Here is a 113971-nt window from a genome sequence, read left to right as displayed (position 1 = left end):
CATGTGGGCCGAGTCAGCGGAAGCGACCGCCGGGTGGTTCTCGAAGTCGTGGCGTACGAGGCGCCGTATCGCTGCTGGACGGTCGCCTCCGGCTTCGGTCCGCGCTCCGACTGGTACCGCAACCTGCGTGCCCAGCCGAAGACGGTCGTCCAGTTCGGCAACCGCCACCACGCCGTCACCGCCCACTTCCTCACTCCCGACGAAGGCGCCGACATCATGACGCGCTACGGCCGGCGCCACCCCCGCACCGCCCGCCGCCTGTGCGCCTACCTGGGACTGCCCGCCGACGGCACCGAGTCGGCCCTGCGCGAAGCCGGGCGCACGATCGCCTTCGTCCGCCTCGAGACAGACACCTGCCCACCGGACGCTCCGCGCCGACACGAGGCCCCGACACCCCGGAAGTGAGCACCAATGCCGAACCCCACCCCTGACTCGGTGTGGAGACGATTTCTCACCGACAGCGAGGAAGCCATCGCCCGGTCGGCACTGCGAGAGCCATCAGCCCGGGAACGGGCCGGGCATCCGGAGTGGGACGTCCGTGTGGGCGACACCTGGAGCGACGGCGACGCACCCGCCGAACCCCCATGGCGCCACCTCGACACTCGCGGGCGAATACGCCGCCTCGGCCGCATCCTGGCAGGCGCGGCCGCGCTCGCCGTTCTGCTGGGACTCTTCTCCTGCCTTCCCGAAGAGCCCCCGGGCCTGCCCCCAGGACCCGACAGCAGCTCGCCGCCCCAGACCTCCAGTGCCGTTGTCGAGTCACCACCCCCCGCCTCCCCGTCCTTGGAGTCGGCGGATGCGGCGTAGAAAGGCTCCACGACTCGAACGCACGCCCGGACCAGCCCGTCACGCCCTGGACCGACCTCTCAACGTATTGGCTAAGCTCCAGCGGGACACGGCACGGACGGGAAGTACGCCGCGGGCACACGACTGCCTCAGGGGGCGGTGGGGGAGGCAGTGACATGACCGAGGAGTATCTGGTCGGCTACGAGCAGGTACTGACGGAGGCCGCCTCCACCGGGCGACGGCTGACCCGGGACGAACTCGACTCCAGGCGCGCGCTCGGCGAACAGGCAGCGGAGGCCGGGCACGGGCTGCGCCTCCTGGTCAGTGAGCACCTGGCCGCCGCGCTGGCCATCTGGCCCCGCTTCTCCTCACCCACGAATTCGGCCCTCGCCGCCGTCCACCAGGCGATCGACGCGTTCGCCGAGGGCTACGAACGCGCTCAGCGCCTCGCCGTACGGCAGGAAGAGGCCGCGCGCCGCGAGTTCATCGACGACCTGCTCCACGGCCGCAGCGACCTGGGCCGCCTCGCCGAACGCGCCGAGCGCTTCGGACTGCGGCTCTCCCACGCCCACGCGGTCGCCGTCGCCCAGAGCGCCACCTCCTACGACGAGGGATCCGGCGTCGCCCGCCAGGTGGAACAGGCACTGATGACACGCTTCGGGAACCGCAACGTCCTGCTCACCACCAAGGACGGCCGCCTGCTGTGCATCGCACCGGGCAACGAGGACGACGTGCTGCCCTACTTCGCCAAGCAGGCCCACGCCGCCACCGACGGCGGCCAAGTCGCCATCGGGCGCTCCCACCCCGGACCCAGCGGCGTCGTCCAATCCTACGAAGAAGCACTCAACGCCCTCGAACTGGCCGACCGCCTCGGCCTCGACGACCCGGTACTGCGCGCCGTCGACCTGCTCGTCTACCCCGTCCTGACCCGCGACCGCCAGGCCATGACCGACCTCGTCCACGACACGCTCGGCCCACTCACCACCGCCCGCGGCGGCGCCGGCCCCCTCCTGGAAACCCTCACCGCCTACTTCGACTCCGGCTGCGTCGCCGCGGAGGCAGCGCGCCGCCTGTCGCTGAGCGTGCGGGCCCTCACGTACCGGCTGGAGCGCATTCACCACCTCACAGGTGCCGACCCCACCGATCCCGCCCACCGCTACATGCTCCAGACCGCCACCATCGGCGCCCGGCTCCTGGACTGGCCCGCACGAGAAGGCTGAGCCCGCTGCGTGGCATCCCTCCATCGTCGTCGGCGACGTGCGTGCCCGACCCTCGACCGCGTCCGCATAAGAACTCCTAACGAAATGCCGTGCGCGACAGTCGGTGTGTCAGCGGTGACCGGATTTCTTGCGCGCCCAGCGCACACGCCACAGCACCACAGTCCCAGGTTCAGAGCGCATGTGCGGCGGCACTAATCGCGCGGGCACGTTGAAGAGGATGATGCTGATCTCGCAGGCCATACATGCCAGCACGATGAGCACCGCTATCAGGACGACGGCTGCTTGGCCACCGGTCATCTCAGCGTCCAGCAGTCCCAAGAAGACAAGAGGAGTGATCGCCCAGAGCGAGGTCGCGGTGACACCCACGGAGCGGACCTCGCCTCTCCTGACCTCCTGGCCGAACGGCAGGACAGTGAAGGAAGCCAAGAAGAAGTCCACCAAGGACGCGTTGCGCCAGAGTTGAGCTGCCTTCCACGTCATGAAGGCAGCCCCTGTCATCCACACGAGCCCGATCGCATAGGCCACGCCGCATCCCCCGCCGCTCATCGACCGTCTTCGCGATCTCTTACGGTACGCCGCCCTACGCTCCATGGCTTCAGATCGGTTTGACAAGCACGCTCACGACTCACCGGGCCACCCGGAGGCGCCTCCAGCAGATGAGCACACATCCGAGGGTCAGGAATGCCTCGTGGATGTCGTCGCGTCTCCCAGCGGATTCGCAGGCGGCGGAACCAGTGCAAGTGGGCGAACGCGCGTTCAACGAACCGGCGTTGAGCGCCGAGCCCGGAGCCGTGCTCGGTGCCGCGGCGGGCAATCTGCGGCTTCACCCCGAGGCCCCAGACCAGGCGGCGGTACTTGTCGCGGTCGTAGCCGCGATCGCCCAGCACTACGTCCGGTCGGCTCCGGGGCCGACCGCGCTTGCCCCGCACGGGCGGTACGGCCTGGAGGAACGGAACCAGCTGGGTGACGTCGTTGCGGTTGCCGCCGGTGAGGGTTGCGGCGAGCGGGATGCCGGTGGCGTCGGTGATCAAGTGATACTTACTGCCCGTTTTGCCCCGGTCGACGGGGCTTCGTCCAGTCTTGGTGCCCCCTTTAACGCCCGGATGTGGGAGCCGTCGACCACCGCCCGGGAGAAGTCCAGGGCGTTCGCACTGCGGAATTGGGCAAGGAGGGCCGCGTGCAGCCGGGGCCATACCCCGACTTCGGTCCACTCGGCCAGTCGGCGCCAGCAGGTCATGCCCGAGCCGAAGCCGAGTTCCTGCGACAGGCGCTCCCAGGCGTCCCCAGTGTGCAGCACGAACAGGATGCCCTGGAACACCAGTCGGTCCGGGTGCCGCTTGCGCCCCGGATGCTGAGCCCGTCGCTCAATCTTGGGCACAAGCGGCTCGATCACCGCCCACAACTCATCGTCAACTTCCCAGGGCTTCACCCGAGCCACCCCGCACCCCCCGGATCTTCAGTTCCGGAGTGATCCAACCACCTTGTAGATCATTTCGTTAGGAGTTCTAAGTGCATACGACATGCTTCCCGCGTCCGGATAACGGTCGGGTCTCACCTGGCGGGACATCCCCTGGTCACGAGTAGTGACGTGAGTTACGTCACTAAAAATTTGGCAAAGACGTGGTACAACAGCGCAACTTCGCAGGTGGCTCGGCCAGCCACCGGCCGCGAAGAGGCCGACCTGTTGTCGACCTGCACACCGCTCAAGCCCGGCCCGGTCACGGTCCGACACCGCACCGTGCTGCCCGGGTCCGCTCATCGGACAACGACGTTCACCCAGAGACCGCTCAACCAGGCGAGACACCCCACCCCGCCCGCCCAGCGTCACCGAGGTAACCACCGTGTCACTCGACTCCGTCACCCAGTCCGTCGACGAAGCAGTCAGCGGATTCTTCGAGCCCATAGCCCAGTGGCTGGGAGAAGTCGTCTTCTACACCGTCCCCGTCGGCGGGACCGATCTGCCGCTCATCGTCGCCTGGCTCGTCGTCGCCGGCCTCGTCTTCACCGGCTGGTTCGGCCTCGTCCAGCTCCGCAAGTTCAAACTCGCCGTCGACGTGGTGCGGGGCAAGTACGACGAGAAGGGGTCGACCGGCGAGGTCAACCACTTCCAGGCGCTGACCGCGGCCGTCTCCGGCACCGTCGGCCTCGGCAACATCGCCGGTGTGGCCGTCGCCGTCTCCATCGGCGGTCCCGGCGCCACCTTCTGGATGATCCTGTGCGGCCTGCTCGGCATGGCCACCAAGTTCGTCGAGGTCACGCTCGGCGTGAAGTACCGCGAAGTGCACCCCGACGGCACCGTCTCCGGCGGCCCGATGCACTACCTCCCCAAGGGCCTGGCCGAGCGCTTCGGCAAGAACGGCAAGACCCTCGGCAAGGTCCTCGCGGTCCTCGCCTCCTTCCTCATCCTGTTCTTCGGCCTCTTCGGCGGCAACCTCTTCCAGGTCAACCAGTCCTACGCGCAGTTGGTCTCCGTCACCGGCGGCGAGGACGGCGCACTCGGCTCCTCCGCCGGCGCCCTGCTCTTCGGCATCCTGATCGCCGCCCTGGTCGGCATCGTCCTTCTCGGCGGCATCCGCTCCATCGCCAACGTCACCAGCAGGCTGGTGCCCGCCATGGCCGGCATCTACATCGTCGCGTGCCTGATCGTGATCCTGGTCAACATCACCGCCGTCCCCGACGCCGTCGTCTCCATCGTCGAGGGCGCGTTCAACCCCGAAGGCGTCGCCGGTGGTGTCCTCGGCGCACTGATCATCGGCTTCAAGCGGGCCGCCTTCTCCAACGAGGCCGGCCTCGGTTCCGCCCCGATCGCCCACTCCGCGGTCAAGACCAGGCACCCCGCCAGTGAGGGCCTGGTCGCGCTGCTCGAACCGTTCATCGACACCGTCGTCGTGTGCACGATGACGGCGCTGACCATCGTCATCGCCAACCCCGCCAGCTGGGGCGAGGCCCGTGCGGGCGAGGACATCGGCGGCGTCACCATCACCTCCGACGCCTTCGAGACGGTGCTGCCCTGGTTCCCCTACATCCTCACGGTCGCCGTCCTGCTGTTCGCCGTCTCCACGGTGCTGACCTGGGGCTACTACGGCCTCAAGTCCTGGACGTACCTCTTCGGCCGCAGCCGCGCCAGCGAAGTGACCTACAAGGTCGTCTACACCGTCTTCGCCGTCGCGGGCTCGCTGCTGACCCTGCAGACCCTGATCGACATGGCCGACGCCTTCCTCTTCACCCTCGCCGTCATCAACATCATCGGCCTCTACCTCCTCGCCCCCGTCGTCAAGCGCGAACTGCGAACCTTCCTCGACTTCGTCCGGGCTCGCAAAGCAGACCCGAACGCCGGCAACGGCGGCGACGACGACCAGGAGCCGGTGAAGACCACCGTCTGACCGCTCACACGGCCCGGCTCCTCAGGAACGGGCCCGTGCCCACCCCGCGCCTGGGCGAGCACGGGCCCGTTCACATATCGGCAAGTCGGCAAGTGGACACTGATTGAGCCCGATTCACGTGACCCGGCAGCTCTCCGGGAGCGGTGTCTTCCCTCCCTTGCCGAGCAAACGGCGCGCAACGCCCCCTTACACAGGGACGGGCAGCCCGTGCTCGCGAGCGTATGCCGCACGGCAGCTCTTCGCGCAGAACCCCACGGTCCGGCCCTCGTGCTCGAGAGTGACGGCCCCTCGCCCCAGTCGCACATGCATGCCGCACATCGGATCGACCGTGACCCCTTCGGGAAGGTCGGCACGGGCAGCATCGGTCCGCGCCCGGTACTCCGCAGTCATGCGGCCGACGACATCATCCGCGGTACCGGGCTTGCCGTCCATACCAATGCTTCCCTCGGCGATGCCGACGACGTTGATCCACAGATGCCCCTCGGATCGCTCCCACCCGTACGAACGATCGAGGCGACGCACCGCGCGACGCACCATGCCGATAGTGGTCCGCGACATCTCGGCGCGCCACGCCTCCGGCACCGTCACTGTGACCCACAGCGGCGGCACGTTCCCCGGCCTCCACGGACCATCGCCTGTGGTCCAGCCGTCAAGCTCACGGAAGCCGACGTGCATCATCGCGCGCGCACGGCGCATCGTTTCCTCCGCCACGCCCTCTTCCGCACCGACCAGCACCCGGCAGACTTCACCGGCGAGCTCTTCACGGTCGTCAGCGGTCAACGCACCACGCGGGCAGGCGATCTCGATGAGGAACATCCAGGTCCTCCAGGGTCGAAAGCACTCGTTCCACCATACCCCCCAGTGGTATAAAGCGCCCGCGCTCGAACCGCAGAGGCAGCCCACTGTCGCGGCACCATGCGGACCCAGGTGGCCATGACGATCCTGACCGCGGAACGCAGGAAACCTGCGCCGAAACGGGCATCCAGCCGCGACGGATGGCGTCCTCGCCGGGGCGTCCGGTTCGTCGGCGAGGAGACAGCCTCGGTCGCGTTCAGTGCGATGCTCACGGCACTGCGGCCAGGGCGTACGCCTCCGTCCGCCCGCCACTCGTGATCCACAGGTACTGGCACTCAGGCGCGTGACCGAGCGGCAAGAGCGCGGCAAGTGTTCGTGCACCGTGGAGTGCCGCGAGGGCCCTGCGAACCAAGGCGGACACCGGGTCCGTCGACCGGGTGAAGGGCGCGAAGCCAGCCTCGCGAGGCAGACCGCAGGCGGGGAAACGGTCAAGGAAGAGGCATACGAGGCGCTGATGGGGCACGGTCGGTGCCTGGGCTGGGCCGGGATGCTGCTAGCGGCGGTCTCGGTCGCGCTGTCGCTGCTGCAGCCGACCAGCAGGTCAAATGCCCGTCATGAAGGTGAGTTCAAGGTGGGACTCTCGGAACGCGTCCGAACCGGCGCATGGTCGCCCACATGGCCGCGATGCTGCCCGGGGTGCGGATGAACGTCGACCCGGAGCCCGGACCGGACCGGGGCGCCTTCCAGATCGGCAGCGAGCGCTACCGACTGGAGGCGGGTGTCACGGAGTACGTGCTGCTGGCCCGTCTGACCGCCGGGGACCGGCGCGAGGCCCGGCCCGCCTTCCTGTTCTGCGGCCAGCGCGCGATCACCAACCAGGCCGCCACCCGCTACCTCGCCCGGCACCACGAGAAACTGGCCCGCAAACACGGCAACAACTCCTTCGTACTGCTGCTCAAGGTCGTCAACTCACAGGCGTACGGCCCGGACGTGGTCGAACTCGTCGGCGACGTCACCCGGGCCGCGACCAGCCCCCTGCCGACCCCGGCACCTGCCTCCCGCACCTCCCACCGGGCCTGAAGCGCGACCGTCTCGGCCGAGCCCTTGGTCTCGATCACCCTTGGGCTGCGCTGGACCGCATACCCGCGAGTGAAACCGCGTCTTCGCCTTGATGGTGAGGGGAATATCTGTATCTCCGGACACCTTGTTGGTGATCATGCGCGTCTTCCGTACCTTCGCCCGCGTCTACGCCAACGACCTGGATGCCGTGCTGGCTCCGCTCGCCACGATCGCGGACGAGCCGGTCAGCACCCGCTTCACGATGCCGAACGGCTTGGAGTTGGCCACGGTCGGCCGCGTTCTGGTGGTGGCGGGCGATGATCGAGTGCTGGAGCCATACCGGGCGACAGTGGCCACGCTCATCGTCGATGACCTCGACGAGTGCCATGCGCTGCTCACCCGGACCGGAGCGCAGGTCGTGCGTGGTCCGCAGGTCGTTCCCACTGGCCGGAACCTGACCGCGAAGCTCCCGGGGGGCGTCCAGATCGAATACGTGGAATGGGATGAGGCGCAGTGGGAACGCGCCGGAGGTCGACCAGTCTAAAAGCTTCTCTTCCTGGCGGTCATGCGACCCGGGACGGCAACGGCTCTCGGGCAGTCACGCGGCAGTGGATCACCGAGGCGGCAGCGTCGGGTCTGGACCCGCACGTGGCACGAATCTGTCGCCGGCCAGGTGCGCGGTAATGCGCGTGAGCAAGGGCAAAGCGTCTTGCAGTTGCTGTTGTTCGGCCAGGGTGAGCGTGTCGTCGATGGCGTTGTGCAGGGAAGCGGTGCGGCGGGTCCGCTCGTGGCACAGGCGTTCGCGTCCAGCAGGGGAAATCCGGAGCAGGACCTTGCGGCGGTCGTCGGGGTGGGGCTCGCTGACGATCAACCCGGCGGCCGACAACTCTTTGACCGACTTCGCGGCCGACTGATGGCTCACCAGCCGTCGTTGCGCCAGTTCGGCAGTGGTCTGGGGGCCGTCACGGTCGAGGTACCCAAGGATGGCAGCAGCGCCTCCGGGCATCGTGTCAACGGTTCGCACCGCCCGGACCAGCGCCCCGACCGCCTGCCGCAGGTCTTCGGCCAATGTTTCGTCCATCTCCCCATCCTACCGACCCGACCACAGACTAGTTGTACAGTTTGGTTGTACAGATTCGTTGTCTGCCTCAAGGATTGAGCTGTGCGTATCACCAAGTTCGGGCATGCCTGTGTGCGTATCGAATCCACCGGCCGACGTCTGGTCATCGACCCGGGTGGCCTGACCGATCCCCGCGTGCTCGATGACGCTGACGCTGTGATGGTCACCCACGAGCACTTCGACCACTTCTCCGAAGACACCCTGCGCCAGGCCCTCGCGAAGAACCCGCGCCTGCGCCTCTTCGTCAACACGGCCGTAGGCGCCGAGTTGGCCGATCTCGGTTCACGTCTCACGGTGGTCGGTGCGGGCGAGGTCTTCACCGCGGCAGGCTTCGAAGTGAAGGTCTACGGGACCTGGCACGAGGTGATCCACCCCGACATGCCGCGGGTGGTCAATATCGGCTTCCTGGTCGACGGTGCGGTGTTTCATCCCGGGGACGCGCTCACCGTGCCTGATGCTGCCGTCGATACGCTGTTGCTGCCTGTGCACGGCCCCTGGTCCACCACCGGGCAGCTGATCGACTACGTGCGCGAGGTGTCACCGCGGCAGACCGTCGGCATCCATGACGGCGCCCTGAACGAGGTCGGCGGAGCGATGGTCGCCGGGCTCCTGGGCAGTACCGGCCCCGGCATCGGTTGTCCGTATGTGCGGCTGGCTCCGGGAGCGTCCACGGGGATCGGCTGACCATGCGGTGCGCCTGACCGTCCGGTCGCGGTCACGACAGGTGGCGGACGATGTCGGCGACGGCCTCCGGCTGGGACAGGAACGGGTGGTGGCCCGCCTCCACCTCGACGACCTTGCCCGCACGGCGGGAGAACTCACGCTGCGCGGCCACCGGGGTGCCGCGGTCCTCGGTGCACACCACGTACGTCGTGGGCACGTCGTGCCACGCCGCCGCCCGAACGGGCTGCCCGGTCACGGCCAGCGTCTGCCGGACCAGACGGGCCGCCGCGTCGCGGGCCAGGTCCGGCGGGCAGTCCTGGACGAACGTCTCGGCGAACAGCTCGGGCCGAGCGCCGAACGTGCCGCTGACGGGATCGAAGTCCAGGAACGGTGGGGGTACGTCGGCTCCGAACGTCGACAGGGACTCGCCGGGCTCGGGCAGATAGCTCGACACCAGCACCATGTGCCGCACCGCTTCCACCCCCGCCGCCGCCTCGGCGGCGACGATTCCGCCGTAGCTGTGCGCCACGACCACGGTCGGCTCGTCCCCCTCGGTCAGGACCCCGCGCACCGCGGCGACGTCCTCGGCGAGTCCTGGACCGTCCGGCCCGGCCGGCCGGTCGCCCTCGCCGCAGCTCGGCAGTGCCGGGGCAGCGCTGCCGATGCCGTGCTCGCGCAGGGCCGAGGCCGCCGGGTGCCACCACCACGACCCGTCACGAACACAGGCCCCGTGCACGAATACAACGCGCATCTCTTCCTCCTCGAATCCGGGTGCCGAGCTCCACGATCAACGGTAGACGTAGCTCCGGTTACGTGAAAAAGTGCGGCGATGGGTCGACACAAGCAGCCCGAGATCCGCGACCGAATCCTCGACGCCTGCGTCGACCACGCGCTCGCGCACGGGCTTCCCGACCGCCTGGAGCCGTTGGCGGCGGCCTCCGGCACGTCGGCCCGGATGCTCATCTACCACTTCGGGACCCGGGACGCGTTGCTGCGGGAAACCCTGCGGCGGGCACGGCGACGTCAGCGCGACTTCTTCGGCGAACTGGTCTCCCCGCGGCCCGACGAGCCCTATCCGAGCACGCTGCGACGCGCATGGCGGGTCATGACCGGCCCGGCGGGCCGGCCGTACCTCACCATGTTCGGCAGACTCCGCGAGAACGCCGAACAGCAGTTGTGGCCGGGCTTCGGCCGCGAGTCCACCACGGACTGGCTGCAGCCGTTCGAGGACGGCCTGCGCGGCATCGGCCGTCCTGAACTCGCCACCCTCGTACTGGCGGTCGTGCGCGGTCTCATCATGGACATCGAGACCACGGGTGATGTCTCGCGAGCCGACCGGGCCTTCGAGGACTTCCTCGCCGCACTCGTCCTCGTCGCCGAGACTCCCGAGACGGCTGGGAAGCGCCACCCGGCCTGAACGCCGGTTCCCCACGTGCGGCGGGCCGGTGGCGGTCAGGACCGGCGCGCCTCCGGGCCGCCGCCGACCGCCGCCGTGCTGGCGCGTACGACCAGCACGGGCTCGACGGAGGCGGGTTCCGGCGCCGCGCCCGGATCCGCGATGTGCCGCAGCAGGTGGGCCACGGCGAGGGCACCCATCTCGGCGAACGGCTGGGCCACCGTGGTCAGCGAGGGCGAGCAGTACTCGGCGAGCGCGATGTCGTCCACCCCGACCACGGAGATGTCCCGCGGCACCCTGCGCCCGGCCTCGTGCAGGGCCCGGATCACCCCGAAGGCCATCTCGTCACTGGCCACGAACACCGCGGTGACGTCGGGGATCTTGGCCAGGACCAGCCCGTTGCGGTACCCGGAGGCGGGCGTCCAGTCCCCCTCGAGCACCGGCGGCACGGACAGCCCCGCCTCCTCCAGGGTGTCGCGCCAGCCCGCGCAGCGACTGGCCGCGTCGAGCCACTCCGGGGGCCCCGACACGTGCCAGACGGTCTCGTGGCCCAGCTCGATCAGATGCCGGGTCGCCAGGCGGGCCGCCAGGGTCTGGTCCACGGCGACCACCTCGGTGGCCGGTGTCCTCGATCCGTCGACGGTGACGGTCGGCACCGAGCGGGTGAGCCGCTCGATCCTCGGGCTCACGTGCACCAGCGGCACCGAGAGGACGACCCCCTCGACGTCCTGCTCCGCCAGCCGGGACAACGCGCCCTCGATGGCCGCGGTGTCCAGGGACGCCGTGGCGGCGGTGCTGACCGCGTACCCGGCCTCGCGCGCCGCGGCCTCGATGCCGAAGAGCAGGTTCGCGCGGGAGTAGAAGGTGGTCCGCAGCGTCACGACGCCGATCGTCCGGCTGCGCCCCGACGACAGCACCCGCGCCGCGTTGTTCTTGCGGTAGCCGAGCTCCTCGACCGCGGCGAGCACCTTGGCGCGGGTCGCGTGCTGGACGTTGGGGTGACCGGCCAGGGTGCGGGACACCGTCTGGGCGGAGACCCCGGCGAGCCGCGCCACGTCGGCCATGCCGGGCTGCCGGGCGGCACCGTCGTCGGCCGTCCGCCCGCTCCCGGGCGTCCGGTCGGCTGCCGGCGTTTCCGATGACATCGCTCGCCTCTCCATGAAAACCGCGGTCCGGGCCGCATACGCAGGTATTGCTCCCGCACCCCGGAGTCTAGCCAGACGCGACCCATTGGCATCGATAACATCCTCTGCCATAGTTCCCGCCAACGCGGACCTCGCGTGGACCAGGTTTCTCTGCAGACGCCTCTGTCGACACAGAGAAGGGCGAGCGGCAACGAGATGGCAGCGATCAGAGCGAAGCGAGCGGCCGGAGCGCACAGCCCGACATCCTCATCATCTTCCTCCCCACCGTCCTTCCCACCGTCATCCTCTCCGTCTTCTCCACCGTCCTCCCCTCCGCCTTTCCCATCGGGACTCGGACGACTGACGCGCCCCGGTGCCCTCGTCGCGGCGCTGGCCCTGGCGGCCGGTCTGCTGTCGACCGCCGCCGTGCCCGCGGGCGCGGCCCCGCCCCGGGCCGCCTCGGCCCCGGCGACCGCGCCGGGGACACCGGTGGAACTGAGCCGGGGCGGACTGACCGTCACCGTGGCCGAGGAGTTCCCCCAGGTGATCTCCTACCGGCTGGGCCGGCGCGCTCTCGGCGGGCAGGCGACGGCGCTGGACAGCTTCACCGTCAACGGCGTGGCCCACCGTGCCACCACCACCATGAAGGCGGAGGCCAGCAGGGCGACCTACACCTCCACCTTCGAGGACCTGCCCGGTCTCACGATCACCTCCACCATCACGGTGACCGGCAGCACCACGGTCGTCTTCGCCGTCGAGAAGATCTCGGGCGAGGCCGCGTCGGGCGTGCGTACCCTCGCGATCCCCGGCCAGTCCCTCGTCTCCGTCGACTCCGCCGACCCGGGCGCCAACCTCGCCCGCACGAAGATCTCCACGGACTCGACCACGACCGCCGACCGCTTCATCCCCGTCACCGGCGACACCGTCCCGGACGAGGAGCCCGTGGGCACCCCGTACGCGTTCGTCGGCAACGCCCAGTTGTCCGCGGGCGTCATCACCAACGCGACCGAGGACTCGCCGCAGGACGACAACACCAACTGGAACACCCGCCTGCAGTCCAGCATCGTCGACGCGGGGCAGGGGCGGCGCCGGGCGGAGCTGTCGGTCGGCACGTACACCTACCACCCGCAGGGCGCGACCGACCCGCGGGTCGACACCTACGAGCTGCCCCGGGCGACCGTGGTTCTCGCCGCCGACGCCAACGGGGACGGCACGGTCGACTGGCAGGACGGCGCCATCGCGCACCGGGAGCACATGCGCCGACCGCTCGGCGCCGACCGGGTGCCCGAACGCGTGGTCCAGCGCATTCCGTTCAACTTCGCGAGCCAGGCCACCAACCCGTTCCTGAAGACGCTGGACAACACCAAGCGCATCTCCATGGCCACCGACGACCTGGGGCAGTGGGTGCTGGAGAAGGGGTACGCGAGCGAGGGCCACGACTCCGCCCACCCCGACTACGGCGGCAACGAGAACGTCCGCGCGGGCGGCTGGAAGGACCTGAACCGCCTCACCCGGACCGGCGCCGACTACAACGCGGACTTCGCCGTGCACGTCAACGCCACCGAGGCGTACGCGCAGGCCAGGACCTTCAGCGAGGACATGGTCGAGGGGCAGCCGAACGGCTGGGACTGGCTCAACCAGGCCTACCACATCGACCAGCGCAAGGACCTGGGCACCGGCGCCGTCCTCGACCGCTTCAAGCGGCTCCGTAAGGAGGCACCGGGCATCAGGACCGTCTACATCGACGCCTACTACTCCAGCGGCTGGCTGGCCGACGGTCTCGCCGCCGAGCTGCGGAAGATGGGCTTCGAGGTCGCCACCGAGTGGGCGTACAAGTTCGAGGGCACCTCGCTGTGGTCGCACTGGGCCGCCGACAAGAACTACGGCGGCGCCACCAACAAGGGCATCAACTCGGACATCGTCCGGTTCATCGCCAACTCCGACCGCGACGTGTGGAACGTCGACCCGCTGCTCGGCGGCGCGAGCGTCGTCGAGTTCGAGGGCTGGACCGGCCAGGACGACTGGAACGCCTTCTACCGCAACATCTGGACCGACAACCTGCCGACCAAGTTCCTCCAGCACTTCCAGGTGCTGGACTGGGACCGCGGCAGGTCCGCGCGGCTCACCGACGGTGTGAGCGTGCGCTCCGTCGACGGCGAACGGCGGATCTCCATGGACGGCACCGAGGTCCTCAGGGGCGACGCCTACCTGCTGCCCTGGCAGAACGCCGGGAAGGACGACGGCACCTCCTCCCCGGTCGACGCCGACAAGATGTACTTCTACAGCGCCTCCGGCGGCGCGCACACCTTCGAACTGACCGAACGGTTCGCGGGCGACGAGGACTTCACCCTCTACGAACTCACCGACCAGGGGCGGGCGAAGAAGACCCGGGTGACGGCCCACGACGGGCGGGTGACGCTCACCGCCGAGAAGGGGCAGCCCTACGTCCTCGTGCCGAACGGCGGCGGGGCGCCGCACCGGAACGCCCACTACGGCCAGTACACCGGCCTGTCCGACCCCGGATTCAACGGCGGGCACCTCGACGACTGGAACGCGCGGGGCGGCGCGGAGATCGTCCGGGCAGAGAACGGCGACAACGTGGTCCGCCTGGGCGACGGCGCCTCGGGCATCTCGCAGCGGGTCCGCGGCCTCACCCCGGGCAATCGGTACACACTCGCCGCGGACGTCGAGATCGGTCCGGGCGAGCGCCGGGCCACGACGCTGCGGGTGCGCGGCGGCAAGGACACGGAGCCGAAGACCTTCGACACCACGCCGGCCCGGAACCGGATGGCGTCCGACGAGAAGCGGGACACCTACTCCCAGCGGGCCGCGGTCTCCTTCACCGCACCGCGCGACGGCACGGTCACCGTGGAACTCGGGGCCGCCCCGGGCCGTGCGGCGGTCGTCCTGGACGACGTACGCGTCATGGCGGACACCACCGCCCGGCTGCCCCGCGCCGGGGACGGCACCGTCGTCGCCCACGACGACTTCGAGGGCAACCAGCCCGGCTGGGGGCCGTTCGTCAAGGGCGACGCCGGCGGCGTCACCGACCCCCGCACGAGCGTCAGCGACCTGCACGCGCCCTACAGCCAGAAGGAGTGGAAGAACACCTACTCGCCCTACGACTCCGGCACGTTGAAGGGCAGGGCAGTCGACGACGTGCTCGCCGGCCGGCACTCGCTGAAGTCCCACGCCGAGAACACGGGCCTGGTCCACCGCACGACCCCGGCGACGGTGCCCTTCGAGGAGGGCCACAGGTACCGGGTCTCCTTCTCCTACCAGACCAACGTCGAGGGCCAGTGGGCCTGGATCACCGGCGCGGACCAGGTGGCCGACGGGAAGACCACCTCCCGGGACATCACCCGCGAGGTGCTGGCACCGGCCCTGGACACGGCCTCCTACTCCCGTGAGATCGTCGCCGGCTGCGGGGACACCTGGGTCGGGCTGCGCAAGCTCGGCAGCGCCCGGGGCACCGATCTGGTCCTCGACGACTTCACCGTGACCGACCTGGGCGAGGCGGGCACCGGGGCCGCCTGCGCCGCTGTCACGGCGCCGTCCGGCACCGAGCTGAGCCCGGGAGTACCCGGCGAGTACGTCACGGCCTTCACCAACCACGAGTCCGCCGACGCCGAGAACGTGGGCATCGCGTTCCAGGGGCTGCCCGAGGGCTGGAAGGTGGCGGTGAAGGAGAAGGACGGCAACCTCTTCGAGCGGGTGCCGCCGGTCGCGACCGTGCGCACCACCTGGCTCCTCACCCCGCCGGCCGGCCCGCCCGGCACCTCCCCCGCCTGGCAGGTGACCGCCACGTACGCCCGTGCGGGAGCCACCATGACCGTCTCGTCCGAGGCCCGCGCCACGGTGACCGAGGAGCCCGTTCTGCCACCGGGCGCGATGACCGCGACCGCCGACTCGGAGAACGGTTCGTCGGGGGCCGCCGAGGGGCCGGTGTCCAACGTGCTCGACGGTGACGCCGGCACCATCTGGCACACCGACTACACCGCCTCCCAGGCACCGTATCCGCACTGGGTGACGCTGGAGCTCGGCGGCGCCGCGGACATCGACGGGTTCGGCTACCTGGGCCGGCAGAGCGGGGGCCCGAACGGCCGCGTCGCCGGCTACGAGGTCGCGGTGTCGGACGACGGCGAGGACTGGACGACGGTGGCCCGCGGCACCCTGGAGGACGACCCGCGGACCCAGCGCGTCTCCTTCGACCGCGTCCGCGCCTCCTACGTGCGGTTCACCGCGCTCGACGCGCTCAACGGGCAGCCCTACGCGGCCGCCGCGGAGATGCGCGTGTACGGCCTGCCCGTGGACCTTCCCACGGGCTGTCCGCCGGGCGAGCGTCCCGCCGACCTCCGCTGAGCCACCCGCCGGGTGCGGCCCGCCCCTCTCCGGAGGCGGGCCGCACCCGGCCGCCGTCCGCCCGGGGCGTCAGTCGAAGGTCTCGACGTACTCCTGGGACGGCCCGAGGTCGGGGCGGTCGTGCAGGGCGATCCGGTCGCCGAGGCGTTCCAGTTCCAGCACGGTCAGGGTGTTGTCGCCGGGGCGCAGGAGCGGGCCGGGCAGGTAGAGCGTGGTCTGCGGTCCGATCTCCCAGTAGCGGCCCAGCAGGAAGCCGTTGACCCACAGGAACCCCTTGCCGAACCCGGGCAGCGCGACGAAGGTGTCCGCGGGCTCGGCCACGGACAGGACCGCGGTGGCGAACCCCGCCCGGCTGTCCGAGGGGGCCGCCGCCGCTGCGCGTGCCGTGTCCCTCGGCGTCCAGGTGTCCAGCGGCAGCGGACGCATCGTCCAGCCGTGCACCAGGCGCCGCTCCACCCGGACGCCGCCGAGGATGCCCTTGCCCTGGCCGAGCAGCGGGCCGTAGTTGATCCGCCCCTGGTTCTCCACCAGCAGCGCCAGCCGGACCGGCGCTCCGGAACCGGAGACGGTGAACGAGGCGCTCTCGCGGTCCAGTACGGCGACGGGAGCGTCGTCGACGAACACCTGGGCGCGGTCGTGCAGACCCGTGACGGTGACCTCGTGATCCCCCGGGGGCAGCAGCGGTGCGGCCTCGTAGAGCACCAGGCCGGACGCCAGGGAGAGTTCCTCGAAGCTCAGCGGCAGCGGGGCGGTCACCGGTTCGGCCACCGCGCGCAGCGCGTCGAGCAGCGCGGCCCGCCGGGTGACCGGCAGGTCACGGGGGGCCAGCAGCGGCGGGTCGGGGGGCAGCAGGCGCCGGGGTGCGGCGCCGTCGAGCGCGGTCAGCCTGTCCCGCAGGGCGAAGAACTTCGGGGTCAGGGCGCCGTTCTCGGCGACGGGGGCGTCCGAGTCGTAGCTGGTGACGGTCGGCCGGATGGCGCCGCCGTCGTGGTTGGCGCCCGCCCACAGCCCGAAGTTGGTGCCGCCGTGCGCCATGTAGAGGCTCACGGAGCCGCCCTCGTCGAGGATGCCGCCGAGGTCGTCGGCCGCGTTCGCCGCCGACCGGACGTGGTGCTTCTCCCCCCAGTGGTCGAACCAGCCGTTCCAGAACTCGGCGCAGAAGAAGGGCTCCCCGGACCGGCGCGAGCGCAGCAGCGCCGCGGCCTCGGCGGGACGGGAGCCGAAGGTCGCCGCCGCCAGTTCGCCGGGCAGGGCTCCGCCGTCCTGCATCAGCGGGGTCGGTCCGTCCGCGGTGTAGAGCAGTTCGGTGATGCCCCGGGTGACGAGGGCGTCGCGGATGTGGCGCACGTAGGAGTGGTCGTCGCCGTAGCTGCCGTACTCGTTCTCGATCTGCACGGCCACGACCGGTCCGCTCCGGCCGGCCTGGAGCTCTGCGACCCGGGGGATCAGCTCGTCGAACCACCGGTCGACCGCGTCGAGGAAGGGCCCGTGGGACGTACGCAGCCGCATGCCTGGGGTGCCGGTCAGCCAGGCGGGCAGGCCGCCGTTGTCCCACTCGGCGCAGATGTACGGGCCCGGGCGGACGACGACGTCCAGCCCCTCGTCCTGGGCGAGCCGGAGGAAGCGGGCCAGGTCGCGCGGGCCGTCGAAGCGGACGTCGCCCTCGGCGGCTTCGTGGAAGTTCCACGGGACGTAGGTGTCGACCGTGTTCAGTCCGAGGGCGGCCAGCCGTCGGAGCCGGTCGGCCCACTGCTCGGGGTGGACCCGGAAGTAGTGCAGCGAGCCCGACAGGAGGCGGTGCGGTTGCCCGTCGCGCCGGAGCGTGCCGTCGGCGTACGTGAGGGCGGATCGCTGCACAGTGCCTCCTTGACGGCGATGGCGCGGAAACCGGGACCGGCCATCGGTAGCTGCGACTATGGCAGATCATGTTATCGATGCCAATCGCTGCCAACCGCTCTGATGCCGAGTTCGACCACGGCATCGAGGAGCTCGAAAGCCGGGCACGGAACCGCGCCCGGCCCAGCGGTCACCTCCTGTTCACGCGCCCGCCACCCCTCACCCGTGCCGGGAACTTCCTTGTGCCACAAGGGCGTTGAGGCCGATGCGGGGCTGAAGAGGAGTGGACATGACACAGGAGCTCGCACGGGACCCGTGGCGGCTGCTGCTGATCGAGGACGACCGGGAACTGGTCGGCATGCTGTCCGACGTGCTGCGGGACGAGGGCTACGCGGTCGATGTCGCGACCGACGGCCAACGGGGTCTGCACCTCGGTCTCACCCGCCGGTACGACGTCTTCGTCGTCGACCGGCGGCTGCCGGTGCTGGACGGCCTTGACCTGCTGGGCCGGTTGCGGAACCGCGCGGTGCGCACCCCTGCCCTGATGCTGACCGCGATGGGCACCGTGCACGACCGGGTCGACGGCCTGGACGCCGGCGCCGACGACTATCTGGTGAAGCCGTTCGAGCTGGACGAACTCGGGGCCAGACTGCGGGCCCTGTGCCGGCGTTCCCTGGAGGGCAGTGACGTCCTGCGGATCGGTACGGGGCGCCTGCACATCGGCCTGCGCGAGGTCGAGTCGGCGGACGGCGAGCGGATCGCGCTCGCCGCGCGCGAGTTCGCCCTGCTGTGGGTGCTCGCCTCGCACCCCGACGTCGTCCACACCCGCGCGGAGCTGCGCCGACTGGTGTTCCAGGAGGCACCGGCCTCCTCCATCGTCGACACCTACGTCTACTACCTGCGCCGCAAACTCGGTCGGCAGGTGGTGCATACGGTGCACGGACTTGGCTACCGCCTGGGGGCGTTATGAGCGCGTCGGCGTCCGGGGAACGGGTGGCCGTGAGCCGGGCCCGGCTGCGCGTCGCCGTACTGACCGGCGCGATCATCACCCTGCTGGTCACCGTCGTCGGCGGCATCGCCGACACCGTCATGACGCGGGCGCAGAGCGACCAGGTGTGGCGGGAGCTGCGCTACGGCGCGGAGCGCGGGGACCTGTCCAGTCCGCCGGTGTGCACCTGGCTGTTCGCGCGCGGCGCGGTCCCGCTGGCCAACGCCCCGGCGGGCTTCCCGGTGGAGAGCGACATGCGGCGGGTCCGCCGGACCCACGAGGCGGTGGAACGCACGGTGCGGCGCGACGACACCCAGTACCTGGTGCGTACCCAGGTCAGGGCGGACGGGAAGGTCGTGCAGGCGGTGTTCGACCTGCGGTTCCAGCTGGCCGACCGCCGGCACCTGTGGTTCGCGCTGGGCGTCGCGGAGGTGGTGGGCCTGCTGGCCGCGGCCGCCACCGGGGTGGTCCTGGGGCGGCTCGCGGTGTCCCCGCTGGCCGAGGCACTCACCCGGCAGCGCCGGTTCGTCACGGACGCCAGCCATGAACTGCGCACCCCGGTCACCCAGGTGTACACGCGGGCGCAGCTGCTGGCGCGGCAGGCGGCGGCCCAGGGCTTGCCCGCCCCGCACCGTGACGGGCTGACGCGGCTGGTCGGCTCGGTCGGCCGGCTCGGCGAGGTGCTGGACGACCTGCTGCTGTCGGCGAGTCTCGCGGCGGGCCCGGCGCGGCCGGCGGACCACCGGCCGGTCGACCTGGTGGCCCTGGCCCGTGCGGTGGTCGCGGAGGAGGCGGACCGGGTCCGCGACGGCCGTCTCACCGTCGTCGTGGACGGTCCGCGCCACCCCTTGTTCGTCGACGGTGTCGAGTCGGCGCTGCGCCGGGCCGTCGGGGAGCTGCTGTCCAACGCCGTCGGACACACCCCGCCGGGCGGGCGGGTCGAGGTCGCCCTGGCCCGGGCCCGCGGGACGGTCACGCTGACCGTCGCGAACACCGGGAAGGGCTTCGACCCGGCGGAGGCGGAACGGCTCTTCGAACGGTTCCACCGGGGCGGATCCACCGGCCGGTACGGGCTGGGGCTCGCGCTGCTGCGGGAGGTCGTCACCCACCACGGTGGCACTGTCGCCGCGACCGGACGCCCCGGGCACGGCGCCCGGTTCACCATCCGGCTCCCGGTGGGCGGCTCCCCGTCCGTGTCCGTTCCGCCACCCCGGGGCCGGACGCCCCGCCTCGCACCGCGCCGGGTCAAGGCCGGGCGTACCTGACCAGCAGGCGGGCGGCGACGCGGACGTCCGAGTCCAGCGGGCGGTCCGGGTCGACCGGGGGGATCGCCTCGGTGAGGGCGTCCAAAAGTTCCCGGCACCGGGGTGCGGTGGGGCGGCGGGCTCCCACGTGGGCGGCCTGGCGCAGGCCGAGGGCGAGCGACCCGCACAGCAGGCCGAGCAGTTCCGCCGAGTCGTGGGCGCGCAGGGCGGCCTGCGTGCCGAACGGCACCACGTCCTGGTTGTGCAGGTTCGTCGGCAGGCTCTGCATGCCGGCCGGGGTCGCGGCGCGGCGGATCTCCGCCACGAACGCGGTGCTGGCCAACTGCACGCCCTGCAGACCGTGCTGCGCCCCGGGCTCGGTGGCGAGCATCGGCGGCAGCCCGCCGTTGCGGGCCGGGTCCACCAGGAGGTCCAGCTGGCGTTCGGCGAGGTTGCCGAGTTGGGCGGTGACGGAGGCGAGCAGGTCGGCGGCGAACGCGGCGGGCTGCCCGAAGAAGTTCCCGCCGTGCACGACCTTCCCCTCCCCCACGCCGTCGGTGCCGGCGCCCGTGCCGGGAGCGGGGAAGAACAGCGGGTTGTCGCTGACCCCGCCGAGGTCGGCGGCGACGACACCGTCGACGTGGCGCAGCGCGTCCTCGGCGGCGCCCAGCAGCTGCGGGGCACAGCGGATGCTGTACGGCTCCTGCAGCGGCCGGGTGCCCGAGGGCGTGCCGCCCGCCAGGGTGTGCCGCATCCGGCCGCCCACGTCGACGGCGCCGGGGTGGCCGTAGACCCGCAGCAGGTCGGCGTCGAGGAAGCCGGTGTCGCAGCCGAGGAGGTCGGTCAGCAGGCAGCTGAGCGCGGTGAGCGAGCGGTGCGCGGCGCGCACGGCGTCGAGGGCCAGCGCCGTGGCCGCGGTGGTGACGGAGGTGCCGTTGACCAGGGCGAGCGCGTCGCGTCCGTCGAGGGCGAGGGGGCGCAGTCCGGCGGCGGTCAGCGCCTCGCCGGCCGGCATCCGGTCGCCGTCCAGGTAGGCGTGGCCCCGGCCGCGCAGGGCCTGGGTTGCGTAGGCGAGCGGGATGAGGTCGCCGCTCGCGCCGACGGAGCCGTAGCGGGGGACGGCGGGCGCGAAGGTGGTGGCGAACATCGCCGCGAGCCGGTCGACCACCTCGGCCGACACCCCCGAGAGCCCCTGGGCGAGGGAGCGGGTGCGCAGCAGCAGCGCGGCCCGCACGATCTGGGGCGCCAGGTCCGGTCCCTGCCCCGCGCCGAGGTGCGCCAGGGTGTTGTCGCACTGGTCGGCGTCGTCGGTGCGGCCGGCGTAGCCGACGAGGGCGCCGAAGCCGGTGTCGGCGCCGTAGATCCGGCGGTCCGCGCCGCCGGGTCCGTGCCGCAGCGCGTGGAAGAGGCGGCGCCCTCGTTCGACGCGGGCGCGGGCCGCCTCGTCCACCGCGACGGTGAGCGGGAGTGCCGCGCGGCGCAGGTCGGCGGCGTCCAGGGGGCCGGAGAGCGGGACGGTGTCCGTGGGAGTGAGCACACCGGGGAACGTAGGCCGCGGATCTCAGAGCGCTCTGAAATCCCGTGGCTACCTTCCGTGGCATGAGCCATGACTGCCATGACTACCTCATCATCGGAGCGGGCCCCGCCGGCCTGCAGCTCGCCTCCTTCCTGGAGCGGGACGGCGCGGACTACGTCGTCCTGGAGCGCGGCGGCGTGCCGGGCGCGTTCTTCACGCGCTTCCCGCGGCACCGCTACCTGATCTCGAACAACAAGGTGCACACCGGCTACGACGACCCGGAGCTGCGGCTGCGGATGGACTGGAACTCGCTGCTGAGCGACGACCCCGAGCTGGTGTTCACCCGGTACAGCCCCCGCTACTTCCCGGCCGCCGACGATCTGGTGCGCTATCTGGCGGACTTCGCCGACCGGACCGGGGTGCGGGTGCGGTACGACACCGCCGTACGGCACGTCACCCGCGACGACGAGGGGTTCACCGTCACCGATCAGGGCGGAACGCGGTGGCGGGCGAGGCACCTGGTGGTCGCCACCGGCATGCCCGTGCCGAACCTGCCGTCGATCCCGGGCGTCGAACTGGCCGAGCGCTACGACACCATCGACACCGACCCGGCGGCCTACACCGACCAGCGGGTGCTGATCATCGGGCGGGGCAACTCGGCGTTCGAGACCGCCGAGAACCTGATGGAGAACGCGGCGGTCATCCACGTGGCCGGATCGGGTTCGCTGCGCATGGCCTGGCGGACGCACTACGTGGGACACCTGCGGGCGGTCTACAACAACTTCCTGGACAGCTACCAGCTCAAGTCCCAGAACGCGGTCCTGGACGGCCGGGTGCTGGACATCCGGCGGGACGCGGACGGCTACCGGGTCCAGTTCGCCTTCGAGCGCAACGAGGACGTGGTCAAGGACCTGCGCTACGACCGGGTGATCGTGGCGACCGGGTTCCGCTGCGACGTCTCGCTCTTCGACGAGACCTGCACACCGGACCTGATGGTCGACGGCCGCTTCCCGCAGCTGACGCCGCTGAGCGAGTCGGTCAACGTACCCGGCCTGTACTTCGCCGGGACGCTGATGCAGGGCCGGGACTTCCGGAAGGCCACGACCGGCTTCATCCACGGCTTCCGCTACATGGTGCGGGCCCTGCACCGGGGACTGCGCCAGCGCCACCACCAGGACCCGTGGCCCGCGACGGAGTTGGGCGACACCACGGAGCGGGCCGTGGACGCCGTGATCGGCCGGGTCAACCGGTCCTCGGCCCTGTGGCAGCAGTTCGCCGTCCTCGGCGACCTGCTGACCCTCGCCCCGGACGGCACCATGCGCTACGCCGAGGAGGTCCCGGTCGCCCACGTGCCGGACGCCGTCGCCGCCGGGGACTTCGGGGACGTCGAGGCGCACGCCGTGATCACCCTGGAGTACGGCAAGGACCACGACCTCGTCGACCCCTTCGACGTGACGGCGGGCCGCGGGTCCCAGTACGACGTCTCCGGCCTGGACGGCCGCTATCTGCACCCGGTCGTGCGCTGGTACCGCCAGGGCGCGTTCGTCGCCGAGCACCACCTCGCGTCGAACCTGGAGAACGAGTGGGACACCGAGGAGTACCACCGCGCCCCGCTGCGGACGTTCCTCGCCGCCCGGCGCGACGCGGTGGCACCGGTGGCGCCGTGACCCTCGGCGAACTGCACGACGCGGCGCGCGCGGCGCTCGACCCCGTCCACTACGACTACGTGGCGGGCGGCGCGGGCGAGGAGCGCGCACTGGCCGCCAACGGCCGGGCGTTCGACCGGTACGCGCTGCTGCCCCGGGTGCTGCGCGGCGCCGCGCGCCGGGACACCGCCGTCGACCTGCCGGGCGCCCGGCGGGCGGCGCCGGTGGTGGTCGCGCCGACCGCGTTCCACCGGCTGCTGCACCCGGACGGGGAGCGGGCCGTGGCGCGGGCCGCCGCGGCCGAGGGCGCCGTCCTGGTGACGGGCGTCGCCGCGACGACGGCGGTGCCGGCCGTCGTCGCGGCGGCCCGCGAGGCGGCCCCGGACCCGGCGGTGTGGTTCCTGCTCTACCCGCACCCGCGCCGGGAGGTCACCGAGGCGCTGGTGCGGCGGGCCGAGGAGGCCGGCTGTTCGGCCCTGGTCGTCACCGCCGACTCGCCGTGCTTCGGCCGGCGCACCCGGGACCTGCGCAACGGCTTCGACGACCTGCCGCCCGGCTGTGCCGCGGAGAACATGCGCGACCTGCCCGGCGCCCCGCCGGGCACCCTCACCGACATCCCGATGCACCCGGCGGCGTCCTGGCGGGACTTCGCCGAGACGGTGGGCATGACCTCGCTGCCCGTGTGGGTCAAGGGGGTGCTCCATCCGGCGGACGCGCGGCTGGCCGTGGAGCACGGCGCGGCGGGCGTGATCGTCTCCAACCACGGGGGCCGCCAGTGCGACACCGCCGCGGCGTCCCTCGACTGCCTGCCCGCGGTCGTCGACGCGGTCGCCGGCGCGGTGCCGGTCCTCCTGGACGGCGGGGTGCGCCGGGGCGGTGACGTGGCCGTCGCGCTCGCGCTGGGAGCGGCGGCCGTCGGCGTGGGACGCCCCGTGCTGTGGGGGCTGGCGGCCAAGGGGGCGGCGGGCGTCCGTGAGGTGCTGCGGACGCTGCTCGACGAGTACGACCACACGCTCGCCCTGTGCGGCGGGCGCCGCAACGCCGACCTGAGCGCCGACATGGTCGTCCGCGGGGACGCGGCGTGGTGAGCGGCACCCGGCGGCCCGCCTCGTGGTGGCTGCCGCGCACGGTGGTGGCGCTGCGCGTACGGGTCTTCGAGAAGGTCAACGGCGACCGGGTGGTGACCCTCCCCAACCCGGCGTACGGCCCGGAGGTGTTCGAGCGGGTGTACGCGCATCCCGCCGCGAACGGCCGGAGCGCGGGCGCGGGGCTGTCCGACCTGTTCTGGTACTGGCTCGCGCCGGGTCCCGAGGTGCACCAGGAGCACCTTGAGCCCGGTGAGCGCTACGACGAGGTCGCCGCGACGACGCGGCGCATCCTCGCGGGCTCCTCCGCCGCACTCGCCGAGGCGGCCGGGCGGGCCGTCGCGGACGTCCTGGACACACTGCCCGGCACCCGCGTCAGTCTGGTGCGGCTGCGCGACCTGCTGATGCCCGCGTGGGCCGCCTTCGCCTACGAACTGGTCTTCCGACGGCCGTGCCCGCCGCACGCCCGGGACCTGATCACCGCGCACGCCGACGACGTGATCAGTGCCCTGAAGTGCACCGGGCTGCGGCACCCGCGGCGAAGGGCACGGCTGACGGCGTATCTGCGCGAGCGGATCGCCGCCGGAGCGGTGCCGCACCGGCTGCCGGCCTCGCTGACCCCCGCCGAGCAGGCGCTGTATCTGCAAGGGACGTTCTTCAACACGGCGGTCGTCCAGCTGTCCGAGGCGACCGCGCACGTCCTGCTCGCCCTGGCCCGCCACCCGGGCGTGCAGCGCCGTCTGTCGGAACACCCGGACGACGACCGGTACCTGGCGCGGGTGATCGACGAGACGCTGCGCCTGTACCCGCTGTTCGGCATCGCCCACCGCATCACCACCAACGAGGTGCCGCTCGACGACACGACGGTGCTGCCGACCGGGTCCGTGGTGTGCTTCAGCTACCCCGACTACCAGGCCACGGGCCACGAACGGCCCGACGAGTTCGATCCGGACCGCTGGGCGGACCCCGCCGTCAGGAAGGCCCGGTACATCCCGTTCGGGGTGGCGGCGAACCGTCCCTGCCCCGCGTGGCGGGTGTCCCCGATCGTCCTGCGCGTCGCGGTGCGCGAGGTGCTGCACCGCTTCCGGCTCGACTCGACCGCCTCGCACACCCGCTCCAACCCGCACCGCGCGCCCTGCCTGCTGATCCCCCGCGGGCTGGTCCCGGGGCGGCGCCGGCTGGAGACCCTGCGCCGGTTCGTCCGGCTGCGCGACGCCGTGGAGGACGTCACCCGGGGGGTGCGGCAACTGGTGCTCGGCACGCTCATGGTGCTGCACGCCCGCCGGCTGCGCCTGGCGGGCCGGTACTTCGAGGAACCGCGCTCCGGACGCTGTCCGGTCGCCCACCACAAGGAGAGCAAGGTGAGCAACGGATGAGCACCACGGAACTGGGCCCCGCCTTCTTCATCGCGGTCGTCGTGATCCTCGCGGTCTGCCGGATCGTCAGCCGGCTCCTCCAGACGGTCGGGCAGCCGCCCGTCGTCGGCGAGATGCTCGCGGGCGTGGTGTTGGGCCCGTCGGTGCTGGGCGCCCTGCTGCCGGGCGTCGAGTCCGCCCTCTTTCCCACGGAACTGCGGCCGGTGCTCTACGTGGTGGGACAGATCGGGCTCGTGGCGTTCATGTTCCACGTCGGCTGGGACTTCCGCGCCGACCGGCTCCGGGGGGTGGCCCGGTCGGCCGGACTGGTGTCGGCGGCGGGGCTGGTGGTGCCCATGGTGCTGGGGGTGGCGCTCATCGCCGCCGTCGGCGAACGCACCGGTGCGCTCGCCCCGGACGTGTCGCTGACGGTGTCCGGCCTGTTCGTCGGTGTCGCGCTGGCGGTGACGGCGTTCCCGATGCTGGCCAGGATCATCGCCGAACGGAACCTGTCCAAGACCCGGTTCGGCGCCCTTTCCCTGGGTGCCGGAGCCGTCGACGACGCCGCGGCCTGGGTCCTGCTCGCCGGGGTCTTCCGCATCGCGGGCGGCAGCGCCGGAAAGGTCTCCGTGGCCGTCGCCGGGGGCCTCGGCCTGATCGCGGTACTGGCCGTGGGCGTGCGGCTGCGCGACCGTACGGCGCTGCTCGCCGAGCGCACGGGCGCCGACCAGCTGCTGCTCGCCCTGGTCGGCGTGCTGTTCCTGATCGCCTGGTACACCGACGTGATCGGACTGTACGCGGTGTTCGGCGCGTTCAGTCTCGGCGTCGTCTTCCCCCGCTCGCCGCGGCTCGACGACACGGTCCGCACACTGCAGCCGGTGGGGGCGGTCTTCGTGCCGCTGTTCTTCACCTACTCGGGGCTGAACACCGACTTCACCCTGCTGGGTTCGGGTCCGGTCCTGCTCTTCACGGCGGGGTGCGTGGTGGTGGCGGTCGTCGGCAAGTTCGGTGCGTGCTGGCTCGCGGCGCGGCTGGCGGGCGAGCCCAACCCGGTCGCGCTGCGGGTGGGGGCGCTGATGAACGCGCGCGGACTGATGCAGCTGGTCGCCCTCAACCTGGGACTGGCGGCGGGCATCGTGACGCAGGCGATGTTCAGCGCCCTGGTGGTGGTCGCCATCACGACGACCGTCATGGCGACGCCGCTGCTGGCCTTGTTGGACCGACGGGACCGGGGGCGCGCGGCTCGCCCGCGGGAGGCTGTCACCGTGGGGCCGTGAGCGGGGCCGGTATACGGGGGCCCGTATACGGGGGGCCGGTATACGGGGGGGCTGGTGCACGGGGGCCGGTGCAGGCGGCGGCCGGGCAGATGGCCAGTGCAGGCGGCCGGTCCAGGCGGCTGGTCCAGGCCGCCGGTATACGGGGGGCCGGTGCACGGGGGCCGGTGCAGGCGGTGGCCGGGCAGACAGCCAGTCCAGGCGGCTGGTCCAGGCAGCCAGTGCCGACGCCCGATGCAGGCGCCCAGTACAGGTGCCCGGTGTGCTGACAGGCCCGGCCCCCGCCGTCGGGAGGGGGCCGGCCCGTCGGCTCAACTCCCCCGCGTCAGCCGCCGCTTGTCCGGCTTTCCCGCCGCGGTGAGCGGCACCTCCTCGATGAGGGTGAGACGCGTCGGCGCGCACGCCGCGCCCAACTGCGCCGTCACCAGCGCGCGAAGGTCGTCGAGCGCGGGCACGCAACCGGCCGCGGGGACGACGAAGGCGTGCACGGCCTCCCCGGTGGCCTCGTCGGGCACGGCGACGACGTACGCCTCGGTGACCGCCGGGTGCCGGCCGAGCAGCCGCTCGACGGGGCCGGTGTAGTACACGTTGGCGTCGACGATGACCACGTCCCGGGTCCGCCCCGACAGCCACAGCCTGCCCTGGGCGTCGAGGCTCCCGAGGTCGCGCGTACGGACCCAGCCGTCCACGAACACCTCGTCGCTGAGCCCGGGTCGGCCCCAGTACCCGCAGCCCTGCGACGGCGTACGGACGAAGATCTCGCCCTCGGTACCGGCCGGGACGGGGCGGCCGGAGGGGTCCCGGACCTCCAGATCGACGGGCGGCACGCCCAGCGAGCCGGGCGGGTCGGCGGGCGTGGCCATGGAGATCATGCCGGTCTCGGTCTGTCCGTACCCGTGGAAGACGACCGGGCCCAGCACCCGCACGGCGACACGCGCCCGGCCCGGTTCCAGCGGCGACCCGGAGACCATGAGCGCGCGCAGACCGCCGAGGTCGACCGGAGCGGAACGCAGCTCCGTCACCAGCCGGTTCAGCCGCCCGACCGTGATGACGCTCGCGGTCGCCCGGTGGCGCACGAGGGCCCCGGGGAGGTCCGGCGGGTCGGCGGAGACCAGGACGCCTCCGGAGGCGAGTGCGAGCAGGCCGTATTCGAGCATCACCTGGCTGGCCAGGGTGCCGAAGACGAGGAACCTGTCCAGCCTGCCCGCCAGCTCCCGGACCGCCGGCGGCCAGTCCTCGGGCCGCAGCGCCCAGGCCGCCGTCATCGCCGCGTACGTCTGGGCGCACGCCTTGGGCACACCGGTGCTGCCGCTGGTGTGGATGAGCCGCGCGACATCCTGCGGGCGGGCCGAGACGCGGGGCCGCAGACCGTAGTCCGGCGCCGCCAGCAGCTCGCCGAGCGGGAGGACGACGTCCGTCGGCCAAAGGTCCGCTCCGCCCGGTCCGCCGGGCCGGTCCGTGACCGTGACCGTGACCTCGGCTTCGCGCAGGAGGGCCCCTTGCTGGTCGTCCGTCATGCCGGGCCGTACCCCGACGACGCGGGCTCCGACCGTGTACGCGGCGATGACGGCGGCGAACGCCTCGGGACCGACGCCGAGCAGCAGGGCGACGGCCCGGCCCGGCCCGATGCCGTGCTGCCGCAGGCCGCTCGCCACCCGCCGTGTCATGCCGAGCAGTTGACGCCCACTCACCTCCCGGCCGTCGTGCTCGAAGACCGTGCGGTCGCCCGCCGTGTCGAGGAGATCGAGGACTGCACCGGGGAACTGTTCCGTCATGGCGCTCCTTCACGGGACCGGTTGATCGCACACCACCGGCCGGACGCTAACGGCGCGGTATCAGAAGGCTCTGAGATGCGGACCGGTCCGAGCCCGCCCACGACGACGCTTGCCGGCGCGCGCACCTTCCGGGTGCGTGCGCCGGCCGGTCGGGCTCGGTTCAGCAGGCGCCGAGGTCCTCCCAGACGCCCCACTCGCCGGCGGTGCCGGGCTCCTCGCCGGTCACCCACCACTTGGCGCGCCAGGTGTGGCCGTCGTGGGAGACGGTTTCCCCGCCGTTGTAGACGCTCCCGGCGCTCCAGGCTCCCGCGACGCAGTCGCCCGGCTGGTCACCGCCTCCGTCGTCCCCGCCACCGTCGTCGCCGCCTCCGTCGTCCCCACCGCCGTCGTTCCCGCCACCGATGTTGACGTCGATGCAGGCGTAGAAGGCGTTGGCGGTGTCCGCGATGTTCCAGACCGCGAGCACCTTCTGCCGCCCGCTGAACCCGCCGAAGTCCAACTGGTGGCTGACCGAGGCGGGCGGCAGTGCGCCGTGCCCGTCGAACTGGGCGATCTTCTGGTCGCCGATGAAGTACTGCCAGTTGCTGGTGGCGTGCCGCGCCTCGATGGTCCAGGTGAAGGTGTGCGTGGTGCCGATCGGGGTGACCCGCCAGCCCTTGGCGTCGTCGTCCAGGTCGGCCCACCGGGCGTCCCCGCCACTGCAGTTGCGCAGCCCCTTCGGGCCCTCGACGCTCGCCGGTTCCCACTTGATCTGGCCGCACTGCACCACGCGGTTGGCGCACTGGTCCTGCCGGCTCCCCGGCGAGACCACCCAGCCGTGGGCGCTCGCCGTCGGTGCCGGCAGGCTCAGGGCCACCACGGGAGCGACCAGCGCTCCCACCGCCGCCGCCAGCTTTCTTTTCATGCGCATGACATCACTTTTCCCTTCGGTCCACGTCGACTCAGCCTGCCCCGGCTTACGACGTTGCCGATCAGGCAACCCGCATCGCAGGTCTAGACCTACGTACGCAGGTCTAGACCTTAGCGAAGGGCCGGGCCCCGTCAAGGGGTCGCACACCGCCCACCGCACCCCGTTGCGCGCTCCAACTGCCCCGGCCGAGGACCCCCTTGTGCCGGACGGGCCTCTGTAGTGGGCTGTCCGCCATGAAGAAGAGAAGCCTGGCGGCCCTGACCGCAATCCTGGTCGTGGTCCCCCTCGTCGCGGCGGCGCCCGGTCAACGGGCCCGGGCCGCCGAATCCGGACCCGGCGACGCGGCGCGACCCGCCGAGTCGACGCTGGTCGGCGGAGTCGACCTCGACACGGTGACCATCCCCGAACTGCAGGCCCGCATGGACCGCGGGTCGCTGTCCTCGCTCCGACTGACCCTGGCCTACCTGCGGCGGATCAAGGCCGTCGACCCGAGGATCAACGCGGTGCTGCGTACCAGCCCGACGGCCCTGCGCCAGGCGGCCGCCAGCGACCTGCGGCACCGCCTCGGCAAGTCCCGAGGCCCACTGGACGGCATCCCCGTCCTGCTCAAGGACAATGTGAACACCCGCGACATGCCGACCACCGCCGGATCACTGGCCCTGGCCGGAAAAGCGCCGGACAGCGACGCCGACCTGGTCGGGAAGCTGCGGGCGGCCGGCGCGGTGATCCTCGGCAAGACCAACCTGTCCGAGTGGGCCAACTTCCGCGCGGCCAAGCCCACGTCGGGGTGGTCGGCGGTGGGCGGACAGACGAACAACCCGTACGTACTGGACCGCAACCCCTGCGGTTCGTCCTCCGGTTCGGCCGCGGCACTCGCCGCGTCGCTGGCCCAGGTGGCGATCGGCACCGAGACGGACGGCTCCATCGTGTGCCCCGCCGGGATGAACGGCGTGGTCGGCCTCAAGCCCAGCCTCGGCGTGGTCAGCCAGTCGGGCGTCGTACCGATCTCCGCGGAGCAGGACACCGCAGGGCCCATGGCCCGCAACGTGATCGACGCCGCGCTCACCCTCTCCGTGCTCGGCGACCGTGACACCGTGCGACCCGACGGCGCTCCGAGCCTCACGGACGCGAGCCTCACGGACTCGGCCGGCCGTCCCGGCAGCCTGCGCGGCAAACGCATCGGCCTGTGGCGACTGCCCTCGCTCGGCGCCGAGGTGGACGCCCTCATGACCCGCACGGCCGATCGGCTGACCGACGCGGGGGCCGAGGTCGTCGAGGTGAGCATGCCGTACCAGGAGCGGCTGGCCGAACTCGAGTTCCCGGCGCTGCTGAGCGAGTTCCACCGGGACATCGACGCCTACCTCCCCACCCGCGAAGGGCCGCAGAACCTGGCCGAGCTGATCGAGTTCAACCGCACGCACCCGCGGGAGCAGACCTGCTTCGCCGGGCAGGAGCTGTTCGAGCAGGCGCTGGCCGCGCCGCCCACCACCGATCCGGAGTACCGGGCGATGCGCGCGGAGTTGACGGACCTGTCCCGACGGTCCATCGACGAGGTCATGGCCGCACACGGCCTGGACGCCATCGCCTCCCCGGCCAACCCGCCCGCCTGGACGACCGACTGCGCGCGCGGCGACAACGACGTGATCCCGTCCTCCACCCCGGCCGCCGTCGCCGGGTACCCCTCGCTGTCCGTGCCGGCCGGCTTCGTCGGTGAGCTGCCGGTCGGGCTGCTCCTGATGGCCGGCGACCGCCAGGACGCCGAACTGCTGTCCCTGGGTGCGGCGGTGGAGCACCGGCTGGACGCCTGGCGGGCGCCCCGGTACCTGCCTTCGACACCGTCCGGCGCCTCCCGCTGAGCCGACCGGCGAGCGCCATGTCGTCGAGCAGCGCCTCGACGCGGTCGCTCGCCGGTATGCAGCTGACCTTCTCCTCGCCCGCGAGCAGTGATCTCCGGCTGCACCCTGCGTAGGTCCCCCGTGCGTTCGCGTCCCTCCGACCACTGCAACGTATCGAGACAAACGTCATGAATGCCGCCGACACGCACCTTTCGATCATTACCCCTATTTACACCGGAAGCGGGGCCAGGGCTTCACGCTTCGGCGACCTCGCCGTACAGCTGCGAGAGCTCGGGAACGCCGTCCTCCGCCCATGCGTGGCCGCTCGCCACCACGTCGAACTCGCGGCCGGAGGCGAGCCGCACGACCGGCTGCCCGTCGGACCGGATGGCCCAGGCGGCACCGGGCACGGTGCGCACGATCACGGTGCCGAGGTACAGACCGGCGTCGTTCCCGAGCCAGGTCAGGATCTCCTCGTCGCTGCGCCACCGCGGCAGCACCTGGTCCAGCTGCTCCAGCGAGAGCGCGGAGTCGTCGAGCCCCACCCCCTCCCGCAGCGCCTGGGAGCGCAGCAGATCGCAGTCGGCGAGCAGCTCGCCGATGCCCTCCGCGTCGTGCGCCCGGGGATCTTCGCGCCGCTTGCCCAGGAAGGGGAAGTTCATACCTCCAGACTGTCATTCGTACCGCCATGTGCACCACAGGGCACGCGGAGGGCGTGCGCGGTGGGTAGCCCACGGGCCCCGGTCCCGTGCGCGTGACTGCGTGACTAGAGGTCCAGGTCCACCACGACCGGCGCGTGGTCCGAGGCGCCCTTGCCCTTGCGCTCCTCGCGGTCGACGTAGGAGTCGGTGACGGCCTTGGCGAAGGGCTCGTTGCCGTACACCAGGTCGATACGCATGCCGCGGTTCTTGGGGAAGCAGAGCTGGCGGTAGTCCCAGTACGTGAAGGGGTGGTCGTACTTGAGGGGACGCGGGACCACGTCGGACAGACCGGCGCCGCGCAGCGAGGCGAGGGCGGCGCGCTCGGCCGGGGTGACGTGGGTGGCGCCCTCGAAGGCCGACCGGTCGTAGACGTCGTCGTCGGCCGGCGCGACGTTGTAGTCCCCCATCACGGCGAAGGGGCGGCTGCCTGCGGCGTCACCCTCGACGGCGGCGCGCAGTGCCTCGAACCACTGGAGCTTGTAGGCGTAGTGCGGATGGTCCACCTCGCGGCCGTTGGGCACGTACACCGACCAGACGCGGGCCGGTCCGCAGGTGGCGGAGATCGCGCGGGGCTCCTGGACGCCCTCGTAGCCCGGATCGCCGGGCAGGCCCTTGACGACGTCCTCCAGGCCCACGCGGGAGAGCACCGCCACCCCGTTCCACCGGCCGGTGGCGTGGACCGCCGCCTCGTAGCCCGCCTCGCGCAGCTCGTCGAAGGGGAACTGCGCCTCGGCGACCTTGGCCTCCTGGAGGCACAGCACGTCGGTGCCGCTGCTCTCCAGCCAGGCGAGGAGCCTCGGCAGGCGGGCGGTGATCGAGTTCACGTTCCAGGTCGCGATGCGCATGCTCCACAACCTACCGGGCGGCACTGACAACGCGGTCCCGCCCCGGGCGGGGCCTCAGAGCCGCGCCGAGTCGCCGGGGGTCAGCCGCAGGTGCTCGGAGCCGCCCAGCTCGCCGATCTGACGGTCGTAGATCGGGCGGGCGAGGTCGGTGAGGAGCGCGTCGTGAATGTCGTAGGCCCGCTGCGGACCGACCTCCCGCACGTACTCGATCACCTCGGCGATCTTGTTCCACGGGGCCATGACCGGCAGCATCAGCGTCTCGACCGGGTGGTCGGGGACGGTGAGGGCGTCGCCGGGGTGGAAGACCTTGCCGCCGTCCACAAGGAAGCCGACGTTGGTGACGCGCGGGATGTCCGGGTGGATCACCGCGTGCAGCTCCCCGTGGACCTGTACGTCGAAACCGGCGGCGGTGAAGGTGTCACCGTGGCCGACGGTGTGGACGCGCCCCGGGAACGCCGCCGAGATCTTCTCGGCGACCGACTTCAGCGTCCAGATCGCCGCGGCCGGGTTGTCCTCCATCGCGGCGCGCAGCCGCAGCTCGTCGAAGTGGTCCGGGTGCTCGTGGGTGACGAGGATCGCGTCCGCGCCGAGGGCGGCGTCCTCCTCGCTGAATCCGCCGGGGTCCAGGACGAGGGTCTGCCCGTCCTTTTCGAGGCGGACGCAGGCGTGCGACTTCTTGGTGAGCTTCATGCCTCCATCCTGCCGCCGGGGCCCCGCTCCCGGCCCGCCGGGACTCACTCGGGCGGTGTCGTCTCCTCCCGGATGACCTGCTGGGCCACCCGGAAGGCGCCGTTCGCGGCCGGTACGCCGCAGTAGACGGCCGCCTGGAGCAGTACTTCCTTGATCTCGCCCGGGGTGAGGCCGTTGCGCAGGGCGGCCCTGAGGTGGGGCGCCAGCTCGTCCAGGTGGCCGCCGGCGACGAGGGCGGTGAGGGTGACACAGCTGCGCGAGCGCCGGTCGAGGCCCGGCCGGTCCCAGATCTCCCCCCACGCGTACCGGGTGAGGAACTCCTGGAAGTCCCCGGAGAACTCGTCCGCCTGCGCGAGCGCCTGGTCGACGTGCCCGTCGCCGAGGACCTCCCGGCGCACCTTCAGCCCGGCGTCGTACGGATCGGGCCGCCCCTGTGCCTGCGGCGGCACGGCGGGGGCCGGGGCGATCTCGGCGATGGGCGCGCTCTGCGGGGGCTGGGCCGGCCCCGGCTGGACGGGCGCGGCGACGGACCCGGCGACCGGGACCGGGTGTGCGGCGGGGTGGACCGGGACGGGGATCTGGCCGGTGGAGGTGGCGTCGGGGGCGGCCTGCCAGGCGGTGGTGAAGTGCCGCACCAGCAGATCGGTGACGGCCGCGGGCTGCTCGACCGGGACCAGGTGGGAGGCGCCCGGAACGACCGCGAGGCGGGCGTCGGGAATGCCGGCGACCAGGGTGCGGGCCTCGGCGGGGCCGGTGACCTGGTCGTCGGAGCCGACGAGGACCAGGGTGGGTACGCCGACCCGGCCGAGTTCGCCGCGCACGTCGAACGCGGCGAGCGCCTCGCAGGCGGAGATGTAGCAGCCGGGGTCGGTGGTCCTGACCATCTGCACGGCCCACTCGGTGATCGCGGGCTGGGCGGCCGCGTACCCGCCGGTGAACCAGCGCTCCGGGGAGCTGCGGGCGATGGGGTCGAGCCCGTTGGTGCGCACGATCACGCCGCGCTGGCGGAACTCGTCGGCGGTGCCGAACCGGGGCGAGGCGGCGATCAGGGCGAGGGAGGCGAGGCGCTCGGGGTGGCGCAGCGCCAGCTCGATACCGACGGCGCCGCCGAACGCGCAGCCGGCGTACCCGAAGCGCTGCACGCCCAGCCCGTCGAGGGTGGCCAGCAGACGCGTGGTGAGCTCGGCGACGGATCCCGCCGGGTGCGCCGGGGCGCCGCCGTGCCCGGGCAGGTCGAAACGGAAGACCCGCCACTGCTGAGCCAGCTCGGGCACCTGCCGGTCCCACATGTGCCATGTCGTACCAAGTGAGGGTCCCAAGATCAGCACGGGAAGGTGTTCCTGCCCGTCAACGCGGTATTGGAGGGTTTCAGAGGTGGGCTCACTCATGGCTCACACCCTCTCATCTCTCACAATCTCTTACGACCGCCCGGTATGTACGTCACCAGTACCGTGCAGTCGGTGCCCGCGTCGCCGGTCTGGGGACTCCGCAGATTCGACGCCCTCCCCGGTCCTCTGTGAGCGATCTCGCACCTGTCGTACAGCCGCCGGCCCGCCGTCCGGTCGCCCCCGGTCAGGCCGCCAGGTTGACCGGGATGCTGTCGAAGCCGCGGTTGCCCAGGCCCGGGTGGCGTACCGCCTGGGCGGCGGGCTCCACCTTCGGGAAGCGGGCCAGCAGCCGGCCGAACACCACCTCGGCCTGGAGCCGGGCCAGGTGCGCGCCCAGGCAGTGGTGGATGCCGGCCGCGAAGGAGAGGTGGCCGTTCTCCTTGCGTGCGACGTCGAAGGCGTCCGGGTCGTCGAAACGCTCCGGGTCGTGGTTGGCGACGCCGAGCATCATCATCACGCCCTGGCCGGGCTTGAGGTCGGTGCCCGCGAAGCTGTGCGGCTCCAGCACGGTGAACACGTCGAACTGGGACGGCGAGTCGAAGCGCAGCATCTCGTCGACCGCAGCGGGCAGCAGCCCGGGGTCCTCGGTCAGGCGCCGTCGCGACTCGGGGAAGCGGAACAGCGCGTCGAGTCCGTTGCCGATGAGGTTGGCGGTGGGCGTGTTGCCCGCGCCGAACAGCAGCAGCGCGGTGGCGATCGTCTCGGTCCGGTCCAGCGGCAGAGCGAGGGCTCCGGCCGGGCACGCGCGAGGCCCATGTGTGGACCGCGCGTGCCCGCCTCGGACCGCGACGCCGCGGTCCGGGCGGGCCTCGCGCTGCTCGCGCCCGCCGAGCACGAGCGGCTGACCCGGTTCCGCTTCGCCCGGGACCGCGCCCAGTACGCGGTGGGGCATGCCCTGCTGCGCACCGCGCTGACCGGCCGGCATCCCGAACTCCCCCCCGCTGGGATGGGAACTCCGCACCACCTGGCACGGCCCTCCGGAACGCGCGGGCCGCGCGGCGGAGACCGGGCTGAGGTTCAACCTCTCCCACACCGCCGGCGCGGCCGTCTGCGTGGTGACCCACGGGACCGACTGCGGCATCGACGTAGAGGAGACCGCTGCCGCGCACCGCACCCGTCGGCTGCCCGGTGTGCTCGCCCCCGCAGAGGCCGCCGCGCTCGAAGCGCTGCCCGTCGGCGGACAGCCCGACGCCCTCCTGCGGTACTGGACCCTGAAGGATGCCTCCACCAAGGCCCTCGGCCTGGGCCTCGCCCACCCGTTCAGCCGCTGCGACTTCGGCGCGCTGTCCGGCACCGGGACCATCACGATGCGCCGCCGACACCACGGGCCAGTGGCAGTTCCAGCAGTGGCGGCCGGGACCGGGCCACGTCGCAGCGCTCGCCCTGCGCCGCGGCGCGGGCGCCGCCGATCTGGTGGTGGTCCACCACGGCGACGCCCTTGCCGGCTCCTGTCAGACCTTGGCCACGTAGCACGCCAACCGGGTCTTCCTCGCCGGGTACGTGTTATGCCTTGACGGCCGGGATCGGGTGCACGGTCATCGGGAGTGCGCTGGCCCCCATGATGCCCTTGCACACCTCCCGCACCGGACGGCTGCCGGGCACCGGCCGGAGTTCGAAACGTGGCAGCACGGTGGCCAGGGCGAAGGCCATCGTCAGGTTGGCCATCGATTCCCCGGCGCACAGACGGGTGCCCGCGCCGAAGGGCATGAACATCTCGCGGCGGGGCTGCTGGGGGTGCCCCGGTGCCCACCGGTCGGGGTTGAAGGTACGGGGGTCGGGGTAGACGGCCGGGTCGCCGGTGCAGGGCGGTGAGGCTGGGTCAGCAGTTCGGCCTCGGCGGGGAACGCGAAGCCGTCGACCTTCACGGGCCGGGTGGTGCGCCGCATGTCCATCCAGCCCGGACTGCGCAGCCGCAGGGTCTCGTTGATGACCTGGCGGGTGTACACCAGGCGGCTCAGGTCGCGCATCGTGGGGTCCCGCCCTTCCAGCACCTCGGCGAACTCCTCGCGCAGTCGCCGGGCCGCCGTGGGGTGTTGGGAGATTTCGTGGAAGGCCCACCCCAGAGCGTGTCCGGAGCTGTCACCGCCGGCGATCAGCATGGACAGCACCTCGTCGCGCAGTTCGCCCGGGCTCATGGGCCGGCCGTCCGCGTCTCGGGCGGCGACCGTGCTGGACAGGATGTCCTTGTGGTCCTGAGGGTCGGTCCGGTACCGGTTGATGCTCGAGGCCAGTGCCTCTTCGAGCCGGTCCCGCGCCCGGATGAAGCGCCGGTTGGCCGGGGTGGGCAGCTTGTCCACCAGGTCGCTGGGGACCACGCTGCGGACGCCGACACCGGCGATGAAGTCGGCGATGGTGTCCCGGATGGTGTCGGCATCGCCGGTCACCTTGTCCGAGGAGAACAGCGCGGTGTTGATCAGCTCGTTGGCCAGGGCGTCCATCTCCCGGGCCATGTCCACGACGGCACCGGGCCGCCAGGATTCGACCCGCGTCTTGATGCCGCCCAGCAGGGCGTCGACGTCGTACCCGGGGTGCTCGTGGCTGAACGCAGGCTGGACCATCCGGCGCTGGCGCAGGTGGAAGGCGCCGTCGGAGCTGCCGAGCCCGTTGCCGACCAGCGGGCGCACCTTGCTGAAGAACTGCCCCCGGGCGAAGGTGTCACCGCTGTCGCCGAGTATCTCGCGGACCATGAGGTGGTCGTTGACGAGGAAGGTGGGAGTGCGGCCCATGCGCAGCCGCAGCACGGGCCCCTCGGAACGGACCCGCTCGAAGAAGGCCAGCCTCTGGACCGCCACAGCCGGTCTGTGCCCGGCCAGCGGGAAGCCGCCGGATGCGACTGGCACAGAACCGACACCCTGATCCGTACGACCCGACATCAGCTAGCTCCCGTCGTCTTCTTCCACTGGAACAGGAAGTGCTCACCCGACGCCGCGCCTCAACTGCCGGGCGCCCGCGCGCGGTTCGAAGTTGGCCCGGGCCGGTGGCCGCCCGGCGTTCAGAATTGAGCAGTGGCAGCGGAATGCGGCGGTCGCGCGCGGGCCCGGCCGGGACGGGCGGGGTTCGGACCGTCGGAGGCGGCTCCGTAAAGGCCGGTCAGCGCAGTCGTGGCACGTTCACCCGCCCGGTGCAGGTCGAGGCCGGCCCGCCCGGGCGGCACTCAGGAGTCGACCGCCCCCGGTGGCCGTCTCGTGCTTGACTGACACCATGGCCCGAGACGACGAGACCATCGAATTCGCTTCGGCGGCGGAGCTGCAGGAATGGCTCTCCCGCAATCATGCCGCGTCCGGCGGGTTCTGGCTGAAGCTCAAGAAGAACGCCGCGGGGCAAGGCGCCCTGACGTACGCCGAGGCCCTGGACGTCGCACTGTGTTACGGGTGGATCGACGGCCAGAAGGGCAAGTTCGACGAGGTCCACTGGCTCCAGAGGTTCACGCCGCGGTCGGCCCGCAGCCGGTGGTCCAAGGTCAACCGGGAGAAGGTCGCCGCCCTCACCGAGCAGGGACGGATGCAACCGCCGGGCATCGCCGAGGTCGAGCGGGCAAAGGCGGACGGGCGCTGGGAGGCGGCCTACGCGGGCTCCAAGTCCGCCACCGTCCCGGACGACCTGGCGCAGGCGCTCAAGGCCAATCCGGCCGCCGCCGAGTTCTTCGAGACCCTCGACAGCCAGAACCGCTACTCCATCCTCTACCGGGTGCAGGACGCCAAGAAGCCCGAGACCAGGGCCCGGCGCATCGAGAAGTACGTCGGCATGCTGGCCAACCACGAGAAGATCCACGGGTGACCGCACGACCGGCACCCGGAAGCGAAGAAGGCTCGTGCACGTAGGCGCGATGCCCGCGGTCCTGGCGGCTACCGGCGGACGATGGGCATGATCAGCTCGTCCACCACGGACACCAGGTAGTCGTCGGGAACCGGGGCCGAGTCGCTCAGGAAGCGCTGCACCAGCATGGCGGGCCCCAGTTCGGCGACCAGCGGGCTGAGCCGGCCGGAGCGGACCTCGCCGCGCTCCACCCCACGCTCCAGGATCAGTTGGAAGACGTTCTCCCGGGGCTGGAAGACGCGCTCCTGCACCACGGGGACCAGCGGTCGGTCCCGGTCGATCTCGGCCAGCAGACTCTGCACCGCGCGGCCGACGGAGGAGTTGAGGACCTCCGCCTTCTGCCGCATGTGCTCGACCAGGTCGTCGCGGACGCTGCCCGTGTCGGGTGCGTCCTCGGGGGCGGGCAGGGCGTAGTCGAGGGTGTCGACGACGAGTTCGGCCGCTGCTGGGCATGCGCGTCGTCCAGGGCGCCGGCGCCGCCATCGTCGTCCCCACGGTGCTGTCCCTGATCGCCACCGGTTTCCCGACCGAGCGGGAGCGCAACCGGGCCTTCGCGGTGTTCGCCGGTGTGTCGGGCGCGGGCGGCGCGATCGGCCTGGTGGCGGGCGGGTTGCTCACCGAGTGGGTCTCCTGGCGCTGGGTCCTGCTGGTCAACGTGCCCAGCGGTGTCGCGCTGTGCCTGGCCGCGCCGCTGTTCATCGGCAAGTCGCCGCGCAGCGAGGGCCGGTTCGACTGCGGCGGCGCGATCACCTCCACCGGTGGTGTGGCCCTGCTCGTGTACGGCTTCATCCACGCCTCCGAGAGCGGCTGGCGGGAGGCCACCACGATCGGCTCCTTCGTCGGGGCCGTGGTCCTCCTGGCGGCGTTCGTCCTGATCGAGAGCCGCACCTCGCAGCCGATCATCCCGTTGCGCCTGTTCGCCAGCCGCAACCGCTCGGGCATCTACGCCCTCGGAGTGGCGATGATGGGCTCCCTGATCGGGATGTTCTTCTTCCTCACGCTCTTCTTCCTCACGCTCTTCTTCCAGAATGTGCTGGCCTACAGCCCGCTCAAGACCGGCCTGGCCTTCCTGCCGCTCAGCGTCTCGATCATCATCGTCTCCGGCGGGTCTGCTCAACGCCACGCAGCAGATGGGCGGCTCGCTGAGCCTGGCGGTCATCATCACCGTCTACGGCGCCGCGACGAGCGACGCCACGGGCGGCGCCGCGCACGTCCTGGCCAAGGGCGCCTCGGCCGGGTTCCTGGTCGCGGCGGCGATCACGATCGTCGCGCTGGCCTGTGTGGTCCTCCTCGTCCGGCCCGTCGCGGAGGACGCCGCGGCGGGGATGATGCCCGGCGCGGACGCCGGCGCCGAAGCGGAGCCCGGGCTCACGGCGGACGGCTCGGCGTCGGCTCCGTCGGCCGAGAAGCTGGAATAGTCGCCGCCGGGAAGACGGCGGGGCGGGGCGGGTCTGTGGACCCGCCCCTTCCGCTGTGTGTCGTCCCGTGGCCGGCCCCGGGGCAGTGGTCCAGGCGCAGGGCCTTGTGGCAGGTGTAGCCGGCGGTGGCGACGTGGTCCGGTAGGCAGTTGGAGCGGCCCGCGCCCCGGGTGAGCCCGGGGGCGGGGTGGTGCGGTCGGTGAGGTGCCGGCTCAGCCGAGCGGGTTGGTGGTGTCGCGCAGGGTGGCCAGGGCCGGGGCGTACATGCGGGCCTTGATGGTGCCCAGGGTGTCGCCGGCCTTGTTCACCTGTGCTTGGGCGATCTCGATCGCGGTGGAGCGCACGGCGCCTTCGGCGACGGCCCGGTCGACGATGCCGGCGGCCGCGGCGTCGGTGCCGCCGTAGCGGTGAGCGGTGAGCATGGCCTCGTGCGCGGTCTGCGGCGCCAGCCGGGACTGGACGAGGGCGGCCATGCCGGGGGTGAAGGGGATGTTGATGTCCGCTTCGGGCAGGCACCAGTAGCCGCGGTCGGCCCGCATGACGCGGAAGTCGTGGGCGAGGGAGAACATCGCGCCGGCGGCGAAGGTGTGCCCCTGCAGCGCGGCGACCGTGACGACCGGCAGCGACAGCATCCGCGCGAACAGGTCGTGGACGGAGACGACGTAGTCCTGGTGCTGGTCGGCGTTGGCGAACAGCCACTCCAGGTCGAGCCCGTTGGAGTAGAACTTCCCGGTGGCGGCGGTGACCAGGGCGCGGGGCCCCTCCGCCTTCTCCACCTCGTCGAGCGCCGCGCCGACGGCGGTGACCCAGTCGGGGTGGAAGCGGTTCTCCCCGTCCCCCAGGTCGAGGACGAAGACGTTGTCCTGACGGTCGAGTGAGGGCATGGCTGCTCCTTCGTTACTTGTCTGACGTGGGTCAAGGACTGCGAGCTACGCCTCGGGCCGGACTCCGGCGCCGGGGCGGTCGCGCAGGGCGTGGAGGATCAGGTCGTGGATCTCGGCGGCGGCTGCCTCGATCGGGGCGGTGCTCTGCTCGGCCCGGCACATGATCACCGCGCCTTCGACGGCGGCGACGATGAAGGCGCCGAGCCGGCGACTGCGCTCCTCGGTCAGGCCGTGCCGGACGAGGAGTTCTGCGAGGGCTTCCTGCCAGCGAGCGAAGACGACGGCGGCGGAGCGGGCGAGTTGGGGTGCGTCGTCGTTGGTCTCGACGGCCACCGCCACGATCGGGCAGCCGGCCCTGAACCCGCTCTCCACGAGCCGGTCGCGCCACAGCACGAAGAACGCGTCGACGGCTTCCACCGGATCGTCCGCCTGCACGGCGGCATCGATCAGGCCCGCGATGAAGTCCCCCGCCAACGCCACCGCCTCGTCGATGAGCTGCGCACGCCCGCCGGGGAAGTGGTGATACACCGAGCCCCGAGGGGCCCCGCTGTGGGCGAGGACCCGGTCGATGCTGGTCGCGCTCGCCCCGTACTCACGCAGCAGCGCGGCGGCGCTGAGGATCATCCGATCACGGCTTTCACTCCTGCGCGGACTCACCCGCCCAGCACCTCCCGACGACGACGCGGCCTCCGCGAACGGATGGGCTACCTGCCGGTAACTTAAGGTGTCTGCCATAGAACATGCAAGAGGAGTTGCAGCAGTCACCGCAGCGTCACCGCAGCCAACGTGCTGCGACCCGAACCGGTCGTACGCCGGTCGACGCTCCATTCCTCCGTTCACGTGCGGGGCCTCGCTCATCCCCCCGGCTCGTCGGCCATCCGTCTGCCGACCCGGGCGGCCGTCTCCCGCAGCCAGATGTGGGCCGCGTCGTGGGTGTGCACCGGGTGCCACCACAGCGCCTCGCTCAGCGGCACCGCCTCGTAGGGCGGCTCCACCACGCGCACGGCGGCGAGTGGGGCGAGGAGCCGGGCGAGGCGGGCCTGGACGAGGGCGATGCGCCGGGTTCCGCTGACCAGCAACGGCATGATCTGGAAGCTGTCGACGGAGACCTCGACGCGGGGCTCGATGCCCAGCATGCCGAGCTGCCGGACGGCCGGGGCGTCGTAGGTGCGCTGGTAGGTGACCCAGGGCAGCCGGGCCAGGTCTTCCCGGGTCAGCCGGTCGTCGACGCTCGGGTGGTCCTCGGCGACGAGGAAGACCCACCGGTCCTGGTAGAGGTCGGTGGCGGGGAAGTCGCTGATGACGCCGTGCGGCATGAGCAGGCCGTCGGTGGTGCTCAGCAGGGTGTCCGTGGCGTCCACCACGGAGGTCGGGGTCTGGGCGAAGCGCAGCCGGATGCCGGGGGCCTGCTGGTGCACCACCCGGGCGAGTTCGGTGCCGAAGACGGCGACCGCGTAGTCGGACGCCACGAGCTTGAACTCACGGCTCTCCTTGGCCGGGTCGAAGTCCGCCTGACTGGCGAAGAGACGTTCCAGCAGGTCGTAGGCGGTGGACGCGCGGTCGAGGAGGACCTGTCCGAGGGCGGTGAGTTCGTAGTGGCCGCCGACCCGGGCCAGCAGGTCGTCGTCGAAGTGCCGGCGCAGCCGGGAGAGCGCCGCGCTCATCGCCGGCTGGCTGAGGCCGACGCGCTGTCCGGCGCGGGTGACGTTGCGCTCTTCGAGGAGAGCGCGCAGGGCGACGACGAGGTTGAGGTCCAGGCGACTGAGATTCACTGCGACATTTCTCGTTGTTCGGCGATGACCTGCGGAAATTTGGCACATGGATGACTGTCATCCACAGAATCTATTTCCCTGATCACGGGTGGCGAGTCCAGATTAGTGCCATCGCAATCAGGAGGACATGTCCGTGAAACCTGAAGCCGCGTCCGCCCTCTTCGCCGGACCCTTCGCCCTCGCCACCCTTTCCGCTCCCGAGGGCCCCGCCTTCCCCGCCCTCGTCACTCCCGACTCCCAGGTGATCGACCTGCGGACCGCCCTGAGCGACGCCGCCCTGACCATGCGGGGAGTCCTGGAGAGTTGGGACGCGGTGCTGCCGCAGCTGACCGCACTGGCCGACGCCGCCGGCCCCGTACGTGGGGCATTGGCGGACTTCCGGGTGCATGCACCGGTCGAGCCGCGCCAGGTGTTCCAGTCCGGCGCCAACTACCGGCAGCACGTCATCGACCTGCACGTCGCGCACCGCGCGCCGGGTGACGAGCGGCCGGAGGCTCAGCGGCGCGCGGAGGCCGCGGAGATCATGGACCGGCGGGCGGCCGAGGACCTGCCGTACGTGTTCATCGGCCTGCCGAGCGCGATCACCGGCCCGTACGACGACGTCGCGCTGCCCGCGTGGGCCGAGAAGCCCGACTGGGAACTGGAACTGGCCGCGGTGATCGGCCGCCCGGCCCACCAGGTGTCCGTCGAGGAAGCCCTGGACCACGTCGCGGGCTACACGATCGCCAACGACCTGACCGACCGGGCCACCGTCTTCCGCCGGGACATGCCGCAGATCGGCACCGACTGGCTGCGCAGCAAGAACGCCCCGGGCTTCACGCCGCTCGGACCCTGGATCGTGCCCGCCGCCTCGGTCGGGGACACGGGCGACCTGCGTCTGACGCTGAAGCTCAACGGCGAGACCATGCAGGACGAGTCGACCAAGGACATGATCTTCGACGTGGCCCGGATGGTCTCCTACGCCTCGCAGACCGCCCGGCTGCTCCCCGGCGACCTGGTGCTCACCGGCTCCCCGGCCGGCAACGGCATGCACTGGGGCCGGCTGCTGCGCGACGGCGACGTCATGGACGCCGCCATCACCGGGCTCGGCGCCCAGCGCACCCGGTGCGTGGCGGAGGTGACCCGATGACGCCGGACCGCACCGACCCCGCGGGCTCGATCGCCCGGACCGCCGAGGCGTGCTCCAACTGGAATCGCTGGGGCGAGGACGACGTGCTCGGCACGCTCAACTTCCTCGACGAGACCAAGCGCCGCGAGGGTGCCGCCCTGGTCCGGCGGGGCGTCAGCTTCTCCCTCTCGCAGCGCTTCGACATGAACGGCCCGCAGAAGGGCTGGCGGCGGCGCACCAACCCGGTGCACACCATGCTCGACACCGGCACCGACGCCGCCCTCGGCAACCAGGGCTTCCCGCACGGCATCGGCGGCGCCGACGACGTCATAGCGATGCCGCTGCAGTGCTCCACCCAGTGGGACGGGCTCGGCCACATCTTCGACCACGGCAAGGCGTGGAACGGACGCCCCGCCGAGCAGGTCGTCACCTCCGACGGTGACCTGGTCACCGGCATCGAGCACATGGCCCCGCACGTCGCCGGACGCGGGGTGCTCCTGGACGTCGGCCGGGTCGTCGGCGAGGACGGGGAACTGCCGGACGGCTTCGCGATCACCGAGGAGCACCTGGCCGCGACGGCCGAGGCGCACGGTGTGCGGGTGGGGCGCGGCGACATCGTCCTCGTCCGCACCGGCCAGCTGTCCCGGGTACGCCGATGCGGGTCCCCCCACGCCGAAGGCAGTGGGGGAGGCTGGGGCGACTACGCCGGCGGGCCCGCGCCCGGGCTGTCGTTCACCACGGCGGGCTGGCTGCACGGCAGCGAGATCGCCGCGATCGCCACCGACACCTGGGGCTTCGAGGTCCGCCCGAACGAGTTCGACCACGCCTTCCAGCCGCTGCACCAGGTCGCCATCCCGCACATCGGCCTGCTGATCGGCGAGATGTGGGACCTGGACGCCCTGGCCGGGGACTGCGCGGCCGACGGGGAGTACGCGTTCTGGCTCACCGCCGCGCCCCTGCCCATCACCGGGGCCGTCGGCTCACCCGTCAACCCGATCGCCGTCAAGTGACCGGCGGAACAAGGGAGTTCCCCATGAGCGAAGCCCGTAAAGTCCTGGTGATCGGCGGGGGTGCGGCCGGCAGTGCCGTCACGATCCTGCTGCGCCGCGCCGGCCTCACCGTGGACCTGGTCGAGGCCAAGGACGACTGGAACGCCACCGCCGGCTCCGGCATCACCCTCCAGGGCAACGCCCTGCGCGTCCTGCGCGAACTCGGCGTCTGGGAGCAGGTGGAGGCATCCGGCTTCGGCTTCGGCTCCGTCGGCATCACCGCCCCCGACGGCACCGTCCTGCACGCCCAGGACGACCTGCGCACCGGCGGCGAGGACCTGCCCGCCACCGTCGGCATGCAGCGCCCCCGGCTCCAGCAGATCCTCATCGACGCCGTGCGCGCCGGCGGCGCCACCGTCCGCCTCGGCACCACCGCCGAGATCCTGGACCAGGACACCGACGGTGTCTCCGTGCGCCTCTCCGACGGCTCCGAGCACCGCTACGATCTCGTGGTCGCCGCCGACGGCCTCGGCTCCCGCACCCGCGCCGCGATCGGCATCACGGACCAGCCGGAACCGACCGGCATGGCCATCTGGCGCATCGCCGCCCCGCGTCCGGCGGGCGTCGTCCGTACCGACCTCGCCTACGGCGGCCCGGCCTACATCGCCGGCTACTGCCCCACCAGCGAGACCACCCTGTACGCGTACGTCGTAGAGGCCAACCGTGACCGCGCGTCGATCCCGCCGGAGTCGTACGCCGAGGAGATGCGGCGCCTGGCCTCCTCCTACGGCGGCCACTGGCCGGAGATCACCGAGCACATCACCGACCCGGCGAAGGTCAACTACACCTGGTTCGACCGGCTGCTGGTCGAGGGCTCCTGGCACCGCGGCCGGGTCGTCCTCGTCGGCGACGCCGCCCACTGCTGCCCGCCCACCCTCGCCCAGGGCGCCGCGCTGTCCCTGGAAGACGCCTGGGTGCTCGCGCAGATGCTGACCGGGTCCGACGAGTGGGACGACGACCTGTTCCAGGCGTACCACGAGCGGCGGATCGCCCGCGTCCGCCCGGTCGTGGAGGCGTCCGTACAGATCGGGCAGTGGCAACTCGACGGGGTGCGCGACGCGGACGTGCCCGGCCTGATGGGCCGCACCATGACCATGCTCCGGGAGCTGCCGTGACCGCGCAGAAGCCGGGCACGGCCGCCCCTACCGTCGACGTGCACGCGCACGTCCTGCTCCCCGAGATCGAGGCCCTGGTCTCCGACCGGCCCGGGTACACCGAGGCCAAGGCACTGGACGCCCGTCGCAACGGCCCCGCCGCCCTCGCCGTCAGCGGCCCCATGGTCGGCGAGCGCATCCCGCGGCTGACCGACGCCGGCGTGCGCCTGGCCGCGATGGACGCCCAGGGCGTGGACGTGCAGCTGGTCAGCCCCTCCCCCTCGCACTACCACTACTGGACCGACGAGGACACCGCCGAGAAGCTGTACCGGCTCGCCAACGAGGCGACGGCCGCGCACTGTTCGGCCGCCCCCGAGCGGCTGCGCGGACTGGGCCTGGTGCCGCTCCAGCACCCGGAGCAGGCGGTCCGGGCCCTGGACCACGCCCTGGAGCAGGGGCTGGCCGGGGTGGAGATCTCCAGTCACGCCCCCGGCCGGGAGCTGTCCGACCCGGCCTACGAGCCCTTCTGGACCCGGGCCGGGGAAACCGGCGCGATCGTCTTCGTGCACCCCTTCGGCTGCACCCTGGACGAGCGGCTGGACCGGTGGTACCTGTCCAACACGGTCGGCCAGCCCACCGAGAACGCCGTCGCGCTGTCCCATCTGATCTTCTCGGGGGTGCTCGACCGCCACCCGGGGCTGAGGCTGCTCGCCGCGCACGGCGGCGGTTACCTGCCGACCCACATCGGCCGCTCCGACCACGCATGGTCGGCCCGTTCCGACACGGGCGCCGGTTGCGCACACCTGCCCAGCAGCTACCTGAAGCGCCTGTACTTCGACTCGCTGGTCCACGACCCGCACGTGCTGCGGGAGCTGGTCCGGGTCGCCGGGGCGGACCACGTCCTGCTCGGCTCCGACTTCCCCTTCGACATGGGCACCGAGGACCCGGTCGGCGCCCTGCGCGCAGCACGCCTGTCCGACGCCGACTTCCACGCCGTCCGGGGCGGCAACGCCGCCGCCCTCCTCCGGAAGGACTGACATCATGCGCCTGCTCACCCACCTGCGGCACGTCGACCTCGCCGTGCCCGACTACGACAAGCAACTCGACTTCTACGCCGGCGTCTGGGGCCTGACCAAGGTCGCCGAGGACTCCGGCATCTCCTTCCTGGCCGCCGAGGGCTCCCCCGAGCAGTACGTCGTACGGCTGCGCAAGGCCGAGGAGAAGCGCCTCGACCTCGTCTCCTACGGCGCCGCGTCCGCCGCGGACGTCGACACACTCGCCGAGCGACTGCTCGCGGGCGGCGTGCAGTTGGTCTCCCAGCCGGGCAGGGCCGACACCCCCGGCGGCGGCTACGGCTTCCGCTTCTTCGACGTCGACGGCCGCACCATCGAGGTCTTGGCCGACGTCGAGGTCAGGCAGCACCGCAGGATCGAGGAGAAGGAGTCCATCCCGGTCAAGCTCTCCCACGTCGTCCTCAACTCCCCCGACCTGAACCGCACCCGCGAGTGGTACGAGCGCCACCTCGGCTTCGCCCTCTCCGACACGCTCAGTTCGCCGCACATGGGCGAGGTCATGCACTTCATGCGGATCAGCAGCCAGCACCACTCCATGGCCCTCGCGAAGGGCCCGCACACCGCCCTGCACCACATCTCCTTCGAGATGCGCGGCATCGACGAGTACATGCGCGGCTCCGGGCGCGTCATCCGCGCGGGCTTCAAGAAGATCTGGGGCCCGGGCAGGCACATGGCGGGCGACAACACCTTCACGTACTTCCTCGACCCGCACGGCAACACCGTCGAGTACACCACCGAGCTGGAGAACCTGGACGAGGACACCTGGCACCCCCACGTCTACGACTTCTCCAAGCCCGAGGTCACCGACCAGTGGGGCACCGCCAACCCGATGAACGAACTCGTCGCCAAGGAGTCGTTCAACGACCCCGACCGCGGTGTGTTCGTCGCCCCGCCGGTCTGATCCGCCCCGCCGACTCCGGGGACGCGGCGGTACGGCCTTGCACGGACGGGCGCTGCCGCGTCCCCGGTACCCAACGACACTCCGCTGGAGCCGCACCATGCGTTTCGCCGCATACGAACACCGACACCACCGCCGGGTGGCGGTCGTGGAAGAGGACGGCACCCTCTTCCCCCTGCCGGGCGTCACCTCGCTCACCGCACTGATCCAGCAGACCGACGGGCTCCCCGGCTTGCTCGCCGCCGGGGCCGCCGCCCTGGACGTCCCCGCGGGCCCGCATGTCTCCCAGGTCCGGTTGCTGCCTCCGCTGCGACCCGCGTCCGTACGGGACTTCGTGACCTTCGAGGAGCACGTGGAAGGGGTGCGCCGGTCCGTGGAGGGCACCGGCGGCGTCCCCGAGCAGTGGTACGCGGCCCCGACCTTCTACTTCACCAATCCGCACGCGATCTACGGCCCCGGGGACGGCATCCCCGTACCTCCCGGTTCGGCCGTGCTCGACTTCGAGCTCGAAGTGGGTGCCGTGGTCGGCCGGGAGGGCCGCGACCTCACCGCCGCACAGGCCCGCGACCACATCGTCGGCTACACCGTGTTCAACGACTGGTCCGCGCGTGACCTCCAGAGCGCGGAGATGAAGGTGGGCCTCGGCCCGTGCAAGGGCAAGGACACCGCCACCACCCTCGGCCCGTACCTGGTCACCGCGGACGAGCTGGAGCCGTACCGGGACGCCGAAGGCTTCCTGCGCCTGGCCCTGACCGCCGAGGTCAACGGCGAGAAGGTCGGCGAGGACCTGCTGTCCAACATGAGCTGGACGTTCGAGGAGATGACCGCCTACGCCTCCCGCGGCAGCCGCGTCGTGCCCGGCGACGTCCTCGGCTCCGGCACCTGCGGCAACGGCGGCTGCCTCGCCGAACTCTGGGGCCGGCGCGGCGAACAGACCCCGCCGCCGCTGAAGCCCGGCGACACCGTCACCCTCACCGTCGAGGGCCTCGGCACCCTCACCAACACCGTCGTCCCCGGCGTCGAGCCCGTCCCCCTCCCCACGGGCCGGCGCCGGTCACGGGAGCGGCCGTGAGCGACCCGCACCCCGAGAGGCTGCTCGGCAAGGTCGTCGTCGTCACCGGCGCGGCCCGGGGCCAGGGCGCCGCCGAGGCCGAGGCCCTCACCCGCGAGGGCGCCCGGGTCATCGCCACCGACGCCACCCACGCCGCGGGCTGCCGGCGCCTGGACGTCACCCGCGAGCAGGACTGGGCCGAACTCGCCGCCGAACTGCGGGAGTCGTACGGGCACGTGCACGGCCTGGTCAACAACGCCGGCATCACCTGGCGGGCCCGCCTCGGCGACGTACGCCCCGAGGACATGGCCCGCGTCCACGGGGTCAACGTCACCGGTCCGCTGCTCGGCATCCAGCACCTTGCCCCGCTCATGCCGCCCGGCTCCTCGGTCGTCAACGTCGGTTCCTCGGCGGCCCTCACCGCGCACTACCCGGTCGCCTACACGACCAGCAAGTGGGCGCTGCGCGGCCTGTCGAAGACCGCCGCCCTGGAGCTGGGCCCGCGCGGCATCCGCGTCAACACGATCCACCCCGGCTACATCGAGACGGAGATGACCGCCTCCGCCGCGCCCGCCTTCCGCGAGGCCAACCTCCGCGAGACACCGCTCGGCCGCACCGGCACCGTCGGCGAGGTGGCGCCGCTGGTCGTGTTCCTGCTGTCCGACGACGCGTCGTTCATCAGTGGCGCGGAGATCCCGGTGGACGGCGGCATGACCGCGCACGGCGGCGTCAAGTCCGTCTCCGACGCCCTGCGGGAGGGGACGCCGTGAAGCGGCTGGAGGGCCAACCGGATCCCGAAGCACTGGACAGTCGAGCGGAAACCAGGGGAACAGGGACGCTTGAGTCTCCCGTAGGGGGAGGCGCGAGAGTGAGGGCATGAACGGCGAGATCTCCGTGCCGGAGGTCGCGGCCGCACACGCCGATGCCCAAACTCGCCAGCTTTCCGACGGCGAACGCCGACGCCTCATCACCGACTTCATCGACGACACGTTCGGCGGACTCGACGCAAGCCCCGACTTCGTCGGCATGATGCGCTCGGCCATGCCCGAACTGCCGGACGACCCCGAACCCGAGCAGGTCGACACCTTAGTGGAACTCGCCGAGCTCACCCAGGATCCCGACTTCCGCGCGACCGTGCGCCGCATGGCGCGGTACCAGGCGGCCGAGCGGGCCCAGGGCGACCGCACCGGCCTGCACCACGCCCCCACCGAGACCGTCCGCGACAGCGTCGGCCGCGCGCTCGATGCCGGCATCGCTCCGGCCACGGCCGAGGCCGCACCCGTCATCGACGCCCTCACCGCCCGCCATGCGCGGACCTTCGGCCGCGCCGACGACGCCGACCTGCGCCACTGGCCGCTGAGACGCCTGGAGATGGCCGGCGACCCTCGCGCGGAGCGCTACCGGCATCTGCTCGCCGTCATCAACGGATGGCCCGTCCCGTCCAGCCTGGCCCCGGTGTTCACGTGGTTCGCCCAAGCTCTGCGCGCCGACACCGGGCAGCCATCCCGCGGGGAGCAGTCCAGCGCCCGGCGACCGCCAATTCATTGCATCAGGCAGCACAGACGTCCCGGTGTCGTCATTCCCAGCCGAGAGGGGACGGCTCGGTGTCGGCGGCCGGGGCGGAGGGTTCCACGCCCGCCTCGTTGAAGGCGGCCAGGGCGTCGATCAGCACCCGCCGCTCTTCCGGGCTCAGACGTTCGACGATGACGGAGATCTCCGTGCGCCGTCGGGCGGTGACCTCCTCGACCGTGCGGCGCCCCTCCGTCGTGAGCCGCAGCAGAGTCTCCCGCCGGTTGTCGGGATTGACCTGGCGGTCCGCCAACCCGGCGGCGATGAGCCGGTCCACCATGCGCATGGCCGTCGAGGGGGCGACGCGGAGGAGGTCGGCGAGAGCGACGAGCTTGGTGGCGCCCCGGGTGGACAGGACGACCAGCATCCGGAACTGCGGCAGCGTCACCCGGTCCTCGACGGCGGACAGGGAACGCGCGGAGACCCCCACCAGCAGCCGGGACGCGGTCAGCACCTCCCGCGTGACGGCATCGACGTCCTCCATCGTCCCCTCGTGGGACTCGCGCTCCACCATGGGTCTTTTCTACCGGGATCCTTCATTGCGTATAACGGTCGGGTCTCACCTGGCGGGACATCCCCTGGTCACGAGCAGTGACGTGAGTTACGTCACTAAAAATTTGGCAAAGACGTGGTAGAACAACGCAACTTCGCAGGTGGATCGGCCAACCACCGAGTCGCGGAGAGCCGACCTGTCGTCCACCTGTTCACCGCTCAAGCCCGGCCCGGTCACGGTCCGACACCGCACCGTGCTGCCCGGGTCCGCTCATCGGACAACGACGTTCACCCAGAGACCGCTCAACCAGGCGAGACACCCCACCCCGCCCGCCCAGCGTCACCGAGGTAACCACCGTGTCACTCGACTCCGTCACCCAGTCCGTCGACGAAGCAGTCAGCGGATTCTTCGAGCCCATAGCCCAGTGGCTGGGAGAAGTCGTCTTCTACACCGTCCCCGTCGGCGGGACCGATCTGCCGCTCATCGTCGCCTGGCTCGTCGTCGCCGGCCTCGTCTTCACCGGCTGGTTCGGCCTCGTCCAGCTCCGCAAGTTCAAACTCGCCGTCGACGTGGTGCGGGGCAAGTACGACGAGAAGGGGTCGACCGGCGAGGTCAACCACTTCCAGGCGCTGACCGCGGCCGTCTCCGGCACCGTCGGCCTCGGCAACATCGCCGGTGTGGCCGTCGCCGTCTCCATCGGCGGTCCCGGCGCCACCTTCTGGATGATCCTGTGCGGCCTGCTCGGCATGGCCACCAAGTTCGTCGAGGTCACGCTCGGCGTGAAGTACCGCGAAGTGCACCCCGACGGCACCGTCTCCGGCGGCCCGATGCACTACCTCCCCAAGGGCCTGGCCGAGCGCTTCGGCAAGAACGGCAAGACCCTCGGCAAGGTCCTCGCGGTCCTCGCCTCCTTCCTCATCCTGTTCTTCGGCCTCTTCGGCGGCAACCTCTTCCAGGTCAACCAGTCCTACGCGCAGTTGGTCTCCGTCACCGGCGGCGAGGACGGCGCACTCGGCTCCTCCGCCGGCGCCCTGCTCTTCGGCATCCTGATCGCCGCCCTGGTCGGCATCGTCCTTCTCGGCGGCATCCGCTCCATCGCCAACGTCACCAGCAGGCTGGTGCCCGCCATGGCCGGCATCTACATCGTCGCGTGCCTGATCGTGATCCTGGTCAACATCACCGCCGTCCCCGACGCCGTCGTCTCCATCGTCGAGGGCGCGTTCAACCCCGAAGGCGTCGCCGGTGGTGTCCTCGGCGCACTGATCATCGGCTTCAAGCGGGCCGCCTTCTCCAACGAGGCCGGCCTCGGTTCCGCCCCGATCGCCCACTCCGCGGTCAAGACCAGGCACCCCGCCAGTGAGGGCCTGGTCGCGCTGCTCGAACCGTTCATCGACACCGTCGTCGTGTGCACGATGACGGCGCTGACCATCGTCATCGCCAACCCCGCCAGCTGGGGCGAGGCCCGTGCGGGCGAGGACATCGGCGGCGTCACCATCACCTCCGACGCCTTCGAGACGGTGCTGCCCTGGTTCCCCTACATCCTCACGGTCGCCGTCCTGCTGTTCGCCGTCTCCACGGTGCTGACCTGGGGCTACTACGGCCTCAAGTCCTGGACGTACCTCTTCGGCCGCAGCCGCGCCAGCGAAGTGACCTACAAGGTCGTCTACACCGTCTTCGCCGTCGCGGGCTCGCTGCTGACCCTGCAGACCCTGATCGACATGGCCGACGCCTTCCTCTTCACCCTCGCCGTCATCAACATCATCGGCCTCTACCTCCTCGCCCCCGTCGTCAAGCGCGAACTGCGAACCTTCCTCGACTTCGTCCGGGCTCGCAAAGCAGACCCGAACGCCGGCAACGGCGGCGACGACGACCAGGAGCCGGTGAAGACCACCGTCTGACCGCTCACACGGCCCGGCTCCTCAGGAACGGGCCCGTGCCCACCCCGCGCCTGGGCGAGCACGGGCCCGTTCACCCACGCCGGGAGGAGGCATGACTCCCTTCCCCAACCAAACGGACGACGGGCGTCCTTACACAGGGACGGCCCCGCCCGGTGGCGAGGTTCACGCTCGCGCTGACGCCGTCGAGCCGGGCCGGCTTCTTCTCCACCCGCTCCACGCAGGCCGCGCAGGTCATGCCGCCGACCGCGAGGTCGGTCACCTCTTGTACGGACGCCGGTGATCACCTCGCGCGTCGCGCGGCTTCGACTGGACCGAGCCGCACCGGTACAGGAGTCGGATGCGCCGACACCTGAGTTCCCGAGGGTGGCTTGTGACGCCTGTCACCGTCATACGAACAGGGCGAACATCACCGCCATGCCCAGTGCCATCACGGCGTGGCAGGCCGGGTCGAGTGCGGCTGCGGTGTTCGCACCGGCCGGTGCAGGACCGCCCGCGGGCGCCGGTACCTGTGCCCGGGCGAGGTCGAAAGCCCGGGCGAGCCAGACCAGGCCGATCGCCGTCAGGGCCACGGCGAGCAGGGCGGACGCCACGCTCGGTCCCGTGTCGGTGAGGCCTCATGGAGGCGAGTCCGGAGCCGCCCGCGGTGTGCCCCTCGTGGCCGCCGTGGCCCCCGCTTCCGTGCCCGGCCGCAGAACCCGAGGTCGCCATCGCCTCGACCATCCAGGCCATGGCTCCCATCATCAGGGCGTGCGGCCAGGCGGCCAACACCGCTCCGGTCCTGGAGCGCCCACCGGGCCGGATCAGGGAGGCGCCCACGAACCACACCGCGCCCGCCGTGAAAAGGACGACCTGAGGGGCCACCGCCAGGTCCATCCCCCACGGCCAGGCCATCGCGATCATGAGGAGACCCATCGCGGCGTGCAGCACGTGGCCCACCCGCCCGGTGAGGCCCGTCGTGGGCAGGACCAGCCGCCACAGCCCGTACAGGACGGGTGCGGCGAACATCAGCGTCAGGATCCAGCGCAGTCCGCTCGCGGCGATCACGCGGCGACCCCCGCCCTGCGCCGCCGCACCACGCCGACCGTCACGTCCACGACGAGGAACACCAGCAACGGCAGCCCGAACAGGGGCAGGTAGTAGCCGATGACCGCGGCGAGCACCGCGGCAGGGGCCAGGACGCGTCCAGGTATGCGCCGCCAGGCGCCGCGCGCGGGCGCACGGCCGAGCGCGAAGCCCTCGCTCCGGGTCGGGCGGCGCAGCCACCACATGCGGTACCCCCACAGGATCATCGCGATCAACCCGATCGCGAGCAGCGCCAGGACGATCTGGTTGACCAGGCCGAACAGCAGACCCATGTGAGCGTCGATACCCCATCTCGTCAGCTTGGCGAGCAGGGGGAAGTCGTCGAAACGCAGGGTCTGGGTCACCTCGCCGGTGGCCGGGGCGACCGCCACCGAGTCCTGCCGTACGGGCCAGGAGCGGGTGTTCTCCTTCACGACGTACGCCGTGTCGGCGCCGGCGGGCGGGGTGATGACGAGAACCCCGCGCAGCCCGGCGTCGTGCGCCGAGGCCACCGCCGCGTCGATGCCGACGCCCCTCGTTCCTCCGCTGTCCTCCTTTCCGCTGCCGACGGCGGGAAGTGCGGTGGAGACCGCGGGTGTGGAGCCGCCCAGGGCGTCCTGGACCTCCCCGATGCTCGTGCCCGCGTGGCCGGACCAGGTCAGGCCGGTCGCCGACAGGCCGAGCAGGCCGATCGAGGCCCACAGCCCCACCGCTCCGTGCCAGGACATCGTGCGGCGCCGTCCCTTGGCGCCGCCGGCCGGCGTCACCAGACGTCGCAACCGCTGCCGGTTGCGCGGGGTGCCGGCCCACAGCGCCAGGCCGCCGAGCACCTCCACCCACAGCCAACTGGCGGCGAGTTCGCTGTAGTTGCGGCCGAACTCGCCCAGGTGCAGGTTCCGGTGGAGGTCGTCGAGCCACGCCCGCGCCGGCAGCCACTGGCCGAACGTTTCCAGGGTGCCCAGCACTTCGTGGTCGTACGGGTCGACGAACGCCGTCAGCGTGTAGCCCTCGGCCAGACCGTCCTTGGCGAAGGTGACGCGGGTGGAGTCGGTGGGCCCGGCCCCCTTGGTCACTGACAGCAACGTGCCGTCCGGGACGGCCCGTTCGGCCGCGGCCACCTGCTCGGAGAGCGGTTCCGCCGCGCCCCGCGGCGTCACCTTCAGCTCGTGCTCGTAGACGATCGACTCGATCTGCGGCGTGGCCGTGTAGGCGAGTCCGGTCACCGCGGCGACGAGGAGGAACGGACCGATGACGACGCCGGCGTAGAAGTGCAGGCGCAGCAGCAGGGGGCGCAGGCCCCCGCCCCGCGTCGTCCCGGTATTCCCGGCTGTGGCCGCGGCCTTGGCGGCGTCGTCCCGCCGGGGAGGCGGGACGTCGGCCGCCGGGCGCGCAGGTGGCGTCACCGGCGTGTCCGGCAACGGTGGGCTCTCGGACATGTACGTCTCTCTTCTCTCCCCCGGTGCCGACCGGCCGACGTGGCGCTCGCAGGAGGAGTCGGAGAGGTTGCGGGGCGAGTTCCCGGAGGGAATGTGAGGCAGGTCACTCAGTGGCGCGGTTGCCGTCCGTCCGGGGGTTCCGGCCGATGCCCGTCGGGTCGATGGCGGCGGACACCGGCCGGAAGGGTGCCTGATCGGTCGTCAGGCCGCGGCACCCTCCAGCGGGTGCACGGGTGCGGTCTCGTCCGTGACGTACTCGGCCAGGGTTGTCCGGGCGCGGGACACCCGGGAGCGCACCGTACCGACCGGGCACCGGCTCATTTCGGCGGCCTCGGCGTACGGCAGCCCCAGGAGCTGGGTCAGGACGAACGCCTCCCGGCGCTCACCGGGCAGGGAGTCGATCAGCTCCCACAGCGCGATGCCCTCGTCGAAGCCGGGAAGTCCGGTCGGCTGCGAGCGTTCGGCAGCGGCCTGCCAGTCGTCGGTGCCTGCCGTCCGGGGACGGCACGCGGCCCGGCGCAGGCTGTCGACGACGGCCCTGCGGGCGATCGACAGCAGCCAGACGCGTGCTGAGGAACGCCCCTCGAACCGGGGCAGTGCCGTGAGCGCGCGCAGGAACGTGTCCTGGGTCAGGTCGTCCGCCGCCTGCACGTCGTCGGCGAGGTACGCCACGTAGCGGCGCACATCGCGTTGCAGCGCCCGGACGAGGCGGTCGACCGCCTCGTTGTCGCCCGCGGCGGCGGCGAGCGCCCAGGCGGTGACCGTCTCGTCGGTCACGGTGGGCAGGGCAGGGGTCATGGTCCTCTGGTCCTTCCTGAGCCCCGCGCGCACCGACCGGGCACGGCACAACGACCGTCGACGGCGGCGCGGGTGAGGGGAGATCCCGTCGCGCGGTGGCGCGTACGGGAGACCGCCGCCGCGCGGAGGGCGGGGGCGGTGATCCGGCTGTCAGGCGACAGCGGTCTCCCCAGGAGGACCCCGGGTGGTGAGGGCGTGGACGAGCAGGAGCTGCCGCAGCCGCCGCCTCGGCCGCGGGGCCGGCCGGAGCGAGGGCGGAGCGGGAGGCGGGCAGAGTACGGCCAGGACCAGCCGCAACGGCACGAACGCGCGGTCGGCGCAGGCGCGGACCGCCTTGAAGACCGCGCTCTCGCCCTGGGCCAGCCAGAGTCCGCACAGCACGGCGGCCAGCAGGTGCGCGGCGAGCATGCCCGTGGAGGACATCCCGCCGCTCATCATGTGGCCGATTCCCGTCGCCTGGTCCATGGCATCCGTCGCGTCCATGGCGGTTTCGCCATGGGGCATGGAGTGGATGGCCTGACCGGTATGGGTCGTGAAGGCCGAATGGTGTCCGGCGGGCATGCCGTCAGCCGTGCCGCCCGTGTGCATGGACGGCATGGACGGTGCCTGTGCGTAGGAGAACCACGCGTGCAGTGCCGTCTGGGCCGCCACCACGGCGAAGGAGACGGGCAACAGTCCGCGCTCCCGGCCGGCCAGGCACCAGGCGGCCCCGGCGCAGACCACCAGTGCGACGACGAGGGACCACCAGGGCACGGAGTGGCCCGACATCGTGACGTGCCCCAGGGCGGCGAGCAGCACGCAGACGGCCGCGAACACCGCGGCCCGCGTTGTGCGGAGACACCACCCAGCGCTCATGGCGGCTCATCCTCGCATTTCCGGTGCACCGTCCTGAGGGAGTACGGGAAGTTCCCGGACCGCGACTCAATCCCTCGCAGGTGATCCCACCTGACAGTCGGCTCAGCGGGCCATCCAGCGGTCCAGCTCCTGTGCCCGCGTGTCCAGCGCCGCGGCGATGTCGGCCGTCCCGGCCCGGGGGTTGCCGGGGACCTGTACGTCGCGTTCGACGCCACCGCGCGTACGACCGGACGACGGTGCGGGCGTCTCCACTTCGATCCCCGCACGCCGCGCGAGCGCAACGGCTGTCGCCACGAACCCCTCTGAGAGCGCGAGGATCACGGAGTGCCCCGTCCGGCAGTACCAGGAGACGAGGCTGCGCGCGAAATCCGCGTACACGGCCGGAACGACCTCGAGTGTGTCCGGGTCGCCCCAGTACTTGCCCTGACCGATTCCCGAGGGCAGATTGAGCTCGGCCTCGAAGACCTCGACCTGCCGCAGGAAGAGGCGGCCGGCACCGTTCGACGGATTCCACAGCGTCTCGCCGTCGATGCAGAAGTACATGCTCATCGCCGCTCCCCTCCTCGCGCCGCCCCGGCACAGGGTAGAAGATCGTGTCGGCGGAATCGAACTCCGGATCAAGGATGCATGGGTGACGAACAGCAGCAGACCGCGTCGGCCGGACGTCACGTCGGTCGAGATCATCGGTGGGCCCGAAGCGCTCACGGTCGGCCTCAGCGGCTACGACGCCCGGTGGCCGGAGGTCTACCGGCGTCACCGGCGTCGGATCCTCGACGCGTTGGCGGGAGCGGACGTCGAGGTCGAGCACATCGGCTCCACTTCGGTTCCGGGACTGGCCGCCAAGCCGATCGTGGACATCGTCGTCGCGGTGCCCGACATCACGGCGGAGGAGGACTACCTCGACGGGCTGTTGGCCGCAGGTTACGAACTGCGGGTTCGCGAGCCGGGGCACCGACTCGTGCGCACGCCCGCCCGCGACGTGCATGTGCACGTGTACGAACGAGGGGACGCGGCGGTGCACGAGTACCTCCTCCTCCGCGACCACTTGCGCACCCACGCGGACGACCGGGCGCTGTACGAGAGCGTCAAACGGGACCTGATCGGCCGGCGGTGGAACGACATGAACGACTACGCCGACGCCAAGAGCGACGTCATCCTCGCGATCAAGAACCGGGCCAGGGCCGGTCGACCATGACACCGGTCCCATCAATTGCGTAATGAAATCCATTTTCAGGTATCCTCTGGCTCGTTCATCGATCGCACCCGGAGGTCCCCATGGCCGTGCCCAAACGCAAGATGTCCCGCAGCAACACCCGGCACCGCCGCGCGCAGTGGAAGGCCACGACGCCGCAGCTGGTGACGGTCACGGTGGACGGCGTGCCGTACCTCGTCCCCCAGCGGCTGGCCAAGGCGTACGAGCGCGGGATGCTCCGCCCCGAAGGCTGACGCTCCCCCTTGAGAGGCCGCTCATGGGCGACAGGGTCGAGGGCCCGTACGCAGGCGCGGCGCCCACCGGCCCTGGAGCCGGTGGGCGCCGCGTGGGCGGTGCCGGGAGGGGGCCGGTCAGTGGCCCGCCACCGTCCCGGACAGTTCGTTGGTGCCCTTCGGCAGCGTCACGGACGTGAGCTTCTCCCCCGAGTCCAGGTCGAAGGCGTGCACTTGGCGCTTGCCCGGTTCGGAGACGTACGCCGTGTGGTCACGGACGAAGAGGGTGGGCCTGGGCTGCTGCCAGTCCAGGGGCTCCGTCCAGTCGCCGACCGCTTCGATCTTCTTGTCCACCTTTCCGGTCTCCGGGTCGATGACGTGGAGGACACCGTTGGTGCCGAGCACGAGGGCCTCGCCGTGCGGGCCGCGGGCCAGCGAGCGGAAGGAGTAGCTGGTGCCGAGGTCGACCAGCTTCATCTTCGCCGTGCGGGTGTCGATCAGCGATATGCGGGTCGGCCGCTCCAGTTCGGCCTCGGGGTCGGTCTTGTAGTCGCCCAGGAGGATCGGGGAGGCGTCGCTGCCGGCCTGGTTGCCGGTGCGGGCGTAGTCGCCGGGGGCGTCCACCTTGGTGAACTCGCCGTCCTTGTAGAGCAGTACGCCGTCCTCGCAGCCGAGTCCGACCACCTCGCCCTCGGCTGCGGCCTCGCCGTGGACACCCGGGCAGTTCTCGGCGCGCGCGATCTCCTTGTCGTCCTTGTCCAGGACGATCGCGCCGGTGCGCTTCTCCTCGGTGCCCAGGGTGGTGACGAGTTCGCCGTCGGCCAGTTCGATGGCGACGCCGTGGTGGGGTTCGGCGGAGGTGAAGGTACGGCCCTCCGGCTGCTTTCCGCCGGCCAGGTCCGCGGGATCGAAGACGTGCACCTCGCCGGTGCCGTCGGTGAAGAGGACCGTCCTGCCGCCGTGCCGCACGACGTGACCGGGCTTCGATCCCTTGAACTCGGCGTCCGTGAAGGTCTGCCGGGCCGCGTCGAACACGCGGAAGCCGCTGTCCGTGGAGATGACGACGTGGTCCTCGTCGCCCGCCGGGTTGACCCGGTTGAAGCCGGGCAGCTCGATCGTCTTCGCGAGCTTCAGGGTCTCGCCGTCGAGGACGTACAGTCCCCCGTCGTAGGAGGCGACCAGCGGATTGCCGACCGTCGCGGCCCCGCTGCTCTTCGTCTGCTGCTGCGGCTCGGCGTCGGACGAGGCGTCGTCGCTGCCGCCGCAGGCGGTCAGCGCCATGGAGACCGTCAGGGCGAGGGCCGTGCCCGTGAGCATTCTGGCGCGTGTCGACCTGTTCATCGTGTGTGGGTCCTCTCCGGCCCTGAGGGCACGGGGTTGTGGGGTTGAGCGGCCGGCGATCGGTGTCACCGGGCCTTGGGGGAAAATCGGTCAGTCGCCGGTGAGGCCCTCGGCCATGGCCGAGGTGTTGGCGCGCATCATTTCCAGGTAGGTGCCGGCGCCCTTGCCCTTCTCGGTCAGCGACTCGGAGTACAGCGGGACGACGTCCACGTCACCGCCCATCTCCTGGCGCAGGACCTCGGCCAGCCGGGTGGGCTGGGAGGAGTCGGCGAACACGGTGCGCACGTTGGCCTTCTCCATGGCCTGGGTGAGGGAGCGCAGGTCGGAGGAGCTGGGTGAGGCGAGTGTGGTGCCGCTGGGGATGACCGCGCCGATCACGCGGAAGCCGAAGCGGTCGGCCAGGTAGCCGAAGACGTGGTGGTTGGTCACCAGGGCGCGGCGGTCCTCCGGGACGGCGGCGAGGGACTTCTCCATCCAGGCGGTGAGGTCGGCGAGTTGTCCGTCGTAGCCGTCGGCGTTGTCCCGGACCGCCTTCTCGTTCACGCCGTCGACGTGTTCCACGACCTGGTCGGCGATCAGGCCGGCCACCTTGCGCACACGGTCGGGGTCGGTCCAGAAGTGCGGGTCCGGCTCGCCGCTCTCGCCGTCCGGACCTCCCTCCCCGCCCGCGTGGAAGGTGAGGGGATCGGCCGCCTCGCCGGCCGCGAAGGTGGCCACCCCGGATGCGCGGGCCGCCTCCACGTGCCGCAGTACGTTCTCCTCCAGGCCCAGGCCGTTGTGGACGACCAGGTCCGCGTTCTCCAACTCGGCGGCCTGCACGGCCGACAGGCCGAAGGAGTGCGGGTCGGCGTTGGGTTTCATCAGGACGCTGACGTCCGCCTCGTCCCCGACGATCTCCCGGGTGATGTCACCGAGGATGTTGGTCGTCACCACCACCCGGGGCCGCTGGTCGCCGCCGCTCGCACAGCCGGTCGCGGTGGCGGCGACGACGAAGAAGGTGACCAGGGTGAGCAGCAGGGCGCGCAGCCGCGCTGCCCGCACGCGCGCGCTCATCGGCCCGTCTCGGCCATCAGGGACGGACGGACGTCCAGGTCGAAGGTGCGGGCGACGCGGAGGGCGTCGTTGTAGTCGATCTCGTACACGCGCCTGCCCGCGGGGTCGTTGAGGTAGGCCCGGCTGCGGTCGACCTCGATCACCGGTGCCGGGGCTTCGCCGGTGGCCGCCTCGGGGACGTCCGTCAGCAGGGGTTCGGTGACCGCGGTCTCCTCGCCGGTGGACATGTCGTAGCCGTGCAGGGCTCCGTCGGTCTCCAGGACCAGCAGCGGTGAGCCCTCGCCCGCGGTGTTGGCGGCGACCACGGGGCCGGTCTCCACCCGTGTCCAGGCCCTCTTCGTGACGTCCAGGACCCAGACGGCGTTCCCGCCCGCGGCCGCGGTGAGCGTGCTGCTGTCCGGACGGTGCCGGAACCGCGCGGCCCGTTCCTTCTTCGGCACGTCCTCGCCGTACGCGATCTTCTCGGCGGTGAAGGTGCCGTCGTCCTCCCGGACGAGGAGAGCGCCGTCGGCGCAGCCGAGGACCACCCCGCGCCGGGTGACCGCGTCGCCCTGCGGGTCCTCGCACTCGGACTCGGGAGCGGCGACGCGTTTGCCGGACCGGTCGAGCACGGCGACCTTCGCCGGAGCGTCGCCGTCGCGCGTGAGGGCGATCAGGTGTTCCGCGTACGGCACGACGGGTCCGGCGTAGGTGCCCGGGAGCCGGGCGGGGGTGCCGAGGGTGCCCTTCTCCAGATCGGCACGGGAATGGACGTCCGCCTTGCCGTCGGCTGCCGTGACGACGGTCGCGCCCGCGTCGCTGCGGATGCTCGTGCCGGGGCCGCCCGGGAGTTCGCCCACCTCCTGGATCTTCGCGCGGTAGTAGTGCACATGGTCTCCGTGGTCGACCATCCACGCGCCGCTGTCGAGGACGTGGGTCCCCTCCGCGCCGTGGAAGTAGCCGAACCGGCCGTCCGTGGTGAGTTCGGTGACACCGGCTCTGCGCGCCGTGTCGTGGATCTTGCCGGTGATCAGATCCAGCACTCGGGTGTCGCCGGTGCCGGGGTCGCCGAGAAGGAGCCGGGACTGCTGCTCGGCGGCCTCGGTGGCGCCCTCGACGTAGCCGTGGGGGGTGGCGGAGGAGGAAGGGTTTTCGGGGCCGGACTCGGCATCCTCCTGGCCCGCGCATCCCGCGGTCAGCAGGGCCGCGGACAGGAGTGCCGGTATCAGGGGCCCGGTTCTGCTTCGGACGGACAACGAGATCGCCTCAGGTTTCGTTCGGTCGGGTCGTGGGGGTGTTCGCGGTGAACGTGGCGGCACGGGCGGGCAGACGGTCGCGGCGTGCGCGACGCCGGTGTCGGAGTCCGGACGCCAGGTGGGACAGGAAGAAGAGGCTGACGGCGAGGGCCGAGACGGTCGCACCGGCCGCGGTGCTCAGATGCCAGGACAGGAGCAGGCCGCCGAAGGTGGCGGCGCCGCCGAGGAGCGCGGCGAGGACCATGACGCCGCGCACACTTCGTGCCCAGGGCAGGGCCGCCGCCGGTGGGGCGATGAGCAGGCCGAGGACGAGCAGCGTGCCCACGATGTGGAACGAGGCCACGATGGCCAGGGCCAGCAGGCCGAGCAGCACGGCGTGTGCGAGACGGGGGCGCAGGCCGAGCGTTTCGGCCTTGCGGTCGTCGAACGCGAGCGCCAGGAAGGCCCGGTGCCCCAGCACCGAGACGACCAGCGCCAGCAGCAGCGCCACCCCGAGCAGGGCCAGGTCGCTCTCGCGCACCGCGAGGACGTCGCCGAAGAGGAACCCGGTGAGGTCCACGGCGAACGACTGCGAGCGCGACACGATGATGACGCCGAGGGACAGCATGCCGACGAACAGCAGGCCGATGCCGGTGTCCTGGGACAGCCTCGGTGTGCGGCCGAGGGCGGAGACGCCGGCCGTCATCACGGCCGCGCTCACCACCGCCCCCAGCAGCAGGTTGCCTCCGAGCAGGGCGGCGACCGCGACGCCCGGCAGGAGTCCGTGGGACATGGCGTCACCGAGGAAGGCCATTCCCCTCAGCACTACCCAGGTCCCCGCGAGGGCGCATATCGCCGACACCAGGATTCCGGCCCACAGGGCCCGCTGCACAAAGGCCACCTCGAAAGGGGCCGTCAACCACTCCATACGCTGACCCTACAATGACAATCATGTTCAATAAACACCCGCAGCGACCGCCCGGCGACGAACCACGGAACGAACGCGTCCGGTTCAGCGATCTGGAGGCGGGCTACTCCGGCCGTCCGGTCCTCCGTCAACTCACCGCACACATACCGGCCTTGGCCATGACGGCGCTCGTCGGACCGAACGGCAGCGGGAAGTCCACTCTGCTCGGCGTCCTCGCCGGCGTGATCGATGCCACATCCGGGCAGTTGCGCTACGCGGAAGGCCGCCCGCCGGCCTTCGTCCCGCAGCGCGGCGCCGTCGGCGACACACTCCCCCTCACGGCGCGGCAGACGGTGGAGATGGGCCGCTGGAACGAGCGGGGCCCGTGGCGGCGGCTGACCCGGCAGGACCGCAGCGTGGTCGACTCCGCCATGGAACGACTGGGCGTCGACGACCTCGCCGCCCGCCAGCTCGGCGAGTTGTCCGGTGGGCAACGCCAACGCGTCCTGATCGCCCAGGGCCTGGCCCAGCAGTCCGACCTGCTGCTCCTGGACGAGCCGACCACGGGGCTCGACCCCGAGGCCCGGGAACGCATCACGGCGCTGCTGACGGACCTGATCGCCGACGGCACGACCGTCGTCCAGGCCACGCACGACCTGGAGGCGGCTCGCTCGGCCGACGCCTGCCTGCTCCTGCGCGACGGACGACTGGTGGGACAGGGCCCGCCCGAGCGGGTACTCACCCCGGCAGCCCTGTCCCGTGTCTGGCAGCCGTCGTAAGACGGCCGGCGCCCGCCACCGCCGCCCGGTGCCCGCGCCTTCTCAGCCGCACGAGGACGCGGCACGACCCCTTGACGGCCGCACCGGCGAACCCACCGTCCGCGTCCTCACCGCGCGCGGCGCCGACCCGGGCTGAGGGGCGCGGACCGCTACGGGCGGGAAACGGCGAGCCCGGCGGGGCCGCGGGTGTGGAGCCAGGCGGGCAGGGCGGCCAGCGCCGCCACGGCCAGGAGTACGGCCGGGGCCGCCACTGCGAGCCAGTCGGCCGGGGGTGTCACCACGACCGCGCTGAACAGCGCGAACAAGCCGACCCCCGTCGGAATCCCCACCGCGATCCCGCCCACGGCGGGCAGCAGTTGGGCGGTGCACAGCGCCGCGACGACCTGGCCGGGGGTGGCGCCCAGGGTGCGGGTGACGGCCAGGGCGCGCCGCGCCTGCACCGCGGTGCTCCAGCTGACCAGGACGGTGTTGAGCACGGACAGCGCCACGAGGGCGACCGTGACACCGAGCATCACCTGGCCCGTCACGGCGTTGCGGATGTTTTCGAACGTGGACGTTCCCTGAGCGGTCTCGGCTTCGAGCGACACCCGGAAGGTGAGGGCCGCGGTCACCATGACCGTGGTGGCGGCCGTGCCCACCGCGCTCAGGACGGCGCGACCGGGGCGACGGGCGATCAGGCGCACCCCGATCAGGAGCGCCGTCGGCAGGTGGACCGTCATGGCGGTCAGCCGGGGACGGTGGACGATCAGGTGCGCCGGGTCGGCCAGGGTGTCGACGGTGCTGGAGCGCACGGTGCGCACGACGGGGCCGAGCGTGCCGGTCAGGGCCACCAGTACGGCGAGCAGGGTGACGGCCACGACGATGTCGGTGGTCGGCGGGCCGGCCGTGTTGAGCAGCCCGGCACTGGGATCGGCCAGTGCGGGCGCGGTCAGGCAGCCCACGGTGACTCCGGCGGCGGCCGCCACCACGGCGAGGAGCAGGTACTGCGCGAGCAGCAGTGCGGCCACCGTACGGGGCGTGGCACCGACCGCCTTGAAGAGAGCCGCCCGCCGGTGGTCCCGCGGGGCGCGTACGGCGGCGAGCGACGCGAGGGTGACGAGCGCGGCCGCCGCGAGCAGCCCACCGCCGATGACCAGAGCGGGCCGGGCGGACCTCAGCAGCCGGGTGTCCCCGTCGAGGAGGCTCTGCCAGGGATGGGTGTTGACCCACGCCTGGCCCCGGATGCCGTCGGTGAGGACGGTGCTCGTCCAGCTGCGCGTCGCGCCCGGGTCGGACAGCTTGATGTTCAGCAGGTACAGCAGTGACGCGTCGCCCGCTGCGTCGCGGGCGTCGTCAGTGGTGAGCCAGATGCGGCCGCCGAGGTCGGAAGGTCCCGGGCCCGAGGCCCAGTTGCCCCACGGGTAGACGGCGGTGGCCGCGCTGACGGCCGTACCGACGACCGGGTAGTCGCGCCCGCCGATGGTGACCCGGTCGCCGACCCGCACGCCGAGGGCCTGCGCGAAGCCGCGTTCGACGACCGCGCCGCCGTCGCGTACCCAGGTGCCCGAGGTCACCAGCGGCCGGTCCACGGCGGACGCGGTGCGCTCGCGTCCCTCGACCGCGGTGTTCTCCGTCCGGCCGTGGGCACGGACCGTGGTGGAGAACCCGGGCACCGGGTCGGCGACCGTGTCCGTGCCGGGGGCTCGTGCGATGCGCCGGGCCAGGGCGGCGGGGTCCGGGTCGGTGGTGACGGCCACGATGTCGGGTCCCGCGGTGGCTTCGCGGGTCTTCAGGTATCCGGCGGCCACGGCGTCGTCGGTGGCCATCCCCAGCGTCAGCGACGCGGTGGCGGCGGTGACGGCGACCAGGAACACGACGGCCTCGCCGGGGCTGCGCCGCAGGTCGCGTGCGACGAGCCGCCAGATCAGCAGCAGACGGCCCACGGTCACTCCTCCCAGCCGAGGAGCGCGCCGAGCCGCGAGCCATCCGCGGCCAGGGGCGTGTCCTCGGACGATGCTCCGTCGCGCAGGGAGACGACCCGGTCCGCGGTGGCGGCGACGCGCTCGTCGTGGGTGACGAGTACGAGGGTCTGTCCGGTGGCCCGCAGGTCGGCGAAGAGACGCAGGACGTCGTGGGTCGCGGTGGTGTCGAGGTTGCCGGTGGGCTCGTCGGCGAGGACCACGAGCGGCTCGTTGACCAGGGCGCGGGCGATGGCGACCCGCTGCCGCTGGCCGCCGGACAACTTGGACGGCAGGTGCCGGTCCCGGTCGGCGAGCCCGACGCGGTCGAGGAGGGCGGCGGCACGGCGCCGGGCGATCCGCGGCGGGTCCCCGGCGAGCAGCGCGGGCAACTCGACGTTCTCGGCCGCGGTCAGCTCGTCCATCAGGTGGAAGTCCTGGTGCACGAAGCCGACGGCACGGCGCCGCAGCCGGGCGAGCGCGCGTTCGCCGAGCAGGTCGATGCGCTGTCCGCCGAGCCACACCTCGCCCTCGTCGGGCCGGTCGAGGCCGCCCAGCAGGTGCAGCAGCGTCGACTTGCCGCAGCCACTGGGACCGGTCACCGCCAGCGTCTGCCCGGACGGAATGTCGAGGTCGACCCCGTCGACGGCGAGCACCGTGCTGTCGCCCTGCACGTATACGCGCGACAGACCGACGGCCCGCAGCACCGGATCCGCCGCCGCGTCCCCCACCTCGCCGCGCCGGGACAGCCCCCTGCCCCGCCGACCGCCTCGTGCCGTCATCCGATCCCTCCGCCCTCTCCGTCTTTCCCGTGCGGGGCGCGGGCGGACCAGGTCCGCTCGCACGCCTCCAACCAGCGCAGATCGGCCTGCAGTCGGAGTGCCACGCCTTCCAGGAGCAGCCCGGCCTCCGAGTCCGTGTCGTGTGCGAGCACGCCGTTCTGGACCTCGGCGAGGTCGCGCCTCAGTTCGCGGCGCCGGGCGTCGATGAGAGCGAGCGGCTCCGCCATGCCCGACTCGGCGGCGGCCACCAGCTTCAAATGGAACTCCGCCACGTCCGCCCGGGGCCCGGCCGGCTCGGCCAGCCATCCCGCCACCCGTTCCCGTCCTGCTCCGGTCAGCGCGTACACCTTGCGCCGCGGACCGCGCGCCGACGCGTCCTCGCGTTCCAGTACGACCAGGCCCGTCTTCTCGAGCCGGGAGAGCGTGACGTACACCTGCCCCGCGTTGAGCGTCTGGCCGAGCGGTCCGAGCGCGGTGAGCAACCGCCCGCGCAGGTCGTACCCGTGTGACGGCCCCCGGACCAGCAGCGCCAGCACCACGTCCTGCACGGACCGCCCCTCCCCCTCCTTCGCGACATGCCAATAGATAGCGGTTAGCCAAAAGCGACGTCAAGCCGCAGGCCGTTCCTACGCCGACGTCTCACACGGTGCGGTCGGGGATCGTCGGGAGCACCTTCTCGGCGATGTCCAGCAAGGCGCTGTCGTCCGGGAGGGCTCCGGACGTGCTCCACACGGTGATGTCGCAGTAGCCGCCCCGGTCCTTCGCGTCGAGGGCCACGGACAAGGTCCGCGCCGGGGGGCCCTGTTCGACCGGTCCGCCGGAACCGCCGCCCCCGAGGTTGATCTCGATCTTCATGGTGTGGCCCGAGGCGAGGACCGCGGGCCGGCCGAGGACGGAGAGCGTCCTGACGTCCGTCTCCTCGCCGTACTCCATCAGCTTGACGTACTGGGCGATGGACAACTCGTTGTACGTGACCGAGACGTTCACGGTGTACGTGTCGAACTGGACCTCGGCCTCCGGCTGGGCCACCTTCCCGTCGGTCAGGGGCGCGGTGTTGCTGGTACCGGACACCGCGGTCGCGGTCTCCGCGGGCGTTCCGAGGAGTTGGGCCAGGTCGGGCCTGTTGAGCGCGTTGCACAGCTCGTCGCCGGTCACGGCCCGGGGCATCTTCCGGTAGGCGCCCGGCAGTTCCTCGTCCTCCCCGCCGGCGCACGAGGCGGCCGGCGGTGCGCCGTCGTCGTCGGAGGGCAGCAGGTGCGGGCCGAGCCACAGCGCGGCTCCGAGTGCCGCGAAGACGGCCACGGCCGCGACCGCCTGGCCCCACGCGTTGGGCTCCTTCTCCGCGGCGACCGCAACGGCCGGAGCGGCCGGGTCAGCCGGAGCGGCGAGAGCAACCGCGGCCGGAGCAACCTCGGCCGCCGGGGCCGGGGCGCGGCGGGCGCGCAGGGCGTGGGCCACCGTGTGGACGCGGACCGCGGTGAACACCAGGAACACCAGGCCGATCGCGGCCGCCACCCATTCCCCGTCGCGGTGGGCGAGGTACATGATGCGCACGCCGAAGACGGACCCGACCAGGATGAGCAGGGGCTCGCGGACCCAGAAGGGCAGCAGGCGGACGAGGAAACCGAGCATCCGGCGATCCCACCAGGCCAAGATCACATCTGCTGTGACGGAAGCCATAATTCCGGCTCGGTACTCAACCGTGATGAACGGGACGGGTGGGACCGGTCCCTTCCGGTCACCGGCGCCCTTGCGTTGAGCCCCTGACTGGCATGCCAGTCAGGGGCTCAATGAGCCGTACTAGCATGCGGTTCTTGCTTCGCGGATGTTGAGTTTTCCGCAACACCTGTCTAGGGTCGTGGCCCGTGGAAACCGACGACGTCCTCGACGGCGCACCGACCGCCGACACCGCCGCCCGCGTCCGCGAGGTCATCGCGGCCGCGGGCGTCAGCCAGCGCGAGTTCGCGCGCCGGGTCGTCATGGATCCGTCCAAGCTGTCGCGTTCACTGAGCGGCACCCGCCGCTTCACGGCCGCGGAGCTGGCGCGGATCGCCGACGAGGGACGGGTGGACGCGGGCTGGCTGCTCGGCACCCGGTCCCGCGAGAAGGCCGCGGCGCCGACCGTCGGGGTCGAGGGCGGGCGACCGCTGCAGATCGTCCGCGAGACGGTCCGGCTGATCGCGGAGCACGGCTTCCACGCGGTGCGGGTCGCCGACATCGCCCGCGCCTGCGCCACCAGCAGTGCCGCCATCCACTACCACTTCCCCGGCCGCGCCGAACTCCTGGAGGCGGCCGTGCGCTGGTGCATGGACGAGGACACCGCACGCCGTGCCACCCGTCTCGCCGAGGCGGACGACGCGGCGGCGGAGTTGCGACAGCTGATCGCGCTGCAGACGCCGCGCACCGCACAGCAGCGCCGCCAGTGGGCGGTGTGGCTCGACCTGTGGGCCGAGGCCGCGCGCTCCACCGCGGTGGGCCGACTCCACTCCGAGTACTACCGGCAGTGGCGGGAGACCGTCGCCGACGTCGTACGCCGCGGGGTCGGACAGGGCGTGTTCCGCGCCGGGCTCGATCCACAGGCGGCGGCACTGACGCTCACCGCGCTGATCGACGGGCTGGCGACGCACGTCCTCTCGGTGGGCGGGCCGTCGTCCGCCGCCGCCGCGGACGCGATGCACGCGGCGCTGACCACCCACGTCACCGACACGATCCTGGCTCCGTAACCCGGAGCGGCAAGATTCCGGCAAGCCTTCGGGAGGCTCCCGCATGCCCATGAACGAGAACGTCATCATCACCTGCGCGCTCACCGGCGCCGGCGACACCGTCCGCAAGAGTCCCCACGTCCCCGTCACGCCGGAGCAGATAGCCAGGAACGCCGTGGAGGCCGCCGCCGCCGGAGCGGCCGTCGTCCACATCCACGTGCGCGACCCGGAGACCGGCGATCCGTCCCGCGATCCGAAGCTGTACCGGGAGGTCGTCGAGCGCATCAAGGAGACCGGCACCGACGTCGTCATCAACCTCACCGCCGGCATGGGCGGCGACCTGGTCGTCGACCCGGACGACCCGCTCACCCACCTCCCCGGCACCGATCTCGTCGGCGGTCTGGAACGCCTCCCGCACGTCGAGGACCTGCTGCCCGACATCTGCACGCTGGACTGCGGCTCGCTCAACTTCGGCGACGGCTCGAACCTCTACGTCTCGACACCCGACATGCTGCGCGCGGGCGCTCGGCGCATCCAGGAGCTGGGTGTGCGGCCCGAGTTGGAGATCTTCGACACGGGACAGCTCTGGTTCGCCAAGCAGCTGCTCGCGGAGGGCCTGCTCGACGACCCGACCGTCTTCCAGCTGTGCATGGGCATCCCGTGGGGCGCGCCCGCGGACCCCGGGGTGCTGCAGTCGATGGTCAACATGCTGCCGGACGGGGCGCGTTGGGCGAGCTTCGCGCTCGGCCGGATGCAGATGCCGTGGGTGGCGCAGTCGATCCTGCTCGGCGGTCACGTCCGGGTGGGCCTGGAGGACAACCTGTATCTCGGCAAGGGCAACAAGGCGACCAACGCCCAGCTCGTCGAGCGGGCCGTGACCCTCACCGAGTCGATCGGCGCACGCGTCGCGACCCCCGACGAGGCCCGCGCCGCCCTCGGCCTCAAGCCGCGCAAGTAGCCCGCCGCTTCGACGAAGGATCCCTCCCATGAACACACCCGAGACGACCTCGCCCGAAACGACCCCGCACGTAACGACGTCGCCCGTAACGACGTCGCCCGAGTCGACCCCCCTCGAGCGGGCCTCGCCCGAGCACGTCCGCCGTGTCGCCTGCGTCGGTGCCGGAGTGATCGGCGGCGGCTGGGTCGCCCACTTCCTGGCCCGCGGCTACGACGTGACCGCCTGGGACCCGGCCCCCGACGCCGGACGGAAGCTGCGCCGCCTGGTCGACGCGGCATGGCCGACGCTCACCTCGCTCGGTCTCGCCGAGGGCGCGTCGACCGACCGGCTCACCGTCACCGACACCCTCGAACAGGCCGTCACGGACGCCGAGTTCGTCCAGGAGAGCGCGCCCGAGAAGCTCGACCTCAAGCGTGATCTGCTGGCCCGTCTGGACGCGGCGACACCCCCCGGCGTCGTCATAGCCTCGTCCACCTCCGGCTATCCGATGACCGACATGCAGACGACGGCCGCGGACCCGTCGCGCCTGGTCGTCGGCCATCCGTTCAACCCGCCCTACCTCATCCCGCTCGTCGAGGTCGTCGGCGGCAAGCGCACCGACGCGGCGGCGGTCGCCTGGGCCTCCCGCTTCTACGAGGTCGCGGGCAAGTCCGTCATCACGATGGACGGCGAGGTGCCCGGCTTCATCGCCAACCGCCTCCAGGAGGCGCTGTGGCGCGAGGCGCTGCACATGGTCGCGAGCGGCGAGGCGACGGTCCGGGACATCGACCGGTCGATCACCGAGGGCCCCGGGCTGCGCTGGGCGGTGATGGGACCGATGCTGACCTTCGCGCTGGCCGGCGGCGAGGGCGGTATGGCGCACATGCTGGACCACTTCGGACCGTCGCTGAAGTCGCCGTGGACGCGCCTGGAAGCGCCGGAGCTGGACAAGGCGTTGTACGACGCCGTGGTCGCGGGCTGCGACGAGGCGGCGGACGGTCGTTCCCTCGCGGACCTGGTGGCCGAGCGCGACCGCGGTGTCGTCGACGTGCTGCGCGCGACGGGCCGCCTGGACCGCCAGGAGGGCTCCCGATGACGGCGCTTCCGCTGTTCCGCAGCACGGTCCGTCCGGAGTGGATCGACTACAACGGCCATATGAGCGAGGCCTTCTACGTCCTCGTCTTCGGCCACGCCACGGACGAGATGATGGGCGGGACGGGTCTGGACTCCGCTTACCGCGAGTCCACGGGCTGCTCCCTCTACACGGTGGAGTCCCACGTCCGCTTCCTGCGTGAAGTGCCCGGGGACTCCCATCTGGCCGTCCGTACCCGGGTGTTGGGCGCGGCGGCACGCAAGGTGCGCTTCACGCACGAGATGTACGTGGTGTCCGCACCGGAGTCGGAGCCGGCGCCCGACGCGGTCCCGGTGGCGACGACGGAGCTGCTCGGGGTCCACGTCGACCGGGGGACGGGCCGGGCCGCCGGGTTCCCGGACGCGGTACGGCGTCGCCTCGCGGAGCTGACCGAACCGGCCCCGGACTGGGCGGGCCGCTCGATTCCCGCCGTGGCCTAGACCTATTTTGTCTAGACCTCTTGCCCGCCCGTGACGCGCAGGCTACGTTTCCCGCTGTTCGGAGTCCTTCAAGTTTCCTTCAACTCCCTTGACGAGCAAGGCTGGAAGGAGCATGTCCGCATGCAGGACCGGAGTCTGTCCAGACGGACCGTTCTCGCCTCCGCGACCGTGGTCGCCGCGAGCACGGTGGGCGCCGTGGGGGTGACGGCCACCCCCGCGGCCGCGCACGGGCGCGACCACCGCCTCAAGAAGATCATCTCCAGGATGAGCATCGAGGCGAAGATCGGCCAGCTGTTCGTCCCGTACTTCTACGGCGCGTCGGCGACTTCTCCCAGCGAGTTCGACCAGGAGCGCAACCTCAGGGAACTCGGCGTCCGCACCGTGGCCGAGCTGATCGCCAAGTACCACATCGGCGGTGTCATCTACTTCTCCGGCTGGACGAACAACATCCACGACCCGCGCCAGATCGCGGACCTGTCGGACGGTGTGCAGCGGGCCTCGCTGGCCCTGCCCACCCCCGTTCCCTCCCTGATCTCCATCGACCAGGAACACGGGGTCAACGTCCGCATCGGCAGCGGCGCCACCCAGTTGCCGGGCGCGATGGCGCTCGGCGCGGGCCGCTCGCTGTCCGACGCGCGCACCGCCGGGCTGATCTCGGGCACCGAACTCGCCGCCCTGGGCATCCGGCAGAACTTCGCCCCGGTCGCCGACGTCAACGTCAATCCGGCCAACCCCATCATCAACGTCCGTTCCTTCGGCGCCGACGCCCGCGAGGTCGGCCGCATGGTGGCGGCCCAGGTGACGGGCTATCAGCGGGCCGGCGTGGTGGCCTGCGCCAAGCACTTCCCGGGCCACGGGGACACCGGACAGGACAGCCACACCGGACTGCCGGTGATCACCCACACCCGCGAGGAGTGGGAGCGCATCGACGCCCCGCCCTTCAGGGCCGCGATCGCCGCCGGCGTCGACTCGATCATGACCGCGCACCTCCAGGTCCCCGCGCTCGACCCGAGCAACGACCCGGCCACCCTGTCGCCCGCGATCCTCCACGGCGTGCTGCGCGACGAACTCGGCTTCGACGGCGTCATCGTCACCGACGCCCTCAACATGCAGGGCGTGCGCACCAAGTACGGCGACGACCGCGTGCCCGTCCTCGCCCTCAAGGCCGGCGCCGACCAGCTTCTCTTCCCGCCGGACATCGGCGTCGCCTACAACGGCGTCCTGGCCGCCGTGCGCGGCGGCGAGATCACCGAGGACCGGCTCGACGAGTCGGTCCTGCGCATCCTGCGCCTCAAGGACAAGGTCGGCCTGCTCGATGACAGCCCCTACACCTCCCGCAGGGAGGTCGACCGGGTCGTCGGCGCCCGCGTGCACCGGCTCGCCGCCGCCCGGATCGCCGAGCGCACCACGACCCTGCTGGTCAACGAGGACGAGGCGCTCCCGCTGCGTCGCAGGCAGCGCAAGCTGCTCGTGACCGGCGCCAGCCCGGCCTTCCCGACCGACGACACCCGCACCACGGTGCCCGAGCTGGCCCGGGCGTTCGAGGAGCTGGGCTACGGCACCACCCACCTGGCCACCGGCCGGGAGCCCGACGCCGCGAAGATCGACGAGGCCGTGGCCGCCGCACGGGGCCGGGACGCGGTGGTCGTCACCACCGACAACGTCGGCGCCACCAGCGCCCAGCGCACCCTGGTGTCGCGGCTGGTCGCGACGGGCGTCCCCGTCGTCCACCTCGCGGTGCGCAACCCCTACGACATCGCCCACCTCGGCGACGTCCCGGCCTCACTGGCCTCCTACTGCTGGACCGAGGTCGAACTGCGCGCCGCCGCCCGGGTGATCGCCGGCCGGGTCGATCCGCGCGGCAGACTGCCCGTGCCCGTCCAGCGGGCCGACGACCCGGCAAGGGTCCTCTTCCCCTCCGGGCACGGCCTGTCGTACGACGACTGACGCGGTCGCCCGCTCCGTCACGTCCGTGACCGCGGGCCCGTCAGGCGACCGGGCGCTCCAGGGCCGGCTCCGACTCGGCCCCGGTGCTCTCGCCGAGGAAGCCGCCGGACTGGTGCTGCCACAGCCTGGCGTAGGCACCGTCCGTCGCGAGCAGTTCCTGGTGGCTGCCCTGCTCGACGACGCGTCCGCGGTCGAGGACGACGAGCCGGTCCATGCCGGCGACGGTGCTCAGCCGGTGGGCGACCACCAGGGCCGTGCGGCCGTCCATCAACCGCCACAGGGCGTCCTGGACCAGGAGTTCGCTCTCCGAGTCCAGCGCGCTGGTCGCCTCGTCGAGCAGCAGCACCGGGGCGTCGCGCAGGAGCGCTCGGGCGAGTGCGACGCGCTGGCGCTGCCCGCCGGACAGCTTCACGCCTCTCTCACCGACCAGTGTGCCGAAGCCGTCGGGGAGTTGACCGGCGAACTCCGTGACGTGCGCGGCCTCGGCGGCCGCGTGGATCTCCTCGTCGGTGGCGCCCGGCCGGGCGAAGGCGATGTTGTCCCGCAGGCTGCGGTGGAACATGGCGGGTTCCTGCGGGACGTAGGCGATCAGTGAGCGCAGGTCGGACTGGCGCAGCCGGCTGATGTCCTGACCGCCGATCAGGATGCGTCCCCGGTCGAGGTCGGACATCCGCAGCAGGAGCCGGGTGAGCGTGGTCTTGCCGCCGCCCGACCTGCCGACCAGGCCGATCCGGGCGCCCGTGGGCACGTCGAGGTCGAGTCCCTGGAAGATCGGCTTCGCACCGGTGTGGGCGAAGGTCACCGCCTCGAAGCGGATGCCGGTGTCCCGCGGGGCGAGGGGTTCGGGCACGTCGGCGTCGAGCACGGTGGGCGGGTCGAGCAGCAGCTCCGTGAACTGGGCCGCCTCGGTCATCGAGCTTTCCAGCCGCCGGTAGATCTGGTTGAACTCGAACATGATCTGGGTGGCGTTGGAGTAGTAGGTGAAGGCGACGACGACCTCCTCCACTCCCTGGCCGGGACCGCCGAAGGCGAGGGCGACCAGCAGACCGAGCACGTTGGTCAGTACGGACATGGGCGCGATCAGGGTGTCGACACGCAGGTTGCCGTAGTCCCACGACTTCAGTGTCAGGCGCCGGGAGTCCGCGACCCGGCTGCGGTGCTCGCCGGCCTCGCGCCGTTCGGCCGCGAAGGCCCGGATGGTCTCCATGTTCATGAGGCTGTCGGCGACATGGCCGGACACCCGGGCGATCGCGGCCTCCCGTTCGTTGACGAGCCGTTGTCTGCGCCGGATCAGCGGTGTCGCGGCCACCACCGTCAGCGCGATCATCACGAACAGACCGACGACGAGCATCGGTTCGTAGCTCCACAGCACCACGGCACCGAAGACCAGGGGGACGAGGCTTCCCACGATCCGGTACGTCAGGGTGTCGACGAAGTCCTCGAAGCGCTTGCCGTAGCTGAGCACCCGCTTGGTGAGTGACCCGGCGAAGTTGTCGTGGAAGAACGCGGCGTCCTTGGCGAGGAGTTCGTCCATGCCGCTCACGTACAGGTGCTCCATGCCGAGGGCGTCCACCCGGTTCAGGCAGTGCTGCCCGATCCGCCAGAGCGCCTCGGCGAGCAGCAGCGTCACACCGAAGCCCAGCACGTACGGCAGCGCCGGGCCGAGGGCGAGACCGTCGCCGTCGGCGGCCTGCCCGGCCAACTTGGCGATCAGCAGGGGGGCGACGTAGCGGATGCCGATGTTGCCCACGGCCGGCAGCAGCAGCGCGGGCAGGGCCAGTCGTCGTAGTCGCAGCAGTTCCCGGCCGTAGTGGCGCAGCGCCAGGACGACCGCGCTCCTGCCCGGCGCCGGCCCTGGCGTCTGTGTTGTCCCCATCACACTCCCGGAGGTTCGGAAGCGGGAAGTCTCCCGTCGGACAGGGGTCACGGTCCAGGCAATTACCGCGCACCGTCGATAACCGGACATCGTGGAGTCAACCCGGACGGCCTACGCAACGTGACATTGTATAGTGAGGGGTCGTTGGCTGGACGGACGCAGGAGCACGGATGCCGCACCTCTCTTCGCAGGCGATCTCCGTCCAGACACATCTGCGCGACCAGGTCGCCGACGCGCTGCGGGCCGCCCTCATCGCCGGTGACCTGCGGCCGGGCGTCGTCTACTCCGCCCCCACCCTCGCCGCGGAACTGGGCGTCTCCGCCACTCCGGTGCGCGAGGCGATGCTGGACCTGGCCAGGGAGGGCCTGGTCGAGGCGGTGCGCAACAAGGGTTTCCGGATCACCGAGATGACCGAGCGGGACCTCGACGAGTTCACCGAGATCCGTACCCTGATCGAGGTTCCCACCGTGGGACGCGTCACCGCGACGGCGACCGCCGGGCAGTTGGAGGCACTGCGTCCGCTGGCGGAGCAGATCGTCACCGCGGCGCGTGAGCACGACGTCCTCAAGTACCTCGAGGCCGACCACCGGTTCCATCTCGAACTGCTGGCGCTGGCCGGCAACCACCATCTCGTGGCGGTGGTGGCCGACCTGCGCAAGCGTTCACGCCTGTTCGGTCTGGGCTCCCTGAACGAGACCGGGCGGCTGGTCGCGTCCGCGCAGGAGCACGTCGAGCTGCTGGACCTGATGGTGGCCGGCCGGACGCGCGAGGCCGAGGAGTGCATGCGCCGGCACCTCACCCACGTCCGCACGCTGTGGGCGGACGGCGGGGCGGACTCCGAGGACGTGTCCGGCACGGCTCAGAGGGTGAAACCCGCCGGGTAGGGATCGGAGGGGTCGAGCAGGTACTGCGCGGTGCCGGTGATCCAGGCGCGGCCGGTGACGGACGGCAGGACGGCCGGGCGGTCTCCGACCGTCGTCTCCCCCAGGACCCGGCCGACGAACCGGGAGCCGATGAAGGACTCGTTGACGAAGTCCTGACCGGCCGGGAGCAGACCGCGGGCGTGCAGCTGCGCCATCCGGGCACTGGTGCCGGTGCCGCAGGGCGACCTGTCGAACCATCCCGGGTGGATGGCCATGGCGTGCCGTGAGTGCTCCGCGGTCGATCCGGGGGCCTCGAGGTAGACGTGGTGGCACACGTCGATCGCCGGATTCTCCGGGTGGGACACCGGGTTCTGCTTGTTGATCGCGTCCATGACGGCCAGCCCGGCGCCGAGCAGCCGCTGCTTGTGCGCCCGCTCGAAGGGGATGCCGAGGTCGTCGGTGCGGACGAAGGCGTAGAAGTTGCCGCCGTAGGCGATGTCGTAGCGCACTTCCCCGTAGCCGGGGACGTCGACGGCCTGGTCGAGTGCGTGGCAGTACGAGGCGACGTTCTCCAGGGTCACCGACTCCGCGTGGCCCTCGCGCACCCGCACCCGGGCCGTGACCAGTCCCGCCGGGGTGTCGAGCCGTACCAGGGTCTCCGGCTCGGTCACCTCGACCATGCCGGTCTCGACGAGGACCGTCGCGACCCCGATGGTGCCGTGCCCGCACATCGGCAGGCAGCCGGAGACCTCGATGAACAGGACGCCGTAGTCGGCGTCGGGCCGGGTGGGCGGCTGGAGGATGGCCCCGGACATCGAGGCGTGTCCGCGCGGTTCGCACATGAGGAGGGTGCGCAGGTGATCGCGTTCGGCGACGAACCGCTGCCGCTTCTCGAACATCGTCGCGCCGGGGAGGACGCCCACCCCGCCCGTGACGACGCGGGTGGGCATGCCCTCGGTGTGCGAGTCGACGGCGTGGTAGCAGACCGTCGAGCGCATCGTCAGTTCACCCCCGCGTCGATCAGGGCCTGGGTGGCGGCGCGCACGACGGCCTCCGTCTCGGGAGCCAGCGGCTGTCGCGGCGGGCGGCAGACACCGCCGCGGCGGCCGGTCATCTCCTGGCCGAGCTTGATGGCCTGGACGAACTCCGTCTTGCTGTCCCACCGCAGTACCGGGTGGAGTCGGCGGTAGAGCGGCAGCGCGGTCTCCAGGTCGCCCCGGACGGATGCCTCGTACAGCGCGAGGCAGGCCCGGGGAAAGACCTGCGGATACCCGGCGACCCAGCCCTTGGCACCGGCGAGGGCGACCTCGAGGACGGTGTCGTCGGTGCCGATCATGAGGTCGAGGCCGGGGGCCAGCTCGGAGATCTCGTAGCAGCGCCGGACGTCGCCGGAGAACTCCTTGACCCCGACGATGAACCCCTCGGCGTGCAGCTTGGCCAGCAGGTCGGGACGCAGGTCCACCTTGGTGTCGATGGGGTTGTTGTACGCGGTGACGGGCAGGCCCGCCGACGCCACCCGTTCGAAGTGGTCGAGCACCGCGCGGTCGTCGGCGCGGTAGGCGTTGGGCGGCAGGCACATGACGGCCTGGCAGCCCGCGTCCTTGGCGAACCTGGCGTGCCGCTCGGCCTCGCGGCCGCCGTACGCGCCGACGCCCGGCATGACGGTGAACCCCTCGGGTGCGTTCGCGACGGCGGTCTCGACGACGCGGTCGCGCTCCTCGTACGTGAGGGTCTGGTACTCGCCCAGCGACCCGTTCGGTGCGACGCCGTGCATCCCCTGCTCGGCCAGGTGGGCGACGCTCTCGCCGTAGGCCGCGAAGTCGACCGAGAGGTCGTCGTTGAACGGCAGGCCGGTCGCGACGATGACGCCGTGCCAGGGCTTGCGGGTCTCGCTCATGAACACTCCTTGTCGGTTTCACCGTTGTCCGTCGACGCCTGGGTGCACACGGTGCCTGTGGTGCCTGCGGTGCATGCGGTGACGGCAGTGCATGCGGTGTCGGCCGTGCATGTGGTGCCGGCCGGTGCTTCGTCGAGGTCGGCGAGCGCCCCGAGGGTGACGGGCGTCGCGACGAGCCGTTCCGCGGGCTCGTAGGCCCCCCGCCGCGCCGTGAGACAGTGCACGGCGGGTCCGCACATCCGGCCCTGGCACCAGCCCATACCGGCCCGGGTCAGCTGCTTGACCTGCCGGTGGTCGTGTGCGCCGTCGGCGCGGGCGCTCCGGATCGCCCCGGCGGTCACTTCCTCGCAGCGGCACACGACGGTCTCGTCGGTCAGCCACGAGGACCATGCGGGCGGCAGCGGGTGGGCCAGCGCCATGGCCCGGGCGAAGGCACGCTGTCGGGCCACCGCCGAACGCAGGGCGGCCAGGTGCTTGTCGGCCGGTACGCGAGTGGCGCGGGAGTCGGCGAGGACGGACGCCGCGGCCAGCCGGCCCTCGTTCACGGCGAGCGCCGCCCCGCCCACTCCGCACGTCTCCCCCGCGGTGTAGAGGCCGGGGACGGTGGTGCGCATGCCCTCGTCGACCGCGACCACCGCGTTGCCGTCGACCCCGTCGGTGAGGGCGCAGCCGAGCGGCACGAGCAGGTCCAGCTGGGGCGCGAAACCCCAGCCGACGCCGACGGCGTCGACCTCGACGCGCCGTTCCGTGCCCGGGCGCGGGCTGCCGTCCGGCGCCAGCGAGGCGATCCGTACCGCCGTCACGCGTTCGCCGCCCTCCGCGGCGACGATCGCGGCGCGCGGGCGGAGGGGGACGCGGTGGCGTACGAGTGCGGCGGCGTATCCGGCGCCCTCGGCCCACTTGCCGGGGTTGCGCAGCAGCGGGCCGGGGTGTCGCAGCCACGCCCGCGGGTGGGCCGCCTCGCACACCTCGACGACCTCGACGCCGCGCGCCGCGAGGCCGGCGGCGACCGGCAGCAGGAACGGGCCGGTGCCGCCCAGCGCCACGCGGCTTCCTGCCGCCACTCCGCCGCCCTTGAGCAGCGCCTGCAGTCCGCCGATGGTCAGCACCCCGGGCAGGTCCCATCCCGGGAAGGGCAGTTGGCGGTCGTAGGCGCCGGTGGCGACGAGGAGTCTCGGCGCCCGCACGACGACGGCGGTCTCCCGCGGTGCCTCGTGGCGGTCGACGGCGTGGACGGCGAACCCGTCGCCGTCGCGGACGGCGGACCACACGTGGTGTTCCAGGCGCAGGTCGAGCCGGCCCGACGTCCGGTGTTGGGCCAGCGCCTTGCACAGGGCGCGGTACCGGTCCAGTCCGTGGTGCAGGTCGTCGGTCGGTACGGCCGCTCGGGCGTGCTCGGGCGGGTGGCGCCAGTACTGACCGCCGAGGGCGGTTCCCGAGTCCAGCAGTACGACGCGCAGTCCACCGGCCAGCGCGGTGGCGGCGGCGGCCAGGCCGGCCGGGCCCGCGCCGACGACGATCAGGTCCGCGGGGTCAGTCATCGTCGCCCTCCCCGGTCGTGACGGTCATGCCCGGCCGGGCCGGCACCAGGCAGGCGCGCTGCCCGGGGGCTCCGTCGACGGTGACGAGGCAGTCGAAGCAGACGCCGATGCCGCAGAAGACGCCACGCGGGCGGTGTCCGACGCGGGTGGTGCGCCAGGCGAGGCGGCCCGTGGCCACGAGGGCCGCGGCGACGGTCTGTCCCTCGACGAACGGCAGGGGCCGGCCGTCGACGATCATCTCGGTCACTGGGGCACACCTCCGGGGGTGAGGAAACGGTCCGGGAGAAGGCCGGTGTGGGCGGCCGGGTCGGCACCGCGCCAGGGCCGGCCGAGCAGGTGGGCGGTGACGAGCGCGCCCGTTGCGGGGGCCAGTCCGACGCCCGCTCCCTCGTGCCCGCACGCGTGGACGACGCCCGGCACGCGCGGGTCGGGGCCCACCACCGGCAGGTGGTCCGGGCAGTACGGCCGGAACCCGCGGTAGGCGCGCATCAGGTGGACCCCGCGCAGGAAGGGGAAGAGCCGGCACGCCTGGGCCGCGAGCCTGGCGACCACGGCGGTGTTCATCGTGGTGTCGAAGCCGACGCGTTCCCGGCTGGCGCCGATGAGGACGGTGCCGCCGCGGGTGCCCTCCACGACGCACGAGGTCTCCAGTCCGGCGTCGGAGGAGGCGACGTTGGCCACGTAGTCGGCGGAGTAGACCTTGTGCCGGACCATCGGCGGCAGCGGTTCCGTCACCAGGACGAAGCCGCGGCGCGGCAGCACCTCGACGGGAGCGCCGAGCCGTCGGCCGACCTCACCGCCCCAGGTCCCGGCGGCGTTGACGACGGCGTCGGCTGGCAGCACGTCACCGGCGGCCGTCCGGACACCGGTGACGCGGCCGTCCCGGCCGGTCACCGCCCCGGCCACCTCACCCGGGTGGAAGCGCGCGCCGCGCCGCAGGGCGGCTCGCAGCAGCGCGGCCGCCGCCAGCACCGGCTGCACCTGTGCGTCCTGCGGGTAGTGGACACCGCCGGGAATGTCGGGGGCGAGGTGGGGTTCGAGGTCCCGCACCCGGTCGACCCGCTCGACGCGGACGCCGGCCGCCTCCTGCCGGGCAGCGAACTCCTGGAGCGCCGCGAGGTTCTCGGCGCCGCTCGCCACGACCAGGCCGCCCTTGGCCTCGAGTTCGAGGGTGTCGGGGCCCAACTCCTGTCCGGCCTCGTCCCACAGGGTGCGGCTCAGGCGGGCCAGGGCGAGTTCGGGGCCGGGTTCCTTGTCGGAGAGGAGGACGTTGCCCTCTCCGCGGCTCGTCGTCCCGGCGCCGACGGGTCCACGGTCGGTGACCGTGACGTCCAGGCCCGCCGAGGCGGCGTGGAAGGCGCATGCGGCTCCGACGACTCCCGCGCCCACGACGACGACTTTCCGGGTCAACGACTCCTCCTCGCGCGCACGCACCGCACTGTGCAATGTCACATGCCATGGGTGAGGCTATACATCCGGCAGGCGGAAGACAACGCCCACTTCGCCGACTTCGCACCCGGGCGGTCGGAGAGGGTGGAGAGGGTGGTGGAGAGGGTCAGAGGTCGACTCGGGTACCGAGGCCGGTCAGGGCGCCGACCGGGTCGAGGTCGGGCGTGCCGCGCGGCCACCAGTCCTCGCGGCCGGGCTCCGACTCGTACGCGTACCAGAGCCCCACACGGCCGAGTCTGAGCTGGACATGGCCGCGGGGGTGGGTGAGGCGGTTGCGCCAGGGGCGGAAGGCGGGGAGGTCGGCGGCGAGCAGCAGGGGGCGGGCGCGGTCGAAACGCCCGGCCGGCGGGTCCCAGGGCTCCTCCAGAACGTCGAGGCCCTCCGGTCCGCCCTGCCGCCAGGCGGCGACGGCCCGCGCCAGCTCCGCCGTGTCGCGCCCGGCGGCCGAGGCGAGGGACGCGTAGAGCGCGCGGGTGCCCGCGGTGAGCCCGGAGCCGGGGCGCGCCGCGGCGAGCCGGACGGCGTCCTGCCACAGCGTCAGTCCGCCGACCGGGTCCCGCCCGGTGGTGAGCAGGGCGTGTGCGCGGGCGGCCGCGTCGGTGGCCAACTGGTCCAGCGCGAACGGGTCGGGGCCGCCCGGCGCGGCCGGGTAGGCCGGCGGCTGCTCGGGGTGCGGGGGCGCGGGCAGCGGCGGCGGGAGGGGCGGCAGGGCGCGCGGGGTCAGCGCCTCACCGGCCCGGACGCCGGGCAGCGGAGCCGGCCCGCGATCCTGGGCCGCACGGGCCGCGCGCGTCGCGTTCCGCCGGGACAGGGCGTCGAGCAGCGCGCGCTCGCCCCGGCCGCGCAGCAGGAGCAGGACGAAGGGGTCGGCGTCGAGCAGACGTGCCGTCTGGTAGCAGAGGGCGGCGGCGTGCTTGCAGGGGTGGCCCGAGTCGGGGCAGCTGCACTGCGGGGTGAGGTCGCCCGGGCCGGGGAGCAGCGGGACGCCGTGGTCGGCCAAATCGGCCAGGGAGTGCGGAAGTTCCTTGTCGAGCAGGGCGGCGATGTGTCCGGGCCGTTCGACGGCGGCGTCCAGGAACCGGTCCCAGTCGGCGTCGCCGAGCGTCCGCAGCCGGACCTGGACCCGGTACGGCCGGGCGCGGCTGCCCTGCACGTAGGCGAGGACCAGCCCGGGCGTCACGGTGATGGCGTCGACGTGTCCCCGCTCCGCGTATCCGCGGCCGCGCTCCAGCCGGGCGGCGTCCAGGGCGCCTTCCTCCAGCGCCGTCACCCACGCGTTTCCCCACCAGGTCCCGGCGAAGCCCTCGTCGGCGGCCTCCCGGGGCGGCAGCGCGGCGAAGGTCCGCCGAAGGTCACCGTCGCGGTCCGGGGCCGCCATCGAGCGGGGTGCGCGGGGTTGCGCGGCCGACGCGGAGACGTCCCGGCCGCGCAGCGCCGACGGCTGCCGCTGCGAACGCCGTGCCCCCTCCCCGTCGGCCCCCGCCCCTCCCGAACGCGCCGCGTAACCGTCCTGGGAGGAGACGGAGGCGCCTCCGGCGACACGACTGGCGCCGACGACTCCGGCGGCGTGGTCGGCGCGGGGGGCTCCGACGGTGTGGTCGGCGCCGGCTGCTCCGGCAGCGTGATCGGCGCCGGGGGCTCCGGCAGCGTGGGGGGCGCCAGCGGCGTGGTCGGCGCCGGCAGTGTGGGAGGTGCCAGCAGCGTGGTCGGTGCCGGCAGTGTGGGAGGTGCCGGCGGATACGGCTCTGTGGTCGGCACCGGCGACTACGGCGCTGTGGTCGGCTCCGGGGGCTCCGACGGTGTGGTCGGCGCCGGGCGACGGGTCCGGCTCCGGGCGCGCGGCCCGCCGGTCCTCGGTGGCAGAGCCCTCGGCGACCGAACCATCGGCCGATTCCCCGGCGGGCGGGGCCTCCTCCGGCGGCACCCGGAACGCGCCCGCGGCGAAGCCTCGAAGGGCACGAGCCGCGGCACGGTCGGCGCCGGACGACGAACCCGGCTCCGGGAGCGCGACCGCCCGGCCCTCGGAGGCAGGGCCCTCAGTGGCGGAGTCACCGGCCAACTTCCCGGCGGGCGGGGCCTCCTCGGCCGGGTCCGCCTCCGGGGGCAGCCGGAAGGCGCCCGCGGCGAACTCCCGTACGGCACGGGCGCGGGCGTCGGCGGTGCCCGGACCGTGCGGCCGCCGCTGACCACCGGCCGAGCGGGACGAACGCCGCGCGGGGGCCGCGCCGTTGGCGGACCCGCCCTCGGACGCCGCGTCCGCCTTCGCCTGCCGACGCGCCGCCCGCAACGCCTCGCGTGCCCCGTCCGCCGGACGGGCGCCCCGCGCGCCCGCGGAGCCGGGGAGTGACGCCCCGTCGGGGCTGCCCGGTTCGGTCGTGTCGTCGGTCCGGCCGGTCTGCTCACCGGGAGCTGTCGGCTCCCCGCCGGGCCCCGGATCGTCCGAGCCCGTCGGGTCGGCTCGGTCTGTCGAGGCGTCCGGGGCGACCGGTTCCCCCGAGGCTCCGCGTGCGCTGCGCAGTGCGGCACGGGCGATGTCCCCGGGGCGTGACGGGGTGGGTTCGCCCGGCGTCCGGCCCGAGGCTCCCTCCCCCCGCGCCTCGGCCGGGGCGGGGGACAACGACGGCGCCGACGGCGACGGCGACCGGGGCGGCGATGTCGCCCCGCACTCGCCGTCCTCGCTCGTAGGTTCGCCCCGCCCGCGTGCCTCCCGCAGGGCGCGACGGGCCTCGTCGGCGGGCCGGGGGGTCATGACGGCCTCCGCAGGGACACCAGGTCGGACAGCTCACGGGCCGTCAGTTCGGTGAGGGCCGACTCCCCGGAGCCGAGGATCGCGTCGGCCAGGGCCCGCTTGGACTGGAGCATCTCGGCGATGCGGTCCTCGACCGTGCCCTCGGTGATGAGCCGGTGGACCTGGACCGGCTGGGTCTGCCCGATCCGGTACGCCCGGTCGGTGGCCTGTTCCTCCACCGCCGGGTTCCACCAGCGGTCGAAGTGCACGACGTGGCCGGCGCGGGTGAGGTTGAGGCCGGTGCCGGCGGCCTTCAGGGACAGGACGAGGACGGGGGTCGCGCCACTCTGGAAGCGGTCCACCATCCGCTCGCGCTCCGGCACCGGCGTGCCCCCGTGCAGCAGGTCGACCGGGACCGCGCGGGCGGTCAGGTGCGCGGTGATGAGGCGGGCCATGCCGACGTACTGCGTGAAGACCAGGGCCGAGCCGTCCTCCGCGAGCACCGTGTCCAACAGCTCGTCGAGCAGCGCCAGTTTGCCCGAGCGGGCGGTCATCCGGTCGGCGCCGCCCGGCGGGTGCTCCTCCTTCAGGAACAGCGCGGGGTGGTCGCAGATCTGCTTCAGCGAGGTCAGCAGCTTGAGGACGAGTCCGCGGCGGCCCATGCCCTCGGCCTCCTCGATGGCGAGCATCGACTCGCGCACCACCGCCTCGTACAGCGCGGCCTGCTCCCGGGTGAGCGGGACCGGGTGGTCCGTCTCGGTCTTCGGCGGCAGCTCGGGGACGATGCCCGGGTCGGACTTCCTGCGGCGCAGCAGGAAGGGGCGGATCAGCCGGGCGAGGCGCTCCACCGCCTGGTCGTCCTCGCCGTTCTCCACCGCGCGCGCGTGCCGGGCGCGGAAGGACTTCAGGGGGCCGAGCAGCCCGGGCGTGGTCCAGTCGAGCAGGGCCCACAGCTCGGAGAGGTTGTTCTCCACGGGTGTGCCGGTCAGGGCCACCCGCGCCGGGGACGGGATGGTGCGCAGGGCCTTCGCCGTCGCCGAGTACGGGTTCTTCACGTGCTGCGCCTCGTCCGCGACGACCATGCCCCAGGGCTGCTCGGCCAGGGTCGTGGCGGCGGACCGCATGGTGCCGTAGGTGGTGAGGACGAAGCCGCCGCTCAGGTCGTCGAGGGTGCGGTCGGCGCCGTGGAAGCGGCGGACCGGGACGCCGGGCGCGAAGCGCTCGATCTCCCGCTGCCAGTTGCCCAGCAGGGAGGCCGGGCAGACCACCAGGGTCGGTTCGGTGCGGGACCGCTTCAGGTGCAGGGCGATGACGGTGACGGTCTTGCCGAGGCCCATGTCGTCGGCGAGGCAGCCGCCGAGGCCGAGCGAGGTCATGAGGTCCAGCCAGGCGAGACCGCGCAGCTGGTAGTCACGCAGGGTGGCGTGCAGGCCGGGCGGCGGTTCGGCGGGGCGCACGCCTGCCGTGAGCCGGTCGCGCAGGGCGGCCAGCGCGCCGACGGGCACCACGTCGACCGTCTCGCCGTCGGACTCCGCGGTGCCGGTGAGGGCGACGGACAGGGCGTCGACCGGGTCGAGCAGGCCGAGATCGCGTTTGCGGGCCCGGCGGACGAGCGCCGGGTCGACCAGTACCCACCGGTCGCGGAGCCGGACGACGGGGCGGTGGGCCTCGGCAAGGGTGTCCATCTCGGCCTCGGTGAGCGGGTCGCCACCGATCGCGAGCTGCCAGCGGAACTGGAGCAGGTCCTCGCTCTCGAAGAAGCCGGTGCCGTCGGTCGCCGAACCGGGCGCTGTCCTGATCACCGCGGTCGCCGTGAGGTCCTGGGCCAGGTCCCGGGGCCAGTGCACGGCGACCCCGGCGGCGGCGAGCCGCCCGGCCGCCACCCCGAGCAGGTCGGTGACCTCCTCCTCGGACAGGGCGAGCACGTCGGGCACGTCCTGCTCGGTGAGCCGGTCCAGCGGCGGCCAGACCCGGGCCGCGCGCCGCACCGCCAGGGCGGCGTCCACGCGCGCGCGGGCTCCGAACGCCGCGTCGGCCGCCCCCGACCACAGGTCCGCCGCGTCGGCGACGAGGGTGGGGTCGGCGAGGCTGTGCACCTGGACGACGGCCGCTCCGGCGTTGCGCACGCCCCCGGCACCGCCTCCCTCGTCTCCTGGGCGGCCGGCCTCCTCCCGGTCGAACAGGTCGTACGCCGACAGGTCCAGGCGGAGCGAGATCCGCACGCCCGCGTCCATGCCGGCGGCGACCTCCGCGGCCCAGTCGTGGGCGTCGGGCAGGCGCTGGGCCCCGCGTGCGGCGAACGGCCGGCCCGTGGCGTGCGGGGCGGCGGGGGTACGGGGCAGGGTGTCGGCGACCGCGTCCAGGAACGCGCGGACCAGTGCTTCCGGCTCCGGCAGCCTGATCGGCCCCGGGCCGTCGAGCGGGACCGCGTGGCCTTCCGGGGGCAGGGCGGCGGCCACGGCCCGCAGGTGTGCGATGTCGTCGGGGTCGAGCGGTCCGGCCCGCCAGGCGTCGTGGCCGGTCGCGGTCAGGCCGGGCAGCAGCCGGCCGCGCGCGGTGAGGCGCAGGGCGTGCAGGGCCGCCGCGCCCCAGCAGGCGGTGGCCGGGTGGGCGGCCGGGTCGTGCCGGGCGCGCACCAGCAGTGGCAGCGCCTCGGCGAGCGGCAGCGACAGTGCGGGCGCGGTCCCGCGCCGCACCCCGGCGCCGTGCCGCCGCACCACGGTCAGCTCGATCGGCCCGCCGGACCGGTCGCCGTCCGCCTCCCCGGCGACGGCTCCCCCCGCGTCCTCGACCGACGCGTCGGTTCCTGGGGAGACGTCCGTGGACCCATGTCCGAGGAGGGCGGCGTCGACCGGCCCGCCGTCGGCGTCCCAGAAGGCGATCCGCCCCTCGCGCGGAAGCGGCGCGGGCAGGAAGACGGCCGCCAGCCGGACGGGGACGGACGCCGTCGGCGCCCCGGCCCGCCCTGCCTCCGTAACCGCCACGTCGGCCATACGTCCTGTCACCTCCCGCCCGTCTGCCCGATCAGATGTCTTCGACTCTACGGGCGGGGTCTGACAATCGGCTCCGGCGGCCTGCCGCCGGGTCCTGGGCCCCGGGCCGCCTGATCCGGACCGCCGGACGCTACGGAACCGTGTGGGAGACGACGTACACCATCGGGTAGTCCGGATTTTCCATGTTCACGACGACGTCCTGGGTCGGCGCGGGGTTCTCCTGCTCGTTGACGACGCCCCACCAGGAGCCGGACCCGCCGAACTCCCAGCCGGTGACCCGCTGGGCGCGGTCGCTGATCGCGATCCGGTCCTTCTTCAGCGCGTCCCGGTCGACGCCGAGGCCCGCCAGGAAGACGTCGAGACCGGCACCGGTGGTCTCGAACTGGACGTAGAGCCGACTGGTCTTCCAGTTGTTCGTCTCGTAGTACGCGACCTCTTCGGACGGGACCGGGACGGGCACCTCGTAGATGCGGCGCTGCAGCTTGGAGGGCCAGCCCTGGGTCATGCCGGTCGCCGCGTACTTCGCCTCCTTGTCCCTGCCGCTGTCGCGGCTCTGGCTCGCGGAGATCGCGAGGTAGCCGGCCGGGACGCCGATGAGCAGCACGATGGTGATCAGGGTGAGCGCGCGCCGCCGGATCATGTGCCGACGGCCCTCCGCCGCCGGACCGGTCGGCTCCGGGGGGCCGGGCTGGTGGGGCAGGGACTCCGTCACAGCGACTCCCGGGACTCACGGCGGGCCTCGGCGTACCGCTCGTAGCGCTCGTACCGCTCCACGCGGCGCCGCTTGGCCCGGCGGAACCGGCGGGCGACCAGCCGGGCCAGGTCGGCGGCGCCCACCATACCGGCCTCGGGGCCGAGCTGGGCGCGGACGATACGGGCCTCGGGGCGGTAGCCGCGGCCCGTGAGCTGGCGCTTGAAGGCGTCGCGCGCGGGGCCGATCAGCAGGTCGTCGGCGGCGCTGACGCCACCGCCGATGACGAAGCAGGACGGGTCGAGGGCCGCGGCGAGGTTCGCGATGCCGACGCCGAGCCACTGCCCGATGTCCTGGAGCAGCTCGACGCACATGGCGTCGCCCTCGCGGGCCAGCTCGGTGATCATCGGGCCGCTGATGTCGCCGATGCTGCCCTTGACGTGCTCGATGATCCCGTACGCCACCGGCGAGTCGGCGGCGGCCAGCTCGCGGGCCTCCCTGACCAGGGCGTTCCCCGAGCTGTACTGCTCCCAGCAGCCGCGGTTGCCGCACGGGCAGCGGTGGCCGCCCGGCACGACCTGCATGTGGCCGAACTCCCCGGCGACCCCGTACTTGCCGCGCTTGACCTGGCCGTCCTCCAGGATCGCGCCCCCGATGCCGGTACCGAGCGTGATCATGACGAGGTGGTCCTCACCGCGGCCCGCGCCGAAGCGCCACTCGGCCCAGGCGGCGGTGTTGGCGTCGTTGTCCACCAGGACGGGTACGGCGAGGCGGCCGGCGATGCGGTCGCGCAGCGGTTCGTTGCGCCAGGACAGGTGGGGGGCGAACAGGACGCGGTTGCGGTCGGCGTCGACCCAGCCGGCCGCGCCGATGCCGACGGCGTGCACGTCGTGCCGGTCGGAGAGGTCCAGGACCAGCTCGACGATCGTGTCCTCGACGACCTTGGGGCTCTTGGACTTGTCCGGGGTCTCCGTGCGGAGCTTCTCCAGGATGTTGCCGTCGGCGTCGACCACGCCCGCCATGACCTTCGTGCCGCCGATGTCGATGCCGACCGTGGGCACGCGCGGTGCCGTGAGGTGCGAGCGGCGTTCCCTGGTGCCCACGGTGCGCAGGACCGGGGCGCGGCGGGAGCCGATGGGGGCGGTGAAGTCGCGGTAGGTGCTCATCGGGTGCGATTGTGCCGCACGCTCACGCTGGGTGCCGAATGGGCAGGGGGTGGGTGGAGCGGTTCGTTGCCGAGTGCCAGTGCGTCGTGGCTGGTCGCGCCCGCGCGGCGGAGCCGCAAATCGACACAGCCCCGCGCCCCTTACCTGCGTTCCAGTTCATGGCGTAGATCGTCCAGCTCTGTTCCACCGGCCATCTGCTGGGTCAGCTCGTCCAGCGTCACTTCGCCACGCGTCTGATTGGCGACCATCGTGCCCCGCTTCAGCAGGACGAACCGGTCGCCCACCAGGTACGCGTGGTGTGGGTTGTGGGTGATGAGCACGACACCCAGGCCCTGGTCACGTGCCGCCGCCACATATTTGAGGACCACACCCGACTGCTTCACCCCCAGTGCCGCCGTCGGTTCGTCGAGCACCAGCACCTTCGCGCCGAAGTACACGGCGCGGGCGATGGCCACGCACTGGCGCTCGCCGCCGGAGAGGGTGCCGATGGGCTGGTCGACGTCGCGCAGGTCGATGCCCATGCGCAGCAGTTCCGCGTGGGTGGTGCGGCGCATGTGGTCGACGTCCATGCGCTTGAACGGGGCGACGCCCTTGCGCGGCTCTGAGCCGAGGAAGAAGTTGCGCCAGACCGGCATGAGGGGGACGACGGCCAGGTCCTGGTAGACGGTGGCGATGCCGCGGTCCAGTGCCTCGCGCGGGGAGGCGAGGCGGGTCTCCTCGCCGTCCAGGCTCAGCGTGCCGCCGTCGTGCTGGTGCAACCCGGCGATGATCTTGATGAGGGTGGACTTGCCCGCCCCGTTGTCGCCCAGGACGCAGGTGATCTCCCCGGCGTGGACCTCCAGGGACACGCCTTCGAGGGCGCGTACGTTGCCGTAGTTCTTGCTGACGCCGGACAGCTCGACGAGCGCCGTACGGTCTTCGGTCTGCGTCACTTGGTGGCCTCCGCGCGCTTGCGGACCCAGGCGTTGAGCAGGGTCGCGAGGAGCAGCATCGCTCCGAGGAAGAACTTGAACCAGTCCGGGTTCCACTCGGCGAAGACGATGCCCTTGCTGGTCATGCCGAAGATGAACGCGCCGACCGCCGAGCCGACGGCGCTGCCGTAGCCGCCGGTGATCAGGCAGCCGCCGATGACGGCCGCGATGATGTAGATCAGCTCGTTGCCGACGCCCTCGCCGGACTGGACGACGTCGTAGGAGAAGAGCAGGTGCTGGCCCGAGATCCAGGCGCCGAGGCCCACGCCCATGTAGAGGCCGATCTTGGTCCTGGTGACCGGGACGCCCACCGCGCGGGCGGCGTCCTTGTTGCCGCCGACCGCGAAGATCCAGTTGCCCGCGCGGGTGCGCAGCAGGATCCAGCTGGCGACGGCGACCAGGGCGAGCCACCACAGGATGGTCACCTTGAAACCGACGCCGCCGATCGTGATCGTGGAGGCGAAGACGTCCTGGGCGGAGGGGAAGCCCTCCATGTCGGCGATCGACTTGGTGGAGACGGTGCCGTCGATGAGCTTGGTGAAGCCCAGGTTCAGGCCGGTCAGCATGAGGAACGTGCCGAGCGTGATGATGAAGCTGGGCAGTTTGGTGCGGGTGAGCATGAAGCCGTTGAAGGCGCCGATCGCCAGGGTGACCAGCAGCGACACGACGACGCCGACCCAGACGTTGGCGGTCATCTGGTAGCTGAACATCGACGACACCAGCGCCGAGGAGGTGACCATGACGCCCGCGGACAGGTCGAACTCGCCGCCGATCATCAGCAGCGCCACCGGGACGGCCATGATGCCGATCGTGGAGGCGGCGTAGAGCACCGTGCTGAGGCTGGAGGCGCGCAGGAAGCTGTCGGCGAAGAACGCGAAGAAGACGAAGACGGCGATCGCGCCGACGACGGAGCCCAGCTCGGGGCGGCCGAGGAGTTTCCGCAGCGGAGAGGTCTGCAGAATCCTTTCGTCAGCCGTCTTCACCTGCGTGGCGTTCATCGCGTGCCCCGCTTCGTGTAGTCGGCCAGCGCGGCGGCGTCGTCCTTGGTGATGATCTGCGGCCCGGTGAGCACCGGACGGCCGCCGCCGAGGACGTCGGCGTTGTACTTGTACAGCCACAGCAGGTCGACGGCCTCGTAGCCCTGGAGGTAGGGCTGCTGGTCGACGGCGAAGCCGAGGGTGCCGTCCGCCAGTCCGGCGGCCACCTTGGCGTTGAGGTCGAAGGTGTCGATCTCGGCCTTGCTGCCGGCGCCCTGCTTGGCCTTGACGGCGGTGTCGGCGTAGGGGGCGCCGAGGGTGACCACGGCGTCGACGGACTTGTCGGTCTGGAGCTTGGCCTCGATGGCGGACTGCACGTCCGGCATGCTGGTGCCGTTGACGTAGAGCCGCTGGACCTTGCCGTCGAAGGTCTTCTCGACGCCGTCGCAGCGCTGCTCGTGGCCGACGTTGCCCTGCTCGTGGAGCACGCAGATCGCCTGCTTGCGGCCCCGCTCGTTCAGCTCCTCGCCCACGGCCTCGCCCGCGATGGTCTCGTCCTGGCCGACGTGGGTGAGGGCGCCGAACTCCTTGGACTCCTCGGAGCCGGAGTTCACCGTGATCACGGGGATGCCCGCCTTGTGCGCGCGGGCGAGGGCGGACTTCATCGCGTCGGGCTTGGCGAGCGTGACGATGATGCCGTCGACCTTTTTGTCGATGGCCGCGTTCACCAGCTGGGCCTGCTGCTGCGCCTCGTCGTCGTGGGAGTACAGGAACTTGATGTTGTCCTTGACCGCCGCCTGCTCGGCGCCGCTCTGGACGATGTCCCAGAAGGTGTCGCCGTCGCCCGAGTGGGTGACCATCGCGAAGGTCCAGCGGGGGGTGTTCACCGCCGCCCTGCCCTCGGCCGACGCGGCCTTGCGGGCGTCCTCGGCGCGCTTGCCGCCGGTGCTGCTGCAGCCGGCCAGGGACACCGAGAGTGCCCCTGCCAGCGCGATGCCCACCCATGTCCGAAACCGTGCCACGAGGCCGTGCCCTTCTTGCTGTGCCGTGCTGTGCGTGCGGGGCCTGTCTCAGCCCCGGCCGGGTTCTGGAGACCCCAAACGCCCCATTGTCCGACACACAAGCGGAGCCTTTGCCTCCGGGGATCGGCCGAGGGTCACATTGTCCGGACATTGCGACGAACCCGCACGGCGGGAGCCACCGACGGGAGCCGCCCGCTTGAGACGGGAGCAGCCTGCGAACGTGGCCGCTCAGGGCCGCACGAGCAGCTGGAACTCGAAGGAGTAGCGGGACGGCCGGTAGGTGTGGGTGCCGAACTCGACCGCGCGTCCCGTGTCGTCGAAGGTGGTGCGCTCCATCGTGAGCAGCGGGGCGCCCGCGTCCTCGCCGAGCCGCTCGGCCTCGCTCGTGGTGGCGGCGCGGGCGCCGATGGACTGCCGGGCGCTGTGCAGGGTGATCCCGGCGGCGCGCATCAGCCGGTAGAGGCCGGTGGCCTCCAGCTGCCCGGTGTCCAGGTCGACGAGGCCGGGCGGCAGGTAGTTGCACAGGTACGCCATCGGTTCCCCGTGCGTCAGCCGCAGCCGCTCGATGCGGTGCACTTCGCTGTCCTCGGCCACGCCGAGCGCGGCGGCGATCTCCGCGGGGGCCGGTACGACCGTGTTGACCAGGACCTTCGTGGCCGGGCGCTGGCCCGCCGCCTCGAGGTCGTCGAAGAGTGAGCTGAGTTCCAGGGGGCGCCGGACCTTGCTGTGCACGACCTGGGTGCCGACGCCGCGGCGACGCACGAGCAGGCCCTTGTCGACGAGCGACTGGATGGCCTGGCGGACGGTGGGCCGGGACAGACCGAGCCGCGCGGCCAGCTCGATCTCGTTGCCCAGCAGGCTGCCGGGGGTCAGCGCGCCGTGCTCGATCGCCGCCTCCAGCTGCTGCGACAGCTGGAAGTACAGCGGCACGGGGCTGCTGCGATCCACGCTGAGGTCCAGCGACACGGTGGGGTCCACTTCTGGTTTCGGCACGGGCCGAGCGTAGCTCCGTGCGCAGATGACGGGAAGTTGTGTAGTTCGATTGTCCGGACATACGCATTGACAGGGAGCGGCTGTGAGCCCACTTTGATTCCATGCGCATCGGGGTCATCGGAACGGGCCGCATCGGCACCGTTCACGCCAACACGCTCAGCCGCCACCGCGACGTCGGATCCCTGATCCTCACGGACGCCGACCTCACCCGGGCCCAGGACCTGGCCCACCGGCTGGGCGAGACGGCGGCACCGGGAGTGGACGAGATCTTCCAGTGGGGCGTGGACGCGGTGGTGATCACCACGGCGACGCCCGCCCACGCGGAGCTGATCGGCCGGGCGGCCCGCTCGGGCCTGCCGGTGTTCTGCGAGAAGCCCATCGCCCTCGACCTGCCCGGCACGTTACAGGCGATCGCCGAGGTGGAGGCCGCCGGGACGATCCTCCAGATGGGCTTCCAGCGCCGCTTCGACACCGGCTACGCGGGGGCCCGGGAGGCGGTGCGGTCCGGGCGGCTCGGCCGGCTGCACACCGTACGGGCGGTGACGAGCGACCAGGCGCCGCCGCCGGCCGAGTACCTGCCGCAGTCCGGCGGGCTCTACCGGGACACGCTCATCCACGACTTCGACGTCCTGCGCTGGGTGACCGGGCGGGAGGTCGTCGACGCGTACGCCGCCGGGTCCGACGCCGGTCCGCCGATGTTCCGGGCGGCGGACGACGTGGACACCGGTGCGGCGCTGCTCACGCTGGACGACGGCACGCTGGCGACGGCGACGGCGACGCGGCTGAACGGGGCGGGGTACGACGTCCGCATGGAGCTGGCCGGGGAGCTGGACCAGATCGTCGTGGGCCTGGACGACCGTACGCCGATCGCGTCCACCGAGCCGACCGGGCCACCGGCCGCGGACAAGCCCTGGACCGGCTTCGTGGAGCGCTTCGGGCCCGCCTACGAGGCCGAGCTGAACACGTTCGTGCAGGTGGTACGGGGTGAGCGGGCCAACCCCTGCGACGGGCGCGAGGCGCTGCAGGCCCTGCGGATCGCGGAGGCCTGCGACATCTCCCGCCGCGAACGCAGACCCGTACGGCTGGCGGAGGTCCCCGAGGAGCTGGTCCCCTAGGGAGTGTCGTCCTGGTAGTCGTCCAGGAGCCCCGCGTCGTACGTCAGCAGGGCGATCTGGACCCGGTTGTCGAGATCGAGCTTGGCCAGGATGCGGGAGACGTGGGCCTTGACCGTGGCGACGCTCATGTAGAGGTGGGTCGCGATGTCGGCGTTGGCCATGCCGCGGCCGACCGCGACTGCGACCTCGCGCTCGCGGTCGTTGAGGGTGTCCACGCGGGCACGCGCGCGTGTGCGCCTCGCGTCGGGGGCGGTGCCGGCCGCCTGCTCCATCAGTCGCCGGGTGACGGCGGGCGACAGGACGGGGTCTCCGGCGGCGACCCTGCGCACCGCGTCGAGGATCTCGGCGGGAGGGGTGTCCTTGAGGACGAAGCCGGCGGCACCGGCCCGCAGGGCGCGCAGCACCTGTTCGTCCGCGTGGAAGGTGGTGAGCACGACGACCTGGGGCGCGTCCGCCCGCCCCCGCAGCCGCTCGGTCGCCGTGAGGCCGTCCACCACCGGCATCCGGATGTCCATGAGGACGACGTCCGGGCGGGTGCGGTCGACGAGCGCCCCGACCTCGTCGCCGTCGGCGGCCTCACCGACGATCTCCACGTCGTCCGCGCCGCCCAGCATGAGGGACAGTCCGGCCCGTACGAGCGGGTCGTCGTCGACGAGGAGCAGTCTGATCGCGGTCATGGGGCATAGGTAATCACGGCCGGGGAGGGCCGAGTTCGCCCCCGGGGTGACGGCCCCCGGCCGCCCTCGGCACCGGGCCGTCGGCTCAGCGCCACGGCAGCCTCGCCCGTACCTCGAAGCCGCCGTCGGGGGTCGGGCCGTGTTCCAGGGTGCCGCCCGCCAGCGTGGCCCGCTCGGTCAGCCCGATCAGGCCCTGGCCGGAACCGGGCACGTGGGGCACCTCGCCCCGGGGCGGGGCGTTGCGCACCGACAGGGCGAGTCCGGCGCCCGGCGCCCCGGTGACCGAGACGGTGACCTCGGTGCCGGGGGCGTGCTTGCGCGCGTTGGTCAGCGCCTCCTGGGCGATGCGGTACGCGGTGCGGCCGACGGCGGCGGGGACCGCGCCGGGGTCGGGCACGCGGTCCGCGAGGGTGACCTTCATGCCGGCCGCACGGGACTCGGCGACCAGCGCATCGAGTGCCGCGAGCGTCGGCTGGGGGCGGCCGGCGTCGTCGGAGTCCGCCGCCCGCAGGACGCCGATGATCTGCCGCAGGTCCTGGAGGGCCTCGTGCGCGCTCTCCCGGATGACGCCCGCCGCCCGCGCGACCTCCTCCCGGGGTGCGCCGGGCCGGAATTCCAGGGCGCCCGCGTGCACGCTGAGCAGCGTCAGCCGGTGGGCGAGGACGTCGTGCATCTCGCGGGCGATGGCCTCCCGGGCCAGCCGCTGCGCCTGTTCGGCCCGCAGCCGTGCCTCGGCCTCGGCGTGCCGGGCGCGGTCGCGCAGGCTGAGCAGGAGCTGGCGCTTGGAGCGGACGAGCAGGCCCCAGCCGAGGACCGTGACGGCGAGCAGGAAGCCGATGGCGAGGGAGGCGAGGAAGGGCAGCCCGGGCTCCGGGCGCATCCAGTAGTACAGGGGCGTCACGGCGAGACTCGCGCCGCCGATCCAGGCCACGTACCGGAAGGGCCGGTGCACGGCGAGCGTGAACAGGGCGGCGAGGACGGCGCCGCCCGCGGTGGCCGAGACCAGGGAGACGGGCACCATGGCCACGGCCAGGCCGACCGGCCAGCGCCGCCGGAGCCAGACGGCGGCGCAGGCCAGGGCGCCGATCAGCTGGTCCGCGACGGCCATGGCGGGTGAGAGGTCCGGCTCCTGGTCCAGCGCGTCGGCGGCCAGCAGGCCGATGGTGACCGCGAGCAGGAAGCAGGCGAAGTCGACGACCCAGTCGCGTGCGGTGCGCCGGGGCCGGCCGCCGGACCGCCGGGGCTCCGGGTAGAGGTCCTCCACCAGCGCCGCCGGCAGGACCCAGCGCCGCTTGGCGAAGGCCGGGGGCACCGTGGCCCGCTCGTCACTGTTCACAGTCGACAAATCTACGCAGGGGCGGGAGCCGGCACGGCCGGGCGAGGGGGATCGCCGACCAAAGTCGCACGACCGGCGACTTTCGGCGCGCCGGGACCCGCGCCCCGGCGCCTTCCGTCGGGCGGGACTCGCCCCGCGGCCGATGTGTGTGGGGGTACCGCGGGGCGAGAGTCGGGATCATGAAGGAATTGCTGGAGTTCCTGGGCGTGCTCGCCGTGATCCAGGGCGCGATGGGCCTGGTGCACGAGTTCACCGACTGGAACGTGGGGCTGGTGCAGCGGGTCGGTTTCCTGGACGGCTACGAGGTCTACGCGAGCGTCGCGCTGCTCGCCCTCGGCGGCGCGCTGTTCGCCGCCGCCGAGAGCCGCAAGCCCGGGTGAGCCGGGCCGGCTCTTCTTCCGCAGGCGAGCAGCAGCGCACCCGGCGGTGCAGTCGTCTGTGAAGACGGCGTGTTCGCACTCGCCCGCAAGTTAACTCCGCGCCAATTCGTCGAAGTTGACGGGAAAATCTCCGAGTTGTCATTGACATGCCACTGTCTACGCGCGTCATCATGAGGGCATGAGATTCCCCCCACGAATCACTCGCACCGGCGCCGCGGCCGCCGTCCTGTCCGCCCTCCTCGTCGGAGGCACCGTCGCCACCGCCTCCCCGGCGGCCGCCGCGGTGGGCAGCATCTGCTACAGCGACCTGCCCTCCCAGGCGTACGACACCCTCGAACTGATCGAGCAGGGCGGTCCCTTCCCGTACTCGCAGGACGGCACCGTCTTCCAGAACCGGGAAGGCGTCCTGCCGAGCCAGTCCTCCGGTTACTACCACGAGTACACGGTGATCACGCCGGGCTCCTCCACGCGCGGTGCTCGGCGCATCGTTACCGGTGAGGAGAACCAGGAGGACTACTACACGGCCGACCACTACGAGTCCTTCGACCTGGTCGACTACGGCTGCTGAGTCCCCCTCCCCCACGGATCGGTCCGACAGTTGCACGGCTCGACCCAGACGGTACTCAAGCGCCGCAGAACTCCTCGCCCCGCGTACCCCACACACACACCCATGGGCGCGGGGCGAGGCACGTCCGGCAGCAGCCCGCGCCAGGTCGGCTTCGGGACGTCCCTGCGGCGGGACTTCACCCCTGGACGGTTGTCCCATGCACGCCATCGCTCCTTCTCCGTCTTCGGCGAAGGAGCCGGCCGGTCCGATGAGTGACCGGGTTCCCTCGCCGAGCCGCAACAGGAGGCGGTGGGTCAGGATTCGCGGGAGGGAGCGTCTTCGCGGCGGTCCAGATGGATGTTGTGCTGGTTGATCGCCTCGGAGATGGTGAGGCGGCTCACCGTCGGCGGATGGCCCGCGGTGATCAGGATGTAACTGCCGACCGGTAGGTCCGCGAACCGGAAGCTGCCGTCCTCCTTGGTGGTGGCGGTCAGCCCGGTGCCGGAGCCGTCTGTGAGAGTGAGTCGCACGTCGTTCACAGGGGTGCGCTCACTGTCGCTGACCACCCCGCTCAGGCTGCCGAGACGGGTGTGCGAGGCGAGTTCCACCGTCACCGTGATCTGTCGTGCCTCGCCGATCCGGATGTCGATGGCCGCCGGCCGGTAGCCGTCGTGGTGAACCACGAGAACGTAGGGGCTGTACGCGAGCCCGTCGATGACGAACGAACCGTCTTCATCCGTCGACAGGGAACGGACGAGGCGGCCGTTCACGTCGGTCAGTATGACGGACGCGCCCTTGAGCGGCATCCCGTCCGCCTCGTCCTGCGCGGTGCCGACGACCACGCCCTCGTCCTGGAAGGTGACCGTGTGCTCGATGGCCGAGGCGCCCGCGGCGAGGGCGAGCGGCGTAGCGGTCGAACGGTGGGAACAAGAGCGGGCGATGAGAATGTACGGCCCGTCTCCGGGGGCACGCAGCGCATAGGCGCCGTCGTCGTCAGCCGTCGCCCGCGCGACCTCGCGACCGTCGTGGGTGACCAGAGTGAGCGCCGCCTCGGAGACCGGAACGTCCTCGGCCCACACGACACGGCCACAGATCAGGATGGCGTCGGTGCCAGGCGCACCGTCGGCGTCGGCGTCCGCGGTGCCCTGCCGAACCTTGCGCGGATCAGCGTTGATCATGATCGTGCAGGCGACCGTGCCGATGAGCAGAATTCCGCTGACCCACCACGCGGCGGCGGCGCTGCCGTGCACGATGGACTTGACGAGGAGTTCACCCTGGGCACCCCGGCCCTCGTGGTCGGCGTAGTAGGAGGCCGCCGCGTCGGCTGCGAGGGTGTTGCTCAGCGCGAGGCCGATGGCGCCGCCGATCTGCCGGGCCGTCGTCTGGAAGGCGGACACCGCGCCCGAGTCGCGTTCGGCCACCCCTGCCAGGGAGGCGTGTGTGGTGGGGGAATAGCTCAGGCCCATGCCGACGCCCAGCAGGAGCCAAGCCGGCAGCACCCCGAAGAGATAGGAACTGTCCTCGGAGAGCGTGGTGAACATCCACACTCCGGCCGCGGTGAAGGCGAGACCGGGCCCGACCAGCCAACGCGTCGGAACCCGCCCCATGACGCGCGCGACGACCTGTGTCGCCGTCACCATGACGGCACCGACCATCGGTAGGAACGCGAATCCCGCTTTGAGCGGCTTGTAGTGCATGACGATCTGCAGGTGGTACGTGGCGAAGAGCGAGATGCCCATCATGCCGAAGTTGAGCAACGCGGCCCCGAGGAAGGACCCCGCACGGGTGCGTTCGGCGACCACGCGCAGCGGCAGCAGCGGCTGCCGGATGCGGGTCTGGGAGAACAGGAACGCGCCGATCAGGACGACGGACGCCGCCAACAGCCCGGCCACCAGGGGGGAGTCCCAGCCGCGATCCGGTGCCTCGGACAGTGCGTAGACGAGGGCGAGCGGGCCCAGACAGCCGAGGACCGCGCCGATCGCGTCGAGGCTGATGTCACGGTGGCCCCGGTCGCGTGGCAGGGTGGCGATGCCCAGGGCGGTCACGGCGACGGCGATCGGCACGTTCACATAGAGACACCAGCGCCAGCCCGCGTATTCGGTGAGCACACCGCCGACGATCAGTCCGATGGCGGCTCCGCTGCCGACGACGCCGCTGAAGAGGCCGAAAGCCTTGGCCCGCTCCTTGGTGCTGGTGAAGGTGGTGGTCAGCAAGGACACCGTGGCCGGCGAGAGGATGGCGGCGAAGACACCTTGCAGCGCCCGGGCGGTGATGAGCGTTTCGGTGTTGGGTGCGGCACCGCCGAGCGCGGAGACCACGGCGAAGCCGACCAGGCCCACGAGAAAGGTCCGGCCGCGGCCGAAACGGTCGGCGAGCCGGCCGCCGATCAGGAGTAGTCCTCCGAAGGCCAGCGCGTACGCGGTGACCATCCACTGCCGGTTGGTGTCGGACATGTGGAGCGACTGCTGGACGGAGGGCAGCGCGATCTGGACGATCGTGCCGTCGAGCATCACCATCAACTGGGCGGTGGCGATAACAGCGAGCACGTACCAGCGGTTGCGGTGGTTGCGCTCGGCGGCCGCCTGCTCGTCCGCCGTCGCAGCGCCTGCGCTCATGCCTGGGACCCCTTCTCGCTCTTGGCCGCCGGGCGGAGTTTGTTGAGCAGGCGCGCGAACTCCACGCGCTCGTCGCGGGTCAGACCGTTGACGAGTTCGTCGGCGAGGGCCTGCCTGCCCCACTCGATCTCCTGCATCAGCGCGTTGCCCTTGTCGGTGACGCCGACCAGGACGGCGCGACGATCATCCGGGTCCGGGGCCCGCTGGACGAGGCCGCGGCGCTCGAGTCCGTCGACGAGGGCGGTGACGGTGCGCGGGGCCACATCGAACGTCTGGGCCAGCGTGCTCATGCGTTGGGGGGCTCCCCGCTCGTACAGGTCGGTCAGCAGGCTGGCCTGGGAGAAGGGGACCTGATTGCTGGCGAACACGGTCCCGGCGTGGCGCAGAAGCGGAGACACCGTCTCCGTCAGAGCTGCAACGAGCTCGGAAGCCGTGACCTCAGGATCTCGAGCCACGGACACCTCCATAGTGAGTCATGGAACATCTTGAGTGTCTGCTCAATATGTCAGTTGGCTCATCGACTGGCAAGCAGGGGGGCTCCCTGGGTGCCGAACGGACGCTTTGCGGTTGAATTTCGTACATGTCGAGATCCAGCAACTTCCTCACCCTTTGCATTCTCGCGATGAACTTTTTACGTTGACTTGAATGGTTGTATGCTTCAATCGATTGAGTCGCGGTGAATGCGTGAAGATATGTGGGCGAGTGTGCCGATATTTGACCGTGACGCAACTGAAACGACGGGGGTTGTTTTCATTGGATTTGCTCATCGAGAGGAAGGATGAGATATCTGCCCTGCGCGGGCTGATATCAGACGGGAGAGCCGGAAACGGCAGAATCACCGTCGTGAGTGGTGCGACGGGCAGCGGCAAGACCGCCCTGCTGCAGCAAGCGGCCGAGTGCGCGGTCGAACAGGGTTCGGTCGCCGTCAACGTCACCTGCTCGCCACTGGAGCGGGATGTGCCGCTGGCTGTGGTGCGTCAACTCTTCGACGCCCTTCCGCTCGACCCCCAACCTGCCGGGCAGGTCGCCGACATGCTGGCAGAAGGCGTGCAGGCGGGCCTGGGTGAGATCGTCACGACCATCACGCCGGCGCACGCCAGGGTCGCCGAGGGGCTGTGGGGTCTCCTGGTCGCCTTCTCTGAACGCATCCCCGTCGTCGTCCTCATCGACGACGTGCGGAATTCAGATGCGCTTTCGCTGGTGTACTTGCTTTATTTCATTCGGCGGGTGCGCTCGGCATGCATAGCCATGGTGCTGTCGGACACAGAGGACCCGCAGCCGCGTTTCCCCCTCTTCCGGGCTGAAATCATGCGCCTTCCGGAGCTGAGTCATATTCGCACAGCGGCGCTCAGTCCGACGGGTGTCACCGAATTGCTGGTGGGCCGCGTGAGGGCGGATAAAGTAGGTCTGCTCGGAGCTGAATTCCATAATGTCAGCGGTGGAAGTCCATTGCTGCTGAAATCTTTGCTGCGCGATCTGGCTGACTCGGCGTCAACGCCCCCGGAGCAGTGCGCACCGGTGGTCGGGGAACACTTTGCGCAGGCCGTGGTCTCCTGCCTGCGCCGCTCGGGACCGACGATGCTGGTAGCCGCGCAGTGGGTGGCGCTCCTCGGCGACAGCACCTGCAAGGAACTATTGGCGGAGTGTCTCGGCACCAGCCCGGAGTCTGCCCACCGGTTACTGCGAATGCTCGACACCATCGGTGTGACCCGAGCAGGACGATTCCGCCACCCTGCGGCCAGAGTCGCGATCATGGACGGCATCTCGGAGCAGAACCGTGCGGAAATGAAGTTCCGCGTGGCCCGCATGCTCTACGACACGGGGGCACCCGCCACCCAGGTGGCCGGTCACCTCCTCGGCCAGGTGGGGCAACAGGCCGGGCTGTGCACCGAGCAGGCGGCATGGGCGGTCTCGGTGCTCCGGGAAGCAGCGGACCGGGCTCTCACGGGCAATCGGGTCGAGCAGGCCATCACCTGGCTGCGGCAGGCCCACCGGCTCTGCACCGACAAGGCGGAGCGGGGAGCCGTCCTCTTCCACCTGGCCCGCATCCAGTGGCGGCACAGTCCGACGGCGGCCCTGCGTTGCCTCGACCAGGTGACCAAGCCGTTCGTGCACGAGCGGTTCGGGACGCCGTACACCCTGTTGCTCATCCGCTATCTGCTGCGCAGCGGGCGGCACCAGGAGGCGCAGAAGATCCTGCACCGCCTGCACCGCGACGCGGACTCGCTTCCCGACGAGGTGTGCGCGGAACTCCGGCTGCTGGAGATGTGGTTGGCGGTCTCCTTCCCCGCGGTGGCCGAGCACTTCCCCTACGACCACAGTCTGGTGGTACGACGCAGCGGCCCGGTCACCGGACGGGACGAACTGCAATGGCAAGCCGCCAGGTTGCTCGTCGGAGTGCTGGGCGGTGGCGTGGACAGCGGATTCATCAGCGAGGTGGAGCAGGCCCTGCGTCTCTACCAAGTGGCCGAGGCCACCCTCGAACCGCTGGTGATGGGGCTGTCCGCGCTGATCTTCGCGGACCGCCTCGCCGGCGCCGGTTCATGGTGCGCCTCGTTGATGGACGATGTCGAGACTCTCGACGCACCCGCCTGGCGCGCCGCCCTGTCGGCGCTACGCGCGGAGATCGCGGTGCGCCAGGGCGACCTGAAGGGCGCCGTCCGGCTCGCCGGGCAGGCACTCGATGACATCGATGCGGAAGGATGGGGGGTGGAGATCGGCGTCCCCCTCTCCACCATGGTGCTCGCCCACGTGGCGATGGGGCGGACCGAGGAGGCCAACGCTTTGCTCCAACTGCCGGCGGCCGATCCCATGCACGAGAGCCGTTACGGCCTGCAGTACCGCTACGCGCGTGCCCATCACCATCTCGCCGCCGACCGCCCCCACGCCGCACTGCGGGACTTCCTCGACTGCGGCACCCTGATGCGGCGGTGGAACCTCGACGCTCCGGGCCTCGCCCTGTGGCGGGTGGGAGCAGCCGAGGCTCTGCTGCTCCTGGGGGAACAAGCACGAGCCAAGTCCCTGATGGACGAGCAGTGGGCACTGCTGGCCGGCAAACGCACCACCCGCAGTGCCGGCATGGCTCTGCGGGTGTGTGCCGCGGTCACCCGGCCGGACCGGCGGCCGGCGCTGCTGAGACAGTCCGCGGAGATCCTTCACGGCTGCGGCGACCGCTACGAACTGGCCAAGACGATGGCGGACCTCGCCCACGCGCACGAGGCCCTCGGTGAGAGCGCGCGAGCACGGCACGCCGCACGCAAGGCGCTGCGGCTCGCGCAGGTGTGCGGTGCCGCGGGGATCGTCGCACGATGCCTCCCCGCGCAGGGTGCGGATCCGGTGGCCGAGACGGGCCGGCTGCCGGAGCCGGAGGCGAGTGCCGCCCCGCAGAGCGAGGGGATCAACGAGCTGAGCAGGGCTGAGAGCAAGGTGGCCGCTCTGGCGTCGATGGGGTACTCGAACCGGGAGATCAGCGACCGCCTGCACGTCACCATCAGCACGGTGGAGCAACACCTCACCCGGGTCTACCGGAAGCTGCGTGTCAACAGCCGCGAGGACTTGCCGACGGCCAGCCTTCAGCCCGCGGTCTCCTACTGAGCGGCCCGTTCACAGCCGACGGGAACCAAGAAGGGCGTGTGGGAACACCGGCCGGTGTTCCCACACGCCCTGGTGCTCCATGCCGCCGTCAGCCCGCGCCGAGGCGTTCCAGGACGTCCGCGGCACGCGTGGTGCCGCCCGCCTCCCGGATGCGCTCGCGCAGACCGGCCACGCTCGCGTGCACCTCGCGGCCATCCGCCACGGAACCCACGGCGTCCAGCAGTGCCTCGGCCGTCAGGTCCGTGCCGCCAGGCACCTCGGTGCCCAGGCCCAGCGCGACCGCCCGGCGCGCCACCATCTGCTGCTCCCGGGCCTGTGCCGCCAGGACCAGTGGCGTGCCGCAGGCCAGGGCCTCCATCACACTGCCCATGCCGGCCTGGCAGACGAACACTCGCGCATGCGGCAGCACGGCGAGGTGCGGCAGCCACCGGTGCACCTCCACATGGGCGGGCAGCGGCCCGAGTTCGGCGGGATCGACCCCCGCGCGGCCCACGGTCAGCACCGCGTGCCAGGGGCTGTCCGCGAAGGCCTTCACACACATGCGGAAGAACTCGGGGCGGTTGCCGTAGGAGGTGCCGAGCGAGACCAGCACGACGGGTCTGCCGTCCGAGGGCGGCTGCCACGCGGCGGACGGCGGGGACGGGTCCAGACAGGGCCCGACGAAGACGTGCCGCTCGTCGAAGGAGTCGCCGCCCGGCTGGAAGTCGCGCGGGAAGAAGGCCATGCGCGGACCGTGGAAGCCGGTCACGAAGTCCAGCGGCGAGACGTCCGCCGCCCCGTGCGCGGCCAGCAGCGCGGTCAGGTCCTCGCGAAACCGGCGCACGGCCGGCCGCTCGGCCGCACCGTCCTGCGGGGAGCCCCGCAGCATGGCCGCGAGGGAGAATCCCGGGTTGCTGGTGCGCTGGGGCAGGAAGACCGGGGAGAACTCCAATGCGGGCAGCTGCCACAGCCGTGTCAGCAGGCGGCCGGCCGGATTCATCGTCGTGTCGTACGCCACCACGTCCGGCCGTGCGTCGCCGAAGCGGTCCACGATCGCCGGCAGCAGCGCCGAGGACTCGGCGATCGCCGCCGTCAGCGCGAGCGGGAGCCAGTCGGGGGAGTCGCCGGGCGCGGCCCCGGCGAAGTCGGGCAGGGCCGGACGGTACAGCACGGTCTCGGCACCCGTCGCGCCGACCTCGGCGGCGAACGGCTCGGTCGTGGCGTACGAGACGCGGTGGCCGCGCCGCACCAGTTCGGCGGCGACGGGCAGTGTGGGGCGCACATGTCCGTGGGCGGGAGCGGCGAAGAAGAGATAGTGGCGCGCGGGGTGCGGTTCGGTCACGTGGACTCCTCGGGTTCAGGTGCCGGCCAGGTCGATCACGTACCGGCCGTACTCGGTGCTCATGCCGGTCCGCCGGCCGATCTCGAACAGCTGGTCGGCGTCGATGAAGCCCATGCGGTACGCCACCTCCTCGATGCAGGCGATGCGTATGCCCTGGCGCTTCTCGATGAGCTGCACGAACGTCGCCGCGTCGAGCAGGCTGTCGTGCGTGCCGGTGTCGAACCAGGCGCTGCCGCGGCCCAGGTTGACCAGGCGGGCCCGACCGGACGTCAGATACAGGGCGTTGAGGTCGGTGATCTCCAGCTCGCCGCGGGCCGAGGGGGTCAGTCCACGTACCAGGTCCACGGCGTCGTTGTCGTAGAAGTACAGGCCGGTCACCGCCAGGTTCGACCGGGGCTTCTCCGGCTTCTCCTCCAGCGAGAGCAGCGTTCCGTCGGCGTCCGTGACGGCGATGCCGTACCGCTCGGGGTCGGCTACCGGGTAGCCGAACAGGGTGCAGCCGTCGAGCCGTTGTCGCTCGCCCTGGAGCATGACGGGCAGCTGGTGGCTGTAGAAGATGTTGTCGCCGAGGATGAGGGCGATGGTGTCGTCCCCCGCGAAGTGCCGGCCGATGCGCAGGGCGTCGGCGAGGCCGTCCGGGCTCGGCTGCTCGGCGTAGGAGATCTCCAGGCCCAGCCATCGGCCGTCACCGAGCAGATCGCGGTAGGAGCCGAGAAACCCCGGCGAGCTGATGATCAGGATCTCCCGGATGCCCGCGTGCATCAGCACGGACAGGGGGTAGTAGATCATCGGCTTGTTGTAGACCGGCAGGAGCTGCTTCGAGGCGACGCGGGTCACGGGCCTCAGCCGCGTGCCGGATCCCCCTGCCAGGACGATTCCACGCATGATGTCCTTCCGGCTCCGTGTCAGGGCAGCAGTGGCTTCCACCAGGAGGTGTTCTCCCGGTACCAGGCGACGGTCGCCCGCAGGCCCTCGGCGAACGGGACGCCGGGCCGGTAACCCAGAGCGCGGAGTTTCGAGTCGTCGAGTGAGTAGCGCCGGTCATGGCCCAGCCGGTCGGGGACCCGCTCGACCCTGTCGGCACCGTGGCCGAATTCCTCCAGCAGCAGCCGCGCCAGCTCCGCATTGGTCAGTTCCGTGCCGCCGCCGATGTGATACACCTCGCCCGGTTTCCCCTTTTCCAGGACCAGGCGAATACCGGCGCAGTGGTCGTCCACGTGCAGCCAGTCGCGGACATTTCCGCCGTCGCCGTACAGCGGCACTCTGTGCCCTTCCATGAGCAGGGTCACAAAGCGTGGGATGACTTTCTCCGGGAATTGATGGGGGCCGTAGTTGTTGGAACACCGGGTGATACAGACGTGCATTCCGTACGTCCGGGCGTAGGCCAGCGCCAAGTGGTCGGCGCCGGCCTTGGCCGCGGCGTACGGCGAGTTCGGGCAGAGCGCGGACTCCTCGGTCCACGATCCGGTGTCGATCGACCCGTACACCTCGTCCGTGGAGATCTGCACGAACCGCTCAACCCCAGCCTGACGTGCGGCTTCGAGGAGCGTGTGAGTCCCAAGGACGTTCGTTCGCACGAACACCGACGGGCCCTCGATGGAGCGGTCCACATGGGTCTCCGCCGCGAAATTGAGCACGATGTCGTGGCCCGGCAGCACCTCGGCGAGAAGTTTCCCGTCGGCGATGTCGCCCCGGACGAACGTGAAACGCGGATCGTCTGCGACCGGGCTGAGATTCTCCGTGTTCCCGGCGTACGTCAGCGCGTCGAAAGCCGTTATCTCCATCTCCGGGAAGGCGGACCCGGATTGCGTGAGGGAGCTCCGGACGAAAGCCGAGCCGATGAAACCGGCTGCTCCGGTCACTAGGGCGCGCATTGGTTTCTCCCTGGTTGCCCGAACAATTCGGCGCCACTGTAATGGGAGGCCGAGCAGTGGTCCATACCCCTTATCCGGAACCGTGCAGGATCCACTTGGCTAGGGGCATTTAAGGGTTCAGTCCGGGTGGGGGGTGCTCCGTAGGTTCTGTCCGAGGCGAGCCACGAAACCGCCGCTGCAAGGCGGGACGGCGATCCCGGCCCGTACCGGCCGACATGTGGCCCTGGAGCGCTCGCGAGGATCTCGCGGACTCTCCGGCACGGTCGTGGGGACGTGGCGCGGGACCGGGGTTCCCGTCACGTCGCCCGCTGTGGTGGCCGGCCGCCTCTCCGGTGCAGGGCCGTAGGAACCAGACGAAGGGACGACAGTGGAAGTCAGCCTCATGGGCCTGGCGGGAATGGGCTGGATCGCGAAGTCGCTGACCGCCGCCGCGGAACTCGGCCTCGCCGACCACCTCGACGGCACGCCGATGACTGCGGAGGAACTCGCCAAGCAGACCGGGACCCATCCCGAGACGCTCGAGGCGCTGTTGCGGATTCTGTCCGCGCTCGGCGTCTTCCGCCGCGACGACGCCGGCGTGTACCGCAACTCCGCGCTGTCCGACCAGCTCCGCGACGACCACCCGCAGTCGATGCGGCACTACGTGATGCTCTCCGGCGGCCTGTACGCCGACACGTTCACCGCCCTCACCCACACCCTGCGCACCGGCGAGTCCGCCTTCCGCCATCTGCACGGCACCCGCATCTACGAGTACCTCGAGCAGCGGCCCGCCGAGGCGGACCTGTACGACAAGGCCATGGCCGACCTGGCCCGGCCCGTCGCCGCGGCCCTCGCCGGGACCTACGACTTCGGCGCCGTCCGCAGTGTGCTCGACGTCGGCGGCAACAGCGGAGAGCTGCTCAAGGGGCTGCTCACCGCCCACCCGCACCTGACCGGTACGTGCCTGGACCGGCCGGACGTCTGTGCCCGAGCCACCGCTGAACTGGCCGCCTCCGACCGCGAGGACCTCGGGGAACGGCTCGCCTACCAGCCGGGTGACTTCCTCCAGGAGGTGCCCGCCGGCTCCGACCTGTACACCGTCAAGAACGTGCTGCACAACTGGAACCACGAGCACAGCGTCGTGATCCTCGGCCGCATCCGGGAGGCCATGGAGCGCACCGACGCCGACCGGCCCGCCGCCCGGCGGGCCCAGCTGCTGGTCATCGAGCCACTGATCGAGACCGACCTCGACTGGATGCGCGTGCTGTTCCAGATGGTCGTCTGCGAGGACGGCACCCGAGGGCGCACCGATGAGGTCCAGCGGGCCCAGATCGCCGAGGCCGGCCTCGATGTGCTCGACACGCTCCGCCTCTCCACAGGTCACACCGCCCACATCTGCGCCGCCGCTCACTGAAGGAGCCACCCGTGACCGTGCAGCAGCCCCTGGCGACCACCGCACCGCCCACCTGGAAGGTCCTCAACGAGGGCAGCAGCGCCGAACCCGTCGTGCTGGCCGTCGACTTCGCCGTCTCCGGGCGCCCCGAATCGACGTTCAGCGACCTCGGCCGCCTCCTCGCCCGGGGCATCCCGCTGTGGGAGACCCGGCAGCCGGAACCGGAGCAGGCCCGCGACCTCGGCGGCGAGGACTTCGCGTCGTACTGGGTGCGGGGCGTGCGCGACACCGGCCGCCCCGTGTGCGCGGTGCTCGGCTACTGCGTCGGCGGCCTGTACGCGGCCCGCGTCGCGCAGCTCCTCGCGGCGGAGCAGGACGAGGCACCGGCCGTTGTCCTGTTCGACCCCGAGCCGCCCCACCGCGCCGGCATGGTCGCGGACTTCCGGGCCGCCGTGGCACGGTTGTCCTCCGTGCTCAGCCCGGAGGAGTCCGCGCTGGCCGGACAGGCCGCCGACGAGGCGGCCCAGCAGAGCGCCGGCATCGCCGCGCTCGGCGCCGCGCTCACCGAGGTCTTCACCGGCATCGCCGGCGCCGCCTTCGCCCGGGCCGGGCTGCCCGCCGGGCTCGCCGACGAACTCAGCGGCGCCTACGAGGCGTTCGTCGCCTATATCGCGGCAGCCGCCGCGTTCGACCCGGCCGTGTCGTGGGCCGGCGCCACCGCGCTGACCACTGCCGCGGCCCACCCGCACGCCCGGTACGCCAGGCGTCTCATCCCCGTCGACGCGGCCCACGACGACATCCTGCGCAGCCCCCTCACCGCGGACGTCCTCACCGGCCTGCTCACCCGGTCCCATCCGCAGGGCTAGGGCCCTCGTTCCGAACGACCGGACCGGGCCCGCACCCGGCGGGCGGCGCCGAGCCGACCGACCGCGACCATCGACCACCAGCGAAAGGGTGACCCACCGTGCAGTCAGCCGAGAAGGCGAAGCCGGCCGACGGCGCCGCAGCGGCCCTGCTTGCCACACTGACCCACAAGCGGCGGCTGGACGCGGCAACGCCCAAGGAGAGTGCGCTGTGGTTGCTGGACCGGCTGCTGCCCGAGGCCGGCGTCAACAACGTCCCCCTCGCCGTCCGCGTCGACGGACGGCTCGACATCGCCGCGCTCCAGGCCGCCGTCGACGGCCTGGTACGCCGCCACGAGGTGCTGCGCACGGTCTACCTCGACCGGCAGGCGGGCCTCGTCCGCGAGGTGCTCGGCGAGGACACCCCCGGCCCGCGCGTCAAGGTCCACGACACCGTCGCCGGCGTACCGGAGAAGGCGCTGCGGGAGTTCGCCGCGACCCCCATCCGGTGTGATGGCCGGCTGATGCTGCGAGCGGCCGTCTTTCGGGGACCTGACGCCGACACCCTCGCCGTGGTGGTCCACCACCTCGTCTTCGACGCGGCCTCCGTGCCGGTCCTGATCGCCGAACTCGCCGCCGCCTACGACGCCCGCGCCACGGGCCGCGACCTGCCCGACGAGCTGCGCACCCCCGTCGCGGCACTGCGGGACCCCGCGCCCCGCGAGGAGAGCCTGGCCTACTGGCGCACCGCGCTCGACGGCTTCGACCCGGCCGGTCTCGACCTGGACTGCTCGCGTCCCGCACCGGCCCGGGCCACCCTGGTGGGCGACACCGTTCTGCACGTCCTGGACGACGAGACCCGGGACCTGGTGCGCGGACTCCAGCGCACCCAGCGGGCGCCTGAGGCCGTCATCCTCTTCACCGCTTTCTGCCTGCTGCTCGCGGCGCACGGCGCCGGTCCCGACCTCGTCGTCGGATCCCCCGTCAACATCCGGCCCCCCGAAGCGCGGTCCGCGATCGGCTACCACGTCAACACCCTGCCGCTACGCCTGACCATCGACCCCGGCCGCGGGTTTCGCGACCTGGTGAAGGAGGCGCGCACCGCCTTCTTCGGCGCGCTCGCCCACAGCGACACACCTGTGGACGCCATCGCCCACGAGACCGCGCGCGAGCCGGTGTCCTGGCGCGACACCCTCTTCCAGCACATGTTCAACTACGTGCCGATGGAGTCCGCCGGGGCCCTCACCCTGGGCGGGGCTCCGGCCCGGGCGCTGCACGTCGAGACCGGATTCAGCAAGTTCGACCTGGAGCTGTTCGTTCAGTCCGGCGCCGACCACATCGGCCTGCGCATCCTGTACTGCTCCGAGGTGCTCGACCGGGCCGACGCCCAGGCCCTGGCCCACCGCTACGCGACCCTCCTGCACACCGTCGCCGCCGATCCCGACCGGCCCGTCGGTGAGCTGGACGTGTGGAGCGCCGAGGACCGCACGCTGCCCGGTCCGGGCACGGCACGGTCGGTGGCGGACACCGAGGTCGAGGCCGCCCGCGACCTCGACGCGTTCCGCACCTCCCCCGACGGTTCGGCGTTCGGTCTTGCGGACGCGGCGGCCCGCTGCGCGGCCACCGGCGGCTACCCCTACGTCGTTCACCCGCTCGACGCCCGGCACATCGCCGTCGTCGGGCGGGCCGGCAACCGGCTCCCGGCCGGAGTGCGCGGCGAGGTGTGCCTCGTACGACCCGACGGGGCCACCCACGTGGCCACCGGCTGGACCGGCAGACTGGGCCGCGACGGCGCGCTGGAGCTGTACGGCCGGGCCGAGCGCGTCGCCCTGCTGCACGGCCGGGCGGTGCATCCCGAACGGGTGGAGGCCGCGCTGCTGGCGCATCCTGAGGTCACCGGGGCGGCGTTGGTCGTCACGGACGGGGCAGCGCTCGCGTTCGTCACCGCGGACGAGCGGCCCGGTCTCGCGGACGACGTCGCCGGACACGCCGCCCGGCTGTTGCCGCGCGCGGCGCAGCCGACCCGGGTGATCCGCACCGACACACTGCCACTGCGCCCCGGCCACGGCTGGGACACGGCGGCGCTGCTGGCCCTCGCCGCGGCCGAGCCGGAGGGCGGGCAGGACGACGCCGACGGGCTGGTGGCCGAGCTGCGCGGGCTGTGGCGCGACCTCCTCGGCCTCGCGGAATCCGCCGGCGCCGACGCCGACTTCTTCTCACTCGGCGGGCATTCGCTGCTCGGCGCCCAGCTGGTGCAGCGCGTCGACGAGGTGACGGGGAGGCGGATCAAGCTGGCCGACCTGTTCGACAATCCGACGCCGCGCAGCCTCGCGCGGCATCTGCGGGCACCGCGTGCCGACAGCTGACCGGCCGATCGCCGGCCCATCGCCGGCCGGCCCGAAGTCCTCTCGACGGACCGACCACTCCTGAGCGCCACGCAAGTGGCGGGGCCTCCGCCGTTCCCCCGACGGCGGGGGCCCAGCGGCCGTCGGCGGTGCGGCGGACGGGCCACCCCCGGATCCGTGCGTGACCGGACCGGGCGGCGCCCGGCCGCCGTGCCGTCACGGGCCTTCTGTGCCGCAGACCTTTGTGAAGAGAACGACGACGGGAGCGAGAACGTGTCCGAACACCGTGGCAGTGCAGGCGGCTCCGTACTGTTCCCCAGGACAGGGACCGTGCTGCCCTGGGTCCTGACCGGTCCCGGCGCCGCCGCCGTGCGGGCCCGTTCCGAGGCTCTGCGCACGCATCTCCGCGCGAGCACCGAATGGTCGCCGGCCGGCGTCGGACAGGCCCTCCTCGCCGGGGTTGGAGCCGGGGCGGACACCCACCGGGCCGTCGTACTCGCCGGGGACCGCGCGCAGACCCTGGACGCGCTCGCCGCGCTGTCCGCCGGCGCCGACCACCCGGCGGTGTTCACCAGCACCCGCGCGGACGCCTCCCCCGCGGGGCCGGTGTTCGTCTTCCCGGGGCAGGGCTCCCAGTGGACCGGCATGGCTCGCGAACTCCTCGACACCGCACCAGTGTTCGCCCGAAAGCTGCACGACTGCGCCGACGCGTTCGCCCCCTACCTGGGCCACTCCCTGCTGGACTCGGTGACGGGCGCGGCCGGCGGCCCCGAGCCGGTCGGCGCCGACGTGGTGCAGCCCGCGCTGTTCGCGGTCATGGTGGCGCTGACCGACCTGTGGAACGCGGCCGGGGTCACCCCCGGCGCCGTGCTCGGGCACAGCCTCGGTGAGCTGGCCGCCGCGCATGTCGCCGGGGCGCTGTCCCTGGACGACAGCGCCCGGGTCGTGGCCCGCTGGAGCCAGGCGCAGGCCACCCTCGCCGGGCGCGGCGACATGGTGTCGGTGCTGCTGCCCGCCGACGAACTCGCCGATCTGCTCGACCGGCGCTGGCCGGGCAGGCTGGTCGTCGCCGTGGAGAACAGCCCAGGCTCGGCCGTCGCCTCCGGTGACCTGGACGCCGCGGCGGAACTCGTGGCGCACCTCACCGCCGAGGGCATCCACGCCCGGCGCGTGGACGTGGGACTCGCCGCGCACTCCCCGCACGTCGACGCGATCCTCCCCCGCATCCGTGCGGACGTCGCCCCCATCCGCGCCCACACCCCCCGCATCCCGGTCTACTCCGCGCTGCACGGCGGAGCGCTGGACGGCACGCCCATGGACGCCGCCTACTGGTGCCGCAACCTGCGCTCCACCGTCCGCTTCGCCGACGCCACCCGCGCAGCGCTGGAAGCCGGGCACACCACGCTCGTCGAGGTCAGCCCGCACCCGGTGCTCACCACCGCCATGGAGGTCTCCGCGACCCGGGCGGCCCATGCGGGCACCGTCCTCGGCACCCTGCGCCGCGGCGAGGGCGGTCCGTCCCGCTTCCTCGCGTCACTGGCCGAGCTGCACGTGTCCGGCGATGACGCCGACCTGCGGACCGTCCTGCCCGCTTCCCAAGCCGCAGGACTGGCGGAGGCGGTCCTCACCGCCGGGCCGCGCGGGGAGTCCGCGGACGGCGACTCCCGGCACGAGGTGCTGTGCGCCCGCCTGGCGCCGCTCGACCCGGCCGAACGCCGCGCCCAGCTGCTGACCGTGGTGCGGGAGTCCGCCGCCGCGGCACTCGACGGCGATGACCAGGGCTCCATCGACGGTCGGCGCACCTTCCGGGACCTCGGCATCACCTCGCTCGCCGCCGTCGGCATCCGCGACCGGCTGCACTCCGCGACCGGGCTGCGGCTCTCCCCGACCGTCGTCTTCGACCACCCCACGCCGGACGCGCTCGCCGCCCATCTGGACACCGAGCTGTTCGGCACCGGTGCCGACGCCGAGCCCGCCCCGGCCGCCGGCGGGCGGGCAGTGCCGCACGACGAACCCGTGGCGATCGTCGGCATGGCGTGCCGCTACCCGGGTGGCGTGGTCGCCCCCGCCGACCTGTGGCGCACTGTCCTCGCCGGTGTCGACGCGGTCGGCCCGCTGCCCGCGGACCGCGGCTGGAACATCGCCGACGGCTACGACCCCGAGCTGGCTGGCCCCGGCCGGTTCTCCCAGCGCGAGGGCGGATTCCTCCACGACGCCGCCGAGTTCGACGCGGAGTTCTTCGGGATCTCGCCGCGCGAGGCGCTCGCCATGGATCCGCAGCAGCGGCTCGCCCTGGAGTCCGCCTGGGATGCGATCGAGGACGCCGGACTCGACGCGCACTCCCTCAGGGGCTCCCGCACCGGTGTGTTCCTCGGCCTCATCACCCAGGACTACGGCCCTCGCGCCGGCGAGCCCACCGCGCGGGCCGGCGCCGTCGAGGGGCACCTGTTCCTCGGTTCCACCGGCAGCGTCGCCTCCGGCCGCCTCTCTTACACGCTCGGCCTGGAGGGGCCGTCGCTGACCATCGACACCGCCTGTTCCTCGTCGCTGGTCGCGCTGCACGAGGCGTGCCAGGCGCTGCGCACCGGTGACTGTGACCTGGCGCTGACCGGCGGTGTCACCGTGATGCCGAGCACCGGCATGCTCGTCGAGTTCTCCCGCCAGCGGGGCCTGTCCCCCGACGGGCGGTGCAAGGCGTTCTCCGCGTCCGCCGACGGCTTCGGTCTGGCCGAGGGCGTGGGCATGCTCGTCGTCGAGCGGCTGTCGGACGCGCGGCGGCTGGGTCACCGGGTGCTGGCGGTGGTGCGGGGCAGCGCGGTCAATCAGGACGGTGCGTCGAACGGGCTGAGCGCCCCCAGTGGTCCCGCCCAGCAGCGGGTGATCCGGCAGGCACTGGTGAACGCCGGGGTGCAGGCGTCCC

General features: G+C 72.1%; 97 protein-coding genes and 6 pseudogenes (1 of these 103 cut by a window edge). 44 read left to right on the top strand and 59 right to left on the bottom strand.

The window, feature by feature from the left end; translation table 11 throughout:
• Together IE258_RS17780 and IE258_RS17775 are read left to right on the top strand one after the other, a co-directional pair.
• A protein-coding gene (locus IE258_RS17780) for a nitroreductase family deazaflavin-dependent oxidoreductase (RefSeq protein WP_189744615.1) crosses the window boundary here: on the top strand, window positions 1-405 show its 3' portion. It extends 135 nt beyond the left edge of the window; the window shows 405 of its 540 coding nt (coding positions 136-540); the start codon falls outside the window, past its left edge; it ends in the stop codon at window positions 403-405.
• A gap of 557 nt (window positions 406-962) precedes the next feature.
• Window positions 963-2006 (top strand): PucR family transcriptional regulator, encoded by a 1044-nt coding sequence (locus tag IE258_RS17775; RefSeq protein WP_189744613.1) that lies wholly within the window; start codon window positions 963-965, stop codon window positions 2004-2006.
• A 108-nt stretch (window positions 2007-2114) separates the two neighbouring features.
• Here the strand turns inward: IE258_RS17775 and IE258_RS17770 are convergent, their stop codons facing one another.
• Window positions 2115-2531, bottom strand: coding sequence for a hypothetical protein (locus tag IE258_RS17770; RefSeq protein ID WP_189744611.1), 417 nt, complete (start codon window positions 2529-2531; stop codon window positions 2115-2117).
• A gap of 100 nt (window positions 2532-2631) precedes the next feature.
• Window positions 2632-3444 (bottom strand): annotated as a pseudogene (locus tag IE258_RS17765) (IS5 family transposase).
• A gap of 403 nt (window positions 3445-3847) precedes the next feature.
• On the opposite strand from IE258_RS17765, the gene IE258_RS17760 reads away from it, so the two are divergent.
• Entirely contained in the window at window positions 3848-5389 is a 1542-nt protein-coding gene (locus IE258_RS17760; protein WP_189744537.1) for an alanine/glycine:cation symporter family protein, read from the top strand.
• A gap of 186 nt (window positions 5390-5575) precedes the next feature.
• Here IE258_RS17760 and IE258_RS17755 read toward each other — a convergent pair whose 3' ends face one another.
• The gene (locus IE258_RS17755) at window positions 5576-6205 is read right to left on the bottom strand and encodes a hypothetical protein (RefSeq protein WP_189744609.1); all 630 of its coding nucleotides are present in this window, start codon (window positions 6203-6205) and stop codon (window positions 5576-5578) included.
• Between the two features lie 621 nt (window positions 6206-6826).
• Here IE258_RS17755 and IE258_RS17750 point away from each other — a divergent pair.
• Window positions 6827-7264: pseudogene (locus tag IE258_RS17750) on the top strand (hypothetical protein); the annotation flags it as partial.
• Between the two features lie 136 nt (window positions 7265-7400).
• Window positions 7401-7787, top strand: coding sequence for a hypothetical protein (locus IE258_RS17745; RefSeq protein ID WP_189745024.1), 387 nt, complete (start codon window positions 7401-7403; stop codon window positions 7785-7787).
• Between the two features lie 69 nt (window positions 7788-7856).
• On the opposite strand, the gene IE258_RS17740 is transcribed toward IE258_RS17745, so the two are convergent.
• Entirely contained in the window at window positions 7857-8324 is a 468-nt protein-coding gene (locus IE258_RS17740; RefSeq protein ID WP_189744607.1) for a MarR family winged helix-turn-helix transcriptional regulator, read from the bottom strand.
• A gap of 81 nt (window positions 8325-8405) precedes the next feature.
• Between IE258_RS17740 and IE258_RS17735 the strand changes: the two genes are divergently transcribed.
• Entirely contained in the window at window positions 8406-9047 is a 642-nt protein-coding gene (locus tag IE258_RS17735) for an MBL fold metallo-hydrolase (protein ID WP_189744605.1), read from the top strand.
• A 31-nt stretch (window positions 9048-9078) separates the two neighbouring features.
• Here the strand turns inward: IE258_RS17735 and IE258_RS17730 are convergent, their stop codons facing one another.
• Window positions 9079-9777, bottom strand: coding sequence for an alpha/beta hydrolase (locus IE258_RS17730; RefSeq protein ID WP_189744603.1), 699 nt, complete (start codon window positions 9775-9777; stop codon window positions 9079-9081).
• Window positions 9778-9855: 78 nt separating this feature from the next.
• Between IE258_RS17730 and IE258_RS17725 the strand changes: the two genes are divergently transcribed.
• Window positions 9856-10443, top strand: a complete 588-nt coding sequence (locus tag IE258_RS17725; RefSeq protein ID WP_189744601.1) for a TetR/AcrR family transcriptional regulator — start codon at window positions 9856-9858, stop codon at window positions 10441-10443.
• Window positions 10444-10478: 35 nt separating this feature from the next.
• On the opposite strand, the gene IE258_RS17720 is transcribed toward IE258_RS17725, so the two are convergent.
• Window positions 10479-11567, bottom strand: coding sequence for a LacI family DNA-binding transcriptional regulator (locus IE258_RS17720; protein WP_229892185.1), 1089 nt, complete (start codon window positions 11565-11567; stop codon window positions 10479-10481).
• 405 nt (window positions 11568-11972) lie between these two features.
• Here IE258_RS17720 and IE258_RS17715 point away from each other — a divergent pair, with 405 nt between their 5' ends.
• Entirely contained in the window at window positions 11973-15908 is a 3936-nt protein-coding gene (locus IE258_RS17715; protein ID WP_229892184.1) for an endo-alpha-N-acetylgalactosaminidase family protein, read from the top strand.
• Window positions 15909-15977: 69 nt separating this feature from the next.
• Here the strand turns inward: IE258_RS17715 and IE258_RS17710 are convergent, their stop codons facing one another.
• On the bottom strand, window positions 15978-17765 hold the full coding sequence (locus tag IE258_RS17710; protein ID WP_189744597.1) for a glycoside hydrolase family 35 protein: 1788 nt from the start codon (window positions 17763-17765) through the stop codon (window positions 15978-15980).
• Window positions 17766-18033: 268 nt separating this feature from the next.
• Here IE258_RS17710 and IE258_RS17705 point away from each other — a divergent pair, with 268 nt between their 5' ends.
• On the top strand, window positions 18034-18714 hold the full coding sequence (locus IE258_RS17705) for a response regulator transcription factor (RefSeq protein ID WP_189744595.1): 681 nt from the start codon (window positions 18034-18036) through the stop codon (window positions 18712-18714).
• The gene (locus IE258_RS17700) at window positions 18711-19997 is read left to right on the top strand and encodes a sensor histidine kinase (protein WP_229892173.1); all 1287 of its coding nucleotides are present in this window, start codon (window positions 18711-18713) and stop codon (window positions 19995-19997) included. Before IE258_RS17705 ends, IE258_RS17700 begins: the two co-directional genes overlap by 4 nt.
• Here IE258_RS17700 and IE258_RS17695 read toward each other — a convergent pair.
• On the bottom strand, window positions 19978-21513 hold the full coding sequence (locus tag IE258_RS17695) for an aromatic amino acid ammonia-lyase (RefSeq protein WP_189744593.1): 1536 nt from the start codon (window positions 21511-21513) through the stop codon (window positions 19978-19980). The two genes, IE258_RS17700 and IE258_RS17695, sit on opposite strands and share 20 nt — an antisense overlap.
• Before the next feature lie 62 nt (window positions 21514-21575).
• On the opposite strand from IE258_RS17695, the gene IE258_RS17690 reads away from it, so the two are divergent.
• From IE258_RS17690 to IE258_RS17675, 4 genes are read left to right on the top strand one after another with little or no spacing between them, the layout of a single operon-like run.
• A complete protein-coding gene (locus IE258_RS17690; RefSeq protein WP_189744591.1) occupies window positions 21576-23159 on the top strand; it encodes an NAD(P)-binding domain-containing protein in 1584 nt (527 codons plus the stop codon).
• Window positions 23156-24226, top strand: a complete 1071-nt coding sequence (locus IE258_RS17685) for an alpha-hydroxy acid oxidase (protein WP_189744589.1) — start codon at window positions 23156-23158, stop codon at window positions 24224-24226. Before IE258_RS17690 ends, IE258_RS17685 begins: the two co-directional genes overlap by 4 nt.
• Entirely contained in the window at window positions 24223-25599 is a 1377-nt protein-coding gene (locus IE258_RS17680) for a cytochrome P450 (RefSeq protein WP_189744587.1), read from the top strand. Before IE258_RS17685 ends, IE258_RS17680 begins: the two co-directional genes overlap by 4 nt.
• The gene (locus IE258_RS17675) at window positions 25596-26855 is read left to right on the top strand and encodes a cation:proton antiporter (protein WP_189744585.1); all 1260 of its coding nucleotides are present in this window, start codon (window positions 25596-25598) and stop codon (window positions 26853-26855) included. Before IE258_RS17680 ends, IE258_RS17675 begins: the two co-directional genes overlap by 4 nt.
• 308 nt (window positions 26856-27163) lie before the next feature.
• Here the strand turns inward: IE258_RS17675 and IE258_RS17670 are convergent, their stop codons facing one another.
• Entirely contained in the window at window positions 27164-28627 is a 1464-nt protein-coding gene (locus IE258_RS17670) for a class I adenylate-forming enzyme family protein (protein ID WP_189744583.1), read from the bottom strand.
• Window positions 28628-28787: 160 nt separating this feature from the next.
• Window positions 28788-29537, bottom strand: coding sequence for a lytic polysaccharide monooxygenase (locus tag IE258_RS17665; RefSeq protein ID WP_189744581.1), 750 nt, complete (start codon window positions 29535-29537; stop codon window positions 28788-28790).
• 233 nt (window positions 29538-29770) lie between these two features.
• On the opposite strand from IE258_RS17665, the gene IE258_RS17660 reads away from it, so the two are divergent.
• Complete coding sequence (locus tag IE258_RS17660) at window positions 29771-31393, top strand: amidase family protein (protein ID WP_189744579.1); 1623 nt, start codon at window positions 29771-29773, stop codon at window positions 31391-31393.
• A 233-nt stretch (window positions 31394-31626) separates the two neighbouring features.
• Here the strand turns inward: IE258_RS17660 and IE258_RS17655 are convergent, their stop codons facing one another.
• The 5 genes from IE258_RS17655 to IE258_RS41730 all read right to left on the bottom strand — a co-directional run bounded on the left by IE258_RS17655 (window position 31627) and on the right by IE258_RS41730 (window position 35921).
• Complete coding sequence (locus IE258_RS17655; RefSeq protein ID WP_127893983.1) at window positions 31627-32034, bottom strand: DUF6278 family protein; 408 nt, start codon at window positions 32032-32034, stop codon at window positions 31627-31629.
• A gap of 104 nt (window positions 32035-32138) precedes the next feature.
• Window positions 32139-32918 (bottom strand): exodeoxyribonuclease III, encoded by a 780-nt coding sequence (locus tag IE258_RS17650; protein WP_189744576.1) that lies wholly within the window; start codon window positions 32916-32918, stop codon window positions 32139-32141.
• A 54-nt stretch (window positions 32919-32972) separates the two neighbouring features.
• Window positions 32973-33608, bottom strand: a complete 636-nt coding sequence (locus IE258_RS17645; RefSeq protein ID WP_189744574.1) for an MBL fold metallo-hydrolase — start codon at window positions 33606-33608, stop codon at window positions 32973-32975.
• 44 nt (window positions 33609-33652) lie between these two features.
• Entirely contained in the window at window positions 33653-34996 is a 1344-nt protein-coding gene (gene pcaDC / locus IE258_RS17640; protein ID WP_189744573.1) for a bifunctional 3-oxoadipate enol-lactonase/4-carboxymuconolactone decarboxylase PcaDC, read from the bottom strand.
• Window positions 34997-35180: 184 nt separating this feature from the next.
• Window positions 35181-35921, bottom strand: a complete 741-nt coding sequence (locus IE258_RS41730) for a cytochrome P450 (protein WP_189744570.1) — start codon at window positions 35919-35921, stop codon at window positions 35181-35183.
• A 127-nt stretch (window positions 35922-36048) separates the two neighbouring features.
• On the opposite strand from IE258_RS41730, the pseudogene IE258_RS42045 reads away from it, so the two are divergent.
• Window positions 36049-36273, top strand: a pseudogene (locus IE258_RS42045) (4'-phosphopantetheinyl transferase superfamily protein); the annotation flags it as partial.
• A 25-nt stretch (window positions 36274-36298) separates the two neighbouring features.
• Here IE258_RS42045 and IE258_RS41225 read toward each other — a convergent pair.
• The 3 genes and pseudogenes from IE258_RS41225 to IE258_RS17620 all read right to left on the bottom strand — a co-directional run.
• Window positions 36299-36469 carry a hypothetical protein gene (locus IE258_RS41225; protein WP_229892171.1) on the bottom strand — a complete coding sequence of 57 codons (171 nt, stop codon included), beginning with the start codon at window positions 36467-36469 and terminating at the stop codon, window positions 36299-36301.
• 30 nt (window positions 36470-36499) lie between these two features.
• Complete coding sequence (locus IE258_RS41725) at window positions 36500-36892, bottom strand: cytochrome P450 (protein WP_268256330.1); 393 nt, start codon at window positions 36890-36892, stop codon at window positions 36500-36502.
• Window positions 36826-37869 (bottom strand): annotated as a pseudogene (locus IE258_RS17620) (cytochrome P450); the annotation flags it as partial. The gene IE258_RS41725 and the pseudogene IE258_RS17620, both read right to left, overlap by 67 nt.
• 328 nt (window positions 37870-38197) lie before the next feature.
• Here IE258_RS17620 and IE258_RS17615 point away from each other — a divergent pair.
• The gene (locus tag IE258_RS17615; RefSeq protein ID WP_189744564.1) at window positions 38198-38773 is read left to right on the top strand and encodes a YdeI/OmpD-associated family protein; all 576 of its coding nucleotides are present in this window, start codon (window positions 38198-38200) and stop codon (window positions 38771-38773) included.
• A gap of 68 nt (window positions 38774-38841) precedes the next feature.
• Here IE258_RS17615 and IE258_RS17610 read toward each other — a convergent pair whose 3' ends face one another.
• The gene (locus tag IE258_RS17610; protein WP_268256329.1) at window positions 38842-39219 is read right to left on the bottom strand and encodes a TetR-like C-terminal domain-containing protein; all 378 of its coding nucleotides are present in this window, start codon (window positions 39217-39219) and stop codon (window positions 38842-38844) included.
• A gap of 44 nt (window positions 39220-39263) precedes the next feature.
• On the opposite strand from IE258_RS17610, the gene IE258_RS17605 reads away from it, so the two are divergent.
• On the top strand, window positions 39264-40349 hold the full coding sequence (locus IE258_RS17605; RefSeq protein ID WP_189744559.1) for an MFS transporter: 1086 nt from the start codon (window positions 39264-39266) through the stop codon (window positions 40347-40349).
• Window positions 40350-40442: 93 nt separating this feature from the next.
• On the opposite strand, the gene IE258_RS17600 is transcribed toward IE258_RS17605, so the two are convergent.
• The 3 genes from IE258_RS17600 to IE258_RS17590 all read right to left on the bottom strand — a co-directional run bounded on the left by IE258_RS17600 (window position 40443) and on the right by IE258_RS17590 (window position 42886).
• On the bottom strand, window positions 40443-41114 hold the full coding sequence (locus IE258_RS17600; protein WP_189744557.1) for an enoyl-CoA hydratase-related protein: 672 nt from the start codon (window positions 41112-41114) through the stop codon (window positions 40443-40445).
• Window positions 41115-41159: 45 nt separating this feature from the next.
• Window positions 41160-41738, bottom strand: a complete 579-nt coding sequence (locus IE258_RS17595; RefSeq protein WP_189744555.1) for a TetR/AcrR family transcriptional regulator — start codon at window positions 41736-41738, stop codon at window positions 41160-41162.
• A 230-nt stretch (window positions 41739-41968) separates the two neighbouring features.
• Entirely contained in the window at window positions 41969-42886 is a 918-nt protein-coding gene (locus IE258_RS17590) for a LysR family transcriptional regulator (protein WP_189744553.1), read from the bottom strand.
• Between the two features lie 127 nt (window positions 42887-43013).
• On the opposite strand from IE258_RS17590, the gene IE258_RS17585 reads away from it, so the two are divergent.
• The 8 genes from IE258_RS17585 (at window position 43014) to IE258_RS17550 (ending at window position 50806) form a co-directional block, all read left to right on the top strand.
• Window positions 43014-44015 (top strand): fumarylacetoacetate hydrolase family protein, encoded by a 1002-nt coding sequence (locus IE258_RS17585; protein ID WP_189744552.1) that lies wholly within the window; start codon window positions 43014-43016, stop codon window positions 44013-44015.
• The gene (locus IE258_RS17580) at window positions 44012-45004 is read left to right on the top strand and encodes a cyclase family protein (RefSeq protein ID WP_189744551.1); all 993 of its coding nucleotides are present in this window, start codon (window positions 44012-44014) and stop codon (window positions 45002-45004) included. Before IE258_RS17585 ends, IE258_RS17580 begins: the two co-directional genes overlap by 4 nt.
• 23 nt (window positions 45005-45027) lie before the next feature.
• Entirely contained in the window at window positions 45028-46158 is a 1131-nt protein-coding gene (locus IE258_RS17575) for an FAD-dependent oxidoreductase (protein WP_189744550.1), read from the top strand.
• Window positions 46155-47174, top strand: a complete 1020-nt coding sequence (locus tag IE258_RS17570; protein WP_189744549.1) for an amidohydrolase family protein — start codon at window positions 46155-46157, stop codon at window positions 47172-47174. Before IE258_RS17575 ends, IE258_RS17570 begins: the two co-directional genes overlap by 4 nt.
• A 4-nt stretch (window positions 47175-47178) precedes the next feature.
• Entirely contained in the window at window positions 47179-48111 is a 933-nt protein-coding gene (locus IE258_RS17565) for a VOC family protein (RefSeq protein ID WP_189744547.1), read from the top strand.
• A gap of 97 nt (window positions 48112-48208) precedes the next feature.
• Window positions 48209-49180, top strand: coding sequence for a fumarylacetoacetate hydrolase family protein (locus tag IE258_RS17560; RefSeq protein ID WP_189744545.1), 972 nt, complete (start codon window positions 48209-48211; stop codon window positions 49178-49180).
• Window positions 49177-49929 (top strand): SDR family NAD(P)-dependent oxidoreductase, encoded by a 753-nt coding sequence (locus IE258_RS17555; RefSeq protein WP_189744543.1) that lies wholly within the window; start codon window positions 49177-49179, stop codon window positions 49927-49929. The genes IE258_RS17560 and IE258_RS17555 overlap by 4 nt, the downstream gene beginning before the upstream one ends.
• A 106-nt stretch (window positions 49930-50035) precedes the next feature.
• Entirely contained in the window at window positions 50036-50806 is a 771-nt protein-coding gene (locus IE258_RS17550) for a hypothetical protein (protein ID WP_189744541.1), read from the top strand.
• On the opposite strand, the gene IE258_RS17545 is transcribed toward IE258_RS17550, so the two are convergent.
• Entirely contained in the window at window positions 50736-51242 is a 507-nt protein-coding gene (locus IE258_RS17545) for a MarR family winged helix-turn-helix transcriptional regulator (protein ID WP_189744539.1), read from the bottom strand. The genes IE258_RS17550 and IE258_RS17545 overlap by 71 nt on opposite strands.
• A gap of 335 nt (window positions 51243-51577) precedes the next feature.
• Between IE258_RS17545 and IE258_RS17540 the strand changes: the two genes are divergently transcribed.
• Window positions 51578-53119 (top strand): alanine/glycine:cation symporter family protein, encoded by a 1542-nt coding sequence (locus IE258_RS17540; protein WP_189744537.1) that lies wholly within the window; start codon window positions 51578-51580, stop codon window positions 53117-53119.
• 139 nt (window positions 53120-53258) lie between these two features.
• On the opposite strand, the pseudogene IE258_RS17535 reads toward IE258_RS17540, so the two are convergent.
• From IE258_RS17535 to IE258_RS17510, 7 genes and pseudogenes are all read right to left on the bottom strand, one after another.
• A pseudogene (locus IE258_RS17535) lies at window positions 53259-53378 on the bottom strand (cation transporter); the annotation flags it as partial.
• Window positions 53379-53505: 127 nt separating this feature from the next.
• Complete coding sequence (locus tag IE258_RS41720; RefSeq protein WP_268256328.1) at window positions 53506-53709, bottom strand: DUF5134 domain-containing protein; 204 nt, start codon at window positions 53707-53709, stop codon at window positions 53506-53508.
• A 106-nt stretch (window positions 53710-53815) separates the two neighbouring features.
• Window positions 53816-54010: pseudogene (locus IE258_RS41715) on the bottom strand (DUF5134 domain-containing protein); the annotation flags it as partial.
• A gap of 149 nt (window positions 54011-54159) precedes the next feature.
• Window positions 54160-55617, bottom strand: coding sequence for a PepSY-associated TM helix domain-containing protein (locus tag IE258_RS17525; protein WP_189744535.1), 1458 nt, complete (start codon window positions 55615-55617; stop codon window positions 54160-54162).
• Between the two features lie 201 nt (window positions 55618-55818).
• A complete protein-coding gene (locus tag IE258_RS17520; protein WP_189744533.1) occupies window positions 55819-56415 on the bottom strand; it encodes a sigma-70 family RNA polymerase sigma factor in 597 nt (198 codons plus the stop codon).
• Window positions 56416-56565: 150 nt separating this feature from the next.
• Window positions 56566-57270: a hypothetical protein gene (locus IE258_RS17515; protein ID WP_189744531.1), complete on the bottom strand. Its 705-nt coding sequence runs from the start codon at window positions 57268-57270 to the stop codon at window positions 56566-56568.
• 102 nt (window positions 57271-57372) lie between these two features.
• The gene (locus IE258_RS17510) at window positions 57373-57819 is read right to left on the bottom strand and encodes a DUF6086 family protein (RefSeq protein WP_189744529.1); all 447 of its coding nucleotides are present in this window, start codon (window positions 57817-57819) and stop codon (window positions 57373-57375) included.
• 82 nt (window positions 57820-57901) lie between these two features.
• Here IE258_RS17510 and IE258_RS17505 point away from each other — a divergent pair, with 82 nt between their 5' ends.
• Together IE258_RS17505 and rpmF are read left to right on the top strand one after the other, a co-directional pair.
• Window positions 57902-58465: a GrpB family protein gene (locus IE258_RS17505; RefSeq protein ID WP_189744527.1), complete on the top strand. Its 564-nt coding sequence runs from the start codon at window positions 57902-57904 to the stop codon at window positions 58463-58465.
• An 80-nt stretch (window positions 58466-58545) separates the two neighbouring features.
• Window positions 58546-58716, top strand: coding sequence for a 50S ribosomal protein L32 (gene rpmF, locus IE258_RS17500; RefSeq protein WP_127894697.1), 171 nt, complete (start codon window positions 58546-58548; stop codon window positions 58714-58716).
• Window positions 58717-58833: 117 nt separating this feature from the next.
• Here rpmF and aztD read toward each other — a convergent pair whose 3' ends face one another.
• The 4 genes from aztD to aztB form a co-directional block, all read right to left on the bottom strand.
• Window positions 58834-60036, bottom strand: a complete 1203-nt coding sequence (gene aztD, locus IE258_RS17495; protein ID WP_189744526.1) for a zinc metallochaperone AztD — start codon at window positions 60034-60036, stop codon at window positions 58834-58836.
• A gap of 90 nt (window positions 60037-60126) precedes the next feature.
• The gene (aztC, locus tag IE258_RS17490) at window positions 60127-61089 is read right to left on the bottom strand and encodes a zinc ABC transporter substrate-binding protein AztC (RefSeq protein WP_189744524.1); all 963 of its coding nucleotides are present in this window, start codon (window positions 61087-61089) and stop codon (window positions 60127-60129) included.
• Window positions 61086-62324 carry a hypothetical protein gene (locus IE258_RS17485; protein ID WP_189744522.1) on the bottom strand — a complete coding sequence of 413 codons (1239 nt, stop codon included), beginning with the start codon at window positions 62322-62324 and terminating at the stop codon, window positions 61086-61088. Before IE258_RS17485 ends, aztC begins: the two co-directional genes overlap by 4 nt.
• 10 nt (window positions 62325-62334) lie before the next feature.
• A complete protein-coding gene (aztB, locus tag IE258_RS17480; RefSeq protein ID WP_159327595.1) occupies window positions 62335-63231 on the bottom strand; it encodes a zinc ABC transporter permease AztB in 897 nt (298 codons plus the stop codon).
• A gap of 14 nt (window positions 63232-63245) precedes the next feature.
• On the opposite strand from aztB, the gene aztA reads away from it, so the two are divergent.
• On the top strand, window positions 63246-63989 hold the full coding sequence (gene aztA, locus IE258_RS17475; RefSeq protein WP_189744520.1) for a zinc ABC transporter ATP-binding protein AztA: 744 nt from the start codon (window positions 63246-63248) through the stop codon (window positions 63987-63989).
• A 149-nt stretch (window positions 63990-64138) separates the two neighbouring features.
• Here the strand turns inward: aztA and IE258_RS17470 are convergent, their stop codons facing one another.
• The 4 genes from IE258_RS17470 to IE258_RS17455 all read right to left on the bottom strand — a co-directional run bounded on the left by IE258_RS17470 (window position 64139) and on the right by IE258_RS17455 (window position 68340).
• On the bottom strand, window positions 64139-65911 hold the full coding sequence (locus IE258_RS17470; RefSeq protein ID WP_189744518.1) for an FtsX-like permease family protein: 1773 nt from the start codon (window positions 65909-65911) through the stop codon (window positions 64139-64141).
• Between the two features lie 2 nt (window positions 65912-65913).
• Entirely contained in the window at window positions 65914-66708 is a 795-nt protein-coding gene (locus tag IE258_RS17465; protein ID WP_189744516.1) for an ABC transporter ATP-binding protein, read from the bottom strand.
• Window positions 66705-67256 (bottom strand): PadR family transcriptional regulator, encoded by a 552-nt coding sequence (locus IE258_RS17460; RefSeq protein WP_189744514.1) that lies wholly within the window; start codon window positions 67254-67256, stop codon window positions 66705-66707. The genes IE258_RS17465 and IE258_RS17460 overlap by 4 nt, the downstream gene beginning before the upstream one ends.
• A 91-nt stretch (window positions 67257-67347) precedes the next feature.
• Window positions 67348-68340 (bottom strand): DUF6215 domain-containing protein, encoded by a 993-nt coding sequence (locus IE258_RS17455; protein ID WP_189744511.1) that lies wholly within the window; start codon window positions 68338-68340, stop codon window positions 67348-67350.
• 233 nt (window positions 68341-68573) lie between these two features.
• Here IE258_RS17455 and IE258_RS17450 point away from each other — a divergent pair, with 233 nt between their 5' ends.
• From IE258_RS17450 to IE258_RS17430, 5 genes are all read left to right on the top strand, one after another.
• Window positions 68574-69431 carry a TetR/AcrR family transcriptional regulator gene (locus tag IE258_RS17450; protein WP_189744510.1) on the top strand — a complete coding sequence of 286 codons (858 nt, stop codon included), beginning with the start codon at window positions 68574-68576 and terminating at the stop codon, window positions 69429-69431.
• A gap of 43 nt (window positions 69432-69474) precedes the next feature.
• On the top strand, window positions 69475-70368 hold the full coding sequence (locus tag IE258_RS17445) for a beta-keto acid cleavage family enzyme (protein WP_189744508.1): 894 nt from the start codon (window positions 69475-69477) through the stop codon (window positions 70366-70368).
• Window positions 70369-70396: 28 nt separating this feature from the next.
• Complete coding sequence (locus IE258_RS17440) at window positions 70397-71443, top strand: 3-hydroxyacyl-CoA dehydrogenase NAD-binding domain-containing protein (protein ID WP_189744506.1); 1047 nt, start codon at window positions 70397-70399, stop codon at window positions 71441-71443.
• Complete coding sequence (locus tag IE258_RS17435) at window positions 71440-71919, top strand: thioesterase family protein (protein ID WP_189744504.1); 480 nt, start codon at window positions 71440-71442, stop codon at window positions 71917-71919. The genes IE258_RS17440 and IE258_RS17435 overlap by 4 nt, the downstream gene beginning before the upstream one ends.
• Before the next feature lie 120 nt (window positions 71920-72039).
• Window positions 72040-73866 carry a glycoside hydrolase family 3 protein gene (locus tag IE258_RS17430; RefSeq protein WP_189744502.1) on the top strand — a complete coding sequence of 609 codons (1827 nt, stop codon included), beginning with the start codon at window positions 72040-72042 and terminating at the stop codon, window positions 73864-73866.
• Between the two features lie 40 nt (window positions 73867-73906).
• On the opposite strand, the gene IE258_RS17425 is transcribed toward IE258_RS17430, so the two are convergent.
• Window positions 73907-75742 (bottom strand): ABC transporter ATP-binding protein, encoded by a 1836-nt coding sequence (locus IE258_RS17425; RefSeq protein WP_189744500.1) that lies wholly within the window; start codon window positions 75740-75742, stop codon window positions 73907-73909.
• Between the two features lie 170 nt (window positions 75743-75912).
• On the opposite strand from IE258_RS17425, the gene IE258_RS17420 reads away from it, so the two are divergent.
• Window positions 75913-76626, top strand: a complete 714-nt coding sequence (locus tag IE258_RS17420) for a GntR family transcriptional regulator (RefSeq protein ID WP_189744498.1) — start codon at window positions 75913-75915, stop codon at window positions 76624-76626.
• Here IE258_RS17420 and IE258_RS17415 read toward each other — a convergent pair.
• The 13 genes from IE258_RS17415 to IE258_RS17355 all read right to left on the bottom strand — a co-directional run bounded on the left by IE258_RS17415 (window position 76602) and on the right by IE258_RS17355 (window position 93006).
• Window positions 76602-77603: a proline racemase family protein gene (locus tag IE258_RS17415; protein WP_189744496.1), complete on the bottom strand. Its 1002-nt coding sequence runs from the start codon at window positions 77601-77603 to the stop codon at window positions 76602-76604. The genes IE258_RS17420 and IE258_RS17415 overlap by 25 nt on opposite strands.
• Window positions 77604-77605: 2 nt before the next feature.
• A complete protein-coding gene (locus IE258_RS17410; protein WP_189744494.1) occupies window positions 77606-78502 on the bottom strand; it encodes a dihydrodipicolinate synthase family protein in 897 nt (298 codons plus the stop codon).
• Window positions 78499-80043: an FAD/NAD(P)-dependent oxidoreductase gene (locus IE258_RS17405; RefSeq protein WP_189744492.1), complete on the bottom strand. Its 1545-nt coding sequence runs from the start codon at window positions 80041-80043 to the stop codon at window positions 78499-78501. The genes IE258_RS17410 and IE258_RS17405 overlap by 4 nt, the downstream gene beginning before the upstream one ends.
• Window positions 80036-80290 (bottom strand): (2Fe-2S)-binding protein, encoded by a 255-nt coding sequence (locus tag IE258_RS17400; protein WP_087806375.1) that lies wholly within the window; start codon window positions 80288-80290, stop codon window positions 80036-80038. Before IE258_RS17400 ends, IE258_RS17405 begins: the two co-directional genes overlap by 8 nt.
• Window positions 80287-81453, bottom strand: a complete 1167-nt coding sequence (locus tag IE258_RS17395; protein WP_189744490.1) for an NAD(P)/FAD-dependent oxidoreductase — start codon at window positions 81451-81453, stop codon at window positions 80287-80289. Before IE258_RS17395 ends, IE258_RS17400 begins: the two co-directional genes overlap by 4 nt.
• A gap of 145 nt (window positions 81454-81598) precedes the next feature.
• Window positions 81599-84241 (bottom strand): SWIM zinc finger family protein, encoded by a 2643-nt coding sequence (locus IE258_RS41220; protein ID WP_229892169.1) that lies wholly within the window; start codon window positions 84239-84241, stop codon window positions 81599-81601.
• On the bottom strand, window positions 84238-87213 hold the full coding sequence (locus IE258_RS17385) for an SCO1167/SCO6262 family helicase (RefSeq protein WP_189744488.1): 2976 nt from the start codon (window positions 87211-87213) through the stop codon (window positions 84238-84240). The genes IE258_RS41220 and IE258_RS17385 overlap by 4 nt, the downstream gene beginning before the upstream one ends.
• A gap of 130 nt (window positions 87214-87343) precedes the next feature.
• On the bottom strand, window positions 87344-87925 hold the full coding sequence (locus tag IE258_RS17380) for a sugar kinase (RefSeq protein ID WP_159327575.1): 582 nt from the start codon (window positions 87923-87925) through the stop codon (window positions 87344-87346).
• Window positions 87922-89070 (bottom strand): ROK family glucokinase, encoded by a 1149-nt coding sequence (locus IE258_RS17375; RefSeq protein ID WP_159327574.1) that lies wholly within the window; start codon window positions 89068-89070, stop codon window positions 87922-87924. Before IE258_RS17375 ends, IE258_RS17380 begins: the two co-directional genes overlap by 4 nt.
• A gap of 140 nt (window positions 89071-89210) precedes the next feature.
• On the bottom strand, window positions 89211-90002 hold the full coding sequence (locus IE258_RS17370; protein ID WP_189744486.1) for an ATP-binding cassette domain-containing protein: 792 nt from the start codon (window positions 90000-90002) through the stop codon (window positions 89211-89213).
• Entirely contained in the window at window positions 89999-91039 is a 1041-nt protein-coding gene (locus IE258_RS17365) for an ABC transporter permease (RefSeq protein ID WP_189744484.1), read from the bottom strand. Before IE258_RS17365 ends, IE258_RS17370 begins: the two co-directional genes overlap by 4 nt.
• The gene (locus IE258_RS17360; RefSeq protein ID WP_189744482.1) at window positions 91036-92040 is read right to left on the bottom strand and encodes a sugar ABC transporter substrate-binding protein; all 1005 of its coding nucleotides are present in this window, start codon (window positions 92038-92040) and stop codon (window positions 91036-91038) included. Before IE258_RS17360 ends, IE258_RS17365 begins: the two co-directional genes overlap by 4 nt.
• Window positions 92041-92268: 228 nt before the next feature.
• Window positions 92269-93006 (bottom strand): myo-inositol degradation transcriptional regulator, encoded by a 738-nt coding sequence (locus IE258_RS17355; protein ID WP_189745018.1) that lies wholly within the window; start codon window positions 93004-93006, stop codon window positions 92269-92271.
• A gap of 128 nt (window positions 93007-93134) precedes the next feature.
• Between IE258_RS17355 and IE258_RS17350 the strand changes: the two genes are divergently transcribed.
• Entirely contained in the window at window positions 93135-94148 is a 1014-nt protein-coding gene (locus tag IE258_RS17350; RefSeq protein ID WP_189744480.1) for a Gfo/Idh/MocA family protein, read from the top strand.
• Here the strand turns inward: IE258_RS17350 and IE258_RS17345 are convergent.
• Window positions 94145-94825: a response regulator transcription factor gene (locus tag IE258_RS17345; protein WP_189744478.1), complete on the bottom strand. Its 681-nt coding sequence runs from the start codon at window positions 94823-94825 to the stop codon at window positions 94145-94147. The genes IE258_RS17350 and IE258_RS17345 overlap by 4 nt on opposite strands.
• Before the next feature lie 85 nt (window positions 94826-94910).
• On the bottom strand, window positions 94911-96170 hold the full coding sequence (locus IE258_RS17340) for a sensor histidine kinase (RefSeq protein ID WP_189744476.1): 1260 nt from the start codon (window positions 96168-96170) through the stop codon (window positions 94911-94913).
• A gap of 170 nt (window positions 96171-96340) precedes the next feature.
• Here IE258_RS17340 and IE258_RS17335 point away from each other — a divergent pair, with 170 nt between their 5' ends.
• Window positions 96341-96541: a hypothetical protein gene (locus IE258_RS17335; RefSeq protein ID WP_189744474.1), complete on the top strand. Its 201-nt coding sequence runs from the start codon at window positions 96341-96343 to the stop codon at window positions 96539-96541.
• Window positions 96542-96719: 178 nt separating this feature from the next.
• Window positions 96720-97109 carry a guanyl-specific ribonuclease gene (locus IE258_RS17330; protein ID WP_189744472.1) on the top strand — a complete coding sequence of 130 codons (390 nt, stop codon included), beginning with the start codon at window positions 96720-96722 and terminating at the stop codon, window positions 97107-97109.
• 293 nt (window positions 97110-97402) lie between these two features.
• Here IE258_RS17330 and IE258_RS17325 read toward each other — a convergent pair whose 3' ends face one another.
• The gene (locus tag IE258_RS17325) at window positions 97403-99703 is read right to left on the bottom strand and encodes an MFS transporter (RefSeq protein ID WP_189744470.1); all 2301 of its coding nucleotides are present in this window, start codon (window positions 99701-99703) and stop codon (window positions 97403-97405) included.
• Window positions 99700-100071: a MarR family winged helix-turn-helix transcriptional regulator gene (locus IE258_RS17320; RefSeq protein ID WP_189744468.1), complete on the bottom strand. Its 372-nt coding sequence runs from the start codon at window positions 100069-100071 to the stop codon at window positions 99700-99702. The genes IE258_RS17325 and IE258_RS17320 overlap by 4 nt, the downstream gene beginning before the upstream one ends.
• A 352-nt stretch (window positions 100072-100423) precedes the next feature.
• Between IE258_RS17320 and IE258_RS17315 the strand changes: the two genes are divergently transcribed.
• Window positions 100424-103297, top strand: a complete 2874-nt coding sequence (locus tag IE258_RS17315) for a helix-turn-helix transcriptional regulator (protein ID WP_189744467.1) — start codon at window positions 100424-100426, stop codon at window positions 103295-103297.
• A gap of 88 nt (window positions 103298-103385) precedes the next feature.
• On the opposite strand, the gene IE258_RS17310 is transcribed toward IE258_RS17315, so the two are convergent.
• From IE258_RS17310 to rfbB, 3 genes are read right to left on the bottom strand one after another with little or no spacing between them, the layout of a single operon-like run.
• The gene (locus tag IE258_RS17310) at window positions 103386-104618 is read right to left on the bottom strand and encodes a macrolide family glycosyltransferase (protein WP_189744465.1); all 1233 of its coding nucleotides are present in this window, start codon (window positions 104616-104618) and stop codon (window positions 103386-103388) included.
• A gap of 15 nt (window positions 104619-104633) precedes the next feature.
• Complete coding sequence (gene rfbA / locus IE258_RS17305; RefSeq protein ID WP_189744463.1) at window positions 104634-105503, bottom strand: glucose-1-phosphate thymidylyltransferase RfbA; 870 nt, start codon at window positions 105501-105503, stop codon at window positions 104634-104636.
• A gap of 20 nt (window positions 105504-105523) precedes the next feature.
• Window positions 105524-106492, bottom strand: a complete 969-nt coding sequence (rfbB, locus tag IE258_RS17300; RefSeq protein WP_189744461.1) for a dTDP-glucose 4,6-dehydratase — start codon at window positions 106490-106492, stop codon at window positions 105524-105526.
• Between the two features lie 367 nt (window positions 106493-106859).
• Here rfbB and IE258_RS17295 point away from each other — a divergent pair, with 367 nt between their 5' ends.
• The 4 genes from IE258_RS17295 to IE258_RS17280 all read left to right on the top strand — a co-directional run.
• Window positions 106860-107885, top strand: coding sequence for a methyltransferase (locus IE258_RS17295; RefSeq protein ID WP_189744459.1), 1026 nt, complete (start codon window positions 106860-106862; stop codon window positions 107883-107885).
• Window positions 107886-107896: 11 nt separating this feature from the next.
• Window positions 107897-108730 carry a hypothetical protein gene (locus IE258_RS17290; protein WP_189744457.1) on the top strand — a complete coding sequence of 278 codons (834 nt, stop codon included), beginning with the start codon at window positions 107897-107899 and terminating at the stop codon, window positions 108728-108730.
• Window positions 108731-108828: 98 nt separating this feature from the next.
• On the top strand, window positions 108829-111072 hold the full coding sequence (locus IE258_RS17285; protein WP_189744455.1) for a condensation domain-containing protein: 2244 nt from the start codon (window positions 108829-108831) through the stop codon (window positions 111070-111072).
• 309 nt (window positions 111073-111381) lie between these two features.
• A partial coding sequence (locus tag IE258_RS17280) for a beta-ketoacyl synthase N-terminal-like domain-containing protein (protein WP_308434185.1) occupies window positions 111382-113971 on the top strand: 2590 nt, incomplete at its 3' end.

The sequence above is a fragment of the Streptomyces tendae genome (assembly GCF_014650435.1).
GTDB lineage: Bacteria > Actinomycetota > Actinomycetes > Streptomycetales > Streptomycetaceae > Streptomyces > Streptomyces tendae.
The sequence above is the reverse complement of the archived record's forward strand: the minus strand, read 5'-3'. Positions and strand labels throughout refer to the sequence as shown.

What these genes read in the sequence shown, in the direction of transcription:
- IE258_RS17455 (WP_189744511.1), bottom strand. Translation starts at nt 68,340, where the DNA reads ATGCTCGGTTTCCTCGTCCGCCTGCTGCCCTTCTGGGTCCGCGAGCCC.
- IE258_RS17515 (WP_189744531.1), bottom strand. Translation starts at nt 57,270, where the DNA reads ATGAGCGCTGGGTGGTGTCTCCGCACAACGCGGGCCGCGGTGTTCGCG.
- IE258_RS17745 (WP_189745024.1), top strand. Translation starts at nt 7,401, where the DNA reads ATGCGCGTCTTCCGTACCTTCGCCCGCGTCTACGCCAACGACCTGGAT.
- IE258_RS17510 (WP_189744529.1), bottom strand. Translation starts at nt 57,819, where the DNA reads ATGAGCATGTACTTCTGCATCGACGGCGAGACGCTGTGGAATCCGTCG.
- IE258_RS17595 (WP_189744555.1), bottom strand. Translation starts at nt 41,738, where the DNA reads ATGATCCTCAGCGCCGCCGCGCTGCTGCGTGAGTACGGGGCGAGCGCG.
- IE258_RS17560 (WP_189744545.1), top strand. Translation starts at nt 48,209, where the DNA reads ATGCGTTTCGCCGCATACGAACACCGACACCACCGCCGGGTGGCGGTC.
- aztC (WP_189744524.1), bottom strand. Translation starts at nt 61,089, where the DNA reads ATGAGCGCGCGCGTGCGGGCAGCGCGGCTGCGCGCCCTGCTGCTCACC.
- IE258_RS17565 (WP_189744547.1), top strand. Translation starts at nt 47,179, where the DNA reads ATGCGCCTGCTCACCCACCTGCGGCACGTCGACCTCGCCGTGCCCGAC.
- IE258_RS17410 (WP_189744494.1), bottom strand. Translation starts at nt 78,502, where the DNA reads ATGAGCGAGACCCGCAAGCCCTGGCACGGCGTCATCGTCGCGACCGGC.
- IE258_RS41220 (WP_229892169.1), bottom strand. Translation starts at nt 84,241, where the DNA reads ATGACCCCCCGGCCCGCCGACGAGGCCCGTCGCGCCCTGCGGGAGGCA.
- IE258_RS17645 (WP_189744574.1), bottom strand. Translation starts at nt 33,608, where the DNA reads ATGAAGCTCACCAAGAAGTCGCACGCCTGCGTCCGCCTCGAAAAGGAC.
- IE258_RS17580 (WP_189744551.1), top strand. Translation starts at nt 44,012, where the DNA reads ATGACGCCGGACCGCACCGACCCCGCGGGCTCGATCGCCCGGACCGCC.
- IE258_RS17440 (WP_189744506.1), top strand. Translation starts at nt 70,397, where the DNA reads ATGAACACACCCGAGACGACCTCGCCCGAAACGACCCCGCACGTAACG.
- IE258_RS17655 (WP_127893983.1), bottom strand. Translation starts at nt 32,034, where the DNA reads ATGAACTTCCCCTTCCTGGGCAAGCGGCGCGAAGATCCCCGGGCGCAC.
- IE258_RS17720 (WP_229892185.1), bottom strand. Translation starts at nt 11,567, where the DNA reads ATGTCATCGGAAACGCCGGCAGCCGACCGGACGCCCGGGAGCGGGCGG.
- IE258_RS17365 (WP_189744484.1), bottom strand. Translation starts at nt 91,039, where the DNA reads ATGAACGCCACGCAGGTGAAGACGGCTGACGAAAGGATTCTGCAGACC.
- rfbB (WP_189744461.1), bottom strand. Translation starts at nt 106,492, where the DNA reads ATGCGCGCCCTAGTGACCGGAGCAGCCGGTTTCATCGGCTCGGCTTTC.
- IE258_RS17415 (WP_189744496.1), bottom strand. Translation starts at nt 77,603, where the DNA reads ATGCGCTCGACGGTCTGCTACCACGCCGTCGACTCGCACACCGAGGGC.
- IE258_RS17325 (WP_189744470.1), bottom strand. Translation starts at nt 99,703, where the DNA reads ATGAGCGCAGGCGCTGCGACGGCGGACGAGCAGGCGGCCGCCGAGCGC.
- IE258_RS17690 (WP_189744591.1), top strand. Translation starts at nt 21,576, where the DNA reads ATGAGCCATGACTGCCATGACTACCTCATCATCGGAGCGGGCCCCGCC.
- IE258_RS17405 (WP_189744492.1), bottom strand. Translation starts at nt 80,043, where the DNA reads ATGACTGACCCCGCGGACCTGATCGTCGTCGGCGCGGGCCCGGCCGGC.
- pcaDC (WP_189744573.1), bottom strand. Translation starts at nt 34,996, where the DNA reads ATGAGTGAGCCCACCTCTGAAACCCTCCAATACCGCGTTGACGGGCAG.
- IE258_RS17350 (WP_189744480.1), top strand. Translation starts at nt 93,135, where the DNA reads ATGCGCATCGGGGTCATCGGAACGGGCCGCATCGGCACCGTTCACGCC.
- IE258_RS17675 (WP_189744585.1), top strand. Translation starts at nt 25,596, where the DNA reads ATGAGCACCACGGAACTGGGCCCCGCCTTCTTCATCGCGGTCGTCGTG.
- rfbA (WP_189744463.1), bottom strand. Translation starts at nt 105,503, where the DNA reads ATGCGTGGAATCGTCCTGGCAGGGGGATCCGGCACGCGGCTGAGGCCC.
- IE258_RS17330 (WP_189744472.1), top strand. Translation starts at nt 96,720, where the DNA reads ATGAGATTCCCCCCACGAATCACTCGCACCGGCGCCGCGGCCGCCGTC.
- aztD (WP_189744526.1), bottom strand. Translation starts at nt 60,036, where the DNA reads ATGAACAGGTCGACACGCGCCAGAATGCTCACGGGCACGGCCCTCGCC.
- IE258_RS17665 (WP_189744581.1), bottom strand. Translation starts at nt 29,537, where the DNA reads ATGCGCATGAAAAGAAAGCTGGCGGCGGCGGTGGGAGCGCTGGTCGCT.
- IE258_RS17725 (WP_189744601.1), top strand. Translation starts at nt 9,856, where the DNA reads ATGGGTCGACACAAGCAGCCCGAGATCCGCGACCGAATCCTCGACGCC.
- IE258_RS17430 (WP_189744502.1), top strand. Translation starts at nt 72,040, where the DNA reads ATGCAGGACCGGAGTCTGTCCAGACGGACCGTTCTCGCCTCCGCGACC.
- IE258_RS17575 (WP_189744550.1), top strand. Translation starts at nt 45,028, where the DNA reads ATGAGCGAAGCCCGTAAAGTCCTGGTGATCGGCGGGGGTGCGGCCGGC.
- IE258_RS17435 (WP_189744504.1), top strand. Translation starts at nt 71,440, where the DNA reads ATGACGGCGCTTCCGCTGTTCCGCAGCACGGTCCGTCCGGAGTGGATC.
- IE258_RS17545 (WP_189744539.1), bottom strand. Translation starts at nt 51,242, where the DNA reads ATGGTGGAGCGCGAGTCCCACGAGGGGACGATGGAGGACGTCGATGCC.
- IE258_RS41730 (WP_189744570.1), bottom strand. Translation starts at nt 35,921, where the DNA reads ATGCCGGCCGGTCAGCGCGGTGCGCAGCAGGGCATGCCCCACCGCGTA.
- IE258_RS17600 (WP_189744557.1), bottom strand. Translation starts at nt 41,114, where the DNA reads ATGCCCTCACTCGACCGTCAGGACAACGTCTTCGTCCTCGACCTGGGG.
- IE258_RS17385 (WP_189744488.1), bottom strand. Translation starts at nt 87,213, where the DNA reads ATGGCCGACGTGGCGGTTACGGAGGCAGGGCGGGCCGGGGCGCCGACG.
- IE258_RS17740 (WP_189744607.1), bottom strand. Translation starts at nt 8,324, where the DNA reads ATGGACGAAACATTGGCCGAAGACCTGCGGCAGGCGGTCGGGGCGCTG.
- IE258_RS17660 (WP_189744579.1), top strand. Translation starts at nt 29,771, where the DNA reads ATGAAGAAGAGAAGCCTGGCGGCCCTGACCGCAATCCTGGTCGTGGTC.
- IE258_RS17730 (WP_189744603.1), bottom strand. Translation starts at nt 9,777, where the DNA reads ATGCGCGTTGTATTCGTGCACGGGGCCTGTGTTCGTGACGGGTCGTGG.
- aztA (WP_189744520.1), top strand. Translation starts at nt 63,246, where the DNA reads ATGACAATCATGTTCAATAAACACCCGCAGCGACCGCCCGGCGACGAA.
- IE258_RS17585 (WP_189744552.1), top strand. Translation starts at nt 43,014, where the DNA reads ATGTCCGTGAAACCTGAAGCCGCGTCCGCCCTCTTCGCCGGACCCTTC.
- IE258_RS17775 (WP_189744613.1), top strand. Translation starts at nt 963, where the DNA reads ATGACCGAGGAGTATCTGGTCGGCTACGAGCAGGTACTGACGGAGGCC.
- IE258_RS17375 (WP_159327574.1), bottom strand. Translation starts at nt 89,070, where the DNA reads ATGAGCACCTACCGCGACTTCACCGCCCCCATCGGCTCCCGCCGCGCC.
- IE258_RS17705 (WP_189744595.1), top strand. Translation starts at nt 18,034, where the DNA reads ATGACACAGGAGCTCGCACGGGACCCGTGGCGGCTGCTGCTGATCGAG.
- IE258_RS17520 (WP_189744533.1), bottom strand. Translation starts at nt 56,415, where the DNA reads ATGACCCCTGCCCTGCCCACCGTGACCGACGAGACGGTCACCGCCTGG.
- IE258_RS17670 (WP_189744583.1), bottom strand. Translation starts at nt 28,627, where the DNA reads ATGACGGAACAGTTCCCCGGTGCAGTCCTCGATCTCCTCGACACGGCG.
- IE258_RS17465 (WP_189744516.1), bottom strand. Translation starts at nt 66,708, where the DNA reads ATGACGGCACGAGGCGGTCGGCGGGGCAGGGGGCTGTCCCGGCGCGGC.
- IE258_RS17345 (WP_189744478.1), bottom strand. Translation starts at nt 94,825, where the DNA reads ATGACCGCGATCAGACTGCTCCTCGTCGACGACGACCCGCTCGTACGG.
- IE258_RS17420 (WP_189744498.1), top strand. Translation starts at nt 75,913, where the DNA reads ATGCCGCACCTCTCTTCGCAGGCGATCTCCGTCCAGACACATCTGCGC.
- IE258_RS17700 (WP_229892173.1), top strand. Translation starts at nt 18,711, where the DNA reads ATGAGCGCGTCGGCGTCCGGGGAACGGGTGGCCGTGAGCCGGGCCCGG.
- aztB (WP_159327595.1), bottom strand. Translation starts at nt 63,231, where the DNA reads ATGGAGTGGTTGACGGCCCCTTTCGAGGTGGCCTTTGTGCAGCGGGCC.
- IE258_RS17335 (WP_189744474.1), top strand. Translation starts at nt 96,341, where the DNA reads ATGAAGGAATTGCTGGAGTTCCTGGGCGTGCTCGCCGTGATCCAGGGC.
- IE258_RS17550 (WP_189744541.1), top strand. Translation starts at nt 50,036, where the DNA reads ATGAACGGCGAGATCTCCGTGCCGGAGGTCGCGGCCGCACACGCCGAT.
- IE258_RS17615 (WP_189744564.1), top strand. Translation starts at nt 38,198, where the DNA reads ATGGCCCGAGACGACGAGACCATCGAATTCGCTTCGGCGGCGGAGCTG.
- IE258_RS17755 (WP_189744609.1), bottom strand. Translation starts at nt 6,205, where the DNA reads ATGTTCCTCATCGAGATCGCCTGCCCGCGTGGTGCGTTGACCGCTGAC.
- IE258_RS17425 (WP_189744500.1), bottom strand. Translation starts at nt 75,742, where the DNA reads ATGGGGACAACACAGACGCCAGGGCCGGCGCCGGGCAGGAGCGCGGTC.
- IE258_RS17650 (WP_189744576.1), bottom strand. Translation starts at nt 32,918, where the DNA reads ATGCGCATCGCGACCTGGAACGTGAACTCGATCACCGCCCGCCTGCCG.
- IE258_RS17445 (WP_189744508.1), top strand. Translation starts at nt 69,475, where the DNA reads ATGCCCATGAACGAGAACGTCATCATCACCTGCGCGCTCACCGGCGCC.
- IE258_RS17525 (WP_189744535.1), bottom strand. Translation starts at nt 55,617, where the DNA reads ATGTCCGAGAGCCCACCGTTGCCGGACACGCCGGTGACGCCACCTGCG.
- IE258_RS17605 (WP_189744559.1), top strand. Translation starts at nt 39,264, where the DNA reads ATGCGCGTCGTCCAGGGCGCCGGCGCCGCCATCGTCGTCCCCACGGTG.
- rpmF (WP_127894697.1), top strand. Translation starts at nt 58,546, where the DNA reads ATGGCCGTGCCCAAACGCAAGATGTCCCGCAGCAACACCCGGCACCGC.